A 112,493-nucleotide genomic window follows, 5' to 3' on the forward strand; every position below is an offset into this window, starting at 1 on the left:
CAGCTGTTGCCATTTGTTGGTGTGCGTGGTCGTAAGGCTGTCGAAGTCCGTCCATGCCTGGCCCGTCACCGGGACATACTGGCGCTCATCGTCGCAAATCGGGCAGTTTTTGGGCTGTTCATCGTAAGCGGTACCGCAGGTTTTACAGAGTGTAATCATCGGCTTTCCTCAGCAATAAAGCACTGAGTATGGCAGGGATTATCCATATGTGCTGAGGGGTGTCTGGCCCACTTTTTTTGACTTATACTGTGCCAGTATCAAAAACTGAATAACGCAGGTGGCACATGGAAATTGATCTCGATAACTTAGTCTTTAACGGGCTGGATGAAGCAGAAGAGCGCAACGCGGAACGTCTCGACGATGCGGATAAAAAAGCCCAGGCGATTGTCGCCGATGACGACTGCGGCGATGCCTGCAAGATCTGAAGAAAAAGCACCGGGCTCCCCGGTGCTTTTTTATGGATGCCTTTTGCTACCCGATATCAGATCTCCGGCGTTTTGCTAAACCCGGTCAGCATCAGGATCAGGCTTTGGGGAGATGAGCCCGTCTCAAACTGATAGTGATTTCCCTGACGATCGCCGCCGATATACCACGAAATTTCGGTTTTCCCTTCTGCCAGCGCCTTACGCACCACTTTATCCACGTCCACCATCCGGTATTCGCGGGAGTGGTTCAGGTAAAGCACCGCATCCGAGCGGTAGTTGCAGGACGGTCGTGAATGCCAGCTTACGGTGGCCGGATCCCAGTCGTTACTCGCCGGATAGAAGAAAATTTGATCCGCGCCGTTGGTTTCCACTTTCCCGCCAAAAATTCTTACGCGGTATTTGAACAGGGCAGGATCCTGTCCGGCAGGCAGCGGTGGAATGTGGAACTTCACCAGCGACAATGTTTCGCTGTTTTTCGTGCGTCCACCGTTCTTCCAGTTATCCTGCACCAGTAAGACCTGGGGATCGGGCTGTGAAAGTGCGGGTTCCATGCTGCTGAGCCAGACGTTGGCCTTCGCTTTTGAATAACCATACGGCACGGTGGTGCCGCAATCCATTCCGCGGTTCATGCACAGGTCGGTCATAAAGCGCGCGGCATCTTCCGTCCAGCCGTTCATGAAGTCAGCATGTGCCGTATACAGACTACCCCACCGCTCTTCACGCTCACTGCCATGCATGATGGGGTCGAGGGAAAGCTGGACTTTACTGGTATCCAGAGAGCTAATTGTCGGGAGCACGTACGCAATATTCATGTTCACCGTCGGGATCTTCACCGGGAAGGCGGACGGACACTGTCCTTTCGTATCGTAGGTGGCGTTAGCCAGGCCGTGGGCGGGCTTCAGGTTGACCCCGTCCCAGCAGTTCGGGAACTGAATGCCGATATTAAACTGCACGGCATCCTTCGCCTTGCGTAAGCCGCAGACTTCACCCGTTCTGGTGGTGTAACCCTTGCCATTGGCGCATAAAAAGGTGATATGCGGATTTGGCGCGGTGCCGTGGTGATCGCCCGCCAGCAGCGACAGCCCCGCCGGGAACGGGTGCAGCGGCCAGGCGTCAACGTTCGATGCTTGATAATAGGTTTTTTGATAGGCGGGTTTGACCACCGTTCCGTCCGGCAATTTTAGCGACGGAGCCCAGTAGGCCGAGCTGTCTGCTTTGTTATCGCAGGTGGTCTTTTCCTGGGTACGCAGCGATTCACGGCTGGAGTAAGCATCCGTATGCACGTTACCAAAAAAATCGTGCAGCATAGCCTCGTTGGGCATGCCGAACATCATAATGGCATCATCGCCGAGGGTGTGGGAATAACTGCATACAACATGTGCCTGTGGACCAGCGTGTGCCGCCTGCATGGTAAGCAGAAGTGCGGTGGCAGAAAGCGCGGGGGTTAATACTGTCCGTTTCATTATTATCTCCATCTGTGAAAGGAGATAGTGGTAACAAAACGGCCATCAATTACCGAGGATTAGCCTGGGTATTTTTCCCTTCATCCTCGCTTTACAGACACCACGCACAACTCATTCCAGTACATTTCGCGCGTCCGGCGCAGTTCAGCGTGACGTTTTATCATGGAACCACTCCGGGTCGATGTTGGCTACGTCCACGCCATACAGGCTGGCGACAGGCAGTATTGACTCAAGAACACGTTGCGCGCTGTTCTCCGCATTCGCTGGTCGGGGCGCAAAAAACCGCCGTAACGTGCTTATCCATTTTTTCATCGTCATTACCCTTCTCGCTTAACCTGTCCTCAGTTAAACACCCAAATTGCGCCGGGGGGAAATATCAAAATCCACTGTCGATGTGCAGGATCTGCAAATAGCGCCCCACCGTCTGCTCTCTTCTTTAACACCTTGTTCACTCATGCTTTTTTTCACATAGCAAAGAACGATTTCTTATTTGGCGATAGCTTTCCCTTATGGGAGCGTAACGGGGTAAAACAAAAACAACGGGATGGCGTATGACTATGGCTGCAAAAATGAAAGGGTTTAAAAAACGGGCGCAGGTTCTGGGATTAGTGGCAGCCTGGGGCCTGGTTTCAGCGCAGGCGCAGGCCGATCGGCTGGCGGATATCAAGGCAGCAGGCGTGGTGAAAGTGGCCACATTTGATGCTAATCCACCCTTTGGCTCGATTGATGCCAAAACGCATGAGATCGTGGGTTACGATGTGGACTTCGCCAAAGCGCTGGCGAAATCGCTCGGCGTCAAGCTTGAACTGGTCACCACCAATCCGGCTAACCGCATTCCGCTGCTACAGTCCGGAAAAGCGGATCTCATCGTGGCGGATATCACCATCACCCCGGAACGCGCACAGGTCATTGATTTCTCGACGCCTTACTTTGTCACCGGCCAGCAGTTCCTGGTCCCGGTAAAATCACCGGACAAGCTTGATGACTATAGCCGGGCACGCATTGGCGCCGTAAAAGGTACGACGGGTGAACAGGCGCTGCACCAGCGTTTTCCGCAGTCCCGCGTCCTCTCTTACGATGACATCCCGCTGGCGCTGACGGCACTGCGCAATGGCAACGTGCAGGCCATTACCCAGGACAGCACCATTCTGGCTGGTCTGCTGGCGCAGGCGCCGGATAAAGCCGACTTCAAAATCCTGCCCGACCTGCTCAGTAAAGAAGAGATTGGCGTGGGGGTGAAAAAGGGTGAAACGGCGCTGCTGAAAGCCGTTAACGATGAGCTGGTTAACCTGGAGAAAAACGGCCAGGCGGCAAAAATCTATGACGTCTGGTTCGGTCCAGGCACCCCTGCTCCACAGCCTCGTAACTTTAAAATAGAAGCCCGGTAATATGCTCTCAGGTTTATTTTCGCACTCCGCGGCCAATGCCGCGGATTTTTCACGTCTGGAACAGGCCAGCGTTGAGTTTCGCCATGTGGACAAACGCTACGGCGACCATCCGGTTTTAACCGACATTAATCTCACCATCATGCCGGGTGAAGTGGTTGCCATTCTCGGCCCTTCGGGTTCCGGAAAATCGACCCTGATTCGGCTTATCAACCAGCTTGAGAGCCTGAGCGGCGGGGAGATTCTGGTCGACCACAAGCCGACCGGACAGCTTTCCGGCAGCAGGCTACGTCAGTTACGCAGCCGCGTCGGGTTTGTATTCCAGCAGTTCAATCTCTATGCCCACCTTACCGCCAGCCAGAACATCACCCTGGCACTGGAGCACGTTCACGGCTGGAAACCCCTGCCCGCCCAGGAGCGCGCGCTGGCGCTGCTGGAGAAGGTCGGCATGCTGGAGAAGGCGCACCGCTACCCTGCTGAACTTTCCGGCGGACAACAGCAGCGCGTGGCGATTGCCCGCGCTCTGGCCTCGTCGCCGCAAATCATTCTCTTTGACGAGCCAACGTCGGCACTCGACCCGGAGATGATTGGCGAAGTGCTGTTGGTGATGAAAGCCCTTGCCCACAGCGGGATCACCATGATTGTCGTCACCCATGAGATGCAGTTCGCCCGGGAAATTGCCGATCGAATCGTCTTTATCGACGGTGGACACATTCTGGAAACCGCGTCCCCGGCGCAATTTTTCAACCAACCGTCGCATCCGCGTGCGAGGCGGTTCCTGCAAAAAGTGCTGGATCCGCTGCGTCAGGAGCAACTGTAATGCCCGCTCTGGACTGGCAGGGGGTGCTGGCCGGACAGCCCCTGCACTGGATCCTCTCCGGATTTCTCACCACTCTGTGGGTGACGCTGGCGGGGATTATGCTGGCAAGCCTGCTCGCCTTGTTCTTTATGCTTTTGCGGCTTTCCGGGGGACGTCTCGGGACGTCGTTCGTCAGCGGCTGGGTATCGCTGTTTCGCAATACGCCGCTGCTGGTGCAGCTGCTGTTCTGGTATTTCGCCGCCTGGAACGGGTTGCCGCAGGAGCTGCGTGACGCGGTGAATGCAGACCACAGCTGGTCCATTTTGCCCGGTGACGTCTGGTGGTTTACGCCCGAATTTTTATGCTCCGCCTGGGGGTTAGGCGTATTTACCTCGGCGTTTTTAATTGAAGAAGTCGAATCGGGGCTCCGTTCCGTACCTGCCGGGCAACGGGAGGCGGCGCTCGCCCAGGGATTTTCCTCATGGCGTCTGTTTCGCTACATTCTTCTGCCACAGGGGCTCGCTAACGCCTGGCAACCCGTCGTTGGCCAGTACCTTAACCTGATGAAGCTCTCCTCGCTCGCGAGCGGAATTGGCTTCGCCGAACTGACCTACCAGGTTCGCCAGATAGAAAGTTATAACGCCCATGCCCTGGAAGCCTTTACCGTCGGTACGGTGCTCTACTTACTTACCGGGATGGTGACGGGGAGCGTGCTGGTGCGCCTCGGCCCCCATTCAGGGAGGAAAAATCATGATCCCCGGATTTAACGTTATTGTCGAAAACCTGGATTATCTGCTTTGGGGACGTGCGACTGCGGGAGAACCCGGCGGCGTACTGCTCTCACTGCTGATGGCCGCTGGCGCCGCCGCGCTTGCCCTGCCCGGCGGGATTGTGCTGGCATGCGTCGCCTGGCGCTATCCCGGCGTGGTGCGCAGTGCGCTGTTTGCGTGGGCAGAGTTGATTCGCGGGATCCCCCTGATCTTCGTAATATTCTGGATGTGGTATCTGCTGCCGCTGATAACCGGCAGGGATCTCCCTGGCGCGACGACCGTCACGCTGGCGCTGGCCTGGTTTACCGCGGCTGCGGTGATGCATTCGGTATTAGCCGGACTGAGAGCCCTACCGTCGGGCCAGAATGAGGCCGCGCTTTCTCAAGGGTTCAGTACGCAGCAAACGCTGTGGCGCGTGCTGCTGCCGCAGGCGCTGAGAAATATTCTGCCGTCGCTGGTGGGGATTTTTATCAGCCTGCTGAAGGATACGTCGTTGGCGTTTATCGTGAACGTTCCTGAACTGACCACGGTGGCGGGACAGGTCAACAACCGGGTGCAAATTTACCCGGCGGCCATTTTTATCTTTACGGGTGTGATCTATTACCTGCTCTGCTGCTCGCTTGAGCTGCTCGCGAAGCGCTGGCGCGTTAGCCGGCCAGCGCTTTAACCACCGTTTCCATCGCTTTGGTGGTCAACTCACTGCGCTTAACGCGCTGGTTCGCCAGCGCGGTACGCAGTACGCCCGCAATGACAATATGTTTCGGCTCCTGCCCTAAATCACGCATTTCGAGAACGACCTTGCCTACCACCCGACACATCTCCTGGTACAGCGCTTCGTCTTTGGTCACATTGCCCATTGCCATCACTCCGTTGCCCTAAACCGTCAGCTTAAATCATTCGTCGGCTGGATACAAAAAAGAAGCCCGGCGTGTTGTTCGCCGGGCTTCGTCTGGAAAATCAGTCGATTAGTTGTTAACCGGGATGACTGCGCCTTTGTATTTGGTGCGGATCCAGTCCTGAATTTCTTTGGAGTGCAGCACGTTCACCAGCGCGACGATATCCTTCTTCTTCTCGTCACCGCGATGAACGGTAATGATGTTGGCGTACGGGTTATTCTCACCGCTTTCAACCGCAATTGGATCGTGGACCGGATCCAGGCCAGCATCAATCGCGTAGTTGGCGTTGATCACCACCGCAGCACCTTCGTCGTTGTTGTACATCTGCGGCAGCAGAGACGCTTCGACGTTAGGGGTAAATTGCAGCTTTTTCGGGTTCTCCACGATATCGCTGATGCGCGCGGTCACTTTATCGATGCCCGGCTTCAGCTTGATCACGCCCTCTTTTTCGAAGATGGAGAGAATACGCCCTTCCTCGGAAACCGCATCACGCATGATGATTTTGCCGCCCTCCGGCAGATCCTTCAGCGACTTGTATTTTTTGGAGTAGATACCGATCGGCTCAATGTGGATTGCGCCCGCACTGACAAAATCATAATCCTTATCGCCCGCGTGATCTTTCAGCACGCTGTTCAGGTAAGGGATGTGCTGGAAATAGTTGGCGTCAATGTCATGCCCCGCCAGCGCAGTGTTTGGCAGTATGTAGTCCTGGAAGGGTTTAATCTCCAGATCGATCCCCTGCTTCGCCAGAATCGGCTTAGCCTGCTCCAGAATTTCCGCGTGGGGGGTATTGGACGCCCCCACGGTGAGCGTGTCCGCCCAGGAGGCAAAGCTCAGGGCGCTCAGGGTTGCGGCGGCGATCAGTGTCAGTGTCTTTTTCATGATGTGGTTCCTGTGTGTATTTATTAGCGTTTATCTAACAGTGAAGTAATGGCATCGCCGCAGAACTGGATAATGAACACGATGATCAGAATGGTCACCGTTGCCACCAGCGTGACGTCACCATGGTTGCGCTGGAATCCTTCCAGATAAGCCAGATTTCCCAAACCGCCGGCACCTATCACCCCTGCCATTGCGCTGTAGCTCACCAGCGCAATCAGCGTCACCGTCATACCTGAAACCAGTGCGGGTGAGGATTCCGGCAATAAAACCCGAAACACTAACGTGCTCAGCCGCGCGCCCATCGAACGCGTGGCCTCAATGACCCCTTTGTCCACTTCTCGCAGGGCAATCTCGACCAGACGGGCGTAGAACGGCGCCGCGCCCACAATCAGGGCGGGCAGCGCAGCGTTAGCGCCGAGAATGGTCCCCACAACGGTCTTGGTGAACGGGATCAGCAGAACGATGAGAATGATGAACGGAATCGAGCGGAACACGTTCACCACAATCAACATCACGCTGTAGACCGTGCGGTTGTGGAATAACCCGCCGCGGGCAGTTAAAAACAGCGCCAGACCGAGCGCGATCCCCAGGACAAACGTCGCCACGCCGGAAAGCGCAGTCATGTAGAGCGTCTCCTGGGTTGCAGCCCAAAGTTGATCCCACTTCAGGTGCGGAAAGAGTTGTTCAGCCATGCTTGATTACCTCGCCTTCAATATCGCTTTGCTTCAGGTCGGCGAGGATATTGTTCAGTTGTTCATCCGATGCCACCACGTGCACCCAGAGCTGCCCGAAAACACCGTGGGCGGTTTGCGTCATTTTGCCGTGCAGAATGTTAAACGGCAGGCCGTAGCGCAGGGTTAGTTCACCGACGATCGGCCTGTGCGTGCTGTGCCCGGTGAAGGTCAGCCTGATTACCGTGCCTTCCAGATCGTTTGCCAGTTCGGTATTGAAGGTCTCTTCCTCCGCGTACTGGCTCACCTGGCGGACAAACTGCCGGGTGATCGGCTGCTGCGGATGCGTAAACACGCTCAGTACGTCCCCCTCTTCCACCACCTTACCGTTCTCCATAACCGCCACGCGGTCGCAGATTTTGCGCACCACGTGCATCTCATGCGTAATGAGTACGATGGTCAGGTTAAAGCGACGGTTAATGTCCAGGAGCAGATCGAGGATCTGATCGGTGGTTTGTGGATCCAGCGCCGAGGTGGCTTCATCACACAGCAGTACGTCCGGATGATTGGCCAGCGCGCGGGCAATGCCCACACGCTGTTTTTGCCCGCCGCTCAGCTGCGACGGGTAAGCATTCTCGCGTCCCTTCAGGCCGACCAGCTCCACCAGCTCGGCAACGCGAGCCTGAATTTGCTCTTTTGGCACACCGGCAATTTGCATTGAAAAGGCGATGTTTTCCTTCACCGTGCGCGACCAGAGCAAATTAAAGTGCTGGAACACCATGCTGATTTTCAGGCGTGCCTGACGCAGCGCTTCTCCCTTCGCGGCGGAGATATCCTGACCGTTAATGGTGACGCTGCCGGCGCTGGGCTTTTCCAGACCGTTCAGCAGACGGATCAGCGTACTTTTCCCGGCCCCGCTGTAACCGATGATCCCGTAAATCTGTCCCTGCTCTATCGTCAAGTTGACGTTATCAACGGCTGTCAGCGCCAGCTTTCCGTTTTCAAAGACCTTCGAAATATTGCTGAGTACGATCATTCTTATTCGTTATCCGTTACGCATATAGCGGTTTAGCAGTATGGATGTCCAAAAGATAGTAAACAGCCGTTATCAGCTTTTAAATGACCAAAAAAGAATTTCTTATAATTCTGCGGAATAAGCAGCGAACTGGCGGGTGAAAAGCATTTAGATGAATATCGGCAATAATTATCTGCCATTTGCATATCAGGTCTCATTCACCCGACGAAATTGGCTAATTTTGCAGCACTTTATGCGGATATAGCCATCCTCACATCCGGACAACTTTACGTCTTGCTGTCTTTCCATCTGAAAACACAAGGATTATTCCTTTCCGTTCTAAAACGCAGTGAAACGTTCTTTATTGAGAAAATTTCATGGTTCTATCATCCGGTCATCACCTCTTCACAGGACATGACCATGACGCTTTACCACTCCGTCACCGAACTGATTGGCCGCACGCCGCTCATCCAGCTGCACAAGCTGGACGCCGGCCCCTGCTCGTTATTTCTGAAGCTGGAAAACCAGAATCCCGGCGGCTCGATTAAAGACCGCGTCGCGCTGTCGATGATTAATGAAGCCGAGCGTACGGGCCAGCTACGGCCCGGCGGCACCATTATTGAAGCCACGGCGGGGAACACCGGCCTGGGGCTGGCGTTGATTGCGGCGCAGAAGGGCTACTCGCTGATCCTGGTGGTGCCGGACAAAATGAGCCGCGAGAAGATTTTCCACCTGCGGGCGTTAGGGGCGCAGGTCGTGCTGACCCGCTCGGACGTGAATAAAGGGCATCCGGCCTACTATCAGGATTATGCCCGGCGGCTGGCGAACGAACTGCCAGGCGCGTTTTATATCGACCAGTTCAATAACGCGGCCAATCCGCTGGCGCACCGTACCACTACCGCACCGGAACTGTTTGAACAGCTTGACGGCCAGATCGATGCCATCGTCGTCGGCGTGGGGTCCGGCGGTACGCTGGGGGGCTTACAGGCGTGGTTTGCAGAACATTCGCCGCAGACGGAATTTGTGCTTGCCGATCCGGCCGGGTCGGTGCTGGCGGACCAGGTTGAGACCGGACGCCATCACGATGCCGGATCGTGGCTGGTTGAAGGGATTGGCGAAGACTTTATCCCTCCGCTGGCGCACATCGAAGGGGTTAACCGCGCCTGGCGCATTACCGATCGCGAGGCGTTCACCACCGCCCGCGATCTGCTAAAAACGGAAGGGATCCTGGCAGGCTCCTCCACCGGCACGCTGCTGGCGGCGGCGCTGAAATATTGCCAGGCGCAGACTACGCCAAAACGGGTGGTCACCTTCGCCTGCGACAGCGGCAATAAATACCTCTCGAAGATGTTCAACGACGACTGGATGCGTCAGCAGGGGCTGATTTCGCGTCCGCAGGCAGGCGATCTCTCGGACTATATTGCCCTGCGCCACGATGAAGGCGCGACGGTGACTGCCGCCCCGGACGACACGCTTTCCACCGTACTGGCCCGCATGCGCCTGTACGACATCTCCCAGCTGCCGGTGCTCGATAACGACAAGGTCGTCGGCATCATCGATGAGTGGGACCTGCTGCGACACATCGGGGGAGATGCCGATCGCTTCTCACTCCCCGTGACGGCGGCCATGACGCGTCAGGTTGAATATCTGGATAAGCAGGCCCCGGAGAGCGCCCTGTACGCCATCTTTGACCGTGGCCTGGTGGCGATTATTTATGACGAAAACCGCTTTCTGGGTTTGATCACACGCAGTGACGTACTCACCGCCTGGCGTAACCGCCTGACAAAATAAAAGGAGCAAAAGATGAAAAACCTGGCCACCCTCAGCGTTCACAGCGGTGAGTATCACGACCCGCACGGCGCCGTGATGCCGCCAATTTACGCCACGTCGACGTTTGCGCAACCGGCACCGGGTGAACATACCGGCTACGAATACTCCCGGAGCGGCAACCCAACCCGCCACGCGCTGGAGACCGCCATCGCCGAACTGGAAGGCGGCACGCGCGGGTACGCCTTCGCGTCAGGGCTGGCGGCCATTTCCACCGTGCTCGAACTGCTGGATAAAGACAGCCATATCGTCGCCATTGACGACGTGTATGGCGGTACGTATCGCCTGATCGAAAACGTGCGCAAGCGCAGCACCGGGTTACAGGTGAGCTGGGTTAAGCCGGACGATGTAGCCGGACTTGAGGCCGCCATTCGCCCGGACACGCGCATGATCTGGGTGGAAACGCCAACGAACCCGCTGCTGAAACTGGCCGACCTGGAGGCCATCGCGGACATTGCCCGGCGCAATAATGCGATCAGCGTGGCGGATAATACCTTCGCCTCCCCGGTCATTCACCGGCCGCTGGAGGCGGGGTTCGACATAGTGGTCCACTCCGCCACCAAATATCTCAACGGTCATTCAGACGTGGTTGCCGGGCTGGCTGTTGTGGGGTCGAATAAGGATCTGGCGGAGCGTCTGGGCTATCTGCAAAACGCGATTGGCGGCGTTCTGGATCCGTTCAGCAGCTTCCTGACGCTGCGGGGCATTCGCACCCTCTCACTGCGCGTTGAGAAGCACAGCGCCAATGCGCTGGCGATTGCGCAATGGCTGGAGCAGCATCCGCAGGTAGACAGCGTGTTCTATCCCGGGCTGGCATCACATCCCCAGTATGCGCTGGCCCGCAGACAAATGGCGCTGCCGGGCGGCATGATCTCCGTTGTGATTAAAGGCGATGCGCAGCGCGCGACAGAGGTGATCCGTTATCTTACGCTCTTTACCCTGGCGGAAAGCCTTGGCGGTGTGGAGAGTCTGGTGAGCCAGCCCTACAGCATGACCCACGCCTCCATTCCACTGGCGCAGCGTCTTGCAAACGGCATTGTGCCGCAGCTTATCCGCCTGTCGGTGGGGATTGAAGATGCGAAGGATCTGATCGCCGACCTTAAACAAGCGCTGAAAAAGTGAGCAAAAAACGGCGGGCGTTGCGCCTGCCGTCATAAGATGACATTAGGCCTTAACGCCTTGATAACAAACTTATGTGAATCTGCACAGATTATTTTTGAAACGCTGTTTCCATTTTCCTTTTTACTGTAAATCAGCGTATAATGCGCGCCAAATCCCTGGTGAATGGTTTCAGCGCTTGGAATACAAAAAACAACGTATAACTTCTCCTCTCCTTCGTTGGGCTGGCACTCAGGCACACTTTCTTCTGCACGCTCATTTGATGTCACCTATTCTTAGTGCGTGTCATATACTCTTTCGCAACACAGGTTTGACTCCGCGGCGGTGCGCCCCCGGAGCGAGATTTCCATATCCTTCCCAACTTAAAGACTAAGACTGTCATGAAAAAGACGAAAATTGTTTGTACTATCGGCCCGAAAACCGAATCCGAAGAGATGCTGAGCAAAATGCTGGATGCCGGCATGAACGTGATGCGTCTGAACTTCTCCCACGGCGACTATGCTGAACACGGCCAGCGTATCCAGAACTTGCGCAACGTGATGAGCAAGACCGGGAAAAAAGCGGCAATCCTGCTCGACACCAAAGGTCCTGAAATCCGCACCATCAAACTGGAAGGCGGTAACGACGTTTCCCTGAAAGCGGGCCAGACCTTCACCTTCACCACCGACAAATCCGTTGTGGGTAATAACGAAATCGTTGCCGTGACCTACGAAGGCTTCACCAGCGACCTGTCTGTTGGCAACACCGTGCTGGTAGATGACGGCCTGATCGGCATGGAAGTGACCGCTATCGAAGGTAACAAAGTTATCTGTAAAGTGCTGAACAACGGCGATCTGGGCGAAAACAAAGGCGTCAACCTGCCGGGTGTGTCCATTGCTCTGCCAGCGCTGGCTGAAAAAGACAAACAAGACCTGATCTTCGGCTGCGAACAAGGCGTGGACTTCGTTGCTGCCTCCTTTATCCGTAAACGTTCTGACGTGGTTGAGATCCGTGAGCACCTGAAAGCGCACGGCGGCGAGAACATCCAGATCATCTCCAAGATCGAAAACCAGGAAGGCCTGAACAACTTCGACGAAATCCTCGAAGCGTCTGACGGTATCATGGTAGCGCGTGGCGACCTGGGCGTTGAAATCCCGGTTGAAGAAGTGATCTTCGCGCAGAAGATGATGATCGAGAAATGTGTTCGCGCGCGTAAAGTGGTTATCACCGCAACGCAGATGCTGGACTCCATGATCAAAAACCCACGCCCTACCCGCGCTGAAGCAGGCGACGTTGCGAACGCCATCCTCGACGGTACCGATGCCGTTATGCTGTCTGGCGAATCTGCAAAAGGGAAATACCCTCTGGAAGCGGTCAGCATCATGGCGACCATCTGTGAGCGTACCGACCGCGTGATGAAAAGCCGTCTGGATTACAACAACGACAGCCGTAAACTGCGCATCACCGAAGCCGTGTGCCGTGGTGCGGTAGAAACCGCCGAGAAACTGGAAGCCCCGCTGATTGTCGTGGCGACCCAGGGCGGTAAATCTGCGCGTGCCGTGCGTAAATACTTCCCGGATGCGACCATTCTGGCGCTGACCACCAACGAAACCACCGCGCGTCAGCTGGTGCTGAGCAAAGGCGTGATCCCACACCTGGTGAAAGAGATTGCCTCTACCGATGATTTCTATCGTCTGGGTAAAGAAGTGGCTCTGGAACTGGTTGATTGTGGCCTGGCTCAGAAAGGCGACGTGGTGGTTATGGTTTCTGGCGCGCTGGTTCCAAGCGGCACCACCAACACGGCATCTGTCCACGTGCTGTAATATTTCACGAACAAATTATTGTTTTGTTAAAAAGCGTCCTTCGGGGCGCTTTTTTTATTCCCGCCTTTAACCAGAACTATTCAAAAAGCAAATCGGGTTTTTCTATTTAATCGCGATTTATCTAAGATGAATCCGATGAAAAATGCCTTTTTTAACATAGCTTTTTCGTCAAAATTGCCGATTTCGTTGCTTCTTTGAGCGAACGATCAAAAATAGGCGTAATCCCATCAAAAAAATATTCTCAACCCAAAAAACTTTGTGTAATACTTGTAACGCTACATGGAGATTAACTCAATCTAGAGGGTATTAATAATGAATCGTACTAAACTGGTACTGGGCGCGGTAATCCTGGGTTCTACTCTGCTGGCAGGTTGCTCCAGCAACGCTAAAATCGATCAGCTGTCTTCTGACGTTCAGACTCTGAACGCTAAAGTTGACCAGCTGAGCAACGACGTGAACGCAATGCGTTCCGACGTTCAGGCTGCTAAAGACGACGCAGCTCGCGCTAACCAGCGTCTGGACAACCAGGCTACTAAATACCGTAAGTAATAGTACCTGTTAATAAAATGGCGCACATTGTGCGCCATTTTTTTTGCCTTCGTCAAACCTCTACTGAAGCGCTTTCTCTCCCTCGTCTTCCGCCACCGCCGCTGAGACACGACTATTCTGAACCGACAGGACAGAATTGCTGGCTGACGAACCATTGCCTGTTGAAACGGCAACCGGGATCCCGGCTCTGCGCGCCAGGGCTTTATCGATAAGCGTTTTATCGCTACCTGACTCCGCTGCAAAAGCGGTAAACGCCGCCGAGTGCGTGAACGGCACCGTCTGTGGGTTTTCGCCCTCAGCCTGCGCCAACGGCCTGTGCACTTCGATATAACGTTTGCCGTCCGGCTCGACGGAGAACTTCACCGGCTCATTGATAATCTGCACCCGCGTGCCGACGCGAACTTGCTCAAACAACGCTTTGATATCCGGCGCGTTCATCCGCATACAGCCCGAGCTGACCCGCAGCCCTACGCTGTCCGGCGCGCTGGTGCCATGAATAAGATATTCCCCATTCCCGATACCCAGACGAAGCGCAAAGCGCCCCAGCGGGTTATTTGGCCCTGCGGGTACCACAGGCGGCAGTTTAATTCCCTGGGCCAGTGAGCGCGCTCTGATACCCGCTGTGGGGGTCCAGGTAGGGTTAGGGATTTTCTGACTCACACGGGTGGTGCTGACCGGTGTTTCCAGCCCAAGCTGACCAATACCCAGCGGATAGACCTGCACGATATTTTCGCCAGGCGGATAGAAGTAAAGACGCAGCTCCGCCAGATTCACCACAATGCCCTCGCGCTCGGTGTCCGGCAGTAGCATCTGGGAAGGGATCGTAATGACCGTTCCTGGCGCAGGATTCACCGGTGCAATGGTATTATTGGTTTCAAGGATGAGCTGTGCGGCGGTATTAAACCGACGAGCGATAGACTGAAGTTTATTGTCCCCTTCCTGAATGGTGTATGTCTGGTTTTGCCCAATCAGGCGGCTGCCTGCGGGCGGTAAAGGATAATCAACCGCCCTGGCTGAATTAACAGCACTGAGCGAACCAAGGAGTAATAGAGTTATTAGAGACGCGCGCTTCATGCTGAGATTCCTTATTCACTGACCAAACGTCAGAAAGCTGAAAAACCAGCGAGGTGGAAACCACCCCGCGAAACAGAATGAATGCTGTTCTGTCAGTTTAGCTAAGGATTGCGGCTTTGGCGCGTATGGCGCGGATCATCGCTTCCAGTCCCTGGGATCGGGACGGGGTGAGGTGTTGGGTTAAGGCCATTTTTTCAAACCACGGGCGAACGTCAAAGGCGACAATATCCTGCGCCGACATCTGGTGATAAAGAATAAATACGACGGCAATAAGCCCCTTCACAATGGCGGCATCGCTGTCACCCTGTAAATCGATTACGCCATCATCCGTCTGCTGCATCTGGATCCAGACCTGGCTCTGGCAGCCCTGAATGATGTTGTCCGGGTTATGCGCCTCTTCGCTGAGCGGCGGCAGGCGCTGACCCAGTTCGATGATATAAAGGTATTTCTCTTCCCAGTTCGCGCAACGCCCAAAGTTGCGCAGCAATTTATCTCTGTCCGGCAAATCTGCCATCTCTCGCCTCTCCGTTAGCCAAGCAGCTGATGAATACGTTTTAATCCCGCCACCAGTCTGTCGACCTCTTCCGTTGTGTTGTACATCACCAGCGATGCGCGGCACATGGCCGGTACCTCATAATACGCCATCAGCGGCATCGCGCAGTGATGCCCGGTACGCACAGCGACGCCGTAATTATCAAGGAAACTGCCCACATCATAGGCGTGATGCTTGCCGAGGTTGAAGGCTATCACACCCAGACGGTCAGCAGGACCATATAAGGTCAGGTCCGGGACGCTGACCAGCTCCTGCAAGGCGTAATGCATCAGCAGCTGTTCGTACTCCTGAATCGCCGCCAGCCCCGTTTCAGAGACGTAGCTAATGGCCGCGCCCAGCCCGATGATCCCGCCCGTGTTGGGCGTACCCGCCTCGAAGCGCCAGGGCGCACGGGCGTATGTTGTGCCGTCCGTCAGGCTGACGGTGGCGATCATTGACCCGCCCCCTTCCCACGGCGGCATGGCCTGGAGAATGTCCTCTTTCACATACAACACGCCGATGCCCGTCGGGCCATACAGCTTGTGCCCGGAGAAGACGTAGAAATCGCAGTCCAGGGCCTGAACGTCAACCGCATGGTGCATCACCGCCTGGGCACCATCAATCAACACTTTCGCACCGGCCTGATGGGCTTTGTCGACGATCAGCGCCACCGGATTTTCCGTGCCCAGCACGTTTGAAACGTGGGTCACCGCCACAAGCCGCGTTCTGTCGTCCAGCAGAGCGTCCAGCTTTTCCAGCTGGAGCGTGCCGTCTTCATTCAGGGGGATCACCCGCAGTTGCGCCCCCACACGCTCGCAGAGCATCTGCCAGGGCACGATGTTGGCGTGGTGCTCCATCTGGGTGATGATGATGTTATCCCCCGCGTGCACCTGCGCATTACCCCAGCTGTTAGCCACCAGGTTGATCCCTTCGGTGGTGCCACGCACAAACACCAGCTCTTCCGGCGAACGCGCGTTGAGGAAGGCCGCAACCTGCGTGCGCACGTTTTCCATGCGCTGGGTCGCCTCGGCGCTCAGGGTGTGGATCCCGCGATGTACCGCCGCATAACCGTGGCGGTAAAACTCGGCTTCCGCATCCACCACCTGATTCGGTTTTTGCGCGCTGGCCGCACTGTCGAGATAGGCCAGCGGCAGACCGTTCACTTCACGGGTCAGTACCGGAAAATCTGCCCGGACTTTCTCTACGGGAAATGTCATGCTTCGCCTCCAGGCAGTCGCTGACCGATACGGGCCAGCACCTGCTGTTTAAGTCCGCCATCGGGCAGCGCTTCCGTCAGCTCAGCCGCAAAGGCGTAAATAATCATCTTTTGCGCGGCCTGCTGGTCTATCCCGCGCGAGCGCAAGTAGAACATCTGCTCATCGTCAATACGCCCGACCGTCGCGCCGTGACTGCATTTCACGTCGTCCGCATAGATTTCCAGCTGTGGTTTGGTGTCCACCTCTGCCAGACGTCCCAGCAAGAGGTTGTTGTTGGTCATCTGCCCGTCAGTTTTGATGGCGTGCTGCGCCACGTTGATCAGGCCGTTGAACACCGCACGTCCTTTGTCGCTGACGATGGTTTTGTGCAGCTGACGGCTGTTGCAGTAGCCTTTGTTATGCTCAAGCCAGGTGCGCGTGTCGCACACTTCTGACTTCACCGGCATCGCCAGGCTGTTAATACGCAACGTAGTGTTTTCACCGTTCAGCTGGGTGCTGGTATTGTGGCGCAGCACCGCGCCGCCAAGCAGAAAACTGTGGCTGTACGCCGCGGCATCCTGGCCCAGCAGAATATCGTTGTGGGCGAAGTGGTGACTGAGCGGATTCTCAAACGCCAGCTTGATGTGGTGCAGCTGGGCATTGGCCGCCACGTTCATCGTCAGACGCGAACCGGTAAAATGACGGGTGTCGTTAAGGCTGACGTAATGCTCGATCACCGTCGCCTCCGCCCCTTCTGCCAGCTCAAGATGGTGGCGATAGTGGGCGGTGTTAATCTCATCACCCGCAACGCCCTGGGTGATATGCATCAGCAGCAGCGGTTTCGCCGGACGCTGGTTACGCTTAACGCGAATATGGGTGACAGATTGCGACAGGCTCTCTGTCAGGTGCAGGAAGACTTCAGGCTGAACGGGCGCGTTCAGCGACTGACGTTCATCGTTAATGACGATATCGAACCCGCTCTCCTGCACGCTGTCGCTCAGCTCCGCACGGAACAGACCGTCGACAAACACCAGACGCACGGCATCCACGCTCAGCGCCAGCATGTCGCGCTGATCGGGGCTGACCTGCGCCAGACGGGTGACAAACTCGCCGTTCAGCAGGCCATCCAGCGGGGTATATTTCCAGTTCTCATGTTTACGCGTCGGTAAACCGAGACGCAGCATCTGCTGGAGATGGTGCTGAGCCTGTTCAGAGCGCGCTCCAGCCTGCGCTTCAAACAGCCGGTGCCACTGCTGAAGTGCATTACTGCTGTTCGGTAAGCCAGCCATAACCCTGCTCCTCCAGTTGTTTAACCAGCGTAAAGTCACCGGATTTCACAATGCGTCCCTGGTAAAGCACGTGGACATAGTCCGGTTTGATGTAGTCCAGAATTCGCTGGTAATGTGTCACGATGATAAATGAGCGGTTGCCGTCACGCAGGGAGTTCACCCCGTCGGCAACGATCTTCAGGGCATCGATATCCAGCCCTGAATCGGTCTCATCGAGAATGCACAGCGCTGGCTCCAGAACCGCCATTTGCAGAATATCGTTACGTTTCTTCTCACCGCCGGAGAAACCCACGTTTACCGAGCGGGTCAGCAGATCTTCCGGCATTTTCAACAGCTTGATCTTCTCTTCCATCAGATCCTGGAAGTCAAAGCGATCCAGCGCCTCAAGGCCGCGATACTTGCGCACCGCGTTCAGCGCGGTTTGCAGGAAGAACTGGTTGCTGACGCCCGGAATTTCCACCGGATACTGGAAGGCCATAAAGATGCCCTCGCCGGCACGCTCTTCCGGCGACATCTCCAGCAGATCTTTGCCGTTAAACTCAACGGAGCCGCTGGTAACTTCATAATCTTCGCGTCCTGCCAGCGTCGCTGAAAGCGTACTTTTCCCGGAGCCGTTTGGCCCCATGATGGCGTGAACTTCCCCCGGTTTGACGTCAAAATTGAGGCCACGCAAGATCTCTTTCTCTTCCACGCTAACCTGTAAATCTTTAATGCTTAACATGTGCTTTCCTTAACCGACGCTGTGTTCAAGACTAATGGCGAGGAGTTTCTGGGCTTCAACGGCAAATTCCAGCGGCAGTTCAGAGAACACGTCCTTACAGAAGCCGTTAACGATCATTGAAATCGCATCTTCTTCACTGATCCCGCGTTGCAGGCAGTAGAAAAGCTGATCTTCACCAATACGTGACGTAGTTGCCTCATGCTCAAGCTGGGCGCTGTTATTGCGGCATTCGACATACGGGAAGGTATGCGCCCCGCAGTCCGCGCCAATCAGCATGGAGTCACATTGGGTGAAGTTACGCGCGTTGGTTGCCGTCGGCATGATTTTCACCAGACCGCGATAGCTGTTCTGGCTGTGACCGGCAGAGATCCCTTTGGAGATGATGGTCGATTTGGTGTTTTTACCGATGTGGATCATCTTGGTGCCGGTATCGGCCTGCTGATGACCGCTGGTCAGCGCCACGGAGTAAAACTCACCGATGGAGTTGTCGCCGCGCAGAATACAGCTCGGGTATTTCCAGGTAATGGCGGAGCCGGTTTCTGACTGCGTCCAGGACATTTTGCTGTTTTCGCCTTCGCACAGCGCACGCTTGGTGACGAAGTTCAGAATACCGCCGGTGTTACCGTCGCCCGGGAACCAGTTCTGTACCGTAGAGTACTTCACTTCCGCATCTTTATGGATGATGACCTCCACCACCGCCGCGTGCAGCTGGTAGCTGTCGCGCACAGGAGCGGAGCACCCTTCGATGTAGCTAACGTAGCTGCCTTCATCGGCCACCAGGATGGTGCGTTCAAACTGGCCGGTTTTTTCCGCGTTGATGCGGAAATAGGTCGAGAGCTCCATCGGGCAGCGCACGCCTTTCGGCACGTAGATAAAGGTACCGTCTGACGCCACCGCCGCATTCAGTGCCGCGAAGAAGTTATCGTTACTGGGTACCACGGTGCCAATGTACTTTTTCACCAGCTCCGGGTGATCGTGAATGGCTTCCCCGAAGGAGCAGAAAATAATCCCCTGCTCCGCCAGTTTTTCACGGTAGGTGGTTGCCACCGAGACGGAGTCAAAAATGGCATCTACCGCCACCTCTTTGCCTTCGCGCACGGGCACGCCGAGCTGATTGAACGCCTCTTCCACCTCTTTACTCAGGAAGCTGTTCTCGGCACCGGTTTGCTGTACCGCACCGGGTTGCGAGGCGCAGGTATCATCACAGCTGCCGCAGGAGGGCGCAGAGTAATAGCTATAATCCTGATAGTTCAGCTTATCGTAATGCGCTTTCAGCCAGTGGGGTTCTTCCATCTCCAGCCACGCGCGGAATGCGCTCAGGCGAAACTCCAGCATCCACTCCGGCTCGTTACGTTTCGCCGAAATGGCGCGCACGACCTCTTCGTTGATGCCTTTCGCCAGTTCATCGGTTTGCAGCTGCGTGAAGAAACCCTCTTTATAGTTGAGGTGTCCGCCGCTCCAGGTGTTTACATCACTCGTTGCTTCAGTATTACGAGACATAGTACCGCCTATACCCCAAAGCTTTCGCCGCAGCCGCATTCGTTCTGGGCTTTCGGGTTATGAAATTTGAATAACTGGTTTAAACCTTCCCGAACGTAGTCGACTTCGGTTCCATCGATAAACGGCATCGCCTGTAGTGCGACGTATAACTTTGCACCGTCGGTTTCAAAGACCAGATCGTCCTTTTCAGGTTCGGTTACGGTATCCAGCACGTAGCCAAATCCCGCGCAGCCAGTCTGCTTAACGCCTAAGCGTACGCCGAGGATGTCGGGATTTTTTGCCACCAGCTCATGAATATGCGCCGCCGCCGCGGGCGTCAGCGTTAAGCCACGCCAGGCAAAATCGGCCGGATTGAAGGTTTCTGAATGCAGTTCCATAGGTCCACCTCATCTGATAAGCCACCAGGGCATAACACCATGTTAGTGATAACGATTATCACTTCAACCCCCTGCGAGCAGGGGCTTTGGGCTAAACCGCCCTTTTTGGCTACTTTCATTAAGCATAGACCCTGTGACGGGATGCGGATGGGATGGTTAGATTTGTTCAATGCATTGATAAATAATGCTTTTCATAAGAAAGGCGGTGAGGTAGCGGGCAATGATAAAAATTGTATTGGAAATACCTATTTTTAAAATAGCTAAAGTACGCCCAGGCACCAAATACATTATTTACGTATGCCTCCCCCTTAAGCCAGGTTCTTTTTAATCCTTTTTTGCCTTACCTGGGTGCGCATAAAGACGTTTAATGGATGAGTTAACCATTATTAATTAGTCTGATAGTGGTTAAATTCCGCTCATGATTATTTACATAAACTCGTCCCTTTTCGGCGTAATGTTTCCCTTTTTAACCACTCATTCAGTAAGGGATCAAATTATGTGGAGTGCCCATAAAGCCGCAGTTCATGCTCGCCAGCATGCAGGTCAGCATAGCCAGAAAAGATGTGCAGAATTTGTTTCAATAGCAATTCGTGCCGGTGGTGCTAATCTACAGAACACGCATTATGCTAAGGATATGAAAAGCAATTTAATTCTGGCGGGCTTCCACCAGGTTTACGGTGAGCCTGTTGAGGGCGATGTAGCGGTGATCCAGCCCACAGCGCACCACCCCTATGGTCACGCTTGCATCTATGGAGGGAACGGCGTCTGGTACTCTGATTTTGTTCAGCGAACAATGTATCCGGGAAAAGAATACCGGGAAATGAAGCCAGCATATGCAATTTACAGGCATGACTGACATGAAAAAAATAATCCTGGCGCTCCTGCTTCTGCCCACTCTCGCATCCGCTGCACAGAAGTTACCCCCTGAGGTATCCGCTGCCCTTCAGTTTAATAAGTGGTACATCTCGCAAATTATTACCGGGAAAGAGCCCCTGAAAAACTATGAAGCGCTGAGGCCATATGTAACCCGCGAAACCATCAGCAAACTCAAAGCCATAGATAAGCTGGATCCAGAAGAATATGACGTGCCTGACGTCGATATGTTCATCAAGGCTCAGGGATATGAAGATGACTGGGACATCGTCAGTGCGCGGGCGCTGGATTACGATGCCGCCTGTATGCAGGTTTATATCTCATTCGGGAAAAAGCGGGATCACACCGTGATTGACTGCATGGTCAAGGAAGATGGCGCGTGGAAAGTTGAATCCGTGGCCAGCATGAATATTTCAGACAACCTGATGATGGAATAAACCGACGATATGACAGGGGTACTGATGCTATGCATCTTCGCGGATACCCCTGTCGTATCGCCAGAAGGCTAAAAACCCGCGCTGGCGGTTTACCGTTGGCCCCCTTAACATCAGTGATGGATCGAAACGGCGAAACCCTGTTCACGCCAGTGGTCGAGCTGCTCCTGTTGACGAGGCGTAGGCGCTTTACCGGTCCAGACGAAGATTTTTTGCCCGGGGAAGAGTTCAGGACGTGGAGAATCAATCGGCTCAGCCAGCACGTCGATATGCCAGCCTTTGTAGGCAAGACGGGCCGCTTCCAGCCACAAATGCGTACGGTCGTCGCACTCCCACCCAATCAGCAGCGCATCCTTACCTGCTTTTTTTCGCGACTCACCCAGGCTTGCAACGGCAAACTCAATCAGGACACCGTCGAGCAGGCTCGCCATGTGACGCACCGTATTCTGGTCCTGGTTCATTCGCTGACGCACAGGGGTGATGATGTTATCTATCAGAACATCCATCGCATGGTCGCGGCGGAACTCGCCGATTTTGGCGCGCAGTTTTGCCGGGCTGGCATAGCGCAGAACGGTTAACATCTCTTCCTGAAACGATGCCCAGTTCCCCTGAGTCATCACTTCTGTATTTTCAAGAAGCGCTTTTACTTTACCGACCGAAACACCCGTTTTCATCAGGCGTTTGATCTCTTCGATACGCAGGATATCTTCATCGTCAAACTGACGATGGCCCCCTTCGCTTCGCTGCGGCTTCAACAATCCATAACGGCGCTGCCAGGCACGCAACGTAACGGGGTTGATACCGCATCGTTCGGCCACTTCGCCGATACTGTAATAGGCCATTAACTCCCTCACGCACAATACTTCCATACCTAACCAAACCAACCTTATCAGATTGTACAAATCATTTGTATAACTAACTCCTCGTTCTGAGACAAGTGAATGGCTCAAAGAACCACTCACTCGTTAATATATTGTTGTATAAATTTAGCCGTACGTACAGGTCACTTTTAACAGTTACGTACAGGTTTTTTATAAATCGTACTTTTTCTCGGGCCAGGCAATCGCCGGAATGCCCCCCAGACGCGGGCTGGCGAAAAGGTGACCCTGGAACTGAGAAATCCCGGCAGATTCCAGCCACATCCACTCTTCAGCCAGCTCTACGCCTACCGCACAGAACAGAATTTCCAGGGAGGCGCAGCATTTAATGATTGACTGAATGATTGCCTGACGCGGGCCGCTCTTGTGCACGTTAGCAATCAAATCACGGTTGATCTTGATTCTGTCCGGCTGGAACTGGGCCAGCAGTTGCAGACCGGCGAATCCCGCGCCAAAGTGATCGATGGCCACGCTGATCCCGGCGCTTTTAAGCTGTCTGACCGCGCTGGTGAACTCTTCGAAGCGCGAGATCGCCTCGCTCTCGGTGAACTCGACCACAATTTGCTCCGGCACAAAACCGTTCGCCTCAATTGCCGTCAGTAAAAATTCGACGGCGCCAGGAACATTGACCAGCGTCATCGGCAACAGATTAATGGACAACGTTTGAGTCTGTAGGCCCAGCGCGCTGGCCATCGACAAAGCCACCTGCTTACTCTTCAGATCCGATTCGTACAGCGCCTCACGCGACAGGTTGGCAAAGTAGCTTTCCGGGGACTCACCGGACGGCGTGCGGATCAGGGCTTCCCAGGAAACCACCTGCTGCATAAACGGATCGACGATAGGTTGAAATGCGAAACTACAGTCCGCGCCCTTTGCCACTACCGTTGGCTGGGAGGATAATGGCGTGTTTTCGGTGACAAACTCCCAGGCGTCAGCCGGAGGCAGCTCAAAGTAGTTGGCTTTTTCAGTGGCCTCAACGAAGGTGCGGAAAAATTGCAGGGCGCGATCGTTATAGGTCAGCTGATAGCGGGTTGTGCCTTTATCAAGTACCTGTTGTAGCACTTCGTCGGTGTCGTACTGACGAAGGTCAAAGAGCTCCATACCTACGTTGCCAAAACGTCTTGAAGGCCCGTGATCGCTTAACAATTCGACCACGTTGTGATGCCGTGGGTCACGGCAGATGAGCTGATAGATCTCCTTAACGTTATCAGCGGGCCCTTCAAGTAACTGAAAGAAGTGTGTGCCGTTAAACAGCAAAATCCCCGTCACATCGAACTGCCGATTTCTACAATTTGCAGCAGCGACCATGTCTTCCAGCGCTTTCACTGGAACGTCCTCGCAGATATGACTGCGGTAAATAATGGTTGTGAGCATGCTAATCCTGAAGATTGAGGGGGTGACCACGAAAACACGTGGGGAGAACTCTGTTATAGCACATTAATTACCCAATAAATAATTTACATCTCAACAATTTACATGACTTCTTTGCGCCTTTTCCGGGCTTGTACAACTCTGCAACGCCACTTCGAATTGTACAATATATTTTGTGAATTTCGCAGTAAACTGTATACATTTAACCATATGATAAATAGATACTTTATCAAATATATAATAAAATATTTAAAAAATTGTACATTTTTAATGTACAGATTTGAAAATTATGTATACCTTAAATGTAACGTTACTGATTACGAAAATTTACAGGAGCGAAACATGCAGCAGAACGGACACCTCGCAGACACAGCAACAGCAATTGCGCAGTACTTCGAAAAAGCCGCGCTTCCAACACAACAGGAAACATTGGGTCAGGTTGTTGTTGAAATCCTTAGCGACGGGCGGAATCTGAATCGCAAATCGCTCTGCACAAAACTGTTAAGTCGCCTTGAAAAGGCCAATGGCCCGGAAGAGGAGCATCATTATCACATGCTTCTTGGCCTGCTCTTCGAACGTTAATGTTATGAACAGCAGTGATGCGGACAGACTGATCGACCAGCTTATTGGAGAAGCCGCTCTTTCACTTTTGAAGGAGCGCGGTCCTGTAACGACCGAGGGATTGGTTCTGCGTCTGCGTAACATGCAAGCCTGTGAGACGGATCCCCAGCGGCGGGAGACATTAGCGAGGGTGATAGCTGAAATCAGCTCTGGCACAGTCGCTTTTAAAGGTCGCAGAACCGCACAAGGACGAATTCAGAGAGAGGGACCTCTCAAAAATAACCGAGACAATGTAGTGCCGTTATTTGGAAATGGAAAACCGTCCGATCCCAAAAAGATACATTGACTACAACTTTACAGCTACGGTGAGAACAAATGAGACAAAATATTCAGCTTCAACCCGAATACCACTCCGCCTTTTTAGATAGCGCGTTGTCGGAGTATTTCCGTCACGCAGGCGATCGCTTTGCTGAAGAGTCTGCCATTTTTTCGACTGCGGTTCGTTGTGTTCTTGCTTCCGAAGGTCATCTGACCAACAAAGCGATCATTCTCTGGCTGATACAGACGCTGGAATCCACCGACGATGTCGTTAAGGCGGATGTGATCCGCAAGACGCTGGAAATTGTCGTCGGTTACACCATGGACGATCTTTAACGCCTCACTCTTCCCATCTCTTCGGATAGCGTGTCATCGTCAATTCTGACGAACGGACTGACGATGACACGCCCTCTCTCCCCTAATGCCCTGTTAATCAAGCACGCCGAATGTGGCATGGATCCTGCTTAGTCCGCTAAGGGACTGGGCTTTCCAGTAAACATTGCTTCATTTCTTAACAGGTCTGTTATTGATGAAAAAAATCGCCAGCGTCTGCCCCTACTGCGGTGCAGGCTGCAAACTTAACCTCGTCGTTAAAAATAACCGGATTATCCGTGCCGAAGCCGCTAATGGCGTAACTAATCAGGGCACGCTTTGCCTGAAAGGGTTCTACGGCTGGGACTTTCTTAATGATACACGGCTGCTTACCCCCCGCCTGACGCAGCCCATGATCCGCTACAGCAAAGGGGAGGCCTTTACCCCTGTTACCTGGGAAGAGGCCATTCGCTATACCGCTTACAGGCTTAAAAGCATCAAAGATCAGTACGGCCCTCGGTCCATTATGACCACGGGTTCCTCGCGGGGAACGGGCAATGAGACCAACTATGTGATGCAAAAATTTGCCCGTGCGGTGCTGAATACTAACAACGTCGACTGCTGCGCCCGCGTCTGTCACGGTCCGTCCGTTGCCGGTTTACAGGAGACCCTCGGCAACGGCGCCATGAGCAATTCCATTAACGATATTGAAAACTCAAAATGCCTGCTGGTATTCGGCTATAACTGCGCCGACTCTCACCCCATCGTCGCCCGACGCGTGCTTAAAGCACGTGAAAATGGCGCGAAAATCATTGTCTGCGATCCGCGTCATATTGAAACGGCACGCATTGCCGATCTTCATCTTCAGTTAAAAAATGGCAGTAACATGGCGCTGGTCAATGCCTTTGGCTATGTCCTGCTTGAAGAGGAATTGTACGACAAAAACTACGTTGCTCGCTTTACAGAAGGGCTTGAGGCGTACCGACTGACGGTAAAAGATTACGCACCCGAGCAGGTTGAACATCTGACGGGGATCCCCGCGCGGGATGTTCGTCAGGCAATTCGCATGTTCGCAGCGGCGCCTTCAGCAACGGTGATGTGGGGTATGGGCGTCACGCAGTTTGGTCAGGCGGTCGATGTGGTGAAAGGTCTCTCCAGCCTGGCACTGCTGACCGGCAATCTGGGCCGCCCTGCCGTCGGCGTGGGGCCGGTTCGCGGGCAAAATAACGTTCAGGGCGCCTGCGATATGGGTGTTCTGCCCAATATGTTCCCCGGCTACCAGGACGTCACTGATCCGGCGGTCAGACTGAAATTTGCCGATGCGTGGAAAATCAATGTCAACCGGATGGACGATCGCGTCGGAACGCGTATCACCGAAGTGCCGCATCTCGCGCTGGAAGGTAAGATCAAAGCGTATTACATCATGGGGGAAGATCCGCTTCAGACAGAAGCCGATCTGGGTCTGGTCCGCCGCGGCTTTGAGGCGCTCGATTTTGTGGTGGTTCAGGACATCTTTATGACCAAAACGGCAGAGCTGGCTGACGTGCTGCTCCCTGCCACCTCATGGGGAGAACACGCCGGTGTGTTCACCTGTGCCGATCGCGGCTTTCAGCGTTTCGGCAAAGCCATTGAGCCCAGCGGCAATGTCAGGCGCGACTGGGAGATCATCAGCCTGCTGGCCACGGAAATGGGCTATCCCATGCATTACGAGGATAACCAGCAGATCTGGGACGAAATGCGCGAGCTGTGCCCCCTCTTCTACGGCGTGACCTACGAAAAAATGGGCGAGATGGGTCATGTGCAGTGGCCCTGTCCAACCCTCGATCATCCCGGCACTCCCTACCTGTACAAGGATAATCAGTTCGACACCCCCACTGGCAAAGGCCAGCTATTTGCCGCCCCCTGGCGCGCCCCGGCGGAGACACCGGATGCGGATTACCCGCTGGTACTGTGCACAGTGCGCGAAGTGGGCCACTACTCCTGCCGCTCCATGACCGGGAACTGCGCCGCGCTGCAAAGCCTGGCCGACGAGCCGGGCCGGGTGCAAATTAACCCGGCCGACGCGGATGAACGGGGGATTGCCGAAGGCCAGCTGGTCTGGGTACGTTCACGCCGGGGTAAAGTGATCACCCGCGCCAGCATCAGCGAGCGCATCAATGCGGGTGCAATCTATATGACCTACCAGTGGTGGATTGGCGCCTGTAATGAGCTGACGCAGGATAATCTCGACCCGATCTCCAGAACGCCGGAAACGAAGTATTGCGCCGTGCAGCTTGAGGCAATCGAGGACCAGCGCTGGGCAGAGGACTATGCCGCATCGGCGTATCAGTCCATGAAGTCGCGGTTGATCGCTGCGGTTAACGTTTAAATGCTTGCCGGGTGGCGGCTATCGCTGCCCGGCCAGCTATCCGCTGCCGTTTCAGGCTATTTGTTGTGCATAATTATTTTCCAGGTAATCGCGAAGCAGGTTCGGCCGGCTCTTTTTCTCCATCAGCCTTCTCAACAGTACGATCAGCTCGTAATCGCTTCGCAGATTAAATTTTTGCATCATCATATATTTATGGGTAAAGACCGTTTTTTCGCTCATCTCCAGCGCCTGAGCGGTCTGCACTACCGACAGCCCTCGGTAAAAATTGACCAGAATACGAATTTGTTGCCGGGATAACCCTTTATGCTGGCAGTCGAAACAGGTCTTTTTATTCCAGGTGTAACCCGGTAATTGCGTCGTGAACCACGCAATAAACAGAACGCCGCTAATACGATCAAGCGATGCCCGGCGAGGAAGAAAAATAATGTCCTGAAAGCAGGAAGGCAGCGCCGAAAAGCGCAGCTCATCGTCGACGAGACCTATCACAATTCCTTTTTGCCGGCCAGTAATTCCGGAAAACAGGTCAGCGTTTCCCCCTGACATAATGAAAGAACAATAATATCGGCCTGGCTGACGTTTTCATTGGTCAGCGCCAGGTGAAAAGTGATGGAGCGATGAAAGTTATGCTTAAAAAAATCTTCGAAAAAGCTCTGTAGCCCAGCCTGAAAAAACAGATCCGTTTCCTGAATCAGAATATTTAACATAGTTCACACCAACGTCTTTAAAAAAGGCTTATCACCGGCATTCAGTTGTACTGCATCGTCATCACCACAACCGCGCGGATGCTTCCCGGCGTGGCGCCCCCCGTCATGGATTTTACCGAGGCCAGCATAGCTAATGTCGCGGTTCTGTCCGCGGCAATGGTCTGGGTCATGCTGGAGCCTGTTCCTTTAAGCGCACCGGTTTGGGCATCGCGCATGGCTATCGCCACATGTGTGGCCGAACCGCTGTTCATAAAATAGTCCGCGCCCGCCTCAGGATCGGGGCTGCCGGTGAAAGCGACGGTCACACTCTGCGTTCCCGTTGGGCACTGGGTAAACAGCAGACTGAAAGGCACCGGATCCGATGTTGAGCCCGGCGTCGCCATATTGGTTGCCTGAATATTGCCCAGATTGACATCGAGATTGTTATTGCCGCCATTGAATATGCATGGCGACGCCACGATATTTCCCGTCACACCGATGTTGACGCTATCAGCGGAGCATACCTTCCCGCTGAGTAAGGCAAGTAACAGCAGTGTCCTGCATCTTATTTTCATCTTCTTACCTGCTACTGGTAGGTCAAATTCAGGGTGGCGGAGGCATTCGCTGAACCTGACTCCACGCGGGTTAACGTCTGGTAATATCGGGCCGTTAATGGCAACGTCTCTTGCCCCCCGGCAGACTGTCGCAAAAATAGTCGGCTGTTCATCGCCAGCGGTGCACCGTTATAGATTAGCTGCACCCCCACCCCTTTTGCAGTGCCGGCATTTCCCTGCCCGGTTAAGGCCATCACGCTGGTATTGGCGCTGTCCGGATTCTGTATTCCACTGAGCGAGACCGTAATATTGGTTCCGGCGGCGCAGGTTAAGCCCAGGTTTTGCGTGTTCTGTGCTCCCGCTGGCGTGGTGCCCACCACGGTGCCGAACGCCGAAGCGGGAATATCCCCTATCGGAAACGTCAGCTGGGCCGTATTCACCGTGCACGCCAGGGCATTGATGTTGCCGGAGGTGAGCTGCGTGGTCAGACCGTCACGGTAGAGGCCGTCGCTTCCCTGAAGCGTCACGACGCCAATCACCCCCGGGGTTAATGCCCCCGATGAGACCGGGCCGGTCACCACCAGCTCAATCCTCCCGCCGTACCAGTCCACATAGGAGGTCTGCGTATTGTACGAGAACGTATTGCTCGGGTTTTCAAAATAGCCGTTGGAGGAAAAGCGTATCCCTATCCCGCTGACGTTCGTGTTGTAAACATGGTTGCCGTAGCTGCTCAACGTGGCGCTGTTGTAGCGCATGCTGAATCCCAGCATCAGCGGATTCGTACACCCGGTAAGATAGGAGCCTGTGGCTGACGCCGCGCCGGAAAATACCACCGTGCCGACAGGCGCATCGCGCTGCACGTTGATCGTCCCCACGGACAGGGTGGAAAGCTGCGGGATGATGGTGGTGCAGGTACCGGCACGAGCGATACTTCCCGCCGCGAGCAAACAGAGCAGCAGCATCGAGTTAAGACATTTCATGTTAGCGTTCCTGACGGCAGGTGGCGCGCATATCAGCGATCCCACCGTACATTGAGTGATTCGGCAGCGTGAAATCAGCGCGGCATTGCTGGCTGGATTGACTTCCCCATGTGGCGACTAACGTTCCCTGCTCGCGCATCCCGGTTAAATAGACCTGACCGCGATCGCCGACAATAAAACTGCCGCTGTCATCACCCACAAGGGTGACCACCGCCCCAAACGGAACGGCGCGGTCGTTGTCGGTCAAGGTCATCAGCACCCGGCGACCTGACTTCGGCAGATAATCGGCTCTCACCACCGCTCCCCGCGTCGGCGTCACCGTGCGGGTGTTGATCTCCAGCTCGACATCGTCCGGCATCGTTTCCGGGTCGAGGGTGAGATCGTTTTTCCGGTAGACCGAAAGGTTGCTCACGACCGTATATCCGCGAAAATCTGTCCGTACACCGGGCTGATTGCGGATATCCACGTCGTGGGCGCCTGGGGCTTTGATTAAGACGCTGGTCTCCCCCAGCGGCTGGGAAAGCGTGATGCCGTCAGCATGGGCGAGAATGCCGCCTTGCAGCCCGTAATTCAGGCGTTCACTGTTTTTATCATAACCATAACCTGCCGTGACTTCGCCATAGGCGCCTTTATAGTCCGCGTTCACGTTGCCGATATTCCCCACGCCCTCTGTGCCATATCCCTGCTGAACGTTCCAGCTCAGGGCACGGTTCTCGAGTGCCACCCCGTTCAGGCCGACGTTATGCGTCGTCCCGTTATTGCTGCTGGCGTTCATGCCATAGTTAGCCCATGTCTGCGGCAAAAATTTATCCAGCGGAATGCTGACGTTGAACGACAGAAGCTGGTCGTGGTCAGCGTTTTTTTGGCTTTTGCGGTTTTCTGACGCTGAGCGGACATTTTTGCTGTAGGTCCATGTCAGGCCATAGCTGATGTTGTGCCAGTAGTTGCTATAGCCGACGCTCCACGAAGCCATCGACTTACCGTCATTCCAGTAATCTTCCCGCGCCGCACTGAGGGTAAGCGCGCCCAGGTTGTCCCCCAGCGTCTGGCTCATCGTCAGCTCGGCACGGTTACGTCGCCTGTCCTGAAGCGCGCTGCTGTCTCCGTACGAACCGAGGACGTCCTGCATCCCGTAATAGCCGCGGGTCGAGTAGCGATACCCGGCAATCGAAAAGTTGGTCCCGGTAGTGATAAAATTCTTGCTGTATCTGGCCCGCCACGACTGACCGCTTGTTTTCGCGGTATGCTCCGGCGTTGACCAGCCCTGAGTGACGTCTGCGGATACAGCCCCGAGATCGCCCATGTTCTTGCCCATCCCCAGAGCCGCCGACTGGTACTTATCTGCCCCCTGGACGCCGCCATAGAGCGTGATCCCGTGAGGGAGGCCGTAAATTCCGGTCAGTTGCCCGAAGGGGGTTTTCTCCACGCTACGGTTATACGAGCGATATTGCCCGGCGGTAAGGGCATATTTCAGTCGCCCCTCCCGTTGCAGGACCGGCAGCGAAGCGTACGGCAGGGTGAAATGTTGCTCACTGCCATCGGCTTCGACGATCGTGACATCAAGATCGCCCGCGCCGCCGGTGGGATACATATCCGCGATCTCAAACGCGCCCGGCGCCACGTAGCTTTGGTAGATTTGATAGCCATTCTGACGCACCACGACCTGCGCGTTAGTTCGCGCAATACCGCGCACCACCGGCGCATAGCCTTTCAGGGAATCCGGCAGCATATCGTCGTCGGACGCCAGCTGGACGCCGCGAAACGGCATGCTGTCAAAGACATCGGCAGGCGCGGAACTGTCTCCGAGCGTAAGCTGGGCTTGCAGGGGAATAATCGCGCGCTGCATCAAGGTGTAGACGTTGTCCCACTTATCCTGGCCGGACGCATCGCGGGACCAGGTGGTGTAGTTGCGTAACCGCCAGGGACCGACGTTGATCCCCGGCCGCAGGTTTGCATACTGGCTGTCGCTGCGGGTGCCTGCCCCGCTTCTTGCCCGGCTGTTTGCCCCGCTCAGGCTGTAGTTGAGCATGGCCGCGGTAATGCCTTCATCCCACATATCCGGCGGAACGTAACCTCTCGCTGGCAGGTCTATGGCCGCCTGTGGGATGCTGATCGCCAGGCGCTGGGCGCCAAACTGGAAATCCGCGCTGGCCTGTGGAATCGCCCTGAGATCGGCGCATTCTCCTTCCCCGGCGTCGAGCTGCGGGAAAAGCGCCGTTTTCACGCCCCACGCTTTTAACTGCCCGATACTCAGGCACGGCTGCAACGTTTCACTGCCGTTAGCATCCTTCACTGCCATGAAACGAATATCCCGCGTTTCCAGCAGCCGATCGTCAAGAATAATATCAACATGGTATGTCCCGGGCGCCTGCGAGCCGGATTCAAAGGCAGATAAATCCGCTTTCCCCATTCCGGGATTATCCAGCTCTACCAGTTCCGTATTAAACGTCTCACTGGCATACAGTGTGGGAGAGACACCAGCAAGCGCGAGGGCAATAAATATTGCCAGGCGCGCAGGCTGCATTGTATTCAATGCCGTTGTCATGACGAGCACCTGATTAACGCGTAAGGATCACAAACTGGCCCGGTGTAATTCACCAGGGCTGCCGTAATCGTTAATGACTTTAAACGTCAGCGTATTGCCACTGGTTCCATTCGGTAACGGGAAACGGGCTGTGCCCGAAGGCATCACATACGTGACATCGTCAAGTTTCTTATTACCCAACGTAATTTCATTGAAATTGATAACGTACGGCGTTGGGTTATTAACCAGAAGGGTATTTCCCGCACGACGCCAGGTTAATTTATTGGCCTGCTCCTCGGGGGTAGACGCACGAAGAGTCTCTGGTCGATAAATTAATTTGATGCGCGTTTTGACGGCAATTTGCAGCGAGTTCATCTGCTTAGAGGCTGACGGAATAGCTTTGATGTTCAGCCAGAATAAACTCTCCTGCCCTTGAGGCAGAGAGCCTGCCATGACAATACGCTCGAGGTTTTTTTGCCCGCCGTCCAGCCGATACAGCGGAGGAGTAATAATAAAAGGCGCTTTACCCGATTGTTCATCCTGAACATCTATCCACGACTGAATTAAATAAGGACCGTTATCAGGATTCGTAATATTTATTGACGCTTCTTTTTTAGCCCCATCAAAAATAACACGGGTGCCGCCAATAATTACTCCTGCACTGGCGGATGTTAACGTCAGCGGTAACAGCGCCATAACCAGGCCCGTTGTGGTGATAAAACGCATTTTTTTACCTCATAAAACAAGGGGCCAGGCGGCCCCCTGCTAATTACTGCCATTGACTTAGTTGTACACCACAGAGAAGTTCGCGACCGAGTTAGCCGGGCCCGCGGTAACGGATGCCGCGATGGAAATATACTGCGCGTAGAAGCTCAACGTATTATCAGCCGTACTGCTGAGTGCGTAGGTATAGCTGTTGCTGCCGTGCAGCGGCAGATCGGCTTTATCTGCCGTCATCAGGTTAATCGCCACCCCGGTAGCCGCTCCCGCCACGGACGTATCAATCGCCAGCAGGCTGGCGTTGGTTAAATCCGGCGTGCCATCAAAACGGACTTTTGCATTGGTGACCGTTACCGGACAGTTTTTCAAAATAATATTAAACTGCGTCGCAGCCGTTCTCGCCCCGGTTGTCGGGAATTCCGTTTTATAATAATCGCCCAATACCACCACCTGATTCTGGGATGCCACATCAACGTCGCAGGCAGAATCCAGAATATTTCCGTTAAAATTAACGGTACCGGCCGCTGCCAATGCATTGGTCATAGTGAGTACAGAACCTGCCGCTAACATTGCCATCATCAATTTTTTATTCATAATTTTATATCCCGTATTACTCTATTTATTACCGACATTCAGTTGCAGAAATTAAACCCCTTCCGACGAGTCAAAATTTATACAACTCCTTTTCCGCATACAATCAATTTTGAGGTCTAGCTGTAGACCCTCTTTTAACAAATAAAAAACATATTCACTCGGGAATAGCTTAAGAATAATGTCCACAGTATACTTTTAGACCTGAACAAAAAAAGTTGCAATTTCAATTAATTAACACTTAAAAAAAGATAAGTCTATAATTAGACTCGCTGCTAACATTCCCTGACCTGCTGTTTTTTAAGATAATTCTTTATGCCGATCAAAAAATGATCGCATCAGTCAGTGAGGTCTCAAATGAATACCCGATTCGCGCCTGAGTCAGAAATTGATAAATCAACAGTGCTCGGCGCTAAGCCTTTTAAGCACATTGAAAAAATAATCGATAATGTTTTGCCGCATGCGGAGAGAGGCATTATTGCCAGAGGAGAAATTATCCATTATTGCTCCGGCGATACCCGTCAATGCTTTTTACTGTTGCATGGCAGCGTGGCGTTGCACCGTCGCGGGGACGGTATCGTCTTAAATTCTGAATCTGCGCCATTTATACTCGGCGTGAGCAGCCAGTTATCGTCTGAGCACCTGTACGTCAGAGCGCTGGAAACCTCAGAGGTGGCCAGCGTTTCGCTGGCGCGTTTCAATCATGTTGTCGCACAACAGAATTTATGGGAGCACTTCTCAAACCTGCTGATCTATACCGCATCGCGCGTTTACGAACATTGCGCCCAGATATCGCAAATGTCGGCTTATGACATTATCCGCTTTCAGCTGGTTGAGTTGATGCAGGAGCCTGAAGCCATTAGACAAAACATTACCGCCGCAGCCTATATCAAAAGCCGCACCTATCTTTCACGCAGCGGCATTATGCGGATCCTCGCGGAGTTGCGGACGGGGAAATACATCACCATGGAGCGTGGCGTTCTAGTAGAGATCCATCACTTACCCCGTAAATACTGAGGCTGTATTTATCTCTGGAGAAGGTGGAAAAGAAGAGCGACACTATAGAGAGTACAGTCTCTTTCCAGGTTAACGCTATGTCTTCTGACAAACCATCGCATCGCGGATCTCCCTATGCTCAGGAACTGATTTCTCATTTACAGCCGCACTGCACCACGCATAAAACCGATCCCGGCGAGCAACTTAATCTCCAGGTAAACGGGCAGAGCATGTGTTATTTAATTCTTGACGGCACGGTCGCCATATACAGAAGAAGCGACGACATGATGCTTTCGACGGCGCGCAGTCCCGCCCTGTTTGGCCTCGCTAACCTGACGGACATCTATTTTACCGACTACCTTCGAACGGTAACGCCTTGCCTGATTGGTGTGCTCACGACCGATCGGGTGGCTGAAATTATCAAAGAGAAGGCGCTGTGGGGGCTGCTTTCTAATCATCTGATGTTTGTCTATAACCGGCTTTATCACAACGTCATGCCGAAAGGCGCGCCAACCGCGTACGAGATGATTCGCCAGCAGCTCGTGCTGCTGATGCAGGAAGATGACAGCTACCGACGTAGCGTGACGGCGGAAAGGTATATCAGGGATAAAACCCAGCTTTCCCGCAGCGGCGTAATGCGGATCCTGGCTGACCTGAAAACGGGCGGGTTCATCGAAATGGAAGAAGGCCGGCTGATTAAAATTAATAAACTGCCTGCCAGATACTGACTGTCAGACACAAAAAAGGCCGCGCTTGCGGCCTTTTCTTCACTGCTTAATGGACGTGAACGCCCAACCGCCAGGCAAAGTAGATCTCTTCTTTCAGTTCGTTTGAAGAGAGCGCCAGCAAATCCGTAAATTCCAGCTCAAGCTGTTTCAGCTTTTTCAGGTACTGCGCTGGAGACAGATTGCTTTTATCGCGACGTAAATATTCAATTGCCAGCTGTGTTGGGGTTATTTCAGTATCCATGATGTCCTCGCTTATGTTCAAAACGTGACCAGTATATCACAATCAGGCGGCTAATTTTTGACCAAAAGCAAGACATCCGGAAACTTTACACAACGGCCGTCGTCAGCCTTGATGAACAACACAGGCGATCCTGCTCGTCCAGGATATCAATCTGCCACACCTGATGGCGGCTTCCAGCATGCAGCGCCCGGCAGACGCCGCGCACGCGCCCGCTGCGAACGGAGCGGATGTGGTTGGCATTGACCTCCAGACCCACCACCTTCTGCTCTCCTTCCGTACACAGGTAGCCCGCCACCGATCCCAGCGTTTCGGCCAGCACGACGGACGCGCCGCCGTGTAACAGGCCAAACGGTTGATGAGTACGGCAGTCTACCGGCATCGTCGCTTCCAGTTCGTTGTCGCCAATGCGCGTGAACTGGATGTCCAGCAAACCGACCATGTTCTCCGCGCCCATGGCATTTAAGGCCTCCAGCGTGACCGCACGTTTCCAGATCATCCGATAATCTCCAGTAAAGCCTGCAATGGATGGCGGACGCCGTTACCTTCCACCCGTTTCACCTGGCTGCGGCAGGAGTAGCCCGTCGCCAGACAGCGGTTGCGTGGCAGGCGCTGCATCGCCTGATGCCATGACAGCTCGTAAATGCCGAGCGAATTAGCGTGGTTTTTGACTTCATGGCCGTAGGTTCCGGCCATACCGCAGCAGCCCACGTTGACGCTTTCCAGCTTCGCGCCAAACCGGGAGAAGATAGAAGCCCACTGGGCAGGCGCCGTCGGCAGCGCCGTCACTTCGGTGCAGTGCCCAAACAGGTACCAGGATTCTCCGCTGACCTCCTGAGGGGGCGTTTGCGTCAGCACCGCAGGCAGCCACTCGTGTACCAGTAAGACCTGAAAATCACCGCGCTTATCGCCGAGAGTCTGCTTATATTCGTCCCGGTAACAGAGCACCAGCGCCGGATCGACGCCCACCATCGGCATGCCGAGCTGCGCCACGCGATTCAGAAAATCTGAAGTTTTCTGCGCGGTTTTCGCAAAGCGGGTGAGGAAGCCTTTAATGTGCTGCGCCTTGCCGTTCGGCGAGAACGGCAGCACCACCGGCTGGTAGCCGATTTTCTCGGCCAGTCGGACAAAATCGGCCACCACCTGCGCATCGTAATAGCTGGTAAACGGATCCTGCACCACCAGCACCACCTTCGCTTTCTGCTCAGGGCTTAATGCTTCCAGTTGTTCCAGGGTCATATTCGCCGAGCGGTGCCCCACCAGCCGACGCTGGAGCGATGGCACCGACAGCAGCGGCAGATCCACCATGCCGATATGTTTTTCAGACAGTTTTCGCACCAGTGGCTGGTTGATAAAGAAGTTAAAGGTTTTTGGCGCACGGGCCATCAGCGGCGCGTAACTCTCCACCGTTGCTACCAGATGATCGCGCATCGGGCGCAGATAACGCGTGTGGTACAGCTGGAGGAAGCGGGAACGGAATTCCGGTACGTCAATTTTAATTGGGCACTGGGTTGAACACGCCTTACACGCCAGGCAGCCGGACATCGCCTCTTTCACCTCATGCGAGAAATCGTATTCGCCTTTGTTCGCATGCCAGCTGTTGCGGGTGCGTTCGATAAGCCCGCGCAGGCTCGCGCGTTTTTCCGGCAGCTCCTGTTCCAGCTTGAGCGGGTCAACGCCGCGGTCGGCCAGCAGGCGCAGCCATTCGCGCACCAGCGTGGCACGCCCTTTTGGGGAGTGGATGCGGTTGCTGGTGATTTTCATCGACGGACACATCGGGCTTTTCACATCGAAGTTAAAGCACAGCCCGTTGCCGTTACACTCCATCGCGCCGCGCCAGGAAGCGCGTACCGCAATCGGAATTTGGCGGTCATAGGTGCCGCGCTTAACGGCATCCACCTGCAACATCGGCGCATCAACGCCCTCCGGCGGGCAGATTTTTCCCGGATTGAGGCGGTTATGAGGATCGAACGCGGCCTTCACCTTACGCAGCTCGGCGTAGAGCTGTTCGCCAAAAAAGGCCGGGCTGTACTCGGCGCGGAACCCCTTGCCGTGCTCGCCCCACAGCAAACCGCCGTATTTGGCCGTGAGGGCCACGACCTCGTCGGAGATCGCCTTCATCAGGATCTCCTGCTGCGGATCGCACATGTCCAGCGCCGGGCGCACGTGCAGCACGCCCGCGTCAACGTGCCCGAACATGCCATAGCTCAGACCATGGCTGTCGAGCAGCGCGCGAAACTCCACGATATAATCCGCCAGATGTTCCGGCGGCACGCAGGTATCTTCCGCAAACGGAATCGGCTTCGCCGCCCCTTTCGCGTTGCCGAGCAGCCCCACCGCCTTTTTACGCATCGCGTAGATTCGCTCGATGCCGGAGAGATCGTTACACAGCTGCCAGCCAATGACGCCGCCTTCCCCCTGCGCAATCAGCTCGTCCAGACGCTGGCAGAGCGTGCTTACCTGGCTCTCAATCAGCTCTGCGTCATCCCCGGCGAACTCGACGATGTTCAGGCCGAGCATCTCTTTATCCGGCACGTCGGTAATCAGTTCGCTCACCGAATGCCAGACAATATCCTCCCGGGCCAGGTTCAGGACTTTTGAATCGACGGTTTCCACCGACAGCGCCCGCGCCTCCACCATAAACGGTGCATTACGCAGCGCCGAGTCAAAGGAGTTGTATTTGACGTTCACCAGACGGCGCACCTTTGGCAACCGGGTGATATCCAGACGCGCTTCGGTGATGAAGGCCAGCGTCCCTTCTGACCCGGTCAGTACGCGGGTAAGATCAAACTGGCTCATATCGTCATTGAAGACATGTCGCAGATCGTAGCCCGTCAGGAAGCGGTTTAGCTTCGGGAATTTGTCAAGGATCAGCTCGCGATTTTCGCGGCAGCGCTCCAGCACGGTGCGATAAATCCGTCCGCTGGTGGTGCTCTCTGCTGCCAGCGTTTCGGCCAGCTCGATCGGCATCGGTTGGGTATCGAGGATATCGCCCCCCAGCAGCACCGCCCGCACACCCATAACGTGGTCGGAGGTTTTGCCGTACACCAGTGAGCCCTGCCCCGAGGCATCGGTGTTGATCATCCCGCCAATGGTCGCGCGGTTACTGGTGGAAAGCTCCGGCGCAAAAAAATAGCCGTAAGGTTTCAAAAACTGATTCAACTGATCTTTGATCACCCCCGCTTCCACACGCACCCACCCCTCTTCCGGGTTGATCTCAATGATGCGGTTCATATAGCGGGACATATCAATGATGATGCCCTGGTTCAGCGCCTGCCCATTGGTACCCGTCCCGCCGCCACGCGGGGTGAAGACCAGGGAGCTGAAACGCTCCTGCGATGCCAGACGGGCGATGAGCGCCACATCGGCGGTAGAGCGCGGGAAAACGACGGCATCGGGAAGAAGCTGGTAAATACTGTTATCGGTCGCCATCGTCAGCCTGTCGGCATAATCGGTAGCGGTGTCACCTGTAAAACCCTGTTGCTCCAGTGCCTGCAAAAAATTAAGCACCAGCTGAACGACGCCCGGTGCCTGAGAAATCTGTGGGATCATTGCTGTCGACCCTAATGAGAATAGTGTGAAATCGTTTGCGTTGTGTCTGGAAAGTTTTATCACATTTTTTTCTTATGTGCTTTGTAGAATTACGGGCAAAATCCGCCTGTCAAAAATCGCTGAAATCACTAATGATTAGAGAGATGCGGTTTATATTCCCATCAGCCTTGCTGGTGTTCATTTAAGGAAAGTTTCGTTTATGGTCAATCTTCGTCAGCCCAGGGATGTCGCGCAGATACTGCTGTCGGTGCTGTTCTTAGCCATTATGATTATTGCGTGTCTGTGGATCGTTCGTCCTTTCGTGCTCGGATTTGCCTGGGCCGCGACCGTCGTCGTCGCCACCTGGCCTTTACTCTTGCGTTTGCAGAAACTGCTGTTTGGTCGCCGCGGCCTGGCCGTGCTGGTGATGACGTTGCTGTTGTTCCTGCTGTTTATTATTCCCATTGCCCTACTGGTTAACAGCCTGGTTGACAGTAGCGGCCCGGTTATTCGCGCGGTCACCAGCGGTGATATGACGCTGCCGGATCTCGCGTGGCTGAACAGTATTCCTGTTGTGGGCGCAAAACTGTACAGCGGCTGGCACAGCCTGCTGGAGATGGGTGGTAGCGCCCTGATGGCCAAAGTGCGTCCGTACATCGGCACAACCACCACCTGGTTTGTGGGGCAGGCTGCGCACATTGGTCGCTTCATGATGCACTGTACGTTGATGCTGGTCTTCAGCGCCCTGCTGTACTGGCGCGGCGAGCAGGTTGCGCTGGGGGTACGTCATTTCGCCACCCGACTGGCAGGTAAACGCGGCGATGCGGCCGTGCTGCTGGCAGCCCAGGCCGTCCGCGCGGTAGCGCTCGGTGTGGTGGTCACAGCGCTGGTGCAGGCTGTACTTGGCGGAATAGGGCTGGCGATTTCCGGCGTACCTTATGCCACCATTTTCACCGTCGTCATGCTGATGACCTGTCTGGCGCAGCTCGGTCCGCTGCTGGTGCTGGTTCCCTGTATTATCTGGCTTTACTGGACGGGGGATACGACCTGGGGCACGGTGCTGCTGGTCTGGAGTTGCGTGGTGGGCACCATGGATAACGTGATCCGTCCTCTCCTCATCCGCATGGGCGCTGACCTGCCGCTGATTCTGATCCTGTCCGGGGTAATCGGAGGGTTAATTGCCTTCGGCATGATTGGCCTGTTCATCGGTCCGGTGCTGCTTGCGGTGACCTGGCGACTCTTCTCCGCCTGGGTGCATGAAGTACCGCCGCCGGGAACCGATCCGGACGTCATCTTAAGCGAACTTGAAGAGCTGGAAGATAAGAACGCGCAGTAAGAACGGATGCCGGGTGGCGCTAACGCTTACCCGGCCTACACTCTCCACAGCAATACTTAAACGTTGCTAAACTATTTATTCTCTGCACACTGGTCAGACCCGCCTTTTCCTGCCTAAAACCGTCATTCTCTTCAAGAAATCTTTACCTGCCTTTAACTATTGAGACGAATCCGATCGACTCAAAATCCTGGCATGCCTACTATTAAGACACGGTTATAAATCAACATCTTGATTTATAAGCATGGAAATCCCCTGAGTGAAACAACGAATTGCTGTGTGTAGTCTTTGCCCATCTCCCACGATGGGCTTTTTTTTATCCTTTTTACGCCAGTGTAATGTCACAGCGACTAAGCATCCGCCAATCCCCCGCCAGTTCCCGCGTCTCTCCGGTTACCAGCACGTTCACCACCTCGCGTATATCCGCCGAAGACGCGCCAACCTGTAGCTCAAATTCCCCTGGCTCGACAATCCGCTTCCTGTCCCGGCGGGTGAAATTAAACATCTCCACAGGCAGGGTAAAGGTCAGCGTGGTGGTTTCTCCCGGTGAAAGCGTAACGCGCTGGAACGCTTTCAGCTCCTGAAGCGGACGCACCTGCGTGGCGACCTTATCGCGTACGTACACCTGTACCACTTCGCTGCCGCTGCGCTCGCCGGTGTTGGTGATATCGACGCTTAACGCCACCTCTCCGTCGATCGGGACGCGGCTTTCAGCCAGGCGGGCCGCGCCCCAGCGAAACTGCGTCCAGCCGAGACCGTAACCGAACGGGTAAAGTGCGCCGAAATGGAACGCAAACGGCGTGCCGCCGCTTTTCAGCTTGTGGTTATAGTAGTACGGCATCGCCCCGGCGTTTTTCGGCACGCTCACTACCAGCCTGCCCTGCGGCTCCGCGCGGCCGGTTAAGACATCGGCAATCGCCCAGCCCCCTTCCTGCCCCGGCGCCCAGGCCATCATCAGCGCGGCCACCTTCTCTTCCAGCCCCTGAAGGTTATAAGGACGCCCGCCCGTCATGACGACAATCACCGGCTTACCGGTTGCCACCAGCGCCTCCAGCAGCTGTTGCTGCACGCCCGGCAGGTTTAGCGAATCCGTATCCGAGCCTTCCCCCACGGTGCCGCTCTGGAACAGCCCGGCGAGATCGCCGACGCAGGCTATCACCACGTCACTCTCTTTTGCCGCGCTCACGGCGTCGGGGATCAGATCCATACGTTGTGAAACCGGCGATTGCTGTATCGGTTTACCACCGCTGTCGCCCGGGAACACCGGCGCGCCCGCCATCCGTTTTTCGATAATGTGACACCCTTTGGCGTAACGTATCAGCGATGCGCCAAGATACTGCTCCAGCGCCGCGCGCGGGGTGGTCACCTGCGAGGTCTCTTCAACCATATCGCTGATGATCAGGTGAACCGGGAAGCTGTAGCCGCTCAGCAGCGCCAGCGGATCGTCAGCCGTCGGCCCCACCACCGATACACGGGGTTTTCCGCCGAGAGGTAATATGCCGTTATTTTCCAGCAGCGTGATCGATTTTGTTGCCACCTCGCGCGCCACCTGCCGGGTCGCCTCATTCTGCAAATCGATACCGTCTTCGTCGGCGTACGGTTTTTCAAACAGCCCGAGACGGAATTTTTCACTTAGCACGCGCGCCACAATCTCATCCACTTTCGCCATTGAGATAAGCCCACGCTCTACCGCTTCCGCCAGATGACGCGCGCAGTCATCCTTCGGCAATTCCACGTCCAGCCCGGCGTTAAACGCCAGCGCCGCCGATTCCGCTGGATCGTGAGAAATTCCGTGGTGCTGGTGCAGCAGGCTGACGCCGCCGTAATCCGCCACGATAATGCCGTCGAAGCCCCACTGTTCACGCAGCACGGTAGAGAGCAGGAAATGGTCGCTGTGCCCTGGCTGATTATCAATGTCGTGATAGGCTGGCATCACCGAACCGGCGTTGGCCAGCTTCACCGCCATCTCAAACGGCAGCAGGAAGGTATCGTTTAGCTCGCTGAAACCGAGATGGACCGGCGCATGGTTGCGCGCCCCTTCGCTGAAGGAGTGGCCGACGTAATGTTTCAGGGTCGCCAGCAGATCGCGCTTATCGCCCTGCAACCCCTTCACGTACGCCGTCGCCATCACCCCTACCAGCCACGGATCTTCCCCAAATGTCTCTTCCGTCCGTCCCCAGCGCACATCGCGCGAGACATCCAGCACGGGGGCCAGCCCCTGCTGGCACCCGACGGATCGGGCCTCTTTGCCAATCTGCTCCGCTGCGCGCTGTACCAGCTCCGGGTCCCAGGTGGAACCGTAGTTTAGCGACGACGGGAACAGGGTTGCATCTTTGCACAGCAGCCCCACCAGACACTCCTCATGAAACAGCGCCGGAATGCCGAGCCGGGTCTCCTCCATCATCATGCGTTGCAGGCGGTTGGCGGCACGCACGCCGGTTTTTGCATTAACAATGTGCGTGCCGAGCGGACGGGTGATCTGCCCGACGCCGAGCTTCAGCCTTTCGTTGAGGGACGCCTGTTCGCTCACGCCAGCGAATTCATCGCTCAGATCGCTGCGCTCGCGGTGGTTGCCGTGTTCATCGAGGATCAGCCAGTACGCGTGCATCTGGGCAAATTTCTCTTCCGGCGTCATACGCGCCAGTAAATCAGCGACACGCTCGTGTACGGGACGTCCCGCGTCCTTGTAGATCGCAGTCATGGTTTACTCCTGTAGTGCGGATTGGGTTGCCGGGCTGAGCTGCCCCGCATCGTTTCGACTATCGCGTTTGCTGGCCAGCTCGCGGGCGATGCTGTCCACCAGCCGGCTGTTAAGTTTGTAGATAGCTAGGAGCGCCACCATGCAGAGGAACAGCGCGCAGGGGATCAGGGTGAACAGGGCATTGATGGTTGCAAGAACATGAGGCGCCTGGTTTGCCTGACCCGGAGCGTAATCCACCATGCCAAGCACCCAACCGACCACCGCCCCACCCAGCGCCAGCCCAAACTTGATGGCAAACAGGGCGGTTGAAAAGACCAGCCCGTCCAGGCGGCGGCCGCTACGGTGTTCTTCGTAGTCCACCACATCGGAGAACATGGTCCATTGCAGCGGCGTGGTCAGGTTCTGAATAAAGCTAAACACAATATTCAGACTGAATATCAGCCACACCTGCGAAGGCGGAATGAAGAAAATCAGCGCGCCAAAAATAACGAAAGAAATAATGGTCCACTGATAGGCACGCACCCGGTCAAATTTCCCCAGCAGGCGTTCAGATAATAATGCGCCGCTTAAGGAGGCCATCATGCCGGAAACAATAAAGGCAAAAACCAGTTCCGGACGTAACAGAACATAGTTAACGTAATACATGGTCGCAGAGCCACGCGTCACGACGGCGGTTAACAGTAAAATATTAAACAGGAAAACTATTCGCCACTGGCTATTGGCGGCCAGCAGTTTTAAATCCGTCAGCATCGAACCGGAGGTGTCATTGCGCGGCGAGTAACGCTCCCGGGTCATAAAGAAGCAGCAGAAGAATAAAACAATGCCCAGCAGCCCCATCAGGCTCATGGCATAGAAATAGCCTTTTTGCACATTCCCCTGGCCTAATAATGAGACCAGCGGCAGCGCGATGACCGTTACAATCAACCCGCCGATAAACGACAGGCCAAAGCGCCAGGATTGCAGCGAGTGACGTTCACGCGGATCGAGCGTCAGCGCGCCGGGCATGGCGCAGTAAGGGACGTTAATCGCGGAATAGATCAGACTCAGGATGGCATAGGTTACGCAGGCATAGACAATTTTCGCCGTCTGCCCGGCATCCGGTACGTAGAAGGTAATCAGGCAGCTCACGCCAAACGGAATGGCAAACCAGAGCAGCCAGGGACGAAAACGACCGTGGCGGGTCTGAGTGCGGTCCACCAGCGCGCCAATGCACGGGTCGACAAACGCATCGACCACGCGCACCACTAAAAACATGGTGCCCATAATGGCGGCAGGCAAACCGAATACGTCCGTATAGAAATAAGCGAGAAATAACGTTGCCGTTTGCCAGACCAGCGCGCTGGCCATATCGCCGAGGCCATAACCTATTTTATCTTTGGTACGTAATACAGAGGAGATTGTCATTGTTATTTGCCTTTTTATCAGGTTAAAACGTATTTCAACCAGTCGCGCATCATCCCGACGGATGTACGCGGTAAGGCTCAAGTATTAGCAACGCCCTGCCCGCTAACAATTGTCTAAATTAACAGATAAATTATGATATTTGGTTTTTTGCTTTATTTGTGATGGTGAGCATATTCGCAGGAAAATAAAAAAGGCGAGGACAGATATCCTCGCCTTTTTCAGGTTATGCAGATTTTACTTGTTCAGCTCTGCCAGGCTCAGCCAGGTCTGCACCACGGTGTCCGGGTTCAGGGAGAGGCTATCAATTCCCTCGTCCATCAGCCAGGCCGCAAAGTCTTCATGGTCAGAAGGACCCTGGCCGCAAATCCCGACATATTTACCCTGTTTCTTCGCCGCGCGGATGGCCATGGAGAGCAGCGCTTTCACCGCCTCGTTACGCTCATCGAACAGCTCAGAGACAACGCCGGAGTCGCGGTCCAGGCCGAGCGCCAGCTGCGTCATGTCATTCGAGCCAATGGAGAAGCCGTCGAAGTGCTCCAGGAACTGCTCTGCCAGCAGGGCGTTGGACGGAATTTCACACATCATGATGATCTTCAGCCCGTTCTCGCCGCGCTTCAGCCCCTGACGCGCCAGCTCATCTACCACTGCCTTCGCCTGATCCACGGTACGGACGAACGGGATCATGATTTCCACGTTGGTCAGCCCCATGTCGTTGCGCACGCGTTTTACCGCCTCGCACTCCAGCGCGAAGCAGTCGCGGAAGCTTTCCGACACGTAGCGTCCGGCGCCGCGGAAGCCCAGCATCGGGTTCTCTTCTTCCGGCTCGTAGCGTTCGCCGCCCACCAGGTTGGCGTATTCGTTGGACTTAAAGTCCGACAGACGCACGATCACGCGTTTCGGGTAGAAGGCCGCGCCGAGCGTGGCGATCCCTTCCGTCAGACGACCAACATAGAACTCTCTCGGCGAGTCGTAACCCTTCATCATCTCGCGGATTTCGTTTTGCAGTTTTGCGTCCTGGTCGTCGAACTCCAGCAGCGCACGCGGGTGCACCCCGATCATACGGTTAATGATAAATTCCAGACGCGCCAGGCCCACGCCTTCGTTCGGCAGGCAGGCGAAGTCAAACGCGCGGTCCGGGTTGCCGACGTTCATCATGATCTTCAGCGGCAGATCCGGCATGGTATCCACGCTGGAGCTTTTCACGCTGAAGTCGAGGATATCGGCATACACGTAACCGGTATCGCCTTCGGCACAGGAGACCGTCACCTTCTGGTCGTCCTTCATGCGTTCGGTCGCGTCACCGCAGCCGACTACCGCCGGGATCCCCAGCTCACGGGCAATGATAGCCGCGTGACAGGTACGGCCGCCGCGGTTCGTGACGATGGCAGCCGCTTTCTTCATGATCGGTTCCCAGTCCGGGTCGGTCATGTCGGTCACCAGCACGTCGCCGGGCTGAATGCGGTTCATCTCGCTAATGTCGTGGATCACTTTCACCGGACCGGCACCGATGCGGTGGCCGATTGCGCGGCCTTCCGCGACAATTTTGCCCTGCGCGTGCAGGGTGTAGCGCTCCATGACCTGACCGCGTGAACGGACGGTTTCCGGACGCGCCTGCACGATAAACAGCTTGCCGGTGTGTCCGTCTTTGGCCCACTCGATGTCCATCGGACGGCCATAGTGTTTTTCAATCTGCACCGCCTGCTTCGCCAGCTCTTCCACTTCGGCGTCGGTCAGGGAGAAGCGATCCCGCTGCTCCTGCGGCACATCTTCAATGGTGACCTGCTTGCCATGTTCTTGCGTCGGGGCATAGATCATGCGGATTTTTTTCGAGCCCATGGTGCGGCGTACCACTGCCGGACGGTTAGCCGCCAGCGTAGGCTTGTGCACATAGAATTCGTCAGGGTTCACCGCCCCCTGCACCACCATCTCGCCCAGACCCCATGCGGAGGTGATAAACACCACCTGGTCGAAGCCGGATTCAGTGTCGATAGAGAACATCACGCCGGAAGAGCCCACGTCGGAGCGCACCATGCGCTGTACGCCTGCGGAGAGCGCGACGCCGCGGTGGTCATAGCCCTGATGGACGCGATAGGAGATGGCGCGGTCGTTGAACAGGGAAGCAAACACATGCTTCACCGCCACCAGTACCGCCTCGTAACCCTGGACGTTGAGGAAGGTTTCCTGCTGCCCGGCGAAAGAGGCATCCGGCATATCTTCTGCGGTAGCGGAAGAGCGCACGGCAAAGGAGGCCTGCGCGTCGTCAGCGGAGAGCTGGTTGTAGGCGTCATGGATGGCTTTTTCCAGTTCCGGCTGGAAAGGTGTGTCGATAATCCACTGGCGGATTTGCGCGCCGGCTTTGGCAAGCTCGGTGACATCATCAATATCCGTTTTATCCAGCAGGTCGTAAATGCGCTGGTTTACACCGCTCTGGTCTAAAAACAGGTTAAACGCATCGGCGGTTGTGGCAAACCCGTTAGGTACGGAGACACCCATACCGGACAGATTTGTAATCATTTCACCCAGGGAGGCATTTTTGCCCCCAACTCTGTCTACATCATTCATGCCGAGTTGGTTATACCAAAGCACCAGCGGTGACGAGCCATTGTTGGACATCGAAACAATCCTTTTGTGATATTTGATCGGAGTAAGAAACACCTGACTACGTATTTATACTGGCATATTTATTTCCGCTAAAAAAACGGTGAATCGTGTAAGCAATTTAAATTTTCAACTTTTCGGACAGTTTCCCCGCATTCGCTAACCCGATGATTCCTATAGATTCCGGCAAAAACCTTAGAAATAAAGCCGCTAATCGAAAAATGAAATCTACTTTTCAGGAAAATCAAAAACACCATTTCATTTTAAATTCAGATAAGTTCTTTGCTGTGAAATTAACTTTTTTAATTTATGCTTTCAGGCAATTACGTACGCTATTCAGGGTGGATAAAATGGATAATGCTGTCGATCGCCACGTTTTTTATATTTCTGATGGGACGGCGATTACCGCCGAGGTGCTGGGACACGCGGTGATGTCGCAGTTTCCGGTATCGATAAACAGCATCACGCTGCCGTTCGTGGAAAATGAGAGCCGGGCCAAAGCGGTCAAGGACCAGATCGACGCTATTTACCAGCAGACCGGCGTTCGTCCGCTGGTGTTCTATTCCATTGTGATCCCTGAGATCCGCAATATCATTCTGCAAAGCGAGGGCTTCTGTCAGGACATCGTGCAGGCGCTGGTTGCCCCCTTGCAAAGCGAGCTGAAGCTCGACCCGACGCCGATCGCCCACCGTACCCACGGGCTGAACCCCGGTAACCTGACCAAATACGATGCGCGTATTGCCGCTATTGACTACACCCTGGCGCACGACGACGGGATCTCGCTGCGCAATCTCGACCAGGCGCAGGTGATTTTGCTCGGCGTGTCGCGCTGCGGTAAAACTCCCACCAGCCTATACCTGGCAATGCAGTTTGGCATCCGCGCCGCCAACTACCCCTTTATTGCCGATGATATGGATAACCTGGTGCTGCCCGCCGCGCTCAAGCCGCTCCAGCATAAGCTGTTTGGGCTGACCATCAACCCGGAACGACTGGCGGCGATCCGCGAAGAACGTCGCGAGAACAGCCGCTACGCCTCGATGCGCCAGTGCCGAATGGAAGTCTCTGAAGTCGAAGCGCTGTACCGGAAAAATCAAATTCCCTGGCTGAACAGTACCAACTATTCAGTAGAAGAAATTGCCACCAAGATCCTCGATATCATGGGGCTAAATCGCCGCATGTACTAATACGCTAGTACATTAATTCAGTTTCAGTTATTATCATGCCATCCTCGGGGCGACGTGCCCCGAACTTGAAATCAGCAGGGATTGGTTTAAGGTGATGCCCATCACTTCCCGGTAGTCTGCCGATGAAGCAAAAAATTTCTGAGACATTCCATGAACAAAACCGACGAACTGCGCACCGCGCGCATTGATAGCCTGGTCACACCGGCTGAACTGGCCAGGCTGCATCCCGTTTCCGCCGAGGTGGCGGACCATGTGACGGCCTCCCGTCGCCGCATCGAAAAAATTCTCAATGGTGAAGACAAACGTCTTCTGGTGGTGATTGGCCCCTGCTCCATCCACGACCTGGACGCGGCAATGGATTATGCACAACGCCTTCAGACGCTGCGCGGCACGTATCAGGATCGCCTGGAGATCGTGATGCGTACCTACTTTGAAAAGCCGCGTACCGTCGTGGGCTGGAAAGGATTGATTTCCGATCCCGATCTGAACGGTAGCTACCGGGTGAATCACGGTATTGCGCTGGCGCGCAAGCTGCTGTTACAGGTTAACGAGCTGGGCGTGCCGACTGCCACCGAATTTCTGGATATGGTGACCGGACAGTTTATTGCCGACCTCATAAGCTGGGGCGCGATAGGCGCGCGTACCACCGAAAGCCAGATCCACCGTGAAATGGCGTCGGCGCTCTCCTGTCCGGTGGGCTTCAAAAACGGAACGGACGGCAATACCCGAATTGCCGTAGATGCCATCCGCGCCTCACGCGCCAGCCATATGTTCCTCTCCCCGGATAAAAACGGCCAGATGACCATCTACCAGACCAGCGGCAACCCGTTCGGACATATCATTATGCGTGGCGGTAAAAAACCGAATTACCATGCAGATGATATTGCCGCCGCTTGCGAAACGCTGGCGGAATTTGACCTGCCGGAGCATCTGGTGGTGGATTTCAGCCACGGCAATTGTCAGAAACAGCACCGCCGCCAGCTGGACGTCTGCGAGGAAGTTTGCCAGCAGATCCGCAGCGGCTCGACCGCCATTGCAGGAATTATGGCGGAGAGTTTTATCAAAGAAGGCACGCAGAAGATCGTCGCCGGACAGCAAATGGTCTACGGCCAGTCAATCACCGACCCGTGCCTGAGCTGGGAAGACAGCGAACGGCTGCTGGAGATGCTGGCTTCAGCCGTGGACACGCGCTTTTAAAATCCTGCCGGGTGACGCTGCGCTTACCCGGCCTACGGTACGTGCCCTTCTCCCTCTCCCCGTGGGAGAGGGTCGGGGTGAGGGCGTCAGACCGCATCTCTCCCCCAAATTTGATCCCGTCACACAATTTTCACAAAAACGCTTGCTGTGAATTTGCAGTTTATTGATAATGATTATCATTGTTACATTGATTGTTATTTATAAACATTATGTCACCGACCGATAACAGCGCGGCAACGCCAACAAAAACACACACAGCGCCGTCCCCTGCTCCCACCGATCGCCGAATCGACAGTAAAAGCCTGTTGGGTGAGGAGGGACGGGTCATTATCGAGCATGACGGCCAGCACTACCTGCTGCGCCAGACCAATGCCGGAAAACTGATCCTGACTAAATAAACCAGACAACACATTCGCCAGCCACCCAGGTGATCCCCAGGCAGCCAGCGCTTTTCAATTCTTATGGAGAGTTGCTATGCCACACCTGCAATCCGCGTCTTTACGCCCGTCTCTTCTGGCGCTGGCGATTGTCAGCACCCTGCCGGGCGTTACGTTTGCCGCTGCAGACGAGATCACCGTCACCGCCACCGGCAATGCCCGCAGCGCCTTTGAAGCCCCCATGATGGTGAGCGTGATTGACGCCACCGCGCCGGAAAACCAGACCGCCAGCTCCGCTGCCGACCTGCTGCGCAAGGTGCCCGGTCTGACGCTGGACGGCACCGGGCGCACCAACGGTCAGGACGTTAACCTCCGTGGCTATGACCGCCGTGGCGTGCTGGTGCTGGTGGATGGCGTGCGCCAGGGCACCGATACCGGACACCTGAACAGCACGTTCCTCGATCCGGCGCTGATCAAACGTATCGAAGTGGTGCGCGGCCCTTCCGCCTTGCTGTACGGCAGCGGCGCGCTGGGCGGCGTAATTTCGTATGACACCGTCGACGCCAGCGATCTGCTGGATGCAGGTAAAAACAGCGGCTATCGCGTATTTGCTACCGGTGCAACGGGCGATCACAGCACCGGGATGGGCGCCAGCGCCTATGGCCGCACCGATACCCTGGACGGTGTGGTCTCCTGGTCCAGCCGCGATCGCGGCGACATCCGCCAGAGTGACGGCGCGAGGGCGCCAAACGACGAATCCATCAACAATATGCTGGCGAAAGGCAGCTGGAAAATCGATCCGGCGCAGACGCTGAGCGGCTCTCTGCGCTACTACAATAACGACGCGCAGGAGCCGAAAAATCCGCAGACCACAGATGCCAGCAGCAGTAACCCGATGACCGATCGTTCCACCATTCAGCGCGATGCCCAGCTTGGCTACCGCATTGCGCCAGCCGGAAACAACTGGCTGAACGCCGATGCGAAAATTTACTGGTCCGAAGCGCGGATCAACGCCCAGAACATCGACGCCAGCGGCGAGTTCCGTAAGCAGACCACCAAAGGCGGCAAAGTCGAAAACCGCACCCGCCTGTTCAGCGACTCCTTCGCCTCGCACCTGCTGACCTACGGCGGAGAATACTATCGTCAGGAGCAACACCCTGGCGGCGCGACCACCGGCTTCCCGGACGCTAAAATCGACTTCAGCTCCGGCTGGTTGCAGGATGAGATTACCCTGCGCGACCTGCCGGTAACGCTTCTCGGCGGGACGCGTTACGACAACTACCGCGGCAGCAGCAGCGGTTACGATGACGTGGATGCGGATAAGTGGTCATCACGCGCCGGGTTAACCGTGAGTCCAGCCGACTGGCTGATGCTGTTCGGCTCTTACGCCCAGGCCTTCCGCGCGCCAACGATGGGCGAGATGTATAACGACTCGAAGCACTTCTCTATCGGCAGCTTCTACACCAACTACTGGGTGCCGAACCCGAACCTGCGTCCGGAAACTAACGAAACCCAGGAGTTCGGTTTTGGGCTACGTTTTGACGACCTGCTGCTCGCCAACGACGCGCTGGAGTTCAAAGCCAGCTACTTCGACACCAAAGCGAAAGATTACATCTCCACTACCGTCGATTTTGCGGCGGCCACCACCATGTCCTATAACGTACCAAATGCCAAAATCTGGGGCTGGGACATGATGGCGACCTACGCGACCAGTCTGTTCAACCTGGACGTGGCCTACAACCGCACGCGCGGGAAAGATACCGACACGGGCGAATACATCTCCAGCATCAACCCGGACACCGTCACCAGCAAGCTGGATATCCCGGTGGCGCAAAGCGGATTCTCCGTGGGCTGGATCGGCACCTTCGTCGAACGTTCAACGCACATCAGCAGCAGCTACAGCGAGCAGCCTGGCTACGCAGTGAATGATTTCTACGTCAGTTATAAAGGTCAGCAGCAGTTCAAAGGCATCACCACCACCCTCGTGCTGGGGAACGCCTTCGATAAAGCCTACTGGTCACCTCAGGGCATCCCGCAGGATGGCCGCAACGGCAAGATCTTCGTCAGTTATCAATGGTAATTCCCTTCGGGGCAACGATTCAGAAGGATAAGATTATGGGTCACTACACACGCTGGCTTGAGCTTAAAGAAGAACATCCGGGTAAGTACGCCCGTGATATCGCCGGATTAATGCACATCAGCGAAGCAGAGCTGGCATTTGCGCGTGTTGGACACGACGCCTGGCGGCTGCGCGGTGAAATCCGTGAGATTCTGGCGGCGCTGGAGTCGGTGGGGGAAACCAAATGCATCTGCCGTAACGAATACGCCGTTCATGAACAGATCGGAGCGTTTACTAACCAGCACCTCGGCGGCCACGCCGGGCTGGTGCTAAATCCGCGTGCGCTGGATCTGCGTTTGTTCCTCAACCAGTGGGCGAGCGCGTTTCACATAAGTGAAACGACCTCCCGCGGCGAACGTCAGAGCATTCAGTTCTTCGATCATCAGGGCGACGCTTTACTTAAGGTCTACACCACGGATCACACCGACGTTGCCGCCTGGGGCGACGTGCTGACCCGTTTTATCATTGCCGATAACCCCGCTCTGGCGCTAAAGGCTGTCGAGTCCCCTGCGCATTCCGACGGTGCTGATGCAGGCTCGGTGGAGAAAGAGTGGCGCGCCATGACCGACGTGCATCAGTTCTTTAGCTTACTGAAGCGCCATAACCTGAGCCGCCAGCAGGCGTTTCGTCTGGTGAGTGACGATCTGGCCTGTAAGGTGGATAACAGCGCGCTGGCACAGCTGCTGGAGACGGCGCGACAGGACAGAAACGAAATCATGATCTTCGTCGGCAACCGCGGCTGCGTGCAGATTTTCACCGGTGTGGTGGAAAAACTGACGCCCATGAAAGGCTGGCTGAACATCTTCAACCCAACCTTTACCCTGCATCTGCTGGAGGAGACTATCGCCGAGACGTGGGTAACGCGTAAACCTACGGCGGACGGACACGTTACCAGCCTGGAGCTGTTTGCTGCGGATGGCACTCAGATCGCCCAGCTCTATGGGCAGCGTACCGAAGGCGAGCCTGAGCAGAGCCAGTGGCGTCGCCAGATTGACGCCCTGACGCCGGAAGGGCTGGCGGCATGAAAAACTGGTTTGCCCTGCTCTGTGCCCTGCCGCTGGTCGCCGTCGCCGCGCCGGAGAGAATTGTCGCCCTCGGCGGCGACGTGACGGAGATCGTCTACGCCCTCGGCGCGGAGTCTTCTCTGGTTGCGCGCGACAGTACCAGCCAGTGGCCGCAGGCGACAAACGTGCTGCCTGACGTGGGGTATCTTCGCCAGCTGAATGCGGAGGGGATTTTGTCCGTACGCCCGACGCTGGTGCTGGCAAGCGACCAGGCGCAGCCCTCTCTGGCGCTGAAGCAGGTTGAACAGAGCCACGTCCGGGTGGTTACCGTTCCCGGCACGCCTGACCTGCGCGCGATTGACGAAAAAGTGAGGGTGATAGCTCAGGCGACGCATCATGAGGCGCAAGGGGAAACCCTGCGCAGCTCGCTGCGTCAGGCGCTGGCGGCACTGCCCTCAATACCGCTCAACAAGCGGGTGCTGTTTATCCTCAGCCACGGCGGAATGACCGCAATGGCGGCCGGGCAACAGACCGGCGCGGATGCGGCAATACGCGCCGCCGGGTTGCAGAACGCCATGCAGGGCTTTACCCGCTATCAGCCGCTTTCCCAGGAGGGGGTGATGGCCAGCCAGCCGGATCTGGTGGTGATTTCGCAGGAGGGCCTTAACGCGCTGGGCGGCGAAGAAAATCTGTGGAAACTGCCCGGTCTGGCGCAAACGCCAGCGGGACGAAGCAAGCAGGTGCTGGCTATTGATGACATGGCCCTGCTGGGCTTCAGCGTCCGCACGCCGAAAGCCATACAACAGCTGCGTGCCAGAGCGGAGCAACTGCCCTGATGTCCCGGCGCATCACATTATCGTTATGGCTTCTGGCGGGGTCGCTTACCGTCATGACGATCATGGCTACCGGTTTTGGGGCGTTACGCCTGCCGGTGAACGTGCTGTGGAGCGGCAGCGATGAGACGCTACGCCAGATCTGGCTCACCATCCGTCTGCCCCGCGTGCTGCTGGCGCTGGTGATTGGCGGGTCGCTGGCGCTCGCCGGCTGCGTCATGCAGGGGCTGTTCCGCAATCCGCTTGCCGACCCGGGCCTGCTCGGGATCAGCAGCGGTGCGGCGCTGGCCGTCGCCCTGTGGGTGGTGCTCCCGCTCGCGCTGCCCGCGCTGGTGATGCTTTACGCCCCTATGCTGGCGGCATTTCTTGGGGCGCTGGCAGCCACAGGCGTGATCTTCCTGCTCAGCAAGCAGCATGACACCTCTCTGTCACGTCTGTTGCTGGTGGGTATCGCCATCAATGCCCTGTGCGGTGCGGCAGTGGGTGTGCTTTCGTGGGTCAGCAATGACGCCCAGCTGCGTCAGCTTTCACTCTGGGGAATGGGAAGTCTTGGTCAGGCGCAGTGGTCCACGCTGCTCGCCGTGACCTCGCTGATGGTGCCTGCCGCTCTGGCGATCTGGCGCTGTGCCAGTGCGTTAAATTTACTGCAACTGGGTGAAGAGGAAGCGCATTACCTTGGCGTGGACGTTGCCCTTGTACAGCGAATATTACTGTTATGCAGCGCCCTGCTGGTCGCTGCGGCTGTCGCCGTCAGCGGCGTGATTGGCTTTGTCGGACTCGTGGTGCCGCACCTGATGCGCATGTGGTTGGGCGCCGATCACCGGGCAACCCTCCCCGGCACGGTACTCGCGGGCGCGTTACTGCTGCTGGTGGCGGATACGGTCGCGCGCACCCTGGTCGCCCCGGCAGAAATGCCGGTCGGCCTGCTCACCAGTATCCTTGGCGCTCCCTGGTTCTTATGGCTCATTTTTCGTCGTGGAGAACAGCATGGCTGAACGTTATACGGCTGCAAATCTGACTTTTACCCGGTCTGGCCGCACGCTGACAGATAACGTTTCGCTGTCACTGTCGCAGGGAGAGCTGGTTACATTGATCGGCCCCAACGGCGCGGGGAAATCCACGCTGCTGCGGCTGCTGACCGGCTATCTGAAACCCGACAGCGGAGGCTGTTCGCTGGCGGGAAAAGCGCTGGATGAATGGCATCCGCAGGTGCTGTCGCGCTATCGGGCGGTGATGCGCCAGCAATCTCAGCCTGAATTTGACTGGCAGGTGGAGGAGATCGTTGGAATGGGGCGTGCGCCCTGGACGCGTCACCCGGAACCGTCAATTGTGCGTGAGGTGTTGCAGCTGACCGGTTGCCTGCCGCTGGCCGGCAGGCGCTATCATGCCCTCTCGGGGGGCGAGCAACAGCGCGTCCAGCTCGCCCGCGCGCTGGCGCAGCTGTGGCGTGACGGAACGCCACGCGGCTGGCTGTTTCTCGACGAACCCACTTCCGCGCTGGATCTCTACCACCAGCAGCATCTGCTGCGCCTGTTGAAATCGCTGACCCGTCAGGGCCATCTTCACGCCTGCGTGGTGCTGCACGATCTCAATCTTGCCGCATTATGGTCGGGCCGGATCCTGCTGTTACACAACGGCAGGATTGTTTCTCAGGGCATACCGGAGAAGGTTTTGCAGGCCGACGCGCTGGCACGCTGGTACGGTGCGCAGGTGCACGTCGGCAGACATCCGGCGCACGCCGCGCCGCAGGTTTTTCTCGCCCCTTAGCTTGAGCAGCTCACTTCCAGCCGCTTGCCCCAGTCCGGCGGGCGGCTGACATAGTCATCCTCCCGGTCGGCAAACGGCGTGCGCAGGGCGATATGTAGCCGATGCAGCTCGGTATAGTCCCCCTGCTCTGCCTGCTCAATGGCCCGCTGCGCCAGCCAGTTGCGCAATACCATCGCCGGGTTAACCGCCTTCATCCGCGCCTGGCGGGTATCGTCATCAATTTGTTCCTGCTGTAAACGCGCCCGGTAAGCGGCAAACCAGTCATCAAACGCCTGTCGATCGACGAACTCGTCGCGCAGCGGTGACGCGGCGCTCTGCTGCGCTGTCTGACTCAGCATACGGAAGGTTCGGGTATAGTCGCTGCCTTCACGCGCCATGATGGCAAACAGCCCATTCAGCAACGCGTTATCGCCTTTTTCCTGCGTCATCAGCCCCAGCCTGGTGCGCATTAACACACCGTATTCCCGCAGCAGGACCTCCTGATAGCTGTCCAGCGCATCGTTCAGGGCATCAACGTCGATAAACGGCGACAGGCTTTGTGCAAGCCGCTGAAGGTTCCACAGCCCCACCGCAGGCTGGTTGTCGAAACGGTAACGCCCCTGATAGTCCGAATGGTTACAGATGTAACCCGGCTGATAGTCATCAAGGAAGCCGTACGGACCGTAGTCAAACGTCAGCCCTAACAGGGACATGTTGTCGGTGTTCATCACCCCGTGGGCAAAGCCGACGGCCTGCCAGCGGGCAATCATTGCGGCGGTGCGCGCAACAATATCACGGAACCAGAGAACATAGCGGTCCGGCTCGTTTTGCAGGTGCGGCCAGTGACGACGAAGAGCGTAATCGGCAAGCTGGCGGACTTTATCCGGCTCGCGGCGATAGTAGAAGTGTTCAAAATGACCGAAACGCAGATGGCTTTCCGCCACGCGGACCAGCATCGCTCCCTGCTCCATCGTTTCGCGGGCCACCGGCGTGTCGCTGGTGACAATGGACAGCGCACGTGAGGTAGGGATCCCCAGAGCGTGCATCGCCTCGGAAGCCAGACCTTCACGTATGGTTGAACGCAGCACCGCGCGGCCATCTCCCATGCGTGAGTATGGGGTTAGCCCTGCCCCTTTCAGGTGCCAGTCGAGCGTTTCGCCATTCGGCAGAACTTGTTCACCCAGCAGGATACCGCGGCCATCGCCGAGCTGTCCCCCCCAGACGCCAAACTGATGTCCGCTGTAGACCTGAGCCAGCGGCTTCATGCCCGGAAGCAGCGTTTCGCCGCCCCAGACGCCGGCGCCTTTTTCTGGCTGAAAAAGCGTCGAAGGGATGCCAAGCGAATCCGCTAATGCATCGTTATGCCAGATAAGACGCGCGTTTTGTAAAGGCGTTGGCTTAAGCGCGGTGTAAAAGCCGGGTAATTCATCGTGCCAGTGAGCAGTAAAAGACAGGGTCATAAGTCCTCCTGCTTTAAGTGTAGAGGGTTTCCCTGGACGTAAACACGGGCGAAGAAAGGGGTTATTGCTGTACGAGAGTCGTGACCCGCTCTGCCGGGACGGCAGGCCACAGGCTTCCCTGCATTGCACCAAAATTGAAGGGCAGCACGCGTTGTAAGATGCCGTGATCGTCAATTCCCGAGACCATGACCGACTGACAGTGCGGCGCGATCTGCCAGAGAATAGCGCGCATAAAAGGCTCAAACGAGAGTGCCGAGACACGCTGCTGGATAAAGTTTTTATCCAGAACCACCCGTTTGAACAGACCATCATAAATCGGCTTAAGGGACGCAGCCCCTGCACCGAAGTTAGCCAGCACTAGGGGGAAATGGATCGCCATTCTTGCCAGACAGGGATCGTCTTTCCCGTTATTTAAACCTGGATAGTTCTCATTAACAGTAAACTCAAGAAACGGATATCGTTCAAGGATTGAAACAGCGTTCTCATTAGTTAATAAAAACTCAACAATTGCAGGTGTAATATTGATCCATGCAATTAACTGATGCTGAATAAAAAATAGCTTACAGGTATCGAGTAATTGTAGTTTCTCCTGAAACAGCGCTAATTCATCTTCCTGAGAAAGATGGGGGATAACCAGTTCAGTCGGGATCCGTACGTCCGCACCCACGCCAGTAAAGTTAACCAAAATCTCTAAACCTTTAAGCAAACCTGCACTATCACGCGCCGGAAGGAGTAAAAGTTCAGACTGGTAAGCATTATCTAGCGTAATAATCATCGCGCTTGTCCTGCATTAAAGATGAGAGAGAACATCCTGGAGCAATTGCAGGCACAATTCCACTGTCTTGATTTTAATAAGATTAATTTCATTCTTTCCGTATTAATTTTCAGATTTTTCCCTGAATCTTAATTAATTTTATCCTGGTTATTGAATAATAGCCAGTTTTAGATAAAACAGGCACATGCCGCCATAAATAATTGGGCAAAAAATTTAACTTTAATCAACCCGTAAGAAAAGCCTGACGTCTATTTTCACCGCCAGGCCCTCCGCACTGCATTTTTATGCAGCGGTTAAATACGTCTGGCCTGCCAGAAGTTTTTACGCCAGTAAACATTATCCAGAGAGGAGCGCATCACGCCACGGCTGGTCGAGGCATGAATGAACTGATTATCGGTGTCATAAATGCCGACATGAAGGCCGCTTTCACCGGAGCCCGTTTTAAAAAAGACCAGATCGCCGGGCAGGAGTTCGTCTTTATCAATTTCAGTGCCGATTTTCGCCTGCATACGCGTTTCTCGCGGAAGCTGGAGGTCAAATTTATCGCGGAAGGTCATCAGCACGAATCCTGAGCAATCCACCCCGCCCCGGCTCATGCCGCCGTAGCGATAAGGGGTGCCGCGCCAGTTGCTGAGCTGATCGTTCAGGCTGGCAATGACCGTAATGGAATCGGAAAGCCGTGGGTTGGGCGGAGGTGCACGATGGCTGCTGCATCCTGCAAGAAATAGCGCCGCAACAAGGAGAAACCAGAATCGCATTTCAGACGAATCCTCTGCTTTTTTTGTTCTTTCGGTAATTTAGCGTGCATCTATGCGACTGTGCAAGAAAGGTTATTCCTGCGCCGTGGAAATGAGCATCTTGTGGCCTTCAATATCCAGCCTCCGGAACGACATGTGGTAAGCGCTCGCAAGATTGGCGGCCGTCAGCACGTTGTCGCGCGTTCCGCTGGCAATCAGTTTGCCACGCGCCAGCAACCACACCCGATGCGCGTGGCGCAACGTATGGTTTAAATCATGGCTGCTCATCACAATGGCGATCCCCTTGCGACATAGCGCGCTGAGCAGGGTATCCAGCGCTGCCTGTTGGGCAACGTCCAGCCCGCTCATCGGCTCGTCCAGCAGCAGCATCCGCCCGTGAGGATTTCCCGCCGGATGGATCTGAAGGATAACGGCGGCCAGACGCACGCGCTGCCACTCGCCGCCGGAAAGCTGATTTGCCTGCCGGGTGAGCTTATCGTCTAACCCGAGCGCCGCAGCAACCTCGTTGAGCAAGCCCACCTGATTTTTATCAGACAGATGCAGCGTCAGGTAGTGCCAGACGGGCATCGCAAAGGGCGGAACCTGCTGCTGAACCAGGTAGCTTCGACGGGAGGCAAGTGTAGCGGGTAGCCAGTCGACGAGCGATTGCCCGAGAAAGGTTATCTCTCCTTCCCCGGTGGTCAGCCCCGCCATACGCGCCAGCAGCGTGCTTTTTCCGGCGCCGTTTGGCCCAACCAGGTGAAGGATTTCACCTGCGTTGACTGCGGCAGTCACAGGCTCAAGACGTCCCTTCCCGGCAACGTCCGTGAGCTGCATCAGCAGCGTCATTATTTCGCCAGCGCCAGCTTGATTGATTCCATCACGATAGGATCTTCCGGCGTCATGTCAGGCGAAAAACGCTGCACGACCTGACCGTCACGTCCAATCAGGAATTTTTCGAAGTTCCACAGAATATCGTCCGGATAGAGCGGCGCGCGGCCTTTACTCGCCATACGCTCATAGAAACCACTCTCTTCAGGCGCAACGGCGGTCGGCGCCGCGGCCACCAGTTTGGCATACAGCGGATGACGATTTTCCCCGTTCACGTCAATTTTGCTGAACATCGGGAACGTCACGCCATAGGTTGTGCTGCAAAAGGTCTTAATTTCCTCTTCGCTGCCCGGCTCCTGGCCCAGGAACTGGTTGCACGGGAAGCCGAGTACGGTAAAGCCGTCTTTTTCCCAGGCTTTATGAATGTTTTCCAGCTGTTCATACTGCGGCGTAAGGCCACATTTTGACGCCACGTTCACGATGAGCAGCACCTTGCCCTTGTAGCCTACCAGCGTGGTTTTCTCGCCGTCAATGGTCGTCACTTCGGTATTCAGAATATCAGACTGCATAGCATTCCCTCAGGTTGACTTACAGGTTGTGTTTTAACGTCCAGCTTTTAATAGTAGCCAGATAAAGACCGGCGCGCCCAGCGTTGCGGTCACCACGCCTATGGGCAACTCAGCGGCCGTCAGGGCGAGTCGGGCGATGATATCGGCAACCAGCAGCGTTGCCGCCCCGGCAACCGCCGAGGCCGGGAGCAGGGTTCGGTGGTCCGTAATGCCGCACAGACGCAGCATATGCGGGATCACCAGCCCAATAAAGCCAATCGCCCCCGCAAGCGCCACGCTTACGCCCACCATCCAGCCGATGGCGATAACCAGCACGTTGCGCCAGAATCCAATCGGCATCCCGAGCTGGCGAGCAGACGTTTCGCCCAGCGCGAGAATATTCAGCGGCTGCGCCTGGAAAACCATCCAGAGGATAACCGGGATCAGGAGCACCATCAGCCACCCCTGACGCCAGTCGACGCCACCAAATCCCCCCATCATCCAGTACATTAACTGGCGCAGATCGAAGGAGGTGGAGAAGTAGACGGCCCAGGTCATCAGCGCACTACAGATGATCCCCAACGCTACCCCGGCAAGCAGCAGCCGGCTGGTGGATAAATGGCGACGAGCAAAGCGCAGAAGGATAAGGGTTATCAACAGCGCGCCAAGGATGGCGCTGAGGCTAATCCCCCAGGCGGAGAGCTCGCCTCCCCCCAGCATCACGGCGGCGATAAGCCCGACGCCTGCACCATTCGAGACCCCGAGAAGCCCGGGTTCCGCCAGAGGGTTTTCAAATAATGCCTGCATGATCGTACCGCACAGCGCCAGCGCAGCGCCGACCAAAAGGACAGCCAGCGTCCGCGGCAGGCGGATCTGCCAGACAAAGAGCTGCCCTTCAGGCGTAAACCAGCTTTCCGGCCCCAGCCACCGATCGCCCGCACACAGGCTGACGGTGGTGGCGACAATCAACAGCACCCCGAGCAGACACAGGCGGCGGAGATCGGAGCGGTGCTGAAGACGGGCAAGATCAAGCATAGACGATAGGTTATCCGGTTGAGATATCATTGATTTTACGGCGGGTTTAGCAAATAGCGCAAAGAAAAAAGGCCGCGTGAGCGGCCTTTTTAGTTAGTTCATATTACTCTGCTTTGGGCGTTGCGTTTTCGACACGGCTTTTTAACTTCTGTCCGGGTCTGAAGGTCACCACGCGGCGGGCTGTAATGGGAATATCTTCCCCCGTCTTCGGGTTACGGCCCGGACGTTGGTTTTTGTCTCGCAAATCAAAATTGCCAAAGCCGGAGAGTTTAACCTGCTCACCATTTTCCAGAGCACGACGGATCTCTTCGAAAAACAGCTCTACCAGCTCTTTGGCATCCCGTTTGCTAAGCCCAAGCTTATCAAACAGATATTCTGACATTTCAGCTTTTGTAAGCGCCATAGGTTCAATCCCTCAATGATGCCTGGAATCGCTCTTTTAATGCCTCTACACATTTGGCGACGGTAGCGGCAATCTCCTCTTCTTCGAGTGTACGGCTGGTATCCTGAAGGATAAGGCTAATAGCGAGGCTCTTGAAACCTTCTGCTACGCCCTTGCCGCGGTACACGTCAAATAAGTTTACGCCAACTACCTGATTTACGCCAACTTTCTTACATTCGGCCAAAATATCTGCTGCGGGCACATTTTCAGCGACCACAACCGCGATATCACGGCGGTTTGCCGGGAAGCGTGAGACGTCCTGCGCCTGAGGAATGACGCGGTCTGCAACCGGGTTCCACTCCAGTTCGAATACGATGGTACGGCCATTCAGATCCAGCTTACGTTCCAGTTCCGGGTGAACAACCCCAATGAAACCAACACGTTTGCCGTCTAAATAGATCGCCGCACTCTGACCCGGATGCAGGGCTGGAATCGCTTCTGCGCGGAATTCAATTTCGGATAATTTACCGGTCAGATCGAGAATTGCTTCCAGATCACCCTTCATATCGTAGAAATCAACCGTCCCTTTTGCCAGGTCCCAGTGCTCTTCATAGCGGTTACCGCTGATGGCGCCGGCCAGCATGAGATCCTGACGGATGCCTAAATTCGCCTGAGTATCCGGTACAAAGCGCAAACCGCTTTCGAAAATACGTACACGGTTTTGCTGACGGTTCTGGTTATAAACGATAGTGCCCAGCAGTCCCGTCCACAGGGACAGACGCATCGCTGACATCTCGCTGGAAATCGGGCTTGGCAGGATCAGCGCTTCCTGACCCGGGTGGATCAGCTGTTGCAGCTTAGGATCAACGAAGCTGTAGGTGATCACTTCCTGGTAGCCTTTGTCGTTCAGCATGGTTTTCACACGCTTCAGAGACAGATCGGCTTCGCGATGGCTGCCCATCACCAGACCCGCCTGCACCGGCTCGTCAGGGATGTTGTTGTAGCCGTAAACGCGGGCCACTTCTTCCACCAGATCTTCTTCGATCTCCATGTCGAAACGCCAGGATGGCGCAACGGCTTTCCACTCGTCCTGACCTTCTGTGACTTCGCAGCCCAGACGCGTCAGAATGTCGGTCACCTGCGCATCGGCAACGTGGTGACCAATCAGGCGATCCAGCTTGCTGCGGCGCAGGGTAATGGTCGCACGCTTCGGCAGTGTCGCTTCGTTGGTCACATCAATTACCGGACCCGCTTCACCGCCGCAGATATCGATCAGCAGGCGAGTTGCACGCTCCATCGCTTTGTATTGCAGCGCAGGATCCACACCACGCTCGTAGCGATGAGAAGCATCAGTGTGCAGACCGTGACGGCGTGCGCGGCCAGTGATGGAGAGCGGGCTGAAGAACGCGCATTCCAGCAGGACGTTTTGCGTCTCGTCGTTAACGCCAGAGTGCTCGCCGCCGAAGATACCGCCCATCGCCAGCGCTTTGTTGTGATCGGCAATCACCAGGGTGTCGGCGTTCAGTTTCGCTTCGCTGCCGTCCAGCAGAACCAGGGTTTCGCCCTCTTTCGCCATGCGCACGACGATCCCACCTTCGATACGATCTTTATCAAAGGCGTGCATTGGCTGGCCCAGCTCCAGCAGAACATAGTTGGTGACGTCCACCACGGCGTCGATAGAACGGATACCGCAGCGACGCAGTTTCTCTTTCATCCACAGCGGGGTTGGCGCTTTAACGTTAATACCTTTCACCACACGACCGAGGTAGCGTGGGCAGGCCTCAGGCGCGTCTATCTGAATCGGCAGCACGTCACTGATGGTTGCCTCAACCGGCGCGATCTCCGGCACGTTCAGTTCGGTCTGGTTCAGCACGGCCACGTCGCGGGCCACACCGATGATGCCTAAGCAGTCGGCACGGTTTGGCGTTACGCTGATTTCGATGGTGTTGTCATCAAGCTTCAGGTATTCGCGGATATCGGTACCGACTGGCGCATCCTGCGGCAGTTCAATAATGCCGGAGTGATCGTCGGAAATACCCAGTTCGGAGAAGGAGCACAGCATACCTTCAGACGGCTCACCGCGCAGCTTAGCCGCTTTGATTTTGAAATCGCCCGGCAGTACCGCACCGACGGTCGCCACGGCCACTTTCAGGCCCTGACGGCAGTTTGGCGCACCGCAGACGATATCCAGCAGACGATCACCGCCCACATTGACTTTTGTTACGCGCAGTTTGTCAGCGTTAGGGTGCTGACCGCATTCAACCACTTCGCCCACGACCACGCCGGTGAAGGCGCCAGAAACCGGCTCTACACCGTCAACTTCCAGACCCGCCATGGTGATCTGGTTGGAAAGCGCGTCGCTGTCCAGCGTGGTGTTCACCCATTCGCGTAACCACAGTTCACTGAATTTCATTGTTCTGTCCTGCCCTTATTTAAACTGTTTGAGGAAACGCAGATCGTTTTCGAAGAACGCACGTAAATCGGTTACGCCGTAGCGCAGCATGGTCAGACGCTCCATGCCCATACCGAACGCAAAGCCGGAATACACTTCTGAATCGATACCCACGTTGCGCAGCACGTTTGGATGCACCATGCCGCAGCCCAGCACTTCCAGCCATTTACCGTTTTTACCCATCACGTCAACTTCCGCAGACGGTTCGGTGAACGGGAAGTAGGACGGACGGAAGCGAACCTGCAAATCTTCCTCAAAAAAGTTGTTCAGGAAATCGTGCAGCGTGCCTTTCAGGTTGGTGAAGCTGATGTTTTTATCAACAATCAGACCTTCCATCTGGTGGAACATTGGGGTGTGGGTCTGATCGTAGTCGTTACGGTATACGCGGCCAGGCGCGATAATACGGATTGGCGGTTCCCGATCCTTCATGGTACGGATCTGAACGCCGGAAGTCTGGGTACGCAGCAGACGGGTAGCGTCAAACCAGAAAGTGTCGTGGTCAGCACGTGCCGGATGATGGCCAGGAATGTTGAGGGCATCGAAGTTATGGTAATCATCTTCAATTTCCGGGCCAGTCGCCACGGTAAAGCCGAGCTCACCGAAGAAACTTTCAATACGATCGATAGTACGGGTAACCGGATGCAGACCGCCGTTTTCGATACGACGACCCGGCAGAGAAACGTCAATCGTTTCTGCCGCCAGACGCGCATTCAGTACTGCGCTTTCCAGCTCGGCTTTACGCGCGTTCAGCGCCTGCTGTACCTGCTCTTTGGCTTCGTTAATCACTGCACCGGCTGCCGGGCGCTCCTCTGCTGGCAGTTCACGCAGGGTAGTCATCTGAAGGGTCAAATGCCCTTTCTTGCCCAGATATTCGACGCGGACATTGTCTAACGCGGCAACATCTGAGGCCTGGTTAATGGCGGCCGTTGCACTGGCAACCAGCTCTGCGAGATGTGACATGGTTTTCCTCATTATGTCGGTGCAGACACCGAATTGTTGGACGTATTCTCTTAACTTCAGGCACAAAAAAAGCCTCCATCGGGAGGCTTATCTGGCGCTGTTTTTCGTTTCATCTTTCACGCGCTAGCCTCCTGAAGTCAGGTGCTAAAGTAAAAGAAGAAGCGGAAAATAGCAGCATTCATGCTTGCGTTACCTTGTAGGGTAAAAACCGTTAAGACCTTATTGAAAAGCCTGCACGGATAAATGTCAATCTTCTGATGGTGTTAAATGAAAAGAGGAGGCAAAGCCCCCTCTCTCAACTGGCTTATGCCAGTGCTGCTTTCGCTTTTTCGACCAGAGCGGTGAACGCTACTTTGTCGAATACTGCGATGTCAGCCAGGATCTTACGGTCGATTTCAACAGAGGCTTTTTTCAGGCCGTTGATGAATTTGCTGTAAGAAATACCGTTCTGACGTGCTGCTGCGTTGATACGCGCAATCCACAGTTGACGGAACTGACGCTTACGCTGACGACGGTCACGGTAAGCGTACTGACCTGCTTTGATAACAGCCTGGAAGGCAACGCGGTATACGCGTGAACGCGCACCGTAGTAGCCTTTAGCTTGTTTCAAAATTTTCTTGTGACGTGCACGTGCAATTACACCACGTTTTACGCGAGCCATGTGTGCTCTCCTGTATCTATTCTAAGTTAAAAAAGTTAAACGTTAACGACTTATGCGTACGGCAGGCACGCGATGACCAGGCCCAGATCGCCTTTAGAAACCATGGCTTTTGGACGCAGGTGACGTTTACGCTTGGTAGCTTTCTTAGTCAGAATGTGACGCAGGTTAGCGTGCTTGTGCTTAAAACCACCTTTACCGGTTTTTTTGAAGCGCTTAGCAGCACCGCGTACGGTCTTAATTTTTGGCATTTTAATAACTTCCACTTCGCATTGTTAAATAAACGAAACATAGGCGAACAAAACCTATGAAACCCGAAGGCTCCACAGATTTTGCTGCTTGAAGGCCTTACTGTTTCTTCTTAGGAGCGAGCACCATGATCATCTGGCGGCCTTCGATCTTCGTAGGGAAGGATTCGACTACTGCCAGTTCACTCAGATCGTCACGGACGCGGTTAAGCACTTCCATACCAATCTGTTGGTGGGCCATCTCACGACCGCGGAAACGCAGCGTGATCTTGGCCTTATCGCCATCTTCCAGAAAGCGAATCAGGCTGCGGAGTTTTACCTGATAATCGCCATCGTCGGTACCAGGACGGAATTTGATTTCCTTAACCTGGATAACTTTTTGCTTCTTCTTCTGTTCCTTAGAAGACTTACTCTTTTCATAAAGGAACTTGCCGTAGTCCATGATACGACAAACTGGCGGTTCGGCGTTAGGGCTGATTTCAACTAAATCTACTCCAGCTTCTTCAGCCTTTTCGATCGCTTCTCTCAGACTCACAATCCCCAGCTGCTCGCCTTCCAGACCTGTTAAGCGAACTTCCTGGGCGCGAATCTCGCCATTGATACGATTCGGACGTGCCGTTTGAACTCGTTTTCCGCCTTTAATACCTTATTCCTCCAGTTGTTGAAGACTGCGGCTGCGAATCTCTTGTTGCAGCTTCTCAATCACTTCACTTACGTCCAGGCTCCCCAGGTCTTTACCACGGCGGGTGCGAACGGCAACTTTGCCTGCTTCCACCTCTTTATCACCACAGACCAACATATACGGGACACGACGTAAAGTGTGCTCGCGGATTTTAAAGCCAATCTTCTCATTTCTCAAGTCTGCTTTTACGCGAATGCCCGCATTTTGTAGTTTCTGCGTCAATTCTTTAACGTAATCCGCCTGAGAATCGGTAATGTTCATCACCACGACCTGCACTGGCGCAAGCCAGGTTGGGAAGAAGCCTGCGAACTCTTCGGTCAGGATGCCGATGAAGCGCTCCAGTGAACCGAGAATCGCACGGTGAATCATAACCGGCACCTGACGCTCGTTGTCTTCGCCAACATAAGAGGCGCTTAAACGCTGCGGCAGGGAGAAGTCCAGCTGTACCGTTCCGCACTGCCATGCGCGATCGAGGCAGTCATACAGGGTAAATTCAATTTTCGGACCGTAGAATGCGCCCTCGCCCAGCTGGTATTCGAACGGAATACCGTTCTCTTCCAGCGCTACGGCGAGATCCGCCTCTGCGCGATCCCATGTCTCATCGCTGCCGATACGTTTTTCCGGACGCGTTGAGAGTTTGACCACGATCTTCTCGAAGCCAAAGGTGCTGTACATATCGTAGACCATACGAATACAGGCGTTAACTTCTTCACGGACCTGATCTTCAGTACAGAAGATATGCGCATCATCCTGAGTAAAGCCACGAACACGCATCAGACCGTGCAGCGCACCTGATGGCTCGTTACGGTGGCAGCTACCGAACTCCGCCATACGCAGCGGCAGATCGCGGTAGGATTTCAGACCCTGGTTGAAGATCTGAACGTGGCCCGGGCAGTTCATTGGCTTGATGCAGTATTCACGGTTCTCAGACGAAGTGGTGAACATCGCATCTTTGTAGTTGTCCCAGTGGCCGGTTTTTTCCCACAGCACACGGTCCATCATGAACGGGCCCTTCACTTCCTGATACTGGTACTCTTTCAGCTTGGAGCGCACGAACGTTTCCAGTTCACGGAAGATAGTCCAGCCGTCGTTATGCCAGAACACCATCCCCGGCGCTTCTTCCTGCATATGATACAGGTCAAGCTGCTTACCGATTTTACGGTGGTCACGCTTAGCCGCCTCTTCCAGGCGTTGCAGGTATGCGTTCAGGGCTTTCTTATCGGCCCACGCGGTACCATAGATACGCTGCAACATCTTGTTGTTGCTATCGCCACGCCAGTAAGCGCCTGCGATTTTCATCAGTTTGAAGTGATGACAGAAGCGCATATTCGGCACGTGCGGACCACGGCACATGTCGACGTATTCCTGGTGATGGTACAAGCCTGGCTTGTCATCATGAGCGATGTTTTCATCAAGAATCGAGACTTTGTAGCTCTCGCCGCGCTTCACGAAGGTTTCACGCGCTTCGTGCCAGCTGACTTTCTTCTTAATGACGTCATAGTTGGTTTCGGCGAGCTCGTGCATACGTTTTTCGAGCGCGTCGATATCTTCCTGGGTCAGGGTGTGGTCAAGGTCAACGTCGTAGTAGAAACCGTTGTCGATAACCGGGCCGATCGCCATTTTGGTGTTTGGCCACAGCTGCTTGATAGCATGGCCTAACAGGTGCGCGCAGGAGTGACGAATGATCTCCAGACCTTCTTCGTCTTTCGCGGTGATGATCGCAAGCGTTGCATCGCTTTCAATCAGATCGGACGCGTCTACCAGCTCGCCGTTTACGCGGCCTGCAATGGTTGCTTTTGCAAGTCCAGGACCGATATCCAGGGCAACATCCATTGGGCTAACAGCGTGGTCGAAATGGCGTTGGCTGCCATCAGGAAGAGTAATTACAGGCATTTTATATCCTTATTTGCAGTGATGCCCCACACATAAGAGCATATACAAAGAAAATAATCGTGATTAAACAGTAGATTACGAAACCATCTGACCAACAATCGTCAAATTGGTTCGTCATCATTCACCGGCCGATTTCAGAATAATGCGGGTTTACGACAGGCGACGTAATGGTAACACTATTGACAGGGCGAATGCACCTTCCTGCGACCGTTTTGAACCGCACATCCTGTTGTCTGCATTAATGAACTTTTGTTGACGGGTGCTCGCAATCCGAAAGTGCTGAGCTATTCTTGATCTGGTCCTTAAACATCGAAGGGGTATCACATGAACGTATCGAGTAGAACCGTTGTGATATTAAATCTACTTTCCGCTGCTGGCCTGGTATTGATTCTGGCTGACAGATTCCATTGGTTTTAAGCCGAACCGGTGTTCCGGCATAACCTGTTCTCCCTTGTTGAGCGCTTTCTGGCGCAGACTTTGGTAGACTAAGGGTATCAACTGACAAGGATTAGGTTATGCCAACAAAAAGATTTGCCGTGAAGCACTGGAAAATGGTCGTGGTGTTAATTGCTATTTGCGGCGCGATGTTGCTGCTGCGCTGGGCCGCAATGATCTGGGGCTAATATTTTGTCAGCGAAAACGTGCCGTGAATTTACTGAATAAATCTTAACTATCTTTACGATAATTTATGGTCCAAAACCGGTACGTCATAATCCGGTTTTCGACAGGCTGTGGCAGCGTATATATTCCGTCACACGTGGCAGTTGAAATATCAGGACCACTCACCCGCCACCAGCTTGTGTACATCAAATGCATCATTCATTGACTGGCCGGTAGACTGAGAGCCAGGGGCAATGTTGGAGCCTGCTTCTACATCCGAGGCTTTAGCGATCCCGATTGGGCTGTTAACGTCACTGGCAGGTTGCGTCATATTATCAGCAGCAAATACGCCAAATGAAAGTGCGGAAAGCACCATCGCTGCTGTAGCGGTTTTGATTTTTTTCATAATTTTATTCTCATACTTATTTAATGCGATATGCCTGAGGCGAGTTTTTCGCCTGTGTCGTAAGTGTAGATCTGGATCACATTCTTGCCTAGTCAAATTATTTATCAATTCGTGTCAAATAAACTGAATAAGCCCTGACCGGCTAATTATGGAGAAATTATGAAGATGAAACCAGACCCATTATTTTAAAACGCCGTTTAATATAAATAAGCACAGTTTCAGAAAATAAAAAACGGGCCGAGAATAATCCCGGCCCGACGATATTACATTTTATAACCTAATGAAATCGTGGTTCGGCGATCGGTATGTTCCGGTGCAGAATCAGGTGGGGATGAGTTCCAGGTTACGTTGTACGCCACCTTGAGTCCAAAGTGTTCATTGATCGCCACGTTCAACGCACTTTCTGAGTTCAGCGTTGTATCTTCAGCACCAAACACCGACACACCCTGGGTGAATTTTGCGTTGTCGGTCATCTGCCATGCATAGGTGCCCGATGCATAACCCAGCGGCTGGGTTTCATCTTCGCCGTTGGTGTACTCGTCGTAACGGACACCCGGACCGAATTCAAAACGCAGGCTGTGCACCGGCCCATTGAGGAACTGACGACCATAACCCGCAGTTACGACATCACGCTGGCGATAGCCGTTGTAGCGGTCAGTCAGCCAACTCGCCTGCCCGAACAGGTAGTCATAATCGGTCATGTTGTATCGGCTACGTCCGCCTACCGCGTATTTCTCCGATGAGCGTTGATCGTTAGCAGAGGTGTTGCTGGCATTTCCCCACAGCGACCAGGCCGTGGTGTTGCCGTACCAGGTCAGGGTGCTGTCTGCGGTCAGGGAGGAGCTTTTCGTATTACCGGATTGCGCCAGATACCCGGCATTCACGTTACCTTCAAAGGGTTTTTTGGCAGTGGAGGGATCGTCCATGACAGTAAAAACGGTATCATCGGCGGTTGCATTCAGTGACGCAAATACGCCACCCGCCAGCATCAGTGCTGCGGGTACTGTCTTCAAAAGCTTCATTTTATTTAAGGAGTCCGTACAACATAAAAAGAGACCGTCACGGTCTCGGAAACTTTCTTGCGGATCAATGACAAGGCGACCATAGAAAGGTAACAAATTATAAAAAGCCGCAAATAACATAGCAATATTTTCTTCTTTCATTTTTTGAATAAGAACGATCCCAAAACGCGTTTTATTTTATATGCCCGGCGCAGCTTATTTGTCAGCATTCATATTTAAAATCATACTGTTATTTACGTTGCCTTCCTGCCAAACGGTGCCAGGCTTAAAAGAACCCATGATAAAAGGAGGTCATGATGGCTTCGATTTATACGCTGACACTCTCCCCTTCCCTCGACTCCGCGACCATGACGCCGCAAATCTACCCGGAAGGTAAGCTGCGCTGTAGCGCGCCGGTGTTTGAGCCGGGCGGCGGCGGCATCAACGTGGCGCGCGCTATTACCCATCTCGGCGGAAAAGCCACCGCCATCTTCCCCGCTGGCGGCGCCACGGGAGAACATCTGGTGGCGTTGCTGGCAGATGAACAGGTGGCCGTAGACACCGTCGACGCTAAAGACTGGACCCGGCAGAACCTGCATGTCCATGTTGAATCCAGCGGCGAGCAATATCGCTTTGTGATGCCGGGGGCGAAATTGACCGATGATGAGTTTCGTCAACTGGGAGAGAAAGTGCTGACCATTGAAAGCGGCTCATTACTGGTGATCAGCGGTAGCCTGCCGCCGGGCGTCAAAACAGGGAAACTGACGGCGCTGGTTCAGGCTGCGCTCCAGCGCGGCATCCGCTGCGTTGTCGATAGCTCGGGCGAAGCCCTGAAGGCGGCGTTAGAACCCGGACAACTTGAACTCGTTAAACCTAACCAGAAAGAGCTCAGTGCCCTGGTTAATCGAGAACTCAGCCAGCCTGATGACGTTCGTACTGCCGCAGAAGAGCTGGTACGTACGGGCAAAGCGCATCGCGTTGTTGTTTCTCTCGGTCCTCAGGGGGCGCTGGCCGTCGATAAGACGGGCTTTGTGCAGGTTGTGCCACCGCCGATGAAAAGCCAGAGCACCGTGGGTGCCGGTGACAGTATGGTTGGCGCGATGGTGCTGAAGCTGGCGCAGGGCGCTTCGCTTCTGGAGATGGCACGCTATGGCGTCGCGGCAGGGAGTGCAGCCACCATAAACCAGGGAACGCGTCTGTGTTCGCTTGCGGATACCCAGAAAATTGTCGATTACCTCAAGAGAAGCTGAACCTGCTTCCCCTTCCCATGGAGGGGGAAGTCGCTAAACAGGGCATATCGACTATGCTAAGAAAACTTTCAGGATAACAACGAGGTGAATTATGAGCAGTGGTGATATCACCCGCTACGTCGTAACCGTGAATATTCATGAGGCGTCGCTGACCGAACTGAATGAACTCAACAACGCGTTCACGCGCGCCAATTTTCTGCTTACGCTGACGGACGATGAGGGCAATATTCACGATCTCGGCTCACTGGCATTTGGCCTGATAAGCCCGCTGAGTCAGGAAGAGGTGAAGGCGCTGGCCAGTAGCCTGGTGGAAAGCGTGACTGACAAAGCCACGGAAATTGATGTGGATAGCTGGGAAAACTGGCATAAAAAAGAACAATAAGTGCCCTGTATAAAATTAAACCGCTCAGTTGTGCGTTAGTTCCTGTTTTTTTATAGCCGTTTTGCGCTAACTTTATGATCTGGCAGACAACATGGGAGAGACATCATGTGGCAGGCTATCAGTCATCTTTTAAGTGAGCAGCTGGGTGAAGGTGAAATTGAACTGCGTAACGAACTGCCAGGCGGAGAGATCCATGCCGCATGGCATTTACGTTACGCCGGGCGCGATCTTTTCGTTAAATGTGATGAGCGCGAATTGCTCCCCATTTTTACTGCCGAAGCCGATCAGCTTGAGCTGTTATCGCGCAGTAAAACAGTCACCGTTCCGCAGGTTTTAGCCGTCGGCAGCGATCGTGACTATAGCTTTCTGGTGATGAACTATCTTCCCGCGCGTCCTCTGGATGCGCACAACGCCTTTATTCTCGGGCAACAGATCGCCCGTTTGCACCAGTGGAGCGATCAACCTCAGTTTGGGCTCGATTTCGATAACGACCTCTCCACCACCCCACAGCCAAACGCATGGCAGCGCCGCTGGTCGACTTTTTTCGCCGAACAGCGCATCGGCTGGCAGCTGGAGCTGGCCGCTGAAAAGGGATTAGCGTTCGGCAACATCGACGCGATTGTTGAACATATTCAGCAGCGTCTGGCTTCGCATCAGCCTCAGGCTTCCCTTCTGCACGGTGATTTATGGTCAAACAACTGCGCGCTTGGGCCTGATGGTCCCTATATATATGACCCGGCCTGCTACTGGGGCGACAGAGAGTGTGACCTCGCGATGCTGCCGTTGCACCCTGAACAGCCGCCGCAAATTTATGATGGCTATCAGTCTGTCTCGCCGTTACCTGCGGGTTTCCTTGATCGTCAGCCGGTTTATCAGCTGTACACCTTGCTAAACCGGGCTATTTTGTTTGGCGGGAGTCATCTGGTAAATGCCCAGCGGGCGCTGGACCGTATTCTGGCGGCATAGCGGGAAGGGGCGGCATCACGCCCCTTCCCTTAGGATTTACAGGAAGCCAAGCAGCGTAAAGAAGAAATACCCGGCCACAATGATGATGACCGGCAGAATGTAGAGCGGGAAAAACTGCACAAAAATGGTATGACGCGGAACGACAATGCGCGATTCGATCTGCTCGCGGCTCATCCCGTCAGGGCCTTTCGCCTTCTCAAGTATCAGCTGATCTTCCACCCCTTCGCGTAAAAAGCGGGTCTGGCGACTCATGCGCGCGCCGGAGGCCTGCAACGCCATCGCGATAAATATCAACGCATAGATTATCCAGAAACCGACATTCAGCTGGTGGTGAAAATCCGGCGTGGGCGAGTTGAACCAGAAGACGTTTAGGAACGGGGTGTTAAACCGCATCATCTCAATCATGACGTGGGCAAAATCAAGCATAACGGCATTGATGCCCGGCTGTTTTTCGCTGTGATCGTACATAAATTTGAGTACGGAGATCAGCGTTGAAATCAGGGCGGGAATAAAAATAACCCAACCAGCAACACGTTTTAAGACCGCGATGCGTCCAGCTTGTTGATACGTCATTAGTTCCTCTTCATAAAGACGCGTTATTTGTGCCTAAGTCTACCTGCTGTCGGTCAATTTCGCCCGCTCTTTGCATGCAATATGCTAAATTGCTTGTGCTTAGCACCGTTCGTCTTACCCCAAGATAAGGAGATGTTGTAATGTCGACACCGCGCCAGATACTTGCCGCTATTTTTGACATGGATGGATTGCTGATTGATTCCGAACCCCTGTGGGATCGGGCTGAACTGGACGTGATGGCCAGCCTCGGCGTCGATATCAGTCGTCGTAACGAGCTTCCCGATACCCTGGGGCTGCGCATCGATATGGTGGTTGACCTTTGGTATGCCCACCAGCCATGGGTTGGCCCGGATCGCGACGAAGTTACGGCGCGCATTATCAACCGCGCCATCTCCCTCGTAGAAGAGTATAAGCCTCTGTTACCGGGCGTACGCGACGCTATCGCCCTGTGCAAGGAGCAAGGGCTGAAAGTGGGGCTGGCCTCCGCCTCACCGCTGCATATGCTGGAAAAAGTGCTGACGATGTTCGGGCTGCGCGACAGCTTCGACGCGCTGGCCTCGGCCGAAAAGCTTCCGTACAGCAAGCCACATCCGCAGGTGTATATGGACTGCGCCGCGAAACTGGGGCTGGATCCGCTTACCTGTGTGGCGCTGGAAGATTCGGTTAACGGCATGGTGGCGTCCAAAGCCGCACGTATGCGCTCCATCGTTGTGCCGGCTGAAGAAGGCCGACACGATCCCCGTTTTGCCCTGGCGGATGTCAGGCTGACGTCTCTTGAAGAATTGACTGCCCGCCATCTGCGTGGGGAGTAACGCTCTTTCAGGCAGCTTCGGCTGCCTGCCCCGAAAAATCAAAACAACGTTTTACTTTATTTGCTTTTCTCATTCCAGACTCCTATTCTTACGTGCAGAATGACAATAACCTGACTTCTGAGGCGCGTATGATACTGGATGCTTTTACTCTGGCAGGAAAAGTGGCGATGGTGACCGGGTGCGATACCGGTCTGGGGCAAGGCATGGCCATTGCCCTCGCCGAAGCAGGATGCGATATCGTGGGGGTTAACCGCAAGGTTCCTGACGAAACGGCAGCGCGCGTTACGGCGCTGGGACGACGCTTTATCGCGATTCGCGCCGATCTTGGCAAGCAGGAGAGTATTCAGAGCGTGGTGGATACCGCAGTCGCTGAGATGGGCCGCATCGATATTCTGGTTAACAATGCCGGCACCATCCGCCGTGCCGATGCGCTGGAATTTAGTGAGAAGGACTGGGACGAGGTCATCGATCTCAATCTGAAATCAGTCTTTTTCCTCTCTCAGGCAGTGGCGAAACAGTTTATCGCGCAGGGTCAGGGCGGCAAGATCATTAACATTGCTTCCATGCTCTCCTTCCAGGGCGGCATCCGGGTGCCCTCCTATACGGCGTCCAAAAGCGGCGTGCTGGGCCTCACCCGCCTGCTGGCGAACGAATGGGCGCCGCTAGGTATTAACGTGAACGCTATCGCGCCAGGTTATATGGCGACCAATAACACCAGGCAGCTTCGCGATGATGAGCAGCGCAGCCAGGCGATCCTCGACCGGATTCCGGCGGGCCGCTGGGGTCTCCCGGAGGATTTACAGGGTCCGGTGGTGTTTCTGGCTTCAAGAGCATCTGATTACGTTAACGGTCATACTCTCGCCGTAGACGGTGGCTGGCTGGCGCGCTAACCGCGCGTTTGTGACAAAGAGTTACACCGTCACCTCTTTCACACACTGTATAAAAACCCTATACTGTATGAATCGACAGTTTACCGGGTTTTATCATGACGGCGGAAGGCCACCTGCTTTTTTCACTTGCCTGTGCAGTGTTTGCCAAAAACGCTGAACTGACCCCTGTGCTGGCACAGGGGGACTGGTGGCATATTGTCCCTTCCGCCGTACTTACCTGCCTGCTGCCGGACATAGATCATCCAAAGTCATTCCTTGGCCAGCGGCTAAAGTGGATTTCAAAGCCCATCGCCAGAGCCTTTGGTCATCGCGGGTTTACCCACAGCCTGCTGGCCGTATTTGGCCTGCTTACACTCTTCTATTTAAAGGTTCCGGAGAGCTGGATCGTCCCGGCGGATGCCATTCAGGGCATGGTGCTTGGCTACTTAAGCCATATCCTCGCCGATATGCTGACGCCAGCGGGCGTACCGCTGCTCTGGCCCTGCCGCTGGCGTTTCCGCCTGCCAATCCTCGTGCCGCAAAAAGGCAACCAGCTGGAGCGCGTTCTGTGCATGGCGCTGTTTGCGTATGCCGTCTGGATGCCGCAGACATTGCCCGAAAATGGTGCAGTGCGCTGGTCATCGCAGATGATCAACTCGCTGCAATTTCAGTTCAATCGTTTTATTAATCACCAGATTGAACATTAAACCGACAATATAATCACTTTTGTCATAAACCATTCCATATGGATATAAGCGTGACATCACACTTCTGATAACCTTGCGCCAACAGGTTCGGTAAAAACCGACCGTATAATAAATCAGGAGAACGGGGATGAATTTTCCACTCATCGCGAACATTGTTGTGTTCGTCGTATTGCTATTGCTTCTCGCCCAGGCTCGCCACAAACAGTGGAGCCTGGCGAAAAAGGTACTGGTCGGTCTGGTCATGGGCGTGGTGTTTGGCCTGGCCTTACACGCTATTTACGGCTCCGACAGCCCGGTACTGAAAGACTCCATTCAGTGGTTCAACATTGTCGGTAACGGCTATGTACAGCTGCTGCAAATGATCGTTATGCCGCTGGTATTCGCCTCTATTCTGAGCGCCGTAGCCCGCCTGCACAATGCCTCTCAACTGGGTAAAATCAGCTTCCTGACCATTGGTACCCTGCTCTTCACCACGCTGATTGCAGCGCTGGTGGGTGTGCTGGTAACCAATCTGTTTGGCCTGACTGCTGAAGGTCTGGTGCAGGGTAGCGCTGAAACCGCGCGTCTGACGGCGATTGAGACCAACTACGTGGGTAAAGTGGCCGATCTGACCGTTCCGCAGATGGTGCTCTCCTTCATTCCGAAGAACCCGTTTGCTGACCTGACCGGCGCAAGCCCAACCTCCATTATCAGCGTGGTGATCTTCGCGGCATTCCTGGGCGTGGCTGCGCTGAAGCTGCTGAAGGACGATGCGCCGAAAGGCGAGCGCGTTCTGACGGCCATCGATACCCTGCAAAGCTGGGTGATGAAGCTGGTGCGTCTGGTCATGCAGCTGACGCCGTACGGTGTCCTGGCGCTGATGACCAAAGTCGTTGCAGGTTCTAACCTGCAAGACATCATTAAGCTTGGCAGCTTTGTGATTGCCTCGTACCTCGGTCTGGGCATCATGTTTGTTGTGCACGGCATTCTGCTGGCGGTGAACGGCGTTGGCCCGCTGAAATACTTCCGTAAAGTCTGGCCGGTGCTGACCTTCGCTTTTACCAGCCGTTCCAGCGCGGCATCTATCCCGCTGAACGTCGAAGCACAGACCCGTCGTCTGGGCGTACCGGAGTCTATCGCCAGCTTCTCGGCCTCCTTTGGCGCCACCATCGGGCAGAACGGCTGTGCGGGTCTCTACCCGGCGATGCTGGCCGTAATGGTTGCCCCAACAGTGGGGATTAATCCGCTGGATCCGGTCTGGATTGCGACGCTGGTCGGTATCGTGACCATTAGCTCCGCCGGTGTTGCGGGCGTGGGCGGCGGCGCGACCTTCGCTGCGCTGATCGTTCTGCCTGCGCTTGGACTGCCGGTGACGCTGGTTGCCCTGCTGATCTCTGTTGAACCGCTGATCGACATGGGTCGTACCGCCCTGAACGTGAGTGGCTCAATGACCGCCGGTACCCTGACCAGCCAGTGGCTGAAGCAGACCGACAAAACAATTCTCGACAGTGAAGATGATGCCGAACTGGCCCATCGTTAATCACGGCCGAAATAAAAAAACCGCCTGAGGGCGGTTTTTTTATGGCTGTTATTCTTCAACCTCTTCATCCTGGCGGGTCTGCATAGCCCATCGCTGCGCCGATTCTGGCACCGTAAACGCAGGGGAGCGACGGAAGTGCTCGCCAATCAGCACGAAGGCAACGTATTTACCCCGTAACATCCAGACATCGCGAAAACCATCCACTTTCAGGGCATGGTCAGGCGGCGCGGGTTCAACGCGGGGCACATAGCTAATAACCTGGCGGTTTTGTTGACGAAGAGGTTTCATAAGCGACGGGTTCACTAAAGCAAATTCTTAAAGCAGGAAATTTCTATCATAGCCGATTCTCCCCCCACCCGTCGCGCCTGACATGTGGCAGATGGCTCCTTTCGCTAATCACTTCCTCTGAAAACGCTTAGTTCGCCTGCTAATTCATCACATTGTTCTATCCTTAATAGGGTTTTCAGGAATGAACAAAGGAGAATCGTGCAATGTCGAACAATGATAAACCCCATCAATCCCCTATTCATGGCACCGAAGAATCTCAACCGGGAATGGACTCACTCGCCCCTGCGGATGGCTCTCATAAACCGTCGCCGGGCCTCTCCGCGCCGGGCGAGCAACCTACTGCACCGGGAAGCATGAAGTCACCCGATGCGGACAACGAAAAGTTAAAATCTCTCGACCCGCACCGCAAAGGGGGTGAAGGCTATGCGCTGACCACCAATCAGGGCGTGCGCATCGCCGATGATCAGAACTCCTTGCGCGCCGGAACGCGCGGCCCGACGCTGCTGGAAGATTTCATCCTGCGGGAAAAAATCACCCATTTCGACCATGAGCGTATTCCTGAACGTATCGTTCACGCTCGCGGCTCTGCGGCGCACGGCTATTTCCAGCCGTACAAGAGCCTGAAGGAGATCACGAAGGCGGATTTCCTTTCCGATCCGAACAAAATTACACCGGTATTTGTGCGCTTCTCTACCGTACAGGGCGGCGCGGGTTCGGCCGACACGGTGCGTGATATCCGCGGCTTCGCCACCAAATTCTATACCGAAGAGGGCATTTTCGACCTCGTCGGGAATAACACCCCGGTTTTCTTCATTCAGGATGCGCATAAATTCCCTGACTTTGTCCATGCGGTAAAACCAGAGCCACACTGGGCCATACCGCAGGGACAAAGTGCGCATGACACCTTCTGGGACTACGTCTCCCTGCAACCGGAAACCCTTCACAACGTGATGTGGGCGATGTCTGACCGGGGGATCCCACGCAGCTATCGCACCATGGAAGGCTTTGGTATTCATACCTTCCGTCTGATTAACGCTGAAGGTAAAGCGACGTTTGTGCGTTTCCACTGGAAACCGGTCGCGGGGAAAGCGTCCCTGGTGTGGGATGAAGCACAGAAGCTGACCGGGCGCGATCCGGACTTCCACCGTCGCGAACTGTGGGAATCCATTGAAGCCGGTGATTTCCCGGAATACGAGCTGGGGTTACAGCTGATCCCGGAAGAGGACGAGTTCAAATTCGACTTCGACCTGCTCGACCCGACCAAGCTTATTCCCGAAGAGCTGGTGCCGGTTCAGCTGGTGGGCAAAATGGTGCTTAATCGCAACCCGGATAACTTCTTCGCGGAGAATGAGCAGGCTGCGTTCCACCCGGGCCATATTGTGCCGGGGCTGGATTTCACCAACGATCCGCTGCTCCAGGGCCGTCTGTTCTCTTATACCGATACGCAGATCAGCCGTCTCGGCGGACCGAACTTCCACGAAATTCCTATCAACCGTCCGACCTGCCCGTACCATAACTTCCAGCGTGACGGGATGCATCGCCAGGATATCGATACCAACCCGGCGAACTACGAGCCAAACTCCATTAACGATAACTGGCCGCGTGAAACCCCGCCGGGGCCAAAACGTGGCGGATTCGAGTCGTATCAGGAGCGCGTGGACGGAACAAAAATTCGCGAGCGCAGCCCGTCATTCGGCGAATATTACGCTCAGCCTCGCCTGTTCTGGAACAGCCAGACCCCGATTGAACAGCAGCACATTATCGGCGGTTTCAGCTTTGAGCTGAGCAAAGTGGTGCGTACCTACATTCGCGAGCGCGTGGTCGACCATCTGGCGCATATTGATATCCAGCTTGCTCAGGGCGTGGCGAATAATCTCGGCATCACGCTCACCGATGAGCAATGCCATGCCGCACCGCCAAAAGACGTGAACGGGCTGAAGAAGGATCCGTCCCTGAGCCTGTACGCGGTACCTGGCGGGTCAATTAAAGGCCGCGTAGTGGCTATTCTGCTGAACGATAAACCGCGCGCCAGCGACGTACTGGGGATCATGCGGGCGCTCAAAACCCAGGGCGTACATGCCAAACTGCTTTACTCTCGCATGGGTGAAGTGACGGCCGATGATGGCTCCGTCCTGCCGATTGCCGCGACCTTCGCCGGAGCACCGTCGCTGACGGTTGATGCGGTGATTATGCCGTGCGGCGACGTTGAGAGCCTGCTCGGTAACGGTGATGCCGCCTATTATCTGCTGGAAGCCTATAAGCACCTGAAGCCAATCGCTCTGGCAGGCGATGCGCGGAAGTTTAAAACTCTGCTGAAGGTACCGGATCAAGGGGAAGAAGGCATTGTCGAAGGTGATAACGTCGATGATGCGTTTATGACCCGGTTGTTTGACCTGCTCGCCGCGCACCGCGTGTGGTCGCGCAGCAGTAAGATTGACCAGATACCGGCGTAAAAAACCTGAAGCCCTCACCCCGGCCCTCTCCCCTGGGAGAGGGAGTAAACAATAAAAACGGTAACCAAAAGGTTACCGTTTTGCTTTTACCTCGCCACCGGGCTTTGCCTCAAAGATCCCTGAACGTCCCCAGACGATACCCACGCTCGGCAATCGCATACTTTAACGACGCCGATGTCAGCACATCCAGTTCTGCCAGACGCGGCCAGCAGTAGGCGCTCTTACGTACTATCTCATCGACAAACGCCGGGTGCGCCATTACCTCAAGCGAGCGCTCCCCTTTTGCGGCGGAGTCATCCAGCACCTTCAGGAACAGCGCTTCGTCGATCTCGTCGCCATAAAATGCGCTGCTGAACCCCTCCGTTGACGTCACCGCGACGTCCGGCAACCCGCGCACCTCACGATCCACGCGCATCGCCACGCCTTTACGTTGCGCAAACTCTGCCACAAGCGGGAAAATCGCCGGGATCATATGCACATGATGATGGCTGTCAATATGGGTAGGTTCGCGGCCAAACACATCCACAAAGCGGTTAAACTGGCACTCCAGCTCGCGGGCAATCTCATCGAGCGGCAGAGCGTCCTGCTCCGCCATTTCCCAAATCCATTTCCCCAGTTTTCCCTCGCGCGTCAGACCCGGCATCGGTGAAAGGGGCAACCCAAGCGTCAGCACAAAATGCATGCCCACGCCCAGCTCGGGCAGCTCACGGCTTAACTGCGCCGCATGTTACACCGCCTCACCGTTGATGAGCGCTGTTGTAGAGGTCACGACGCCCCGGCGACAGGCTTCAATAATGCCGTAGTTCTGCCCTTTTGACAGGCCAAAATCATCGGCATTGACGATCAGCAGGTTTTCCATCGCGCCTCCTCTTAACGGTGTGTGAGTTTCAGTTTCTCAACCGTTGCAGCAAAGTTTGGCAGCCATTTTTCATGCGCCAGGATCATCTCACTCGCGAGTTTTTCAGCGTCACGGTCAGAATGCACCAGCGGGCTGAGATTCAGCGCCAGCAGCACGTCATTCAGTTCGCCGCTCAGGGCAGCATTGCTCGCCGCCACTTCAAAGCCTTTGATGGTGTGAATCAGCCCCATCACCTTATCGTCGAAGTGGGTAATGCGGGGATGCGGTTTTGCACCCTCGCGTCCAAGGATGCAGGTCATCTCAACGGCCCAGTCTGCCGGGATATTGTCGATGTGCCCGTGATGGGGAACGTTCACATAGTGCTCGGCCTGCTTGTCATTGTAAATGGCGTTAATCACTTCACACGCCGCATCCGAATAGTATGCCCCGCCGCGCTGCTCCAGCTCTTTCGGTTTGACGTTCAGGTTCGGATCTTTATACAAATCAAACAGCTGCTTCTCTACTTTCTGCACAACCTGAGCGCGTGCGCCACCTTTGTAGTATTCGCCCATTTCAATGGCCAGCATCTCTTTCTGCTTGAAGTAGTAAAGCAGATACGAGCACGGCAGCAGATTCAGGGAGCGGATCAGCCCTTCGCTGAACGGCAGATCGAAGATGTTTTTCACCGAGGCCGCAGTCAGGCGACCAGAGGCGACGCCGTCGAGCAGTTCCGCAAAGCGCGATTGCCCGTTCACAATCACATCTTTGATAAAGACCATGTGATTCAGGCCGAACAGGTCAATGGACAGATCATCGTGCTCGGTCAGTTCCAGTACATCGCGGATGAACATCTTCATGCCAATCGGAATATTGCAGACGCCGATAAAGCGTTTGAAACCGGTATGGCGATAGACTGCCTCGGTGACCATCCCGGCCGGGTTGGTAAAGTTGATCACCCAGGCGTTCGGGCAGATCTCCTCCACGTCTTTAATGATGTCAAAAATGACCGGAATAGTACGCAGGCCTTTAAACAGGCCACCTGCCCCGTTGGTTTCCTGGCCCAGATAACCATGGCTCAGCGGAATGCGCTCGTCCAGCTCACGCGCCTTCAGCTGGCCGACGCGCAGCTGCGTGGTCACGAAGTCAGCATCTTTCAGTGCCAGGCGACGATCCAGCGTTTTATGCACGGTTAAGGGCACGCCCGCTTTTTCAACCATGCGTTTGCACAGTTCAAAAATAATATTCAGCTTCTCCTGACCTTCTTCAACATCCACCAGCCATAATTCGCTGACCGGTAATTCATGATACCGTTTCAGGAAACCTTCAAGTAATTCCGGAGTATAGCTGCTGCCGCCACCAATGGTTACGACTTTTAATTTCTGTTGCATAATATCTCCCTTAGCGTATCAGGTTAATCGCCTGCAAGGTATAGCGTGCTCTTCCCGCTATTTGGGCAAGCCATTACGTCACTGTTCCTGGCGGATAAACCGCCGAAAGTTAATTAATTACCGTTAAATTTTTGCGGTAACTGTTCGGTGTGAATGAAGTCAATTTTTTAAAGGTTTTAATAAACAGACTGGGACTGCTGTAACCCGATTCGTAAGCGATATCGGTGACAGAGTAATTAGTAATTTCCAGCTGTTTTTTGGCAAAGTTAATGCGGATTTCATTAATAATTTGCACAGGCGTTTTACGGTAATAACGCTGCGTGGCGCGCGTCAAATATTCCTGCGATTTACCCGACAGCGCCACCATATTCTCCAGGGCGTTATCGCTGAACTGTCCTTTGTCGTGCATCAGCTCCACGGTACTACGCAGCCACTGAGGAATATCATCCACCACCTGCTGTTCTTCACGGTGATGGCGGAGGCGATTCATGACGTAGAACGTCACGGTTTCAATAAATTCATCAAATTCATTGTCGCGGAAATTCAGCGAGGCGATAACCGTTTCAATCCAGGTCATAAACTCATTTTTAACGCGATACACCTGTGACGCCACAAAGCAGAACGGCACCAGCGGCAGATAATGCTTCTCGAAGAAACGCCTGCTCACGCCTACGTTCAGAATGCGCGTCGCACCAAACTCATAAAAGCTCTGGTGATAAGATCCCATCGGCAGGAAGACGAAATCGCCACGCTCAAGCAGGACGCGCTTACCGTTGATCTCCTGATAGTAGCGACCGGTCAGAACAATCGTGAACTCGTAGTAGTCATGCTGGTGCAGACCGCTGGCGCTCTCCGTTTTGTTGTAAATCACCACGTGAAAATTCTTGCCATTAAACAGCTGCTGCTCATGTGCGGTTTTGATTTCCATCGTGCTGACCTCCTGCTACTTCATCCTGACTTATTGCATCTTCTCGTGAAGCTCGATGAGCTCCGCTACCAGCTCGCGTGCCAGCATGGAGGTCATCAGATGATCCTGCGCATGTACCAGCACCAGACTCACTTTCATCTTCCCTTCGCCCTGGTCGCTTTCGATAAGCTTCGTCTGCACCAGATGCGCTTCGTTTAACGCCGTACGGGACTGCTCCATCATGGTTTTCGCGGCAACGAAGTCGCCCTGCTTAGCCTGCTTAAGCGCCGCATACGCCAGGCTGCGTGCCTGCCCGGAGTTGATGATGAGGCCCATCACCACCTCTTCCAGATCGTTCTCTGCGGTTTCTTCGGCAACGATACTCTCTAAATCTAACATTTTTTAAGCTCCTTTCCGCTGGCGCGGGTTGCCCCGCGCCGTGCAATTTTAGAATTTCAGTGCGAGGGCGATATCCTCTTCGCTCTCTTCTTCATCGATAACCGTTGCGGCCTTGTTCGCAATCGCCACGAACGGCATGTAGAGCAGGGTTGCAATCCCGAGGTTGAATATCGCCAGCAGGAAGGCGGCCACGCTACCATTGGTGTTGAAGAACGCGCCCAGACCAGCCGGCATCGTCCACGGCGCAATGTTGGTCACCGGCGGGATAATGCCCAGGTAGTACGCCGTCAGCGTAATCGCGGCCAGCAGCGGCTGAACCAGGATGAAGGGAATGAACATCACCGGGTTCATGATAATTGGCAGACCAAACAGGATCGGCTCGTTAATCTGGAAGATGCCTGACGGCAGGGCCAGCTTCGCAACCTGACGATGGTCAGCGCGGCGAGAGACAATAAAGACCGCGATGATCAGACCCAACGTCGCCCCGGTACCGCCCAGGAAGATATAGGAGTCAAGCATCGGCTTCGCCCACACATGGAAGGTTTTACCGGCCGCCAGCGCCGCATCGACGGAGCCGTACTGCTGGTAAAGCGCGACGTTTTCCAGTGCCCATGGGGTCATAATACCGCTGTCCAGCGCCGCCAGTGCCAGTGAACCATGCACGCCGAAGAACCACAGCAGGGAGGTAAAGATGACATACGCCCAACCGACCACGCTACCCATCGACGCCAGCGGCGTTGAGATAGAGTCCATAATGATCTGGTGGAAGTTTGTGCCCCAGTGAGAGAGCGCCCAGGCAATAATCCCCATGATGGAGAGAATAATGAAGCCCGGAATCAACGCGGAAAATGAACGAGAAACAGAGGCCGGAACGCTATCCGGCAAGCGGATAACCCAGTTACGGCGAATAATGAAGGTGAACATTTCGGCCACCACCAGCCCGATAATAATACCGGAAATGATGTTTGCCCCACCCAGCCAGTTGGCGCCAACGGCATAAGCGTCGCCCACGCTGTACGGTGTGACGGTCATGAACGCGGCAATGGACAGTAAGCCTGCCGCCAGCGGATCCACTTTACGCTCTTCCGCCAGCGCCATTCCAATAAAGAAAGGCGCCATTAGCGACATAATACCCAACGTACCGTTGTATACGTTGCCGCCAATGGCTTTTAAACCATTAAGGGTTTCAATAGTTGAAGCATCTAGCCTAATTCCTAATGAATAAAAAAAGGAACCTTCTCCAAAGCTCAGAAAAACGTTGTTAATTAAAACGAACATTGCCCCGGCTAATGTCAACGGCATTAATTTAATAAAGCCGTTCTTGATGGCATTAACGTGAGGCTGCTTTCCTATTTTAACAGCAAAAGGAAGGAGTACCTTTTCAAGTGAAGCGATGACTTTACTCATAGGAAAATACCCTTAAAGGCCGCAACGATCGTTACGGCAGATTGTGTGTGAAATAACTCTTTGACGGGAAAAATAAAAAATTAATTAGCAGCTTTTTTAATCGCCGCAACGGCAGCTTTTAATACACCTAAACCATCAATCTTGCCGTATAAAACGGAATCGATCACTTCGACCGGCTTATTGGGTAGCAGACGTTGAATTTCTGGCAGCATATAAGCGATTTGCGGCCCGAGTAAAATAACGTCTGCTGTCTGGCCCTTCTCGCCCGCCAGCGTTTCCGGAAACGCCTCAATCACCACAGGGACTTCATATTTTTCGGCCTGCGCGCGCATTTTAGAAACCAGCAGCGAAGTGGACATGCCCGCAGAGCAAAACAGATAGATATGTTTCTTTTCCATGATAACTTCCCTCTTGTTTGGCTACCCGCCGTCTCGCTATCACTCGACTCGCTATCCTGGCTGACGGGCAGTGTGCTGAACATTGTTTATCGTTGAAGTGAGTATACGCAATGGTACAGGGAGGGGATAATTCTGGATAGACTGAAATTGTCTCTCATTGACCTGGCTTGTTGACTACCTTCACATTTCAGGCAAATAATTCGCGCCAAGAAATAAGATTCACGTATGCATAAAAAAACCGGCCTTCCGGCCGGTTAGTTAACGCTCTCAGGCAAGCAGGCTTACTGTGCCTTAGGTGCCTGTGGGTCGGTGTCGTATTCGGCACAGGTCTGGTAACCAGAATTGATCACGTGACCCGTATCATCCAGGGCGACAAAGTAGGTCTCTGCCTTACCATCACGTTGACCCAGAATATAGGTCTGGCAGGTACCACGCGCGTGGATCATAGTAACTTCTGAAGAAGGTTTACCGGCAATGGCTGCAACCTGGGAACGCGTCATGCCTTTTTTGACGTCTTTTACCACTGGCTGTGTGAACTGATCTTTGGTGCGATCGTAAGCTGTACACCCTGCCAGCATAGTCAGTACCGCCGCTGCGCTTAAAATTCCTGCTACGTTCTTGTTCATATTCCGTCCTCTTGTTTATCAGCGTGTTAACTAAGCATGGGATAAAAATTACTATTGTTCAACTTTGCGAGTTACGCCAGACGAATTTCGGAAAATTCTAATAAAACAACGGTAAGCTGCTAAATCGCTGTAAAACAGTACACTCAAAACTGTGATCCTTGTCGTTTCCCCGACAAAGGGTTAGTTTTAACAGATCACACTTTCTGTTTGGTTCTGCATAGGGAGGGCGTAATGGCTCTGCAACAAGAAATTATTCAGGCGCTGGGCGCGAAACCTGCGATTGATGCCAATGAAGAGATCCGTCGTAGCGTTGATTTTTTGAAAGCTTACCTGTCTGCACACCCTTTCCTGAAGACGCTGGTGCTGGGTATCAGCGGCGGTCAGGATTCCACTCTGGCCGGCAAGCTGAGCCAGATGGCCATCTCCGAGCTGCGTGACGAGACCGGTGACACCGCGCTGCAATTTATTGCCGTACGTCTGCCGTATGGCGTGCAGGCTGACGAGCAGGACTGTCAGGATGCGATCGCGTTTATTCAGCCGGACCGTGTTCTTACCGTAAACATCAAAGGTTCGGTACTGGCAAGCGAGCAGGCCTTGCGTGAAGCCGGTATTGAACTGAGCGATTTTGTTCGCGGCAACGAGAAAGCCCGTGAGCGCATGAAAGCGCAGTACAGTATCGCAGGGATGACCAAAGGGGTCGTCGTCGGCACCGACCACGCCGCGGAAGCCATCACCGGCTTCTTCACCAAATACGGCGATGGCGGCACGGATATCAACCCCCTCTTCCGCCTGAACAAGCGTCAGGGCAAGCAGCTGCTGGCGGCGCTGGGCTGCCCGGAGCACCTGTATAAGAAGGCGCCAACGGCGGACCTGGAGGACGATCGCCCTTCCCTGCCGGATGAAGCCGCGCTGGGCGTCACATATGACAACATTGATGATTATCTGGAAGGCAAAACGCTCGACGAAGGTACCGCCAAAATTATCGAAGGCTGGTATCTGAAAACCGAGCACAAGCGCCGTCCGCCGATTACGGTGTTTGATGATTTCTGGAAAAAGTAAAAGCAAAACGGTAACTCAGTTTTACAGGCCGGGTAAGGCGTAACCGCCACCCGGCTCTTTTTTAACCACCGAACACCTGCTACACTGTATGCCTGAACAGTATATGGAGCAGTATGTGAGCAGGCGTCAATCCGCCCCGCGTCTTGAGTTTGAAGCGGCGGCTATCTACGAATATCCCGAGCATCTTCGCCCCTGGCTTGAGGCTCTGCCTAAACAGCCTGGCGTCTATTTCTTCCACGGCGACAGCGATACCATGCCGCTCTATATCGGCAAAAGCGTGAATATCCGCAGCCGGGTGATGTCGCACCTGCGTACGCCGGATGAAGCATCGATGCTCAGGCAGTCCCGGCGGATCACCTGGATCGAGACGGCAGGCGAACTGGGCGCGCTTCTGCTCGAAGCCCGGCTCATCAAGGAACAGCAGCCGCTGTTTAACAAACGCCTGCGCCGCAACCGCCAGCTGTGTTCCTTGCAGGTTAACGCAGGAAAACCGCAGGTTGTTTATGCCCGGGAAGTGGATTTTTCGCATGAACCCAATCTTTACGGTCTGTTTGCCAACAAACGTGCCGCACTGCAAACCCTGCAATCCCTGGCTGATGAATTACAGCTTTGTTACGGCCTGTTAGGACTGGAAGCCACCACCCGCGGTCGCGCCTGTTTCCGCTCCGCGCTGAAACGCTGCGCCGGGGCGTGTTGTGGAAAAGAGAGCGTTGAAGAACATCATGCCCGGTTTATGGCGGGCCTGGCCTCTATCAGCGTTAACTGCTGGCCGTGGGAAGGCGCGGTGGCGCTGAAAGAAACCCGCGATGCGATGACGCATTATCACATCATCCGCAACTGGCTCTGGCTTGGCGCCGTTGAAAGCCTGGATGACGCTACCGCCCTGCTGCGCACCCCTGCCGGGTTCGATCAGGATGGTTACAAAATTCTCTGTAAGCCATTATTAACCGGAAAATATGAGATCATCGTCCTCAGTGACCCGGCAGCCAGGTAATTTCACTGAACAGCAGCGACCCCTTCGTTTCCAGTAAACGGAGGGTATGACTGCCCGCTTCCCAGCTGGCACCCTGATCGGCGGTCAGTAATTTGTCGCCCAGTTGCCAGGCGCCACTTAAGACAAAGACCACCCCACCGCGTGACGCGAAGGTAGTGAACGTTCGGGTAGCAACGCGCACCTTTGCCTGGCAGCAATCCCGTCGGGTCATGATGTTGAAGTCCATCGACATCTGCCCCTCTGTGAGCACGGCTTTCACCGCCAGATCGCCCGCAAATCGGTAAGGCTGGTGATGCTTCAGGGTATGACAAAACGCCCTGCCTGCATCCAGGGTCACCTCGCCGCCTTCCAGCAGCGTAATCACCCGGTCAACGCCCGGGAACGCCGAGAATTCGCCGTTACTGGCGATGGAGGCAATACTGGCCCGCCAGAAAAAATCCCGCGTCGCGGGAGGAAAACAGCAAATCTCACGCGTCTCACCCGCACCATTACGCCAGAGACTGACCGGCATTTTACGGATATCAAAGAATTCCATGACCACTCCTGAAGGACGCACCGTGCGCCAGGGCATTTTCACAGACGTATTATCGGCAGCAGTCAGGCCAGACCTTAGGCATGGGATAAAAGAAAAACCGCCGGTCCTGTCCACAGCGTTTTCGCTTTTGTAGACAGGAGCCCGGCGGTCTTAAGAGAGTGAACCGATTATTCGGTTGGTGCAGGCATTTTACCTTCCGGCGCTGCACGTTCTGTCAGACGCTTCTCAAAATTGGCATTAAATTGCTTTTTCTGTTCCGGCGTCAGAATGTTGTAAATCTTGTTCTGGGTTTCCATGTGGGCCAGCATGCGTGCTTTATGCTGCTCGGCCATTTTGTCGATCTGCGCTTCCGCTTTTGCTTTATCGAAGCTGTCGCTGGCAATGATGTCATGCATTGCGCGGCGCTCTTCCAGCGGAGGACGTTTCATCTGGTCACGCTGGCTTTTCATGATGTCGCGGATCAGCTGCTTCTGCGCATCGGTGAGGTTCAGATCTTTAAACATCATCATCTCATGGTGCATACCCGGCTTGCCTTTATGATGCATCATCATTTTGCCTTCCGTCGGCGCGGCGGTAGTGGTCGCGGTATCGGCGGCGAACGCCATGCTGGTAGCGCCCAGAGCCAGGGTAGAGGCAACAAACAGTGCAGTTAATTTACGCATAATGTCTTTCCTTACTTTCAGTTATTCTTCGGCGCTATGCCGTGTTGACGAGATTAACTTTACGGCGTTTATCGTCAATTAGTCAGAGCAACGGTAAAACAATGAAAGTGTAAAAAACAACTTTTCGCCAATTGTGGAGAAATTAAGGAAAAAGCGTGGAGAGATGAAACAAAAATATTCAACAGGATGATTTTAAAGAGATTATGGAGAAGTATAGCGAAGTGCCGTTTAATAATAAAGCAATTCTCCAGGAATATTCCGCAAACAATACCAGAGCGCTTTTAACGCTAAGAAATTTATTCTTCATTTCCCCTCCGGTCTGCGCGAGGGGAGACGTTCAGGGCATTTTTTCCAGCATCAGACCTGCTCGCAAACCAAACGCGACCGACGGATTAGGAAATAAAACATATTCCGTGGATTTCTGTACCGCATAGCGCGTCTCACCATCTTCCGCCAGCAGGACGCCCTGGCGAAACGGCGTAAAGTTCAGCGTATGGGGTGCCATATGAAGCTGGAAAGCCTCGCTTTGACGCGTGATCTGCTGCACGACCCGATAGCGCACGACGGGTTCCCGGGTGGGTTCCGGCGCAACCCCGGCTAGCAACGCCCGGAGCGCCTGATGCGTAGGGGTAAAACGCGTCAGGTCGTTTTGCCCGAACGGCAGCGCTTTTCCCAGCTCCAGGGTGCAGGATAACGCGCCAACATTCTCGCAGGTGAAGTGGGTAAACGTGCCGCCTGGTGTCTGGTGGAAGACCAGTGCCTCCAGCCCCGCATCGCCAAGCCAGGTCAGAAACGCCTCATCCCACGGCTGATGACGCTGCGGTAACACGCCAAAACGCACATGGTACGAGGCGCGAATGGCCGTATGCAGATCAAGGTGCCAGCGCGTTTCCCCCGCCCCGGCAAAAAACGCCGTGACCACCTTCTCCAGCCATTGCGCGCGAGTCGTCTCATCACTCTGTGGAAACTGCGCCCAGCGACCACCAAACATGCGGTTGATGTCGCTCACGAGATACCGTTTATTTTGCGCCAGCGCAGGCGGATTTCCCAGTACCACCAGCAGACGGCAGTGCAGCGTGATCTCTGCGCGATACAGCGCGCGCAGCAATAGTTCGACAATCTCCACGGGCGCGGTTTCGTTTCCGTGAATGCCGGTAGAAAGCAGCAGCGACAGGTTATATTTCCCCGTCGGCGTGAGTTCAAGCACGCCCGGCCCCAGCCATCGCCAGTGGAACGAAGGGCCTGCCCCCTCTTGCCGCTCCGGTGTCTCTTCGGCCAGCGTCAGCGCCAGTAAGTTTTCCATATCGTCTCCTTAGCGCTGGAACGGATAAACCGATCCCAGTTGCAGGATGGTTGATAATGCATCCAGCGCTTCGCGGCCTTCGCGCAGCAGCTGCGGATCAACCAGATCGGCCTGAACCAGACGGTCACGATAATAGCGGTCCACCCAGTCATTGAGAGTATTGAACAGCGTGTCGTTCATCATCACCGCCGGATTCACGGCCTGCAATTCCTCCGGCGTTAACACCACGCGTAGTCGCAGGCACGCCGGTCCCCCGCCGTTGGCCATACTTTCCCGAAGATCAAACACGCGCAGTTCATCAATCGGGTTATCCGCCTGCACCAGTTCGCTGAGATAGCGCCAGACGCCCTGATGGTTGTGGGACTCCTGCGGCAGCACCAGCATCATGCTGCCGTCATCCCGGCTCAGCAGCTGGCTGTTGAACAGATACGTTTCGACCGCGTCCTGCACGCTTACCGCCTGCGTGGGCACCTGAATCGGCATAAATCCCGGCACGCGTTCGCGCAGCGTGGCCAGCAACTTTTCCTGATGGGCAAACGCCTGCTCGTGGCAGAACAGTACCTGACGGTTGGAAACGGCAATGACGTCGTTATGAAACACGCCCTGGTCGATCACCTGCGGATTTTGCTGGGCAAAAATCACCTGAGAAGGATTAACCTGGTTCAGCCGCGCAACCGCCTGGCTTGCGGCTAAGGTTTGTCTCGCCGGATAACGAACCGGCGCGGCGTGGCCGCCCTCTTCCCGTCCATAGATAAACAGCTGCAAACCCGGCTCGCCATAGTCGCCGCCCAGACGGTTGTGGTTTGCCGCCCCTTCATCGCCAAACATCGCGACCTGCGGCAGCGCCGAATGTACCTCGAAATGCGCATCATGATTAAAAATGGCGCGCAGCACGCGCCCGGTGGTCTCCGCTTCGCTGGCGCGGTGGAATTTGTTGTTCAGGTTAGCAACGGTCAGATGCACTTTGCCGTCCAGCGTATCCGCCGACGGCGCAACGGTGGCGGCATTCGCCACCCACATCGAGGAGGCTGAACTGGCTGCGGAAAGCAGGTGTGGCGTCTGCGTGCCTGCTTTTTCCACCACCTGTTCATCCGTACCGCTGAACCCCAGCTGGCGCAGCACGGCCACGTTTGGGCGCTCCTGCGGTGGGATCACCGCCTGCGGGAAACCGGCATCTGACAGCGCCTTCATTTTCAATAGCCCCTGCTTCGCCGCCAGCTTCGGGTTCGAGACCTGGAAACGGTGCTTCGTCGAGGCTTCATTACCGAACGACAGCCCGGCATAGTGGTGCGTCAGCCCCACGAGGCCGTCAAAGTTAACCTCACGCGCTTTCATGGGCGTCACCCTCAGTAAAATCCAGCCCCGGATTCAACGTCTCCGGCAGCGTCAGCGCCGGGGTTTCCAGGCTTGCCATCGGCCACGCGCAGTAATCGGCGGCATACCAGGCGCTGGCGCGATGGTTGCCCGACGCCCCTACGCCACCAAACGGCGCAGTGCTCGCCGCACCGGTCAGCGGTTTGTTCCAGTTCACGATCCCGGCGCGCGCTTCCAGCAGCAGCTGGTCGAATTTCTCGCGATGCGGCGATATCAGGCCGCTCGACAGGCCGTAGCGGGTATTGTTGGCCATCTCGATCGCCGACTCAAAATCGTCATAGCGCCAGACGCACAGCAGCGGGCCAAAGACCTCTTCATCCGGCACGTTGCTCGTCGCACTCATCTCAATAATCCCCGGCGTCAGCAGCGACGTGCCCGGCTGAACCAGCTTCGGCTCCAGCAGGGTTTTCGCCCCGCGCGCCACGTGCTCCTGCCACGCTTTCAGTACGTTCAGCGCCGCCTGCCCGGAGATCAGCCCGCCGATAAACGGCTGCGGGTCGGCATCCCATTTCGCGGGAACCAGACGCGCGCTCACCTCCACCAGACGCTTCAGGAACGCATCCCCCTGCGCGCCGCGCTTAACCAGCAGGCGGCGGGCGCATGTGCAGCGCTGTCCGGCGGTAATGAACGCCGACTGAATGGTCAAGTGGACCGCGGCATCGATATCCTCCGGATCTTCCACAATCAGTGGGTTGTTGCCGCCCATCTCCAGCGCCAGAATTTTTTCCGGTTGCCCCGCCAGCTGACGATGCAGCTGATAGCCCGTTCCGGCACTGCCGGTAAACAGCAGACCGTCAATGTCGCTCAGCGCACTCAGCGCCTGACCGGTTTCACGCCCGCCCTGCACCAGATTCAGCACCCCCGGCGGCAGCCCCGCCTGCTCCCAGAGTTTTACCACTGCTTCTCCGGTTAAGGGGGTTAACTCACTCGGCTTGAAGATGACAGTATTCCCCGCCAGCAGCGCAGGCACAATGTGCCCGTTCGGCAGATGCCCGGGGAAGTTATACGGGCCAAACACCGCCAGTACACCGTGCGGACGGTGGCGCAGCGTGGCCGCGCCGTCTGGCATCTCGGTATGCTGCTCGCCGGTGCGGGTATGGTACGCCTTCACCGATATCGCAATTTTGTTGATCATCGCCGTGACTTCGGTTGTTGCCTCCCAGCGCGGCTTACTGGTTTCGCAGGCAATGATGCGGGTCAGCTCGGCTTTATTGGCCTCCAGCAGCGCAGCAAATTTCTCAACCAGCGCCTGGCGCTCGGAGAATGGCCGTTTCGCCCACGCCGGAAACGCGCGGCGTGCAGCCTGACAGGCCTGCTCAACCTGCCCGGCGCTTGCGTCGTTCCCAGACCAGAGCACCTCCTGGCCGACCGGGTTAGTTTTTGTCCGCGCGTCACCTTCGCCCGTAACCCAGTCACCGTTAATCCATAGAGTCATGCTGTTTTCTCCTCAGGGCAGAGCCGCACCAGGCGAACCGTGTCGCCAGCGTTACATTTCAGGGCATCCAGTTGCGCAGCCGTCAGTACCAGACGCTCGCATGATGGGTTGGTTCGCACCAGCATGGCGCGGAAGTTGGTGTAATTCTCGTTCGAGACCAGGCAGGCTGGCCACTCGCCCGGCGCGGGCTGGCCTTCTGAAACCTCAACCAGGCGGCTTTTACGGATGGCGCGAACGCGGTCAATGTCGCATTCCAGCGTCGGGCCGCCGTCGAAGATGTCGACGTAGTTACGGTAGCGAAATCCCTCTTTCTCCAGCACCGCGCGGGCCGGGGCGGTTTGCGGGTGAACTTCGCCGATCACCGCCTGCGCTTCTGGCGTTAGGAAATGGGTATAAATAGGATGCTTCGGCATCAACTCGGCGATAAACGCCTTCTGACCGGTGCCGCACAGGTAATCCGCCCGGCTAAATTCCATGGAGAAGAAGCGTTCGCCCAGACTCTCCCAGAACGGCGAGTAGCCCGTCTCATCAATCACGCCGCGCATCTCCGCGACCACTTTTTCGTTGAAGCGGTCGCGAAAGGCGGCCATAAACATAAAGCGCGATTTGGAGAGCAGATAACCGTTGCCCTCTTTGCGCCAGTCCGGATCGAGAAACAGTGTGCAGAGTTCGCTGGCGCCGGTATGGTCATTACAGAGGAAGAGCGTCGGCAGCGCGTTGTAAACGTTCAGCTCTTTCGAGGCGTGGACCATCGTGCCGACGCGGTAGTTGTACCACGGATCATTAAGCCCGACGGCCACCTCGATAGCGCAAATCCCCGCCACGGTCCCCGTGTCGGTATCTTCCAGCACGAACACATAGCCCTGTTCGCTTTTTGGCAACGTCCCCTGCCAGGTTTGCAGGGCGCGCTCAATGCGCGCCGACAGCGTTTTTTCATCGGCAGGCAGCGAGGTCAGCCCGCCCCCTGTCTTACCGGCAAGCTGCATAAGCCCGGCGAGATCGCCGTGCGCAACGGGACGAATGACCATCATGATGACACCCCGGACTTCACCTGTTCGCAGGCCAGCGCAAAACGATCTAAGCCAGTTCTGACCTCTTCCTCGCTGACGATCAGCGCAGGGGCAAAGCGCACCACGTTAGCACCGGCAATCAGCACCATTACGCCCTGCTTTGCCGCTTCCTGTGAAATCAGCTTCGCTTTGCCGGCAAACTCAGGGGCAAGCTCACAGCCTATTAACAGCCCCAGACCGCGGATCTCTTTGAACAGGCCAGTTTTGCTGTTAATGGCCGTGAGTCGCTCAACAAACCACTGGTGACGCTGCTTCACGCCGTTCAGCACCTCAGGGGTGTTGATGATATCCAGCACCTGTCCGGCGACAGCGGTTGCCAGCGGGTTGCCGCCGTATGTGGTGCCATGAGTGCCCACGGTCATCACGCTGGCGAATTTTTCGGTGGTCAGCATCGCCCCCACCGGGAAACCGCCGCCGAGCGCTTTGGCTGTTGAGAGCACATCCGGGGTCACGCCATAGTGCATGTAGGCATACAGCTCACCCGTGCGGCCCACGCCGGTCTGGACTTCGTCAAAAATCAGGACCGCGTTATGCCGATCGCACAGCTCGCGCAGCCCTTGCAGGAACGCTTTCTGGGCGGGCATGACGCCGCCTTCCCCCTGCATGGGCTCGACAATCACCGCACAGGTGGTGTCGTCAATCAGCTCGCTGGCAGAGTGTAAATCGTTATACGCCGCATGACGGATATCCGGCGGCAGCGGCGCAAAATCCTGAGAATATGAGGGCTGACCGCCCGCACTGACGGTAAACAGCGTGCGGCCATGGAAAGCATTTTTAAAGGCTACGATGCCGCTCTTATGCGCGCCGAATTTATCGTGCGCATATTTGCGCGCCAGCTTCAGCGCCGCTTCGTTCGCTTCCGCGCCGGAGTTACAGAAAAAGACTTTTTCTGCGAAGGTGGCGTCGATCAGCTTCTTCGCCAGAAGCAATGCCGGTTCGTTGGTATAACCGTTGCCGGTATGCCAGAATTTCGCCGCCTGGTCATTCAGCGCCTGCCGCAACGCCGGGTTTGCATGCCCCAGCGCATTCACCGCAATCCCACCTGCAAAGTCGATATACTCTTTGCCCTGCTGATCCCACAGGCGAGAGCCTTCCCCACGTACCGGAATAAAAGCCGCCGGAGCGTATACCGGCATCATCCATTCATCGAAATTTTCACGCGTAACTGACAGAGACATAGCGACCTCATCCGGTAAATAAAAGGTTGTTTAAATGTTAAATAATTGAGTGTTTGCACTGTGAATGTAGATTGCAGCGTTCGTGCCAGCCAGCGATAAAAATGCATAAATGGGTTTGGGTAACAGAATATCAATGAGTTACAATATGGAGATATTCACTTATAATGCATAAGTAGTGAATATTTTTACGACAAGCGGCGCTTTGCCGCATGAAAACAAGAAAGAGTATGCAGAGGCCAAATATAATTCTGGAATTGTGATCGCTCGCGTAATTTATCGGTCGTTTACGCCCTGTTCGAGGGCAAAACGCGCCGAAATGGTGCAAATATTGCACCGTTGGCATTATCTGTCGCAGTAATTGGGCGAAGCGGATAACAGACGACGTAAATTCTGCTACCATCCTTGCACTATTCACCTTGCATTGGCAGCGACTATGAAATTTGTCTCTTTTAATATCAACGGCCTGCGTGCCCGCCCTCACCAGCTTGAAGCGATTGTTGAGCAACATCAGCCAGATGTGATCGGCTTGCAGGAGACAAAAGTTCACGACGATATGTTCCCGCTCGAAGAGGTAGCGAAGCTGGGCTATAACGTTTTTTACCACGGTCAGAAAGGCCACTACGGCGTTGCGCTGCTGACCAAAGATACGCCGGTGTCGGTGCGCCGTGGCTTCCCGGGTGACGGTGAAGAGGCGCAGCGCCGCATCATCATGGCGGAAATTCCTTCCGCACTCGGCAATGTGACCGTCATCAACGGCTATTTCCCGCAGGGTGAAAGCCGCGATCATGAAACCAAATTCCCGGCCAAAGCGAAGTTTTATCAGGATCTGCAAAACTACCTGACAACCGAACTCAAAAAAGAAAACCCGGTGCTTATCATGGGCGACATGAATATCAGCCCGACGGATCTGGATATCGGTATTGGCGAAGAGAACCGTAAGCGCTGGCTGCGCACCGGCAAATGCTCTTTCCTGCCGGAGGAGCGCGAGTGGATGGAGCGCCTGCTGGGTTGGGGGCTGGTGGATACTTTCCGCACGGCTAACCCGGAAACGCAGGACCGTTTCTCGTGGTTTGACTACCGCTCTAAAGGCTTCGATGACAACCGGGGCCTGCGTATTGATCTGCTGCTGGCGAGCGCCCCCCTGGCCGAACGCTGCATCGAAACCGGTATCGACTATGACATCCGCAGCATGGAAAAGCCGTCCGACCATGCGCCGGTATGGGCAACGTTCAAGCTGTAAACTTCAGTGGATATTAAAAAAATCAGTCTCCTGTGCGCCCTTCTGGGCGCATTTGTTTTAATTGTTGTTTTGCTTCCTCCGGGCATGCTCTCCCTCGACACGCTAAAAATACACCAGCAAACGTTGCTCGCTCGTGTGGAGCAAGCGCCCCTTCAGAGCGCGCTGTTCTATTTTGCGGTTTACGTTCTGCTCTCCGCGCTATCGATCCCCGGAGCCGCGCTTCTGACGCTGCTCGGCGGGGCGCTTTTCAGCCTGTGGGAGGCGACGCTGTTGGTGTCATTTGCCTCGACGCTCGGCGCCACGCTTGCCATGCTCGTCAGCCGTTATCTGCTTCGAGACTGGGTGCAACGGCGCTTTGCCGCACAGATGAGCACGATAGATGCGGGAATGGATCGCGACGGCGCGCGCTACCTTTTTGCCCTGCGCCTGATGCCGTTGTTCCCGTTCTTTCTGGTCAATTTGCTGATGGGGCTAACCCGTCTCAGGGTGTGTCACTACTGGTGGGTCAGCCAGCTTGCAATGCTACCTGCCACCGTCATTTATCTGAACGCCGGACGCGAGCTGGGGAAACTCACCTCGCTGCGCGATATTCTGTCGCCGGGACTGCTGTTCGCCTTTACACTATTAGGGTTATTACCGCTGGTCACTCGCTGGCTGTTTTCCCGTTACATCCCTTCGATTAAAAAGTGAGGCATTATGCGCCGGGTGCGTTTTTGCGCGTTTCTGACGAGTCTGCTGCTGGCAACCTCTGCCTTCGCCGCAGAGAGCTGGCAATCCATTCAGCAACAGGCCACCGGGCAGACCGTCTGGTTTAACGCCTGGGGCGGTGACGAGGCCGTTAACCGCTACCTCGACTGGGTAAGCGGCGAGATGAAAACGCACTACGCCATCAACCTGAAGATCGTTCATCTGGCCGATGCCGCCGACGCGGTGAAGCGGATCCAGACGGAACATGCCGCAGGACGTAGCAGTAACGGGTCGGTGGATCTGCTCTGGGTAAACGGGGAAAACTTCCGCAACCTGAAAGCGGCAAACCTGCTGCTCACCGGCTGGGCGCAAACCCTGCCCAACTGGCGCTACGTCGATACCCGTAAACCGGTAACGGAAGATTTTGCCATCCCGACCGATGGGGCAGAATCCCCGTGGGGCGGCGCGCAATTAACCTTTATCGCCCGTAAAGCGAGTACGCCGACACCACCGGCAGATCCCCACGCGCTGCTGGTATACGCCCGACAGCACCCTGGCAAGGTGAGCTATCCGCGACCGCCGGATTTTACCGGCACGGCGTTTCTTGAGCAGCTACTGCTGGCGCTGACCGCCCATCCGGAGGCGTTAAAAAACGCGCCGGACAGTACCTTTGCGCAGGTCACCGCGCCGCTGTGGGATTACCTTGATACGCTGCACCCCCTGCTGTGGCGCGAAGGGAACGATTTTCCTCCGTCGCCTGCGCGCATGGATACGCTGCTGGCCAGCGGCAGTCTGAACCTGTCGCTCACCTTTAACCCCGCCCATGCGATGCAAAAGGTGGCGAGCGGTGAACTGCCTGCCGACAGCTACAGTTTCGGCTTTCTCAAAGGCATGATCGGCAACGTCCATTTTGTCGCCATCCCGGCAAACGCCAGCGCGAGCGCAGGTGCGAAAGTGGTGGCGAATTTCCTGCTGTCACCGCAGGCGCAGATCCGCAAAGCTAATCCTGACGTCTGGGGTGACCCGAGCGTGCTGGATGGCGAAAAACTGCCTGCGAAAGCGGCAAAACAGCTTCGCGCCTTTACCCCATCAAGCACGCCTGATGTGCTTCCCGAACCGCACGCCGCCTGGGTTAACGCCCTGGAGCAGGAATGGCTTCGCCGCTACGGAACCCGCTAAGCGGGCTGGTCTGGGCGGCAATGGCGGTCATCTATCTGCCCCTGCTTCCCGCCAGCGGCATGCTGCTGGCCCCGGCGTTTTCTCCCGGCAACTGGGCGACGCTGTTTGCCGACCCGCAGCTGCCGCAGGCGCTGGCCGCCACGCTGGTTTCCACGCTTATCGCGACGCTGGGCTCACTGTTTATCGCCCTGACCCTGCTTGCGCTTCTCTGGCCGGGTGAAGGCTGGCAGCGCCTGAGCACCCGTTTGCCGTGGCTGTTAGCCGTGCCGCACGTCGCCTTCGCCACCAGCGCGCTGCTGCTGTTTGCGGAAGGGGGGCAGTTTTACCGGATCTGTACAGTCTGTTCGCCGCAGCTTGACCGCTACGGTATCGGGCTTGGCCTGACGCTTGCGGTCAAAGAGAGTGCGTTCGTTCTGTGGACAATCTACGCCGCGCTGCCTGAAAAGCGCCTCGTACAGCAGAAAATTGTCCTGCATACCTTCGGCTACGGACGAATGCAGGCGCTCAACTGGCTCGTCCTCCCGGCAATCGCCCCCGCGCTGGGCGCCGTGATGCTGGCGGTGCTCGCCTGGTCGCTTTCCGTGGTGGATGTGGCGATCGTGCTCGGGCCGGGCAACCCGCCTACGCTGGCGGTGCTGGCCTGGCAGTGGCTCACCCAGGGCGATGCGCAGCAGCAAACCAAGGGAACGCTGCTGTGTCTGGTGTTGCTCCTGCTGCTGGCGGCGCTTGCCGCGGTGGGATACGGCTTCTGGACGGCATGGCGGCGCGCCCAGCCTGACCCCTCCGGGGTACGTCGCGCTTCGCATAGTGCGCTGCCCGCACGGGTGCTGGGCGGGTTACTGCCGCTGTGCGGCGTGCTCTGTGCGCTGGTTCTGCTGATGCTGGCACGCCGGGACGACATCGGCCCCGTCAGCGACAGCCTTTCACTGGGGCTGCTGTCCAGCCTGACAGCGCTGGCCATCCTCATGCTCTGGCTTGAGTGGGGATCCCAGCGCGGCGCGGTGTGGATCTGGCTGCCGCTCGCCCTCCCGGCGCTGCCCCTCGTGTCCGGGCAGTATGCCGTGGCGCTGTGGCTGGGCATCGACGGCCAGTACGCTGCGGTGCTCTGGAGCCATATGCTATGGGTTCTCCCGTGGATGCTCCTGGTGCTACAACCGGCCTGGCGCCGGCTCGATCCCCGGCTTATCCTCACTGCCAGAACGCTGGGCTGGCGGCGGGCGAAAATTTTCTGGCAAGTGAAATGCCCATTGATGGTTCGTCCGGCCCTGCTGGCCTTTGCCACCGGCTTTTCCGTGAGCATGGCCCAGTACATGCCTACCCTCTGGCTGGGGGCGGGACGTTTCACCACCCTGACGACGGAGGCGGTCGCCCTCAGCAGCGGCGGCAGCATTCCGATCCTCGCCAGCCGGGCGCTGGGTCTGTTGTTGTTGACCAGCAGCGTATTTGCCCTTGCCGCGCTGCTCTCCCGGCTCGTGGGCCGTCACAGACAAGGATTACGTTAATGCTGACCGTGAAAAATCTCACCATTGCGCCGCTCTTTCATGAGGTCAACTTCCGCGTCCCGGCGGGGGAGATCGTCACGCTGATGGGGCCCTCCGGGAGTGGGAAATCGACCCTTTTCGCCTGGATGGTGGGGGCGTTATCCGCTGATTTTAAGGCGCACGGCGAGCTGTGGCTGAACGATCGTCGCTGCGATATGCTCCCCGTGGAAACGCGCGGGATCGGCATTCTGTTTCAGGATGCCCTGTTGTTTGACGCCTTCAGCGTGGGGCAAAACCTGATGCTGGCGCTGCCGGCGCACATCGTCGGGCGCGCCCGCCGCAACGCGGTCGAGCAGGCCCTGGAGACTGCCGGGCTGGCAAACCACTACACCAGCGATCCGGCGACCCTTTCCGGCGGCGAGCGCGCCAGGGTCAGCCTGTTGCGCGCCCTTCTCGCCCAGCCGCAGGCATTGCTGCTCGACGAGCCGTTCAGTCGACTGGATAAAACGCTGCGCGCCTCATTCCGGGCGTGGGTATTCGAGGTCACTCGCCAGCGCAGGATCCCGGTGGTGCTGGTCACGCATGATGAGGACGATATTCCGCCCGGCGGCGAGGTGATTGAGATTTCTCGCTGGCAATAATGTGCTAACGCAATGTTTTTGGCTTCAGGAGAGACGACAATGCCCCCCTCTTTTAATGACGTCAGGTTTTTCGATGAAACGTGTTTCTCAACTGACCGCGCTGGCCCTGATCTGCGGCCTCGCCTCACTCTCCTCCACGGCGGCTGATATGCCCCACTCCCTCACGCTGGCTCAGCTTCAGACGCAAAACGGCGCGGTAATTGATACGCGCATCAGTGCGTTCTATAACGGCTGGCCGCAGACCCTGAGCGGAACGTCCGGGCATGAACCCGCCGCGCTTAATCTCTCTGCCAGCTGGCTTGGGGCAATGAGCGATGAACAGCTCAGCGGCTGGGCAAAACAGCATCGGCTTACGCCAGACATGCCGGTTGCGCTCTATGGCAACGATAATGACAACCAGACCGTCAAAACGCGGCTGGAGAAAGCGGGCTTTACCCACGTCTCCACCCTGAGCGATGCCCTGCAACAATCCGATCGTCTGCAACGTCTGGCGCATTTCGAACAGCTGGTTTATCCGCAGTGGATCCGCCAGTTGCAGCAGGGCAAACCCGTTACCGCCGCACCAGCCGGAGAGTGGAAGGTGATCGAGGCTGGCTGGGGTGCGCCGAAGCTTTATCTCCTGAGCCACATTCCCGGCGCGGGCTATATCGACACCAATGAAGTGGAAAGCGAACCGCTGTGGAATAAGGTCTCTGACGAAAAGCTGAAAGCGATGCTGGCGAAGCACGGGATCCGTCACGATACCACCGTCATTCTGTACGGTCGCGACGTATATGCCGCCGCGCGCGTGGCGCAGATCATGCTCTACGCGGGCGTGAAGGATGTGCGAATTCTGGATGGCGGCTGGAAGGCGTGGTCCGACGCCAGCCTGCCCGTTGAGCGCGGAACGCCTGCAAAGGTCAAGCCAGCCCCTGATTTTGGCGCGCCGATCCCGAGCCAGCCGCGGCTGATGGTGGATATGGAGCAGGCCCGGGGAATGCTGCACCGTCAGGACGCGTCGCTGGTGAGCATTCGTTCCTGGCCAGAGTTTATCGGTGAAACCAGCGGCTACAGCTATATCAAACCAAAAGGTGAAATTGCCGGTGCGCGCTGGGGCCATGCGGGCAGCGACGCGACCCACATGGAAGATTTCCACAATCCGGATGGCACCATGCGCAGCGCCGATGATATTGCCGCCATGTGGAAAACATGGAATATCCTGCCGGAGCAGCACGTTGCGTTTTACTGTGGTACCGGCTGGCGCGCGTCTGAAGCCTTTATGTACGCCCGCGCCATGGGCTGGCAGAACGTTGCCGTCTACGACGGCGGCTGGTACGAATGGAGCAGCCATCCGCAGAACCCGGTCTCCACCGGCGAGCGCGGACCGGAGAGCGCTCGCTAGCGGGTAAGTGACTTCAGCGTGATATAACCGCTCCAGATGCGCGTTGTGGTGGTCAGCCAGCACAACGCGCCAAACGCCCAGGCAAAGAGCGCGAAATGCGCCGGAAACAGGCAGCACAGCGCAAACAGCGCGATGGTCTCCGTTCCTTCCGTTAATCCTCCAATGTAATAAAGCGACTTGTGCGCGTAGCCGGGGTTGTCGATATCATGCTTCCCCGCCAGCGCGGCAAAGGCCAGGAAGCTGCTGCCCGTCCCCATAAACGCGAACAGCAGCCAGGCGGCGGCAATCGCATTGTCAGCCGGAGCGGCCAGCGCAAAGCCAAACGGCACCAGGGCGTAAAACAGGAAGTCGAGGGCGATATCAAGAAATCCTCCCGCGTCCGTCAGGCCCCGGCGACGCGCCAGCGCGCCGTCCAGACCATCCAGCAGCCGGTTCAGCACAATGGCGATCAGCGCCGCCGGATACCAGCCCAGCGCCAGAAACGGTAACGCCAGCACGCCAATCGCAAACCCGGCGAGCGTTAAGCCATCAGGCGTGATAAACGGTTTATCCAGCGCGGCGGCCAGCTGATTTAACCCGGGTTTCAGCCGGGGGTGCAGATGTTTATCCAGCATGTGGTTTACCTTTAAACGTGGCGCACAGCCCCTGAGTCGGGATATCCAGCGCGGCGTTAAAGCGGGCGGAAAGATTCTGAAAGGCAATCAGAGCCGTCATTTCGGTGATGGTCTCTTCCGTAAAGTGGCGCTTCAGCAGGCTTTTGATATTTTCATCCACCTCAGGCGGCGTGGCGGTGACCGCTTCCGCATAGGCCAGCGCCGCGCGCTCCTCTTCGCTGAACAGGGTGGAATTTTGCCAGTCGCTGACGGCCTGCACTTTATCCAGCGCCCCGCTCCGCTCGGCCAGACGCAGGCTGTTGGCATCAATACAAAATGCGCAGTGGCAGATCTGCGAGACCCGCGTCATTAGTAGCGATCGCAGAACCGGGGTCAAACGCGCCTTGCGCCGCTCCAGATAGCCGACAAACAGCGCCACCAGCCAGAAAAGACGCGGCATACGCCCCCACCAGCGAGTGGGGTTCAGCACCGCGCCGAAGTGTTTTTTCTGCATGGCGGCGATGGGGCTAAGGCTGACGGGAAGGGTTTCCATGGGCGCAACCCAGGCGGATATCTCTTTCACCTGATTCTCCTGATGACTGGACTCTTTGGAAGGGCACGATAATATGTCGTTTTTCGCTATTAATTATTGACGAACATGCTGAAAACACTCGATGTGGTTGCGGCCATCCTCGAAAATGAGGGCAAGATTTTGCTGGCGCAGCGTCCCGAACATGCCGATCAGCCAGGAATGTGGGAATTTGCGGGCGGGAAGGTTGAAGCCGGTGAGACCCAGCCGGAAGCGCTGATCCGCGAACTGCGCGAAGAGCTCGGCATTGAAGCCGTGCCCGCGCGGTATGTGGCAAGCCACCAGCGGGAGGTGTCGCAGCGGCTGATTCACCTCCACGCCTGGCATGTGCCTGAATTTAGCGGTGAGCTGAAGGCGCATTATCACTCGGCGCTGGTATGGTGTACGCCAGAAGACGCGTTCACGTATGATTTAGCCCCGGCGGATATACCGCTGCTGGAAGCGTTTATTCTTTTACGCGACGCCAGACCAGCGGGTTTGTACTGAGGGTGCGTTCATCACGCTGGCACTGCAACAGCACGCCATCCGCCCTGACCACTGCGCCTTCGGAATAGTTTTGATCCTGATAGATACAGCACTGATTACACGGCTGCGCGCGCTGGCCGCCAGCGCTAAAGACCTCTGGCGGCACGTTAACCTCGACATCCGGGCGAATGCGATCAGCCTGTGCCCCGGCGGACACCATCAAACATAACGCGGCCATTGCGTAACGGTTCATAGACTTTGTTTCCTTTGCATCGTTTATATCTATAACGGTCGATCCGGACGGGATCTTTAATGTATCTCGTCATCGCTTTTAGTTATGACGCGCGCCCTGTCATTAATTTCCCTTGCAGCATAAATTTCTGCTTGCCTCTCAAAGCGGTGCGGGTGGTATAGTCAAAAAAACGACACAAAACATCTCCGCCACACGCATAAATTATTATAAGAGGTTCTTATATCTATGGATCAGACACGCTCTCTGGAAAGCTTTCTTGCCCATGTTCAGCAGCGCGACCCGCACCAAAGCGAGTTTGCCCAGGCCGTTCGTGAAGTCATGACCACCCTGTGGCCCTTCCTTGAGGAAAATCCGCGCTACCGCCAGATGGCGCTGCTTGAACGTCTGGTTGAGCCAGAGCGCGTCATCCAGTTCCGCGTGGCGTGGGTGGACGATCGCAATCAGGTGCAGGTCAACCGCGCATGGCGCGTGCAGTTTAACTCCGCCATTGGGCCGTTTAAGGGCGGGATGCGCTTCCATCCTTCGGTGAACCTGTCGATTCTGAAGTTCCTCGGCTTCGAGCAGACCTTTAAAAATGCGCTCACTACCCTGCCGATGGGCGGCGGTAAAGGCGGGAGTGATTTCGATCCGAAAGGCAAGAGCGAAGGCGAAGTGATGCGCTTCTGCCAGGCGCTGGTCACTGAACTCTATCGCCACCTTGGGCCGGACACCGACGTTCCCGCCGGAGATATCGGCGTGGGGGGGCGTGAAGTGGGCTTTATGGCAGGGATGATGAAAAAGCTCTCCAACAACAGCGCCTGCGTCTTTACCGGCAAAGGTCTGTCGTTTGGCGGTAGCCTGATTCGCCCGGAAGCGACGGGTTACGGTCTGGTCTATTTCACTGAAGCGATGCTTAAGCGTCACGGGCTGAGCTTCGAGGGGATGCGCGTGGCGGTCTCCGGCTCCGGCAACGTGGCGCAGTACGCTATCGAGAAAGCGATGGCGTTTGGCGCGCGCGTGGTGACCGCCTCCGACTCCAGCGGCACCGTAGTGGATGAAGCTGGCTTTACGGCAGAAAAACTGGCGCGTCTGTGCGAAATCAAAGCCAGCCGTGACGGTCGGGTAGCGGATTATGCCCGTGAGTTTGGCCTGACCTATCTGGAAGGTAAACAGCCGTGGGGCGTGCCGGTGGATATCGCCCTGCCGTGCGCGACGCAAAACGAACTGGACGTGGATGCCGCCCGGACGCTGATTAGCAATGGCGTGAAAGCGGTAGCGGAAGGGGCAAATATGCCCACCACCATTGAAGCGACCGATCTATTCCTGGACGCGGGCGTACTATTTGCACCAGGCAAGGCGGCGAACGCTGGCGGCGTGGCAACATCCGGTCTGGAAATGGCGCAAAACGCCGCGAGAATGAGCTGGAAGGCTGAGAAAGTGGATGCCCGTCTGCACCACATCATGCTCGATATTCATCACGCCTGCGTGGAGTATGGCGGCGAGGCGTCTCAGACCAACTACGTGCGCGGGGCGAATATCGCCGGGTTCGTGAAGGTGGCGGATGCGATGATTGGGCAGGGTGTGATTTAAGGTTTATATCGTGCGGCCGGGTGCCCTCACCCCGGCCCTCTCCCATAGGGAGAGGGTGAAAACCGGGCGTATCAGGCCGCGCTTTTCTTCTTTTTAAACGGTTTCTTCGCACCCGCGCCTGGTGCAACCATCCCTCTGAAGCGCTTCACCGGCGTGCTGCGCGCCTGATCGATCAGCTGGTAAAGCGTCCCCACCAGCGGCTGCATAAAGTCCTGATAGCGGCACTGCTTCTCGCTGATCTGCGTCAGCACCGATTCCCAGTGCGCGGTCATGTCCGGCCTGGCGGCCAGCTCCGGCAGGGAATGAATCAGCGCGCGCCCCGGCTCGGTCGAATGGATATAGCGCCCCTTTTTCTCAAGAAAACCGCGCTTAAAGAGCAGCTCGATGATCCCCGCGCGGGTCGCCTCCGTCCCCAGACCGTCGGTGGCGCGGAGGATCTTCTTCAGATCTTTATCCTGCACAAAACGGGCGATCCCGGTCATGGCCGAAAGCAGCGTCGCATCGGTGAAGTGGCGCGGCGGCTGGGTCTGTCGTTCAACCACCTCCCCCTTCTCGCACAGCAGCTCGTCGCCTTTGGCCACGACCGGCAGCGGCGTACCGTCGTTCTCTTCGTCACGCTCTTTGTTGCCGAGCAGCGTGCGCCAGCCCGCTTCCGCGAGGAAACGCGCTTTGGCGATAAATTTGCCTTTGGCAATTTCCAGCTCAATAACGCACTTGCGGAAAACCGCGTCCGGGCAGAACTGCATCAGATACTGACGCGCGATCAGGTTATAGACTTTTGCTTCGTTGTCGGTCAGGTTGACGTTGCTGGTGCGCGCCGTCGGGATTATCGCGTGGTGGGCATCGACTTTTTTATCGTCCCAGCAGCGGTTATGGGTATCCGGGTTTACCGCCGGTTGCGGCAACAGATCCGGCGCATGGACACCAATGGCGTTCATCACCGAGTGGCGTCCGGCGAAGTGTTCCTCCGGCAGATAGCGGCTGTCCGAACGCGGATAGGTGATCAGCTTGTGGGTTTCATAGAGCTTCTGGCAGATATCGAGCACGTTCTGCGCGCTCAGGCCAAACTTTTTCGCGGCCTCGATCTGCAACGCCGAAAGGGAGAACGGCAGCGGTGCGGGCTCTGATTCCCGTTTGTCGTTATAGCTGGTGACTATCGCGGGTTGGCCGGTAATGCGGTTAACCACGTGCTCCGCCAGCGGACGATGCAGCAGCCGTCCCTCTTCGTCCTGATATGACTCACAGGCATCGCTCGGCTGCCAGACGGCGGTAAAGCGTTCGTCTTTCGGCGTGACGATATGCGCTTTGACTTCGAAGAAGTCTTTGGCGACGAAATTTTCGATCTCTTCGTCGCGACGCACCACCAGCCCCAGCACCGGGGTTTGAACACGCCCAACAGAGAGTACGCCCTGATAGCCCGCATTGCGTCCTAGGATGGTGTAGGCGCGGGTCATGTTGATCCCGTACAGCCAGTCCGCGCGGGCACGTGCCAGCGCGGACACACACAGGGGAATAAATTCGCTGTTGGCGCGCAGGCGCGAAATCGCGCGCTCCACCGCCTGCGGGTTAAGGTCGTTGATCAGGCAGCGCTGCACCTGCTGACGCTTTTCCGGCGCCAGCTCCAGGTAGTCCAGCACTTCATCGACCAGCAGTTGCCCTTCCCTGTCCGGGTCACCCGCGTGGACCACTTCCGTCGCCTCATGCAGGAAGCGCTTAATGACGTTGAGCTGTTTGGTGACGGAAGGACGCGGTTGCAGACGCCACTTTTCCGGCACAATCGGCAGATCGTTGAGATTCCAGCGGGCGTAGCGGCTGTCGTAGACATCCGGCTGCGCCTGTTCAAGCAGGTGCCCGATACACCAGGTGACCACCTGTCCGTTACCGCATTCGATAAAGCCATCACCTTTGCGATGCGGCTTGGGCAGCACGTCGGCGATGGCACGCGCCAGACTCGGTTTTTCGGCAATAAACAACCGCATCGAATTAACGGATCTCAATCATCGGGCGACCACCGCGGGCGGTCACCAGCTCACCAATGGCCGTCAGGGTGATGCCAAACTCGGCAGCCGTCGCCTGAACGTCAGCTTCAGCTTCTGGCGTCACCGCCAGCAGCAGACCGCCGGAGGTTTGCGGATCGCACAGCAGGTTACGCCATGCTTCCGGCATTTCGCCCATTAAATGGCCGTAGCTGGCGAAGTTGCGCTGCGTCCCGCCCGGAACGGCGCCCTGAGCAATGTACTCTTCCACGCCCGGCAGTTTCGGCACATCCTGATACCAGACCTGCGCCTGCACGCCCGCGCCCTGACACACTTCAGAGAGGTGCCCCAGCAGACCAAATCCGGTCACGTCGGTCATGGCCTTCACGCCGTCGATATTGGCGAATGCCGCACCGGCGAGGTTCATCTGGCACATCACTTCCGTTGCCAGACCAATATGCTCGGGCTTCAGCAGGGACTTTTTCTCTGCGGTCGTCAGTACGCCAACGCCCAGCGGCTTGGTGAGGAACAGTTTGCAGCCCGGTTGCGCCGTGCTGTTGCGCTTCACGCGTTCGGTGGGCACCACGCCGGTGACGGCCAGGCCGAAGATCGGCTCCGGCGCATCGATAGAGTGACCACCGGCCAGGGCAATACCCGCCTGCTGGCAGGCAAAGCGTCCGCCTTCAATCACGTCGCGGGCAATCTCCGGCGGGAGGGTGTTAATCGGCCAGCCCAGAATGGCGATCGCCATGATCGGTTTACCGCCCATCGCAAAGATATCGCTGATGGCGTTGGTGGCCGCAATGCGTCCGAAGTCGAATGGGTTGTCGACAATCGGCATAAAGAAGTCAGTAGTGCTGATAATGCTGGTGCCGTTACCTAAGTCATAAACCGCTGCATCGTCACGCGTTTCGTTACCGACAAGCAGGTTCGGGTCGACAAACTTCGCCTGCTCACTGTGCAGGATGGTCTCCAGCACTTTCGGGGAAATTTTACAACCGCAACCGGCTCCGTGGCTGTATTGCGTTAAACGAATGGTTTGCTCGCTCATGGACGTCTCCTGTCATCTCAATCGCGCTATGGTAGCGCTCATTCCATAAAGAGGTAAGTATGACTGTCTGAATTCTGCGGCGGATGCTCAGAATCCAGACAGTTTAGCGCGGGTAATTAAAAACGGCTGACGAAAGGCGTGGTGTCCGGCACGCTGATGGTGCTGGAGGCTTTAAGCTGCGGGGTGCCGAGATAGAGGAAGCCGACAATTTTATCGTGCTCGCCACAGGCAAAGCCATCACGCACGACCGAACTTTCGGTCAGCGGTCCGGTGCGCCAGATGCCATTGAAGCCCTGCGCGACGGCGGCCATTTGCATTGCCATTACCGCGCAACCGGCAGACATCTCCTGCTCCCAGACCGGCACTTTATGATCGGCCTGGCATTTTGCGACTACCGCGATGATCATCGGCGCACGGAATGGCGCGTTGCGGGCTTTATCAATCCCCTTCTCATCCTGGCCTGCGGCAACAGCCCCCTGCTCCAGCAGCTGGCTGAAGCGGCCGCGCCCTTCGCCTTCAATAATAAAGAAGTGCCACGGCTGCAATGTGCCATGGTCCGGCGCACGCATTCCGGCACGCAGAATGTTTTCCAGCTGCTCGCCGACGGGTGCCGGTTCGGCCAGGCGGGAAGCGCTACGACGGTTAACAAGCAGTTCAAGTGCGTCCATTGGTTAACTCCTTTCATGAAATTTACTCACAAAATTAACACGACAGCAGAATTTGTTACAGCGTGGCAGGCGATTCCTGCTGACAAGTGGCGGTTGGGTCATTACGATAACCGCACATTACCGTCCCGTGGCGACGGAAACAGTCCTTTTCTGGTTAGGGAGAATACATGCGAACCCTTTGGCGAATCTTTGCCGGTTTCTTTAAATGGACGTGGCGACTGCTCAACTTCGCCCGCAACCTGGTGATGAACATCTTTTTCATCTTCCTGGTCCTGGTATGCGCTGGTATCTGGATGCATATCAGCAACGCAAACCAGTCGCAGCATTCGACGCGCGGCGCACTGTTACTCGATATCACCGGGGTGATTGTTGATAAGCCATCGACCAGCAACCGTCTGGGCGTGATTGGCCGCCAGCTGTTCGGCGCAACGTCAGACCGTCTCCAGGAAAACTCCTTGTTTGATATTGTCGACACCATCCGTCAGGCCAAAGACGATCGTAACATTACCGGTATCGTGTTGGACCTGAAAGATTTTGCCGGCGCCGATCAGCCGTCAATGCAGTACATCGGTAAAGCGCTGCGCGAATTTCGCGACAGCGGTAAACCGGTTATTGCCATTGGCGACAGCTACACCCAGGGGCAATATTATCTGGCGAGCTTTGCCAATAAGATCTGGCTTTCGCCACAGGGCACGGTCGATCTGCATGGCTTCGCCACTAACGGTCTGTACTACAAATCGCTACTCGACAAGCTGAAGGTCACTACCCACGTCTTCCGCGTCGGGACCTATAAATCCGCCGTGGAGCCGTTTATCCGCGATGATATGTCCCCTGCCGCTCGTGAAGCGGACAGCCGCTGGATTGGCGAGCTGTGGCAGAACTACCTCGGCACCATTGCCGCTAACCGTCAGATTACCGCTGAGCAGGTCTTTCCGGGCGCGCGCGGCGTGCTGGACGGCCTGCGCAAGGTGGACGGCGATACAGCGAAATACGCGCTTGATAACAAACTGGTCGATCAGCTGGGTTCCAGCGCTGAAATTGAAAAAGCGCTGACCAAACAGTTCGGCTGGAGTAAAGAGGACAAAAACTACAGCGCCATCAGCATGTATGACTACGCCGCGAAAAAATCGGACGACAGCGGTGACAGCATCGCCGTGGTGTTTGCTAACGGGGCCATTATGGACGGGGAAGAAACGCCGGGGAACGTCGGCGGAGACACCACCGCGTCGCAGATCCGCGATGCGCGCCTGGATCCGAAAGTGAAGGCAATTGTCCTGCGGGTGAACAGCCCTGGCGGCAGCGTCAGCGCCTCTGAAGTGATCCGTGCTGAACTGGCCGCCGCGCGCGCCGCAGGCAAGCCGGTAGTGGTCTCGATGGGCGGCATGGCGGCTTCCGGGGGGTACTGGATCTCGACGCCAGCCAACTACATCGTGGCTAACCCAAGCACGCTGACCGGCTCGATTGGCATCTTCGGTGTGATCAACACCGTTGAGAACAGCCTGGATTATCTCGGCGTCCACACCGACGGCGTTTCCACCTCGCCGCTGGCAGACGTGTCCGTTACCAAATCCCTGCCGCCTGAGGTGTCTGAGATGATGCAGCTCAGCATTGAGAGTGGCTATAAACGTTTCATCACGCTGGTTGCGGACTCCCGTAAAAAGACGCCAGACCAGATTGACCAGATCGCGCAGGGCCACGTCTGGACCGGCCAGGATGCGAAGAGCAACGGTCTGGTAGACAGCCTGGGTGACTTCGACGACGCCGTGAAGAAAGCGGCAGAGCTGGCGAAGCTCAAGCAGTGGCACGTGGACTATTATCAGGACGAACCGACGTTCTTCGATATGGTCATGGACAGCATGTCCGGCTCCGTCCGTGCCATGCTGCCGGACGCGCTTCAGGCTTATCTGCCGGCGCCGGTGGCGACCGCGGCGAAAGCCATGAAAGCGGAGAGCGACAAGCTCGCAGCCTTTAATGATCCACAGAGCCGTTACGCGTTTTGCCTGACCTGCGCGAACGTGCGTTAAAAACCGTCCCCTCTTCCCGTGAAGAGGGGATTTTTTCTTTTGAAGAACAAGAACTCATTACCATGCAGAAGAAATCAATATATGTCGCCTATACCGGCGGTACCATCGGTATGCAGCGCTCAGAAAATGGCTATATCCCGGTTTCCGGCCACTTGCAGCGCCAGCTGGCGCTGATGCCTGAATTTCACCGTCCGGAAATGCCGGACTTTACCATCCACGAATATGAGCCGCTGATGGACTCCTCCGACATGACGCCGGAAGACTGGCAGCATATTGCGGATGATATTAAAGCCCATTACGACCAGTACGACGGCTTCGTGATCCTTCACGGTACCGACACCATGGCGTTCACCGCCTCGGCGCTCTCCTTCATGCTGGAGAACCTGAGCAAGCCCGTCATCGTGACCGGTTCGCAGATCCCGCTGGCGGAACTGCGTTCAGACGGGCAGATCAACCTGCTTAACTCCCTGTACGTGGCCGCTAATTACCCGATCAACGAGGTAACGCTGTTCTTCAACAACCGACTGTACCGCGGGAACCGTACCACTAAAGCGCACGCCGATGGCTTTGACGCTTTTGCCTCACCTAACCTGCAACCGCTGCTGGAAGCGGGGATCCATATCCGTCGTCTGGGCACGCCGCCCGCACCAAATACGGCAGGCGAGCTGATCGTTCATCCGATCACCCCGCAGCCGATTGGCGTGGTGACGATTTATCCGGGGATCTCCGCCGACGTGGTGCGCAACTTCCTGCGCCAGCCGGTGAAGGCGCTGATCCTGCGCTCCTATGGTGTGGGTAACGCCCCGCAGAACGGTGAGTTCCTGAAAGAGCTTCAGGAGGCGAGCGATCGCGGGATTGTGGTGGTCAACCTCACCCAGTGTATGTCCGGCAAGGTCAATATGGGCGGCTACGCCACCGGTAATGCTCTGGCTCACGCAGGCGTGATAAGTGGTTTCGATATGACCGTTGAGGCAACGCTGACTAAACTTCACTATTTACTGAGTCAGGATCTGGATATTGATTCCATTCGCCGCGCCATGATGCAAAACCTGCGCGGTGAACTGACGCCGGACGAATAAGGAGATCCCATGAAGCAACGCGCCCTGTTACTGGTCGATTTGCAAAATGATTTCTGTGCGGGTGGTGCGCTGGCCGTCGCGGAAGGCGACAGCACCGTAGACGTCGCGA

The 112,493-nt window shown here is 55.7% G+C and carries 113 protein-coding genes, 1 other RNA gene, 2 pseudogenes and 1 other annotated feature (2 of these 117 cut by a window edge); of the genes and pseudogenes, 50 read left to right on the forward strand and 66 right to left on the reverse strand.

The annotated features are described in order from the left end of the window. Positions 1–159 carry the start of an MBL fold metallo-hydrolase gene (locus SK53_RS06010; protein ID WP_048208790.1) on the reverse strand. Its footprint begins 624 nt before the window's first position, so only the first 159 of its 783 coding nucleotides appear in the window; the start codon lies at positions 157–159; its stop codon lies beyond the left edge, outside the window. Positions 160–284: 125 nt separating this feature from the next. On the opposite strand from SK53_RS06010, the gene SK53_RS23550 reads away from it, so the two are divergent. Continuing rightward, on the forward strand, positions 285–425 hold the full coding sequence (locus tag SK53_RS23550; RefSeq protein WP_003857665.1) for a hypothetical protein: 141 nt from the start codon (positions 285–287) through the stop codon (positions 423–425). A gap of 56 nt (positions 426–481) precedes the next feature. Here SK53_RS23550 and SK53_RS06020 read toward each other — a convergent pair whose 3' ends face one another. Next, positions 482–1,888, reverse strand: a complete 1,407-nt coding sequence (locus tag SK53_RS06020) for a DUF1996 domain-containing protein (protein ID WP_022650932.1) — start codon at positions 1,886–1,888, stop codon at positions 482–484. Between the two features lie 144 nt (positions 1,889–2,032). Further along, positions 2,033–2,200 carry a hypothetical protein gene (locus SK53_RS23750; RefSeq protein ID WP_032609053.1) on the reverse strand — a complete coding sequence of 56 codons (168 nt, stop codon included), beginning with the start codon at positions 2,198–2,200 and terminating at the stop codon, positions 2,033–2,035. 245 nt (positions 2,201–2,445) lie between these two features. Here SK53_RS23750 and SK53_RS06030 point away from each other — a divergent pair, with 245 nt between their 5' ends. The 4 genes from SK53_RS06030 to SK53_RS06045 are packed head-to-tail and all read left to right on the forward strand — an operon-like array spanning position 2,446 to position 5,509. Beyond that, entirely contained in the window at positions 2,446–3,276 is an 831-nt protein-coding gene (locus SK53_RS06030; RefSeq protein ID WP_044704414.1) for an ABC transporter substrate-binding protein, read from the forward strand. A gap of 1 nt (position 3,277) precedes the next feature. Further along, positions 3,278–4,093: an amino acid ABC transporter ATP-binding protein gene (locus tag SK53_RS06035; RefSeq protein WP_023324533.1), complete on the forward strand. Its 816-nt coding sequence runs from the start codon at positions 3,278–3,280 to the stop codon at positions 4,091–4,093. After that, positions 4,093–4,839, forward strand: a complete 747-nt coding sequence (locus SK53_RS06040) for an amino acid ABC transporter permease (protein ID WP_045342720.1) — start codon at positions 4,093–4,095, stop codon at positions 4,837–4,839. The genes SK53_RS06035 and SK53_RS06040 overlap by 1 nt, the downstream gene beginning before the upstream one ends. Then, on the forward strand, positions 4,823–5,509 hold the full coding sequence (locus SK53_RS06045; RefSeq protein ID WP_022650927.1) for an amino acid ABC transporter permease: 687 nt from the start codon (positions 4,823–4,825) through the stop codon (positions 5,507–5,509). Before SK53_RS06040 ends, SK53_RS06045 begins: the two co-directional genes overlap by 17 nt. Here SK53_RS06045 and fumD read toward each other — a convergent pair. The 4 genes from fumD to SK53_RS06065 form a co-directional block, all read right to left on the reverse strand. After that, entirely contained in the window at positions 5,490–5,699 is a 210-nt protein-coding gene (gene fumD / locus SK53_RS06050; protein WP_003857676.1) for a fumarate hydratase FumD, read from the reverse strand. The genes SK53_RS06045 and fumD overlap by 20 nt on opposite strands. A gap of 108 nt (positions 5,700–5,807) precedes the next feature. Beyond that, positions 5,808–6,620: a MetQ/NlpA family ABC transporter substrate-binding protein gene (locus tag SK53_RS06055; RefSeq protein WP_003857677.1), complete on the reverse strand. Its 813-nt coding sequence runs from the start codon at positions 6,618–6,620 to the stop codon at positions 5,808–5,810. Between the two features lie 23 nt (positions 6,621–6,643). Further along, entirely contained in the window at positions 6,644–7,312 is a 669-nt protein-coding gene (locus SK53_RS06060) for a methionine ABC transporter permease (protein WP_048208792.1), read from the reverse strand. Continuing rightward, entirely contained in the window at positions 7,305–8,327 is a 1,023-nt protein-coding gene (locus SK53_RS06065; RefSeq protein ID WP_048208794.1) for a methionine ABC transporter ATP-binding protein, read from the reverse strand. Before SK53_RS06065 ends, SK53_RS06060 begins: the two co-directional genes overlap by 8 nt. Positions 8,328–8,726: 399 nt before the next feature. Between SK53_RS06065 and SK53_RS06070 the strand changes: the two genes are divergently transcribed. The 4 genes from SK53_RS06070 (at position 8,727) to lpp (ending at position 13,603) form a co-directional block, all read left to right on the forward strand. After that, a complete protein-coding gene (locus SK53_RS06070) occupies positions 8,727–10,097 on the forward strand; it encodes a pyridoxal-phosphate dependent enzyme (protein ID WP_045350531.1) in 1,371 nt (456 codons plus the stop codon). Between the two features lie 12 nt (positions 10,098–10,109). Beyond that, positions 10,110–11,255 (forward strand): trans-sulfuration enzyme family protein, encoded by a 1,146-nt coding sequence (locus SK53_RS06075; protein WP_048208796.1) that lies wholly within the window; start codon positions 10,110–10,112, stop codon positions 11,253–11,255. A 377-nt stretch (positions 11,256–11,632) separates the two neighbouring features. Then, the gene (gene pykF, locus SK53_RS06080; protein WP_003857687.1) at positions 11,633–13,054 is read left to right on the forward strand and encodes a pyruvate kinase PykF; all 1,422 of its coding nucleotides are present in this window, start codon (positions 11,633–11,635) and stop codon (positions 13,052–13,054) included. Positions 13,055–13,366: 312 nt separating this feature from the next. Beyond that, on the forward strand, positions 13,367–13,603 hold the full coding sequence (lpp, locus tag SK53_RS06085) for a murein lipoprotein Lpp (RefSeq protein ID WP_001082307.1): 237 nt from the start codon (positions 13,367–13,369) through the stop codon (positions 13,601–13,603). A gap of 60 nt (positions 13,604–13,663) precedes the next feature. On the opposite strand, the gene SK53_RS06090 is transcribed toward lpp, so the two are convergent. The 7 genes from SK53_RS06090 to sufA all read right to left on the reverse strand — a co-directional run bounded on the left by SK53_RS06090 (position 13,664) and on the right by sufA (position 20,292). Further along, positions 13,664–14,677 (reverse strand): L,D-transpeptidase LdtE, encoded by a 1,014-nt coding sequence (locus SK53_RS06090; protein ID WP_022650923.1) that lies wholly within the window; start codon positions 14,675–14,677, stop codon positions 13,664–13,666. 97 nt (positions 14,678–14,774) lie between these two features. Then, on the reverse strand, positions 14,775–15,191 hold the full coding sequence (sufE, locus tag SK53_RS06095) for a cysteine desulfuration protein SufE (RefSeq protein ID WP_003857730.1): 417 nt from the start codon (positions 15,189–15,191) through the stop codon (positions 14,775–14,777). Between the two features lie 14 nt (positions 15,192–15,205). Next, positions 15,206–16,426: a cysteine desulfurase SufS gene (sufS, locus tag SK53_RS06100; protein ID WP_003857731.1), complete on the reverse strand. Its 1,221-nt coding sequence runs from the start codon at positions 16,424–16,426 to the stop codon at positions 15,206–15,208. Then, a complete protein-coding gene (gene sufD / locus SK53_RS06105) occupies positions 16,423–17,694 on the reverse strand; it encodes a Fe-S cluster assembly protein SufD (protein WP_022650922.1) in 1,272 nt (423 codons plus the stop codon). Before sufD ends, sufS begins: the two co-directional genes overlap by 4 nt. Beyond that, positions 17,669–18,415 (reverse strand): Fe-S cluster assembly ATPase SufC, encoded by a 747-nt coding sequence (gene sufC / locus SK53_RS06110; protein WP_003857736.1) that lies wholly within the window; start codon positions 18,413–18,415, stop codon positions 17,669–17,671. Before sufC ends, sufD begins: the two co-directional genes overlap by 26 nt. Positions 18,416–18,424: 9 nt before the next feature. Next, on the reverse strand, positions 18,425–19,915 hold the full coding sequence (gene sufB, locus SK53_RS06115) for a Fe-S cluster assembly protein SufB (protein ID WP_003857739.1): 1,491 nt from the start codon (positions 19,913–19,915) through the stop codon (positions 18,425–18,427). A gap of 8 nt (positions 19,916–19,923) precedes the next feature. Continuing rightward, positions 19,924–20,292: a Fe-S cluster assembly scaffold SufA gene (sufA, locus tag SK53_RS06120; RefSeq protein WP_003857741.1), complete on the reverse strand. Its 369-nt coding sequence runs from the start codon at positions 20,290–20,292 to the stop codon at positions 19,924–19,926. A gap of 496 nt (positions 20,293–20,788) precedes the next feature. On the opposite strand from sufA, the gene SK53_RS06130 reads away from it, so the two are divergent. Both SK53_RS06130 and SK53_RS06135 read left to right on the forward strand, forming a co-directional pair. Further along, positions 20,789–21,148 carry a hypothetical protein gene (locus SK53_RS06130; RefSeq protein WP_048208801.1) on the forward strand — a complete coding sequence of 120 codons (360 nt, stop codon included), beginning with the start codon at positions 20,789–20,791 and terminating at the stop codon, positions 21,146–21,148. Between the two features lies 1 nt (position 21,149). Next, the gene (locus SK53_RS06135) at positions 21,150–21,602 is read left to right on the forward strand and encodes a DUF3828 domain-containing protein (protein WP_048208803.1); all 453 of its coding nucleotides are present in this window, start codon (positions 21,150–21,152) and stop codon (positions 21,600–21,602) included. Between the two features lie 110 nt (positions 21,603–21,712). Here the strand turns inward: SK53_RS06135 and SK53_RS06140 are convergent, their stop codons facing one another. Both SK53_RS06140 and SK53_RS06145 read right to left on the reverse strand, forming a co-directional pair. Beyond that, the gene (locus SK53_RS06140) at positions 21,713–22,441 is read right to left on the reverse strand and encodes a MerR family transcriptional regulator (protein WP_003857744.1); all 729 of its coding nucleotides are present in this window, start codon (positions 22,439–22,441) and stop codon (positions 21,713–21,715) included. Between the two features lie 189 nt (positions 22,442–22,630). Further along, a complete protein-coding gene (locus tag SK53_RS06145) occupies positions 22,631–23,851 on the reverse strand; it encodes a diguanylate phosphodiesterase (RefSeq protein WP_048208805.1) in 1,221 nt (406 codons plus the stop codon). 339 nt (positions 23,852–24,190) lie between these two features. On the opposite strand from SK53_RS06145, the gene ycgZ reads away from it, so the two are divergent. From ycgZ to fdhF, 4 genes are all read left to right on the forward strand, one after another. Then, entirely contained in the window at positions 24,191–24,430 is a 240-nt protein-coding gene (gene ycgZ, locus SK53_RS06150; RefSeq protein WP_003857747.1) for a regulatory protein YcgZ, read from the forward strand. A gap of 4 nt (positions 24,431–24,434) precedes the next feature. After that, entirely contained in the window at positions 24,435–24,755 is a 321-nt protein-coding gene (locus SK53_RS23885) for a hypothetical protein (protein ID WP_048208807.1), read from the forward strand. Between the two features lie 29 nt (positions 24,756–24,784). Then, on the forward strand, positions 24,785–25,063 hold the full coding sequence (locus SK53_RS06160) for a biofilm/acid-resistance regulator YmgB/AriR (RefSeq protein ID WP_003857748.1): 279 nt from the start codon (positions 24,785–24,787) through the stop codon (positions 25,061–25,063). Between the two features lie 193 nt (positions 25,064–25,256). Then, on the forward strand, positions 25,257–27,407 hold the full coding sequence (gene fdhF, locus SK53_RS06165) for a formate dehydrogenase subunit alpha (RefSeq protein ID WP_048208809.1): 2,151 nt from the start codon (positions 25,257–25,259) through the stop codon (positions 27,405–27,407). Positions 27,408–27,458: 51 nt separating this feature from the next. On the opposite strand, the pseudogene SK53_RS06170 reads toward fdhF, so the two are convergent. From SK53_RS06170 to SK53_RS06195, 6 genes and pseudogenes are all read right to left on the reverse strand, one after another. Then, positions 27,459–28,111, reverse strand: a pseudogene (locus SK53_RS06170) (helix-turn-helix transcriptional regulator). A gap of 41 nt (positions 28,112–28,152) precedes the next feature. Next, positions 28,153–28,665, reverse strand: a complete 513-nt coding sequence (locus tag SK53_RS06175) for a fimbrial protein (protein ID WP_022650916.1) — start codon at positions 28,663–28,665, stop codon at positions 28,153–28,155. A gap of 11 nt (positions 28,666–28,676) precedes the next feature. Beyond that, positions 28,677–29,624: a fimbrial protein gene (locus tag SK53_RS06180; protein WP_048208811.1), complete on the reverse strand. Its 948-nt coding sequence runs from the start codon at positions 29,622–29,624 to the stop codon at positions 28,677–28,679. Between the two features lies 1 nt (position 29,625). Then, entirely contained in the window at positions 29,626–32,169 is a 2,544-nt protein-coding gene (locus tag SK53_RS06185) for a fimbria/pilus outer membrane usher protein (RefSeq protein ID WP_048208813.1), read from the reverse strand. Between the two features lie 27 nt (positions 32,170–32,196). Continuing rightward, entirely contained in the window at positions 32,197–32,874 is a 678-nt protein-coding gene (locus SK53_RS06190) for a fimbrial biogenesis chaperone (RefSeq protein ID WP_048208815.1), read from the reverse strand. Between the two features lie 57 nt (positions 32,875–32,931). Continuing rightward, positions 32,932–33,462, reverse strand: coding sequence for a fimbrial protein (locus SK53_RS06195; RefSeq protein ID WP_048208817.1), 531 nt, complete (start codon positions 33,460–33,462; stop codon positions 32,932–32,934). A 354-nt stretch (positions 33,463–33,816) separates the two neighbouring features. Here SK53_RS06195 and SK53_RS06200 point away from each other — a divergent pair, with 354 nt between their 5' ends. Both SK53_RS06200 and SK53_RS06205 read left to right on the forward strand, forming a co-directional pair. Then, positions 33,817–34,476, forward strand: coding sequence for a winged helix-turn-helix transcriptional regulator (locus SK53_RS06200; RefSeq protein WP_003857763.1), 660 nt, complete (start codon positions 33,817–33,819; stop codon positions 34,474–34,476). A 77-nt stretch (positions 34,477–34,553) separates the two neighbouring features. Next, on the forward strand, positions 34,554–35,183 hold the full coding sequence (locus tag SK53_RS06205) for a helix-turn-helix domain-containing protein (protein ID WP_032609042.1): 630 nt from the start codon (positions 34,554–34,556) through the stop codon (positions 35,181–35,183). Between the two features lie 46 nt (positions 35,184–35,229). Here the strand turns inward: SK53_RS06205 and SK53_RS06210 are convergent, their stop codons facing one another. The 3 genes from SK53_RS06210 to SK53_RS23325 form a co-directional block, all read right to left on the reverse strand. Next, the gene (locus SK53_RS06210; protein WP_003857766.1) at positions 35,230–35,424 is read right to left on the reverse strand and encodes a YdiH family protein; all 195 of its coding nucleotides are present in this window, start codon (positions 35,422–35,424) and stop codon (positions 35,230–35,232) included. Positions 35,425–35,509: 85 nt separating this feature from the next. Continuing rightward, on the reverse strand, positions 35,510–35,920 hold the full coding sequence (menI, locus tag SK53_RS06215; protein WP_003857767.1) for a 1,4-dihydroxy-2-naphthoyl-CoA hydrolase: 411 nt from the start codon (positions 35,918–35,920) through the stop codon (positions 35,510–35,512). Further along, positions 35,917–38,973 carry a D-2-hydroxyglutarate dehydrogenase YdiJ gene (locus SK53_RS23325; RefSeq protein WP_032666027.1) on the reverse strand — a complete coding sequence of 1,019 codons (3,057 nt, stop codon included), beginning with the start codon at positions 38,971–38,973 and terminating at the stop codon, positions 35,917–35,919. The genes menI and SK53_RS23325 overlap by 4 nt, the downstream gene beginning before the upstream one ends. Before the next feature lie 199 nt (positions 38,974–39,172). Here SK53_RS23325 and ydiK point away from each other — a divergent pair, with 199 nt between their 5' ends. Further along, a complete protein-coding gene (gene ydiK / locus SK53_RS06225; RefSeq protein ID WP_015570721.1) occupies positions 39,173–40,288 on the forward strand; it encodes an AI-2E family transporter YdiK in 1,116 nt (371 codons plus the stop codon). A gap of 209 nt (positions 40,289–40,497) precedes the next feature. After that, an RNA gene (gene rprA / locus SK53_RS22555) (antisense sRNA RprA) lies at positions 40,498–40,605 on the forward strand. A 5-nt stretch (positions 40,606–40,610) separates the two neighbouring features. On the opposite strand, the gene SK53_RS06230 is transcribed toward rprA, so the two are convergent. From SK53_RS06230 to ppsA, 3 genes are all read right to left on the reverse strand, one after another. Continuing rightward, the gene (locus tag SK53_RS06230; RefSeq protein ID WP_048208819.1) at positions 40,611–42,986 is read right to left on the reverse strand and encodes a glycoside hydrolase family 3 N-terminal domain-containing protein; all 2,376 of its coding nucleotides are present in this window, start codon (positions 42,984–42,986) and stop codon (positions 40,611–40,613) included. A gap of 3 nt (positions 42,987–42,989) precedes the next feature. Then, complete coding sequence (locus SK53_RS06235) at positions 42,990–44,390, reverse strand: MFS transporter (protein WP_045332096.1); 1,401 nt, start codon at positions 44,388–44,390, stop codon at positions 42,990–42,992. A 234-nt stretch (positions 44,391–44,624) separates the two neighbouring features. Beyond that, entirely contained in the window at positions 44,625–47,003 is a 2,379-nt protein-coding gene (ppsA, locus tag SK53_RS06240) for a phosphoenolpyruvate synthase (RefSeq protein WP_023296353.1), read from the reverse strand. 335 nt (positions 47,004–47,338) lie between these two features. Between ppsA and ppsR the strand changes: the two genes are divergently transcribed. The 8 genes from ppsR to SK53_RS06280 all read left to right on the forward strand — a co-directional run bounded on the left by ppsR (position 47,339) and on the right by SK53_RS06280 (position 55,469). Then, positions 47,339–48,172, forward strand: a complete 834-nt coding sequence (gene ppsR / locus SK53_RS06245; protein WP_017384644.1) for a posphoenolpyruvate synthetase regulatory kinase/phosphorylase PpsR — start codon at positions 47,339–47,341, stop codon at positions 48,170–48,172. A gap of 150 nt (positions 48,173–48,322) precedes the next feature. Further along, positions 48,323–49,369, forward strand: a complete 1,047-nt coding sequence (aroH, locus tag SK53_RS06250; protein WP_047054497.1) for a 3-deoxy-7-phosphoheptulonate synthase AroH — start codon at positions 48,323–48,325, stop codon at positions 49,367–49,369. Between the two features lie 209 nt (positions 49,370–49,578). Then, complete coding sequence (gene hemP, locus SK53_RS06255; RefSeq protein WP_015570723.1) at positions 49,579–49,767, forward strand: hemin uptake protein HemP; 189 nt, start codon at positions 49,579–49,581, stop codon at positions 49,765–49,767. A 76-nt stretch (positions 49,768–49,843) separates the two neighbouring features. Further along, positions 49,844–51,826: a TonB-dependent hemoglobin/transferrin/lactoferrin family receptor gene (locus SK53_RS06260; RefSeq protein ID WP_045897537.1), complete on the forward strand. Its 1,983-nt coding sequence runs from the start codon at positions 49,844–49,846 to the stop codon at positions 51,824–51,826. Positions 51,827–51,861: 35 nt separating this feature from the next. Further along, positions 51,862–52,890 carry a hematinate-forming heme oxygenase ChuS gene (gene chuS, locus SK53_RS06265; RefSeq protein WP_023315933.1) on the forward strand — a complete coding sequence of 343 codons (1,029 nt, stop codon included), beginning with the start codon at positions 51,862–51,864 and terminating at the stop codon, positions 52,888–52,890. Further along, positions 52,887–53,705, forward strand: a complete 819-nt coding sequence (locus SK53_RS06270; protein WP_048208822.1) for a heme/hemin ABC transporter substrate-binding protein — start codon at positions 52,887–52,889, stop codon at positions 53,703–53,705. Before chuS ends, SK53_RS06270 begins: the two co-directional genes overlap by 4 nt. Further along, positions 53,705–54,697 (forward strand): FecCD family ABC transporter permease, encoded by a 993-nt coding sequence (locus SK53_RS06275; RefSeq protein WP_039268858.1) that lies wholly within the window; start codon positions 53,705–53,707, stop codon positions 54,695–54,697. Before SK53_RS06270 ends, SK53_RS06275 begins: the two co-directional genes overlap by 1 nt. Beyond that, positions 54,690–55,469: a heme ABC transporter ATP-binding protein gene (locus tag SK53_RS06280; RefSeq protein WP_048208824.1), complete on the forward strand. Its 780-nt coding sequence runs from the start codon at positions 54,690–54,692 to the stop codon at positions 55,467–55,469. Before SK53_RS06275 ends, SK53_RS06280 begins: the two co-directional genes overlap by 8 nt. Here SK53_RS06280 and selO read toward each other — a convergent pair. The 14 genes from selO to thrS form a co-directional block, all read right to left on the reverse strand. Beyond that, a complete protein-coding gene (gene selO / locus SK53_RS06285) occupies positions 55,466–56,908 on the reverse strand; it encodes a protein adenylyltransferase SelO (protein ID WP_048208826.1) in 1,443 nt (480 codons plus the stop codon). The genes SK53_RS06280 and selO overlap by 4 nt on opposite strands. A gap of 61 nt (positions 56,909–56,969) precedes the next feature. Further along, the gene (locus SK53_RS06290; RefSeq protein WP_048208828.1) at positions 56,970–57,683 is read right to left on the reverse strand and encodes an EAL domain-containing protein; all 714 of its coding nucleotides are present in this window, start codon (positions 57,681–57,683) and stop codon (positions 56,970–56,972) included. Positions 57,684–57,976: 293 nt separating this feature from the next. After that, a complete protein-coding gene (locus SK53_RS06295) occupies positions 57,977–58,441 on the reverse strand; it encodes an NlpC/P60 family protein (protein WP_015570730.1) in 465 nt (154 codons plus the stop codon). Positions 58,442–58,513: 72 nt separating this feature from the next. Then, positions 58,514–59,269, reverse strand: coding sequence for a vitamin B12 ABC transporter ATP-binding protein BtuD (btuD, locus tag SK53_RS06300; RefSeq protein WP_022650906.1), 756 nt, complete (start codon positions 59,267–59,269; stop codon positions 58,514–58,516). Further along, positions 59,269–59,820: a glutathione peroxidase gene (locus SK53_RS06305; protein WP_003857800.1), complete on the reverse strand. Its 552-nt coding sequence runs from the start codon at positions 59,818–59,820 to the stop codon at positions 59,269–59,271. The genes btuD and SK53_RS06305 overlap by 1 nt, the downstream gene beginning before the upstream one ends. A 33-nt stretch (positions 59,821–59,853) precedes the next feature. Continuing rightward, entirely contained in the window at positions 59,854–60,834 is a 981-nt protein-coding gene (btuC, locus tag SK53_RS06310; protein ID WP_048208830.1) for a vitamin B12 ABC transporter permease BtuC, read from the reverse strand. Between the two features lie 103 nt (positions 60,835–60,937). Beyond that, on the reverse strand, positions 60,938–61,237 hold the full coding sequence (gene ihfA / locus SK53_RS06315; RefSeq protein ID WP_003857805.1) for an integration host factor subunit alpha: 300 nt from the start codon (positions 61,235–61,237) through the stop codon (positions 60,938–60,940). 4 nt (positions 61,238–61,241) lie between these two features. Continuing rightward, positions 61,242–63,629, reverse strand: coding sequence for a phenylalanine--tRNA ligase subunit beta (gene pheT / locus SK53_RS06320; protein ID WP_045346440.1), 2,388 nt, complete (start codon positions 63,627–63,629; stop codon positions 61,242–61,244). Positions 63,630–63,644: 15 nt separating this feature from the next. Beyond that, the gene (pheS, locus tag SK53_RS06325) at positions 63,645–64,628 is read right to left on the reverse strand and encodes a phenylalanine--tRNA ligase subunit alpha (RefSeq protein WP_048208832.1); all 984 of its coding nucleotides are present in this window, start codon (positions 64,626–64,628) and stop codon (positions 63,645–63,647) included. 62 nt (positions 64,629–64,690) lie between these two features. Then, positions 64,691–64,815: a sequence feature (Phe leader region), on the reverse strand. Continuing rightward, positions 64,766–64,810 carry a pheST operon leader peptide PheM gene (pheM, locus tag SK53_RS23555; RefSeq protein ID WP_001386830.1) on the reverse strand — a complete coding sequence of 15 codons (45 nt, stop codon included), beginning with the start codon at positions 64,808–64,810 and terminating at the stop codon, positions 64,766–64,768. (Overlaps the previous feature by 45 nt.) Positions 64,816–64,932: 117 nt before the next feature. Then, complete coding sequence (gene rplT, locus SK53_RS06330) at positions 64,933–65,289, reverse strand: 50S ribosomal protein L20 (RefSeq protein ID WP_000124850.1); 357 nt, start codon at positions 65,287–65,289, stop codon at positions 64,933–64,935. A 50-nt stretch (positions 65,290–65,339) separates the two neighbouring features. Further along, positions 65,340–65,537: a 50S ribosomal protein L35 gene (rpmI, locus tag SK53_RS06335; RefSeq protein WP_001124225.1), complete on the reverse strand. Its 198-nt coding sequence runs from the start codon at positions 65,535–65,537 to the stop codon at positions 65,340–65,342. A gap of 97 nt (positions 65,538–65,634) precedes the next feature. After that, positions 65,635–66,177 carry a translation initiation factor IF-3 gene (gene infC, locus SK53_RS06340; RefSeq protein ID WP_023616141.1) on the reverse strand — a complete coding sequence of 181 codons (543 nt, stop codon included), beginning with the start codon at positions 66,175–66,177 and terminating at the stop codon, positions 65,635–65,637. Between the two features lie 3 nt (positions 66,178–66,180). After that, complete coding sequence (thrS, locus tag SK53_RS06345) at positions 66,181–68,109, reverse strand: threonine--tRNA ligase (RefSeq protein WP_003857814.1); 1,929 nt, start codon at positions 68,107–68,109, stop codon at positions 66,181–66,183. Positions 68,110–68,433: 324 nt separating this feature from the next. On the opposite strand from thrS, the gene yncL reads away from it, so the two are divergent. After that, positions 68,434–68,526, forward strand: a complete 93-nt coding sequence (yncL, locus tag SK53_RS22565) for a stress response membrane protein YncL (protein ID WP_071785204.1) — start codon at positions 68,434–68,436, stop codon at positions 68,524–68,526. Between the two features lie 98 nt (positions 68,527–68,624). Next, the gene (yniD, locus tag SK53_RS23560; RefSeq protein WP_003857815.1) at positions 68,625–68,732 is read left to right on the forward strand and encodes a small membrane protein YniD; all 108 of its coding nucleotides are present in this window, start codon (positions 68,625–68,627) and stop codon (positions 68,730–68,732) included. A gap of 149 nt (positions 68,733–68,881) precedes the next feature. Here the strand turns inward: yniD and SK53_RS06350 are convergent, their stop codons facing one another. Continuing rightward, positions 68,882–69,115, reverse strand: a complete 234-nt coding sequence (locus SK53_RS06350) for a YdgH/BhsA/McbA family protein (RefSeq protein ID WP_015570736.1) — start codon at positions 69,113–69,115, stop codon at positions 68,882–68,884. Between the two features lie 263 nt (positions 69,116–69,378). Then, positions 69,379–70,137 carry a DUF481 domain-containing protein gene (locus SK53_RS06355; RefSeq protein ID WP_026080717.1) on the reverse strand — a complete coding sequence of 253 codons (759 nt, stop codon included), beginning with the start codon at positions 70,135–70,137 and terminating at the stop codon, positions 69,379–69,381. Between the two features lie 296 nt (positions 70,138–70,433). Here SK53_RS06355 and pfkB point away from each other — a divergent pair, with 296 nt between their 5' ends. From pfkB to SK53_RS06370, 3 genes are all read left to right on the forward strand, one after another. Then, positions 70,434–71,366: a 6-phosphofructokinase II gene (gene pfkB, locus SK53_RS06360; RefSeq protein WP_048208835.1), complete on the forward strand. Its 933-nt coding sequence runs from the start codon at positions 70,434–70,436 to the stop codon at positions 71,364–71,366. A gap of 91 nt (positions 71,367–71,457) precedes the next feature. Next, positions 71,458–71,748 carry a type V toxin-antitoxin system endoribonuclease antitoxin GhoS gene (gene ghoS, locus SK53_RS06365; RefSeq protein WP_003857822.1) on the forward strand — a complete coding sequence of 97 codons (291 nt, stop codon included), beginning with the start codon at positions 71,458–71,460 and terminating at the stop codon, positions 71,746–71,748. A gap of 105 nt (positions 71,749–71,853) precedes the next feature. Continuing rightward, entirely contained in the window at positions 71,854–72,714 is an 861-nt protein-coding gene (locus tag SK53_RS06370) for a fructosamine kinase family protein (protein ID WP_022650899.1), read from the forward strand. Positions 72,715–72,750: 36 nt separating this feature from the next. On the opposite strand, the gene SK53_RS06375 is transcribed toward SK53_RS06370, so the two are convergent. Further along, on the reverse strand, positions 72,751–73,287 hold the full coding sequence (locus tag SK53_RS06375; protein WP_003857823.1) for a YniB family protein: 537 nt from the start codon (positions 73,285–73,287) through the stop codon (positions 72,751–72,753). A 140-nt stretch (positions 73,288–73,427) separates the two neighbouring features. On the opposite strand from SK53_RS06375, the gene hxpB reads away from it, so the two are divergent. The 4 genes from hxpB to tcyP all read left to right on the forward strand — a co-directional run bounded on the left by hxpB (position 73,428) and on the right by tcyP (position 77,194). Continuing rightward, positions 73,428–74,099 carry a hexitol phosphatase HxpB gene (gene hxpB, locus SK53_RS06380; RefSeq protein ID WP_048208837.1) on the forward strand — a complete coding sequence of 224 codons (672 nt, stop codon included), beginning with the start codon at positions 73,428–73,430 and terminating at the stop codon, positions 74,097–74,099. Positions 74,100–74,227: 128 nt separating this feature from the next. After that, positions 74,228–74,989 (forward strand): 2-dehydro-3-deoxy-D-gluconate 5-dehydrogenase KduD, encoded by a 762-nt coding sequence (gene kduD / locus SK53_RS06385; RefSeq protein ID WP_003857827.1) that lies wholly within the window; start codon positions 74,228–74,230, stop codon positions 74,987–74,989. A 95-nt stretch (positions 74,990–75,084) separates the two neighbouring features. After that, positions 75,085–75,675, forward strand: a complete 591-nt coding sequence (locus SK53_RS06390; protein WP_015570742.1) for a metal-dependent hydrolase — start codon at positions 75,085–75,087, stop codon at positions 75,673–75,675. A gap of 127 nt (positions 75,676–75,802) precedes the next feature. Beyond that, on the forward strand, positions 75,803–77,194 hold the full coding sequence (gene tcyP, locus SK53_RS06395; protein WP_022647826.1) for a cystine/sulfocysteine:cation symporter: 1,392 nt from the start codon (positions 75,803–75,805) through the stop codon (positions 77,192–77,194). A 48-nt stretch (positions 77,195–77,242) separates the two neighbouring features. Here tcyP and cedA read toward each other — a convergent pair whose 3' ends face one another. After that, positions 77,243–77,497 (reverse strand): cell division activator CedA, encoded by a 255-nt coding sequence (gene cedA, locus SK53_RS06400; RefSeq protein WP_071785203.1) that lies wholly within the window; start codon positions 77,495–77,497, stop codon positions 77,243–77,245. A 188-nt stretch (positions 77,498–77,685) separates the two neighbouring features. On the opposite strand from cedA, the gene katE reads away from it, so the two are divergent. Then, complete coding sequence (gene katE / locus SK53_RS06405; RefSeq protein ID WP_022650896.1) at positions 77,686–79,935, forward strand: catalase HPII; 2,250 nt, start codon at positions 77,686–77,688, stop codon at positions 79,933–79,935. A gap of 109 nt (positions 79,936–80,044) precedes the next feature. Here the strand turns inward: katE and chbG are convergent. The 7 genes and pseudogenes from chbG to osmE all read right to left on the reverse strand — a co-directional run bounded on the left by chbG (position 80,045) and on the right by osmE (position 85,898). Then, positions 80,045–80,794 (reverse strand): annotated as a pseudogene (gene chbG, locus SK53_RS06410) (chitin disaccharide deacetylase). Between the two features lie 11 nt (positions 80,795–80,805). Further along, on the reverse strand, positions 80,806–82,161 hold the full coding sequence (locus SK53_RS06415; RefSeq protein ID WP_022650894.1) for a 6-phospho-beta-glucosidase: 1,356 nt from the start codon (positions 82,159–82,161) through the stop codon (positions 80,806–80,808). Between the two features lie 109 nt (positions 82,162–82,270). Beyond that, positions 82,271–83,089, reverse strand: a complete 819-nt coding sequence (gene chbR, locus SK53_RS06420) for a transcriptional regulator ChbR (protein WP_017384663.1) — start codon at positions 83,087–83,089, stop codon at positions 82,271–82,273. Between the two features lie 30 nt (positions 83,090–83,119). Beyond that, complete coding sequence (chbA, locus tag SK53_RS06425) at positions 83,120–83,467, reverse strand: PTS N,N'-diacetylchitobiose transporter subunit IIA (RefSeq protein ID WP_003857835.1); 348 nt, start codon at positions 83,465–83,467, stop codon at positions 83,120–83,122. A 48-nt stretch (positions 83,468–83,515) separates the two neighbouring features. Beyond that, complete coding sequence (gene chbC, locus SK53_RS06430) at positions 83,516–84,874, reverse strand: PTS N,N'-diacetylchitobiose transporter subunit IIC (RefSeq protein WP_017384664.1); 1,359 nt, start codon at positions 84,872–84,874, stop codon at positions 83,516–83,518. Positions 84,875–84,954: 80 nt separating this feature from the next. After that, a complete protein-coding gene (gene chbB / locus SK53_RS06435; RefSeq protein WP_015570750.1) occupies positions 84,955–85,272 on the reverse strand; it encodes a PTS N,N'-diacetylchitobiose transporter subunit IIB in 318 nt (105 codons plus the stop codon). Positions 85,273–85,553: 281 nt separating this feature from the next. Beyond that, positions 85,554–85,898 (reverse strand): osmotically-inducible lipoprotein OsmE, encoded by a 345-nt coding sequence (gene osmE / locus SK53_RS06440; RefSeq protein WP_003857836.1) that lies wholly within the window; start codon positions 85,896–85,898, stop codon positions 85,554–85,556. Positions 85,899–86,129: 231 nt separating this feature from the next. On the opposite strand from osmE, the gene nadE reads away from it, so the two are divergent. Together nadE and cho are read left to right on the forward strand one after the other, a co-directional pair. After that, on the forward strand, positions 86,130–86,957 hold the full coding sequence (gene nadE / locus SK53_RS06445; protein WP_003857837.1) for an ammonia-dependent NAD(+) synthetase: 828 nt from the start codon (positions 86,130–86,132) through the stop codon (positions 86,955–86,957). A 103-nt stretch (positions 86,958–87,060) separates the two neighbouring features. Continuing rightward, positions 87,061–87,951 (forward strand): excinuclease Cho, encoded by an 891-nt coding sequence (cho, locus tag SK53_RS06450; RefSeq protein ID WP_196238871.1) that lies wholly within the window; start codon positions 87,061–87,063, stop codon positions 87,949–87,951. Here the strand turns inward: cho and ves are convergent. The 7 genes from ves to SK53_RS06485 form a co-directional block, all read right to left on the reverse strand. Continuing rightward, positions 87,929–88,486, reverse strand: coding sequence for an environmental stress-induced protein Ves (ves, locus tag SK53_RS06455; protein WP_022650891.1), 558 nt, complete (start codon positions 88,484–88,486; stop codon positions 87,929–87,931). The genes cho and ves overlap by 23 nt on opposite strands. A 167-nt stretch (positions 88,487–88,653) precedes the next feature. Continuing rightward, positions 88,654–89,148 carry an ATP-independent periplasmic protein-refolding chaperone Spy gene (spy, locus tag SK53_RS06460; protein WP_048208840.1) on the reverse strand — a complete coding sequence of 165 codons (495 nt, stop codon included), beginning with the start codon at positions 89,146–89,148 and terminating at the stop codon, positions 88,654–88,656. 337 nt (positions 89,149–89,485) lie between these two features. Further along, positions 89,486–90,451, reverse strand: a complete 966-nt coding sequence (astE, locus tag SK53_RS06465; RefSeq protein WP_022650890.1) for a succinylglutamate desuccinylase — start codon at positions 90,449–90,451, stop codon at positions 89,486–89,488. A 9-nt stretch (positions 90,452–90,460) separates the two neighbouring features. After that, complete coding sequence (gene astB / locus SK53_RS06470) at positions 90,461–91,786, reverse strand: N-succinylarginine dihydrolase (RefSeq protein WP_022650889.1); 1,326 nt, start codon at positions 91,784–91,786, stop codon at positions 90,461–90,463. Further along, entirely contained in the window at positions 91,773–93,260 is a 1,488-nt protein-coding gene (gene astD, locus SK53_RS06475; RefSeq protein WP_048208842.1) for a succinylglutamate-semialdehyde dehydrogenase, read from the reverse strand. Before astD ends, astB begins: the two co-directional genes overlap by 14 nt. After that, entirely contained in the window at positions 93,257–94,291 is a 1,035-nt protein-coding gene (gene astA / locus SK53_RS06480; protein ID WP_022650887.1) for an arginine N-succinyltransferase, read from the reverse strand. The genes astD and astA overlap by 4 nt, the downstream gene beginning before the upstream one ends. Then, positions 94,288–95,508, reverse strand: coding sequence for a succinylornithine/acetylornithine transaminase (locus SK53_RS06485; protein WP_048208844.1), 1,221 nt, complete (start codon positions 95,506–95,508; stop codon positions 94,288–94,290). Before SK53_RS06485 ends, astA begins: the two co-directional genes overlap by 4 nt. 433 nt (positions 95,509–95,941) lie before the next feature. On the opposite strand from SK53_RS06485, the gene xthA reads away from it, so the two are divergent. From xthA to SK53_RS06515, 6 genes are all read left to right on the forward strand, one after another. After that, positions 95,942–96,748 (forward strand): exodeoxyribonuclease III, encoded by an 807-nt coding sequence (gene xthA, locus SK53_RS06490; RefSeq protein ID WP_022650885.1) that lies wholly within the window; start codon positions 95,942–95,944, stop codon positions 96,746–96,748. A gap of 6 nt (positions 96,749–96,754) precedes the next feature. After that, positions 96,755–97,438 carry a TVP38/TMEM64 family protein gene (locus SK53_RS06495; protein WP_045897547.1) on the forward strand — a complete coding sequence of 228 codons (684 nt, stop codon included), beginning with the start codon at positions 96,755–96,757 and terminating at the stop codon, positions 97,436–97,438. A gap of 6 nt (positions 97,439–97,444) precedes the next feature. Next, positions 97,445–98,614: an ABC transporter substrate-binding protein gene (locus SK53_RS06500; protein WP_072163305.1), complete on the forward strand. Its 1,170-nt coding sequence runs from the start codon at positions 97,445–97,447 to the stop codon at positions 98,612–98,614. Next, positions 98,587–100,116, forward strand: coding sequence for an ABC transporter permease family protein (locus tag SK53_RS06505; protein WP_048208846.1), 1,530 nt, complete (start codon positions 98,587–98,589; stop codon positions 100,114–100,116). The genes SK53_RS06500 and SK53_RS06505 overlap by 28 nt, the downstream gene beginning before the upstream one ends. Beyond that, the gene (locus SK53_RS06510; RefSeq protein WP_048208848.1) at positions 100,116–100,736 is read left to right on the forward strand and encodes an ATP-binding cassette domain-containing protein; all 621 of its coding nucleotides are present in this window, start codon (positions 100,116–100,118) and stop codon (positions 100,734–100,736) included. The genes SK53_RS06505 and SK53_RS06510 overlap by 1 nt, the downstream gene beginning before the upstream one ends. Before the next feature lie 73 nt (positions 100,737–100,809). Next, a complete protein-coding gene (locus SK53_RS06515; RefSeq protein ID WP_048209406.1) occupies positions 100,810–102,117 on the forward strand; it encodes a sulfurtransferase in 1,308 nt (435 codons plus the stop codon). Here the strand turns inward: SK53_RS06515 and SK53_RS06520 are convergent. Together SK53_RS06520 and SK53_RS06525 are read right to left on the reverse strand one after the other, a co-directional pair. Then, positions 102,114–102,731 (reverse strand): CDP-alcohol phosphatidyltransferase family protein, encoded by a 618-nt coding sequence (locus tag SK53_RS06520; RefSeq protein ID WP_048208849.1) that lies wholly within the window; start codon positions 102,729–102,731, stop codon positions 102,114–102,116. The genes SK53_RS06515 and SK53_RS06520 overlap by 4 nt on opposite strands. Further along, entirely contained in the window at positions 102,721–103,293 is a 573-nt protein-coding gene (locus SK53_RS06525; protein ID WP_003857852.1) for a carboxymuconolactone decarboxylase family protein, read from the reverse strand. Before SK53_RS06525 ends, SK53_RS06520 begins: the two co-directional genes overlap by 11 nt. A gap of 75 nt (positions 103,294–103,368) precedes the next feature. Between SK53_RS06525 and SK53_RS06530 the strand changes: the two genes are divergently transcribed. Then, positions 103,369–103,785 (forward strand): pyrimidine (deoxy)nucleoside triphosphate diphosphatase, encoded by a 417-nt coding sequence (locus SK53_RS06530; RefSeq protein ID WP_023315911.1) that lies wholly within the window; start codon positions 103,369–103,371, stop codon positions 103,783–103,785. On the opposite strand, the gene SK53_RS06535 is transcribed toward SK53_RS06530, so the two are convergent. Beyond that, the gene (locus tag SK53_RS06535) at positions 103,745–104,017 is read right to left on the reverse strand and encodes a YnjH family protein (protein WP_003857857.1); all 273 of its coding nucleotides are present in this window, start codon (positions 104,015–104,017) and stop codon (positions 103,745–103,747) included. The two genes, SK53_RS06530 and SK53_RS06535, sit on opposite strands and share 41 nt — an antisense overlap. Before the next feature lie 225 nt (positions 104,018–104,242). On the opposite strand from SK53_RS06535, the gene gdhA reads away from it, so the two are divergent. After that, positions 104,243–105,586: an NADP-specific glutamate dehydrogenase gene (gene gdhA, locus SK53_RS06540; RefSeq protein ID WP_023315910.1), complete on the forward strand. Its 1,344-nt coding sequence runs from the start codon at positions 104,243–104,245 to the stop codon at positions 105,584–105,586. A gap of 71 nt (positions 105,587–105,657) precedes the next feature. Here the strand turns inward: gdhA and SK53_RS06545 are convergent, their stop codons facing one another. The 3 genes from SK53_RS06545 to SK53_RS06555 form a co-directional block, all read right to left on the reverse strand. Beyond that, positions 105,658–107,565, reverse strand: a complete 1,908-nt coding sequence (locus SK53_RS06545; RefSeq protein WP_023324481.1) for a DNA topoisomerase III — start codon at positions 107,563–107,565, stop codon at positions 105,658–105,660. 4 nt (positions 107,566–107,569) lie between these two features. After that, a complete protein-coding gene (gene selD, locus SK53_RS06550) occupies positions 107,570–108,613 on the reverse strand; it encodes a selenide, water dikinase SelD (protein ID WP_032609020.1) in 1,044 nt (347 codons plus the stop codon). 116 nt (positions 108,614–108,729) lie between these two features. Next, on the reverse strand, positions 108,730–109,281 hold the full coding sequence (locus tag SK53_RS06555; protein WP_023324479.1) for an NAD(P)H nitroreductase: 552 nt from the start codon (positions 109,279–109,281) through the stop codon (positions 108,730–108,732). A gap of 167 nt (positions 109,282–109,448) precedes the next feature. On the opposite strand from SK53_RS06555, the gene sppA reads away from it, so the two are divergent. From sppA to pncA, 3 genes are all read left to right on the forward strand, one after another. Further along, a complete protein-coding gene (sppA, locus tag SK53_RS06560; protein ID WP_048208851.1) occupies positions 109,449–111,305 on the forward strand; it encodes a signal peptide peptidase SppA in 1,857 nt (618 codons plus the stop codon). 62 nt (positions 111,306–111,367) lie between these two features. Further along, positions 111,368–112,384: an asparaginase gene (gene ansA / locus SK53_RS06565; RefSeq protein WP_023303507.1), complete on the forward strand. Its 1,017-nt coding sequence runs from the start codon at positions 111,368–111,370 to the stop codon at positions 112,382–112,384. A gap of 9 nt (positions 112,385–112,393) precedes the next feature. Further along, positions 112,394–112,493, forward strand: the start of a protein-coding gene (gene pncA / locus SK53_RS06570) for a bifunctional nicotinamidase/pyrazinamidase (RefSeq protein ID WP_022650870.1). It continues 542 nt past the right edge of the window; the window shows 100 of its 642 coding nt (coding positions 1–100); its start codon is at positions 112,394–112,396; the stop codon falls past the right edge of the window.

This window comes from Enterobacter sp. MGH119 (assembly GCF_001037675.1).
GTDB lineage: Bacteria > Pseudomonadota > Gammaproteobacteria > Enterobacterales > Enterobacteriaceae > Enterobacter > Enterobacter hormaechei_C.

Excerpts from the sequence above, each read along its gene's own strand:
- SK53_RS06065 (WP_048208794.1), bottom strand. The coding sequence starts at position 8,327 with ATGATCGTACTCAGCAATATTTCGAAGGTCTTTGAAAACGGAAAGCTG.
- sufE (WP_003857730.1), bottom strand. The coding sequence starts at position 15,191 with ATGGCAGATTTGCCGGACAGAGATAAATTGCTGCGCAACTTTGGGCGT.
- SK53_RS06055 (WP_003857677.1), bottom strand. The coding sequence starts at position 6,620 with ATGAAAAAGACACTGACACTGATCGCCGCCGCAACCCTGAGCGCCCTG.
- SK53_RS06530 (WP_023315911.1), top strand. The coding sequence starts at position 103,369 with ATGCTGAAAACACTCGATGTGGTTGCGGCCATCCTCGAAAATGAGGGC.
- SK53_RS06175 (WP_022650916.1), bottom strand. The coding sequence starts at position 28,665 with ATGAAAATAAGATGCAGGACACTGCTGTTACTTGCCTTACTCAGCGGG.
- pheT (WP_045346440.1), bottom strand. The coding sequence starts at position 63,629 with ATGAAATTCAGTGAACTGTGGTTACGCGAATGGGTGAACACCACGCTG.
- sufC (WP_003857736.1), bottom strand. The coding sequence starts at position 18,415 with ATGTTAAGCATTAAAGATTTACAGGTTAGCGTGGAAGAGAAAGAGATC.
- chbC (WP_017384664.1), bottom strand. The coding sequence starts at position 84,874 with ATGAGTAAAGTCATCGCTTCACTTGAAAAGGTACTCCTTCCTTTTGCT.
- fumD (WP_003857676.1), bottom strand. The coding sequence starts at position 5,699 with ATGGGCAATGTGACCAAAGACGAAGCGCTGTACCAGGAGATGTGTCGG.
- SK53_RS06370 (WP_022650899.1), top strand. The coding sequence starts at position 71,854 with ATGTGGCAGGCTATCAGTCATCTTTTAAGTGAGCAGCTGGGTGAAGGT.
- SK53_RS06235 (WP_045332096.1), bottom strand. The coding sequence starts at position 44,390 with ATGACAATCTCCTCTGTATTACGTACCAAAGATAAAATAGGTTATGGC.
- chbR (WP_017384663.1), bottom strand. The coding sequence starts at position 83,089 with ATGGAAATCAAAACCGCACATGAGCAGCAGCTGTTTAATGGCAAGAAT.
- yncL (WP_071785204.1), top strand. The coding sequence starts at position 68,434 with ATGAACGTATCGAGTAGAACCGTTGTGATATTAAATCTACTTTCCGCT.
- SK53_RS06140 (WP_003857744.1), bottom strand. The coding sequence starts at position 22,441 with ATGGCCTATTACAGTATCGGCGAAGTGGCCGAACGATGCGGTATCAAC.
- pykF (WP_003857687.1), top strand. The coding sequence starts at position 11,633 with ATGAAAAAGACGAAAATTGTTTGTACTATCGGCCCGAAAACCGAATCC.
- ppsR (WP_017384644.1), top strand. The coding sequence starts at position 47,339 with ATGGATAATGCTGTCGATCGCCACGTTTTTTATATTTCTGATGGGACG.
- SK53_RS06030 (WP_044704414.1), top strand. The coding sequence starts at position 2,446 with ATGGCTGCAAAAATGAAAGGGTTTAAAAAACGGGCGCAGGTTCTGGGA.
- SK53_RS06195 (WP_048208817.1), bottom strand. The coding sequence starts at position 33,462 with ATGAATAAAAAATTGATGATGGCAATGTTAGCGGCAGGTTCTGTACTC.
- SK53_RS06260 (WP_045897537.1), top strand. The coding sequence starts at position 49,844 with ATGCCACACCTGCAATCCGCGTCTTTACGCCCGTCTCTTCTGGCGCTG.
- SK53_RS06145 (WP_048208805.1), bottom strand. The coding sequence starts at position 23,851 with ATGCTCACAACCATTATTTACCGCAGTCATATCTGCGAGGACGTTCCA.
- SK53_RS06135 (WP_048208803.1), top strand. The coding sequence starts at position 21,150 with ATGAAAAAAATAATCCTGGCGCTCCTGCTTCTGCCCACTCTCGCATCC.
- rplT (WP_000124850.1), bottom strand. The coding sequence starts at position 65,289 with ATGGCTCGCGTAAAACGTGGTGTAATTGCACGTGCACGTCACAAGAAA.
- SK53_RS23885 (WP_048208807.1), top strand. The coding sequence starts at position 24,435 with ATGAACAGCAGTGATGCGGACAGACTGATCGACCAGCTTATTGGAGAA.
- SK53_RS23550 (WP_003857665.1), top strand. The coding sequence starts at position 285 with ATGGAAATTGATCTCGATAACTTAGTCTTTAACGGGCTGGATGAAGCA.
- ves (WP_022650891.1), bottom strand. The coding sequence starts at position 88,486 with ATGGAATTCTTTGATATCCGTAAAATGCCGGTCAGTCTCTGGCGTAAT.
- ansA (WP_023303507.1), top strand. The coding sequence starts at position 111,368 with ATGCAGAAGAAATCAATATATGTCGCCTATACCGGCGGTACCATCGGT.
- pfkB (WP_048208835.1), top strand. The coding sequence starts at position 70,434 with ATGGCTTCGATTTATACGCTGACACTCTCCCCTTCCCTCGACTCCGCG.
- SK53_RS06130 (WP_048208801.1), top strand. The coding sequence starts at position 20,789 with ATGTGGAGTGCCCATAAAGCCGCAGTTCATGCTCGCCAGCATGCAGGT.
- SK53_RS06290 (WP_048208828.1), bottom strand. The coding sequence starts at position 57,683 with ATGATTATTACGCTAGATAATGCTTACCAGTCTGAACTTTTACTCCTT.
- SK53_RS06075 (WP_048208796.1), top strand. The coding sequence starts at position 10,110 with ATGAAAAACCTGGCCACCCTCAGCGTTCACAGCGGTGAGTATCACGAC.
- SK53_RS06295 (WP_015570730.1), bottom strand. The coding sequence starts at position 58,441 with ATGCGATTCTGGTTTCTCCTTGTTGCGGCGCTATTTCTTGCAGGATGC.
- astD (WP_048208842.1), bottom strand. The coding sequence starts at position 93,260 with ATGACTCTATGGATTAACGGTGACTGGGTTACGGGCGAAGGTGACGCG.
- chbB (WP_015570750.1), bottom strand. The coding sequence starts at position 85,272 with ATGGAAAAGAAACATATCTATCTGTTTTGCTCTGCGGGCATGTCCACT.
- ppsA (WP_023296353.1), bottom strand. The coding sequence starts at position 47,003 with ATGTCCAACAATGGCTCGTCACCGCTGGTGCTTTGGTATAACCAACTC.
- lpp (WP_001082307.1), top strand. The coding sequence starts at position 13,367 with ATGAATCGTACTAAACTGGTACTGGGCGCGGTAATCCTGGGTTCTACT.
- astE (WP_022650890.1), bottom strand. The coding sequence starts at position 90,451 with ATGGAAAACTTACTGGCGCTGACGCTGGCCGAAGAGACACCGGAGCGG.
- SK53_RS06205 (WP_032609042.1), top strand. The coding sequence starts at position 34,554 with ATGTCTTCTGACAAACCATCGCATCGCGGATCTCCCTATGCTCAGGAA.
- katE (WP_022650896.1), top strand. The coding sequence starts at position 77,686 with ATGTCGAACAATGATAAACCCCATCAATCCCCTATTCATGGCACCGAA.
- SK53_RS06160 (WP_003857748.1), top strand. The coding sequence starts at position 24,785 with ATGAGACAAAATATTCAGCTTCAACCCGAATACCACTCCGCCTTTTTA.
- SK53_RS06200 (WP_003857763.1), top strand. The coding sequence starts at position 33,817 with ATGAATACCCGATTCGCGCCTGAGTCAGAAATTGATAAATCAACAGTG.
- SK53_RS06555 (WP_023324479.1), bottom strand. The coding sequence starts at position 109,281 with ATGGACGCACTTGAACTGCTTGTTAACCGTCGTAGCGCTTCCCGCCTG.
- SK53_RS06505 (WP_048208846.1), top strand. The coding sequence starts at position 98,587 with ATGGCTTCGCCGCTACGGAACCCGCTAAGCGGGCTGGTCTGGGCGGCA.
- SK53_RS06060 (WP_048208792.1), bottom strand. The coding sequence starts at position 7,312 with ATGGCTGAACAACTCTTTCCGCACCTGAAGTGGGATCAACTTTGGGCT.
- selO (WP_048208826.1), bottom strand. The coding sequence starts at position 56,908 with ATGACCCTGTCTTTTACTGCTCACTGGCACGATGAATTACCCGGCTTT.
- chbA (WP_003857835.1), bottom strand. The coding sequence starts at position 83,467 with ATGTTAGATTTAGAGAGTATCGTTGCCGAAGAAACCGCAGAGAACGAT.
- SK53_RS06375 (WP_003857823.1), bottom strand. The coding sequence starts at position 73,287 with ATGACGTATCAACAAGCTGGACGCATCGCGGTCTTAAAACGTGTTGCT.
- SK53_RS06305 (WP_003857800.1), bottom strand. The coding sequence starts at position 59,820 with ATGCAGTCTGATATTCTGAATACCGAAGTGACGACCATTGACGGCGAG.
- SK53_RS06180 (WP_048208811.1), bottom strand. The coding sequence starts at position 29,624 with ATGAAATGTCTTAACTCGATGCTGCTGCTCTGTTTGCTCGCGGCGGGA.
- SK53_RS06355 (WP_026080717.1), bottom strand. The coding sequence starts at position 70,137 with ATGAAGCTTTTGAAGACAGTACCCGCAGCACTGATGCTGGCGGGTGGC.
- SK53_RS06035 (WP_023324533.1), top strand. The coding sequence starts at position 3,278 with ATGCTCTCAGGTTTATTTTCGCACTCCGCGGCCAATGCCGCGGATTTT.
- SK53_RS06190 (WP_048208815.1), bottom strand. The coding sequence starts at position 32,874 with ATGCGTTTTATCACCACAACGGGCCTGGTTATGGCGCTGTTACCGCTG.
- gdhA (WP_023315910.1), top strand. The coding sequence starts at position 104,243 with ATGGATCAGACACGCTCTCTGGAAAGCTTTCTTGCCCATGTTCAGCAG.
- tcyP (WP_022647826.1), top strand. The coding sequence starts at position 75,803 with ATGAATTTTCCACTCATCGCGAACATTGTTGTGTTCGTCGTATTGCTA.
- hemP (WP_015570723.1), top strand. The coding sequence starts at position 49,579 with ATGTCACCGACCGATAACAGCGCGGCAACGCCAACAAAAACACACACA.
- spy (WP_048208840.1), bottom strand. The coding sequence starts at position 89,148 with ATGCGTAAATTAACTGCACTGTTTGTTGCCTCTACCCTGGCTCTGGGC.
- SK53_RS06535 (WP_003857857.1), bottom strand. The coding sequence starts at position 104,017 with ATGAACCGTTACGCAATGGCCGCGTTATGTTTGATGGTGTCCGCCGGG.
- ydiK (WP_015570721.1), top strand. The coding sequence starts at position 39,173 with ATGGTCAATCTTCGTCAGCCCAGGGATGTCGCGCAGATACTGCTGTCG.
- SK53_RS06040 (WP_045342720.1), top strand. The coding sequence starts at position 4,093 with ATGCCCGCTCTGGACTGGCAGGGGGTGCTGGCCGGACAGCCCCTGCAC.
- SK53_RS06415 (WP_022650894.1), bottom strand. The coding sequence starts at position 82,161 with ATGCAACAGAAATTAAAAGTCGTAACCATTGGTGGCGGCAGCAGCTAT.
- btuC (WP_048208830.1), bottom strand. The coding sequence starts at position 60,834 with ATGCTTGATCTTGCCCGTCTTCAGCACCGCTCCGATCTCCGCCGCCTG.
- chuS (WP_023315933.1), top strand. The coding sequence starts at position 51,862 with ATGGGTCACTACACACGCTGGCTTGAGCTTAAAGAAGAACATCCGGGT.
- kduD (WP_003857827.1), top strand. The coding sequence starts at position 74,228 with ATGATACTGGATGCTTTTACTCTGGCAGGAAAAGTGGCGATGGTGACC.
- sufB (WP_003857739.1), bottom strand. The coding sequence starts at position 19,915 with ATGTCTCGTAATACTGAAGCAACGAGTGATGTAAACACCTGGAGCGGC.
- SK53_RS06020 (WP_022650932.1), bottom strand. The coding sequence starts at position 1,888 with ATGAAACGGACAGTATTAACCCCCGCGCTTTCTGCCACCGCACTTCTG.
- cho (WP_196238871.1), top strand. The coding sequence starts at position 87,061 with ATGGAGCAGTATGTGAGCAGGCGTCAATCCGCCCCGCGTCTTGAGTTT.
- SK53_RS23750 (WP_032609053.1), bottom strand. The coding sequence starts at position 2,200 with ATGAAAAAATGGATAAGCACGTTACGGCGGTTTTTTGCGCCCCGACCA.
- SK53_RS23325 (WP_032666027.1), bottom strand. The coding sequence starts at position 38,973 with ATGATCCCACAGATTTCTCAGGCACCGGGCGTCGTTCAGCTGGTGCTT.
- SK53_RS06485 (WP_048208844.1), bottom strand. The coding sequence starts at position 95,508 with ATGTCTCTGTCAGTTACGCGTGAAAATTTCGATGAATGGATGATGCCG.
- SK53_RS06280 (WP_048208824.1), top strand. The coding sequence starts at position 54,690 with ATGGCTGAACGTTATACGGCTGCAAATCTGACTTTTACCCGGTCTGGC.
- xthA (WP_022650885.1), top strand. The coding sequence starts at position 95,942 with ATGAAATTTGTCTCTTTTAATATCAACGGCCTGCGTGCCCGCCCTCAC.
- SK53_RS06270 (WP_048208822.1), top strand. The coding sequence starts at position 52,887 with ATGAAAAACTGGTTTGCCCTGCTCTGTGCCCTGCCGCTGGTCGCCGTC.
- SK53_RS06350 (WP_015570736.1), bottom strand. The coding sequence starts at position 69,115 with ATGAAAAAAATCAAAACCGCTACAGCAGCGATGGTGCTTTCCGCACTT.
- sufS (WP_003857731.1), bottom strand. The coding sequence starts at position 16,426 with ATGACATTTCCCGTAGAGAAAGTCCGGGCAGATTTTCCGGTACTGACC.
- pheS (WP_048208832.1), bottom strand. The coding sequence starts at position 64,628 with ATGTCACATCTCGCAGAGCTGGTTGCCAGTGCAACGGCCGCCATTAAC.
- aroH (WP_047054497.1), top strand. The coding sequence starts at position 48,323 with ATGAACAAAACCGACGAACTGCGCACCGCGCGCATTGATAGCCTGGTC.
- SK53_RS06090 (WP_022650923.1), bottom strand. The coding sequence starts at position 14,677 with ATGAAGCGCGCGTCTCTAATAACTCTATTACTCCTTGGTTCGCTCAGT.
- thrS (WP_003857814.1), bottom strand. The coding sequence starts at position 68,109 with ATGCCTGTAATTACTCTTCCTGATGGCAGCCAACGCCATTTCGACCAC.
- SK53_RS06545 (WP_023324481.1), bottom strand. The coding sequence starts at position 107,565 with ATGCGGTTGTTTATTGCCGAAAAACCGAGTCTGGCGCGTGCCATCGCC.
- menI (WP_003857767.1), bottom strand. The coding sequence starts at position 35,920 with ATGATCTGGAAACGTGCGGTCACGCTGGAGGCCTTAAATGCCATGGGC.
- sufD (WP_022650922.1), bottom strand. The coding sequence starts at position 17,694 with ATGGCTGGCTTACCGAACAGCAGTAATGCACTTCAGCAGTGGCACCGG.
- nadE (WP_003857837.1), top strand. The coding sequence starts at position 86,130 with ATGGCTCTGCAACAAGAAATTATTCAGGCGCTGGGCGCGAAACCTGCG.
- SK53_RS06500 (WP_072163305.1), top strand. The coding sequence starts at position 97,445 with ATGCGCCGGGTGCGTTTTTGCGCGTTTCTGACGAGTCTGCTGCTGGCA.
- astB (WP_022650889.1), bottom strand. The coding sequence starts at position 91,786 with ATGAAAGCGCGTGAGGTTAACTTTGACGGCCTCGTGGGGCTGACGCAC.
- SK53_RS06510 (WP_048208848.1), top strand. The coding sequence starts at position 100,116 with ATGCTGACCGTGAAAAATCTCACCATTGCGCCGCTCTTTCATGAGGTC.
- ghoS (WP_003857822.1), top strand. The coding sequence starts at position 71,458 with ATGAGCAGTGGTGATATCACCCGCTACGTCGTAACCGTGAATATTCAT.
- rpmI (WP_001124225.1), bottom strand. The coding sequence starts at position 65,537 with ATGCCAAAAATTAAGACCGTACGCGGTGCTGCTAAGCGCTTCAAAAAA.
- SK53_RS06070 (WP_045350531.1), top strand. The coding sequence starts at position 8,727 with ATGACGCTTTACCACTCCGTCACCGAACTGATTGGCCGCACGCCGCTC.
- SK53_RS06210 (WP_003857766.1), bottom strand. The coding sequence starts at position 35,424 with ATGGATACTGAAATAACCCCAACACAGCTGGCAATTGAATATTTACGT.
- sppA (WP_048208851.1), top strand. The coding sequence starts at position 109,449 with ATGCGAACCCTTTGGCGAATCTTTGCCGGTTTCTTTAAATGGACGTGG.
- ycgZ (WP_003857747.1), top strand. The coding sequence starts at position 24,191 with ATGCAGCAGAACGGACACCTCGCAGACACAGCAACAGCAATTGCGCAG.
- SK53_RS06230 (WP_048208819.1), bottom strand. The coding sequence starts at position 42,986 with ATGACTGCGATCTACAAGGACGCGGGACGTCCCGTACACGAGCGTGTC.
- SK53_RS06515 (WP_048209406.1), top strand. The coding sequence starts at position 100,810 with ATGAAACGTGTTTCTCAACTGACCGCGCTGGCCCTGATCTGCGGCCTC.
- hxpB (WP_048208837.1), top strand. The coding sequence starts at position 73,428 with ATGTCGACACCGCGCCAGATACTTGCCGCTATTTTTGACATGGATGGA.
- ihfA (WP_003857805.1), bottom strand. The coding sequence starts at position 61,237 with ATGGCGCTTACAAAAGCTGAAATGTCAGAATATCTGTTTGATAAGCTT.
- SK53_RS06520 (WP_048208849.1), bottom strand. The coding sequence starts at position 102,731 with ATGCTGGATAAACATCTGCACCCCCGGCTGAAACCCGGGTTAAATCAG.
- yniD (WP_003857815.1), top strand. The coding sequence starts at position 68,625 with ATGCCAACAAAAAGATTTGCCGTGAAGCACTGGAAAATGGTCGTGGTG.
- osmE (WP_003857836.1), bottom strand. The coding sequence starts at position 85,898 with ATGAACAAGAACGTAGCAGGAATTTTAAGCGCAGCGGCGGTACTGACT.
- selD (WP_032609020.1), bottom strand. The coding sequence starts at position 108,613 with ATGAGCGAGCAAACCATTCGTTTAACGCAATACAGCCACGGAGCCGGT.
- SK53_RS06185 (WP_048208813.1), bottom strand. The coding sequence starts at position 32,169 with ATGACAACGGCATTGAATACAATGCAGCCTGCGCGCCTGGCAATATTT.
- btuD (WP_022650906.1), bottom strand. The coding sequence starts at position 59,269 with ATGACGCTGCTGATGCAGCTCACGGACGTTGCCGGGAAGGGACGTCTT.
- fdhF (WP_048208809.1), top strand. The coding sequence starts at position 25,257 with ATGAAAAAAATCGCCAGCGTCTGCCCCTACTGCGGTGCAGGCTGCAAA.
- SK53_RS06390 (WP_015570742.1), top strand. The coding sequence starts at position 75,085 with ATGACGGCGGAAGGCCACCTGCTTTTTTCACTTGCCTGTGCAGTGTTT.
- SK53_RS06045 (WP_022650927.1), top strand. The coding sequence starts at position 4,823 with ATGATCCCCGGATTTAACGTTATTGTCGAAAACCTGGATTATCTGCTT.
- sufA (WP_003857741.1), bottom strand. The coding sequence starts at position 20,292 with ATGGAACTGCATTCAGAAACCTTCAATCCGGCCGATTTTGCCTGGCGT.
- SK53_RS06275 (WP_039268858.1), top strand. The coding sequence starts at position 53,705 with ATGTCCCGGCGCATCACATTATCGTTATGGCTTCTGGCGGGGTCGCTT.
- astA (WP_022650887.1), bottom strand. The coding sequence starts at position 94,291 with ATGATGGTCATTCGTCCCGTTGCGCACGGCGATCTCGCCGGGCTTATG.